This is a genomic window from Acidithrix sp. C25 (assembly GCF_904848545.2).
Genome location: NZ_CAJHCI020000001.1, coordinates 945,857 through 1,061,199, shown reverse-complemented (window position 1 = coordinate 1,061,199; position 115,343 = coordinate 945,857). Strand labels below are relative to the sequence as shown.

The 115,343-nt window shown below is 49.7% G+C and carries 99 protein-coding genes and 9 pseudogenes (1 of these 108 cut by a window edge); 55 read left to right on the top strand and 53 right to left on the bottom strand.

Going from position 1 to position 115,343, the window contains the following annotated elements; translation table 11 throughout:
- A protein-coding gene (locus ACIDITHRIX25_RS91170) for an alpha-(1->3)-arabinofuranosyltransferase domain-containing protein (RefSeq protein WP_201732696.1) crosses the window boundary here: on the top strand, positions 1 to 2,397 show its 3' portion. 771 nt of this gene lie to the left of the window's left edge; the window shows 2,397 of its 3,168 coding nt (coding positions 772-3,168); its start codon lies beyond the left edge, outside the window; it ends in the stop codon at positions 2,395 to 2,397.
- Positions 2,398 to 2,555: 158 nt separating this feature from the next.
- Here ACIDITHRIX25_RS91170 and ACIDITHRIX25_RS91165 read toward each other — a convergent pair whose 3' ends face one another.
- Complete coding sequence (locus tag ACIDITHRIX25_RS91165) at positions 2,556 to 3,497, bottom strand: IS1595-like element ISAxf1 family transposase (RefSeq protein ID WP_052604138.1); 942 nt, start codon at positions 3,495 to 3,497, stop codon at positions 2,556 to 2,558.
- 144 nt (positions 3,498 to 3,641) lie between these two features.
- Between ACIDITHRIX25_RS91165 and ACIDITHRIX25_RS91160 the strand changes: the two genes are divergently transcribed.
- Positions 3,642 to 5,405, top strand: a complete 1,764-nt coding sequence (locus ACIDITHRIX25_RS91160; protein ID WP_201732695.1) for an FkbM family methyltransferase — start codon at positions 3,642 to 3,644, stop codon at positions 5,403 to 5,405.
- 649 nt (positions 5,406 to 6,054) lie between these two features.
- Here ACIDITHRIX25_RS91160 and ACIDITHRIX25_RS91155 read toward each other — a convergent pair.
- Positions 6,055 to 6,987 carry a UDP-glucuronic acid decarboxylase family protein gene (locus ACIDITHRIX25_RS91155; protein ID WP_201732694.1) on the bottom strand — a complete coding sequence of 311 codons (933 nt, stop codon included), beginning with the start codon at positions 6,985 to 6,987 and terminating at the stop codon, positions 6,055 to 6,057.
- 60 nt (positions 6,988 to 7,047) lie between these two features.
- On the bottom strand, positions 7,048 to 8,385 hold the full coding sequence (locus ACIDITHRIX25_RS91150) for a UDP-glucose dehydrogenase family protein (RefSeq protein ID WP_201732693.1): 1,338 nt from the start codon (positions 8,383 to 8,385) through the stop codon (positions 7,048 to 7,050).
- 405 nt (positions 8,386 to 8,790) lie between these two features.
- Here ACIDITHRIX25_RS91150 and ACIDITHRIX25_RS91145 point away from each other — a divergent pair, with 405 nt between their 5' ends.
- Together ACIDITHRIX25_RS91145 and ACIDITHRIX25_RS91140 are read left to right on the top strand one after the other, a co-directional pair.
- Positions 8,791 to 9,108, top strand: a complete 318-nt coding sequence (locus tag ACIDITHRIX25_RS91145; protein ID WP_201732692.1) for a hypothetical protein — start codon at positions 8,791 to 8,793, stop codon at positions 9,106 to 9,108.
- 982 nt (positions 9,109 to 10,090) lie between these two features.
- Entirely contained in the window at positions 10,091 to 10,327 is a 237-nt protein-coding gene (locus ACIDITHRIX25_RS91140) for a hypothetical protein (protein ID WP_201732690.1), read from the top strand.
- Positions 10,328 to 10,613: 286 nt separating this feature from the next.
- Here the strand turns inward: ACIDITHRIX25_RS91140 and ACIDITHRIX25_RS91135 are convergent, their stop codons facing one another.
- From ACIDITHRIX25_RS91135 to ACIDITHRIX25_RS91125, 3 genes are all read right to left on the bottom strand, one after another.
- Entirely contained in the window at positions 10,614 to 10,844 is a 231-nt protein-coding gene (locus tag ACIDITHRIX25_RS91135) for a transketolase C-terminal domain-containing protein (RefSeq protein WP_283770414.1), read from the bottom strand.
- Between the two features lie 301 nt (positions 10,845 to 11,145).
- Positions 11,146 to 11,331 carry a hypothetical protein gene (locus ACIDITHRIX25_RS91130; protein ID WP_201732688.1) on the bottom strand — a complete coding sequence of 62 codons (186 nt, stop codon included), beginning with the start codon at positions 11,329 to 11,331 and terminating at the stop codon, positions 11,146 to 11,148.
- A gap of 132 nt (positions 11,332 to 11,463) precedes the next feature.
- Positions 11,464 to 13,683: an MMPL family transporter gene (locus ACIDITHRIX25_RS91125; RefSeq protein ID WP_201732687.1), complete on the bottom strand. Its 2,220-nt coding sequence runs from the start codon at positions 13,681 to 13,683 to the stop codon at positions 11,464 to 11,466.
- 78 nt (positions 13,684 to 13,761) lie between these two features.
- Here ACIDITHRIX25_RS91125 and ACIDITHRIX25_RS91120 point away from each other — a divergent pair, with 78 nt between their 5' ends.
- Positions 13,762 to 14,388, top strand: a complete 627-nt coding sequence (locus ACIDITHRIX25_RS91120; protein WP_201732686.1) for a TetR/AcrR family transcriptional regulator — start codon at positions 13,762 to 13,764, stop codon at positions 14,386 to 14,388.
- Between the two features lie 232 nt (positions 14,389 to 14,620).
- Positions 14,621 to 15,091 (top strand): 6,7-dimethyl-8-ribityllumazine synthase, encoded by a 471-nt coding sequence (gene ribH / locus ACIDITHRIX25_RS91115; RefSeq protein ID WP_201732685.1) that lies wholly within the window; start codon positions 14,621 to 14,623, stop codon positions 15,089 to 15,091.
- A 65-nt stretch (positions 15,092 to 15,156) separates the two neighbouring features.
- Here the strand turns inward: ribH and ribD are convergent, their stop codons facing one another.
- Together ribD and ACIDITHRIX25_RS91105 are read right to left on the bottom strand one after the other, a co-directional pair.
- The gene (ribD, locus tag ACIDITHRIX25_RS91110; RefSeq protein ID WP_201732684.1) at positions 15,157 to 16,194 is read right to left on the bottom strand and encodes a bifunctional diaminohydroxyphosphoribosylaminopyrimidine deaminase/5-amino-6-(5-phosphoribosylamino)uracil reductase RibD; all 1,038 of its coding nucleotides are present in this window, start codon (positions 16,192 to 16,194) and stop codon (positions 15,157 to 15,159) included.
- Positions 16,195 to 16,239: 45 nt separating this feature from the next.
- Entirely contained in the window at positions 16,240 to 16,725 is a 486-nt protein-coding gene (locus tag ACIDITHRIX25_RS91105; RefSeq protein WP_201732683.1) for a MogA/MoaB family molybdenum cofactor biosynthesis protein, read from the bottom strand.
- A 161-nt stretch (positions 16,726 to 16,886) separates the two neighbouring features.
- On the opposite strand from ACIDITHRIX25_RS91105, the gene fdhF reads away from it, so the two are divergent.
- The 5 genes from fdhF (at position 16,887) to ACIDITHRIX25_RS91080 (ending at position 22,624) form a co-directional block, all read left to right on the top strand.
- Positions 16,887 to 19,838 (top strand): formate dehydrogenase subunit alpha, encoded by a 2,952-nt coding sequence (gene fdhF / locus ACIDITHRIX25_RS91100; protein WP_249685652.1) that lies wholly within the window; start codon positions 16,887 to 16,889, stop codon positions 19,836 to 19,838.
- Between the two features lies 1 nt (position 19,839).
- Positions 19,840 to 20,262 carry a helical membrane plugin domain-containing protein gene (locus tag ACIDITHRIX25_RS91095; protein WP_201732681.1) on the top strand — a complete coding sequence of 141 codons (423 nt, stop codon included), beginning with the start codon at positions 19,840 to 19,842 and terminating at the stop codon, positions 20,260 to 20,262.
- Between the two features lie 124 nt (positions 20,263 to 20,386).
- Positions 20,387 to 21,262, top strand: a complete 876-nt coding sequence (hisG, locus tag ACIDITHRIX25_RS91090; protein WP_201732680.1) for an ATP phosphoribosyltransferase — start codon at positions 20,387 to 20,389, stop codon at positions 21,260 to 21,262.
- A gap of 245 nt (positions 21,263 to 21,507) precedes the next feature.
- Complete coding sequence (locus ACIDITHRIX25_RS91085) at positions 21,508 to 21,906, top strand: hypothetical protein (protein ID WP_201732679.1); 399 nt, start codon at positions 21,508 to 21,510, stop codon at positions 21,904 to 21,906.
- A 10-nt stretch (positions 21,907 to 21,916) separates the two neighbouring features.
- A complete protein-coding gene (locus ACIDITHRIX25_RS91080; RefSeq protein ID WP_201732678.1) occupies positions 21,917 to 22,624 on the top strand; it encodes a hypothetical protein in 708 nt (235 codons plus the stop codon).
- A gap of 216 nt (positions 22,625 to 22,840) precedes the next feature.
- On the opposite strand, the gene ACIDITHRIX25_RS91075 is transcribed toward ACIDITHRIX25_RS91080, so the two are convergent.
- From ACIDITHRIX25_RS91075 to ACIDITHRIX25_RS91040, 8 genes are all read right to left on the bottom strand, one after another.
- On the bottom strand, positions 22,841 to 26,488 hold the full coding sequence (locus ACIDITHRIX25_RS91075) for an MFS transporter (RefSeq protein WP_201732677.1): 3,648 nt from the start codon (positions 26,486 to 26,488) through the stop codon (positions 22,841 to 22,843).
- A 626-nt stretch (positions 26,489 to 27,114) separates the two neighbouring features.
- Positions 27,115 to 28,551, bottom strand: a complete 1,437-nt coding sequence (locus ACIDITHRIX25_RS91070; protein WP_201732676.1) for a hydrogenase large subunit — start codon at positions 28,549 to 28,551, stop codon at positions 27,115 to 27,117.
- 3 nt (positions 28,552 to 28,554) lie between these two features.
- A complete protein-coding gene (locus ACIDITHRIX25_RS91065; RefSeq protein WP_201732675.1) occupies positions 28,555 to 30,087 on the bottom strand; it encodes a proton-conducting transporter transmembrane domain-containing protein in 1,533 nt (510 codons plus the stop codon).
- Positions 30,087 to 30,626 carry a hypothetical protein gene (locus ACIDITHRIX25_RS91060; protein WP_201732674.1) on the bottom strand — a complete coding sequence of 180 codons (540 nt, stop codon included), beginning with the start codon at positions 30,624 to 30,626 and terminating at the stop codon, positions 30,087 to 30,089. The genes ACIDITHRIX25_RS91065 and ACIDITHRIX25_RS91060 overlap by 1 nt, the downstream gene beginning before the upstream one ends.
- 131 nt (positions 30,627 to 30,757) lie before the next feature.
- Positions 30,758 to 31,696, bottom strand: a complete 939-nt coding sequence (locus ACIDITHRIX25_RS91055; RefSeq protein ID WP_201732673.1) for a respiratory chain complex I subunit 1 family protein — start codon at positions 31,694 to 31,696, stop codon at positions 30,758 to 30,760.
- Positions 31,697 to 31,703: 7 nt separating this feature from the next.
- Entirely contained in the window at positions 31,704 to 33,716 is a 2,013-nt protein-coding gene (locus tag ACIDITHRIX25_RS91050; protein ID WP_201732672.1) for a proton-conducting transporter transmembrane domain-containing protein, read from the bottom strand.
- Positions 33,713 to 34,225: an NADH-quinone oxidoreductase subunit B family protein gene (locus ACIDITHRIX25_RS91045; RefSeq protein ID WP_201732671.1), complete on the bottom strand. Its 513-nt coding sequence runs from the start codon at positions 34,223 to 34,225 to the stop codon at positions 33,713 to 33,715. The genes ACIDITHRIX25_RS91050 and ACIDITHRIX25_RS91045 overlap by 4 nt, the downstream gene beginning before the upstream one ends.
- Before the next feature lie 1,019 nt (positions 34,226 to 35,244).
- On the bottom strand, positions 35,245 to 39,258 hold the full coding sequence (locus ACIDITHRIX25_RS91040; protein WP_201732670.1) for a PAS domain S-box protein: 4,014 nt from the start codon (positions 39,256 to 39,258) through the stop codon (positions 35,245 to 35,247).
- Positions 39,259 to 39,363: 105 nt separating this feature from the next.
- Here ACIDITHRIX25_RS91040 and ACIDITHRIX25_RS91035 point away from each other — a divergent pair, with 105 nt between their 5' ends.
- Complete coding sequence (locus ACIDITHRIX25_RS91035; protein ID WP_201732669.1) at positions 39,364 to 39,888, top strand: hypothetical protein; 525 nt, start codon at positions 39,364 to 39,366, stop codon at positions 39,886 to 39,888.
- Positions 39,889 to 39,991: 103 nt separating this feature from the next.
- Positions 39,992 to 40,933, top strand: a complete 942-nt coding sequence (locus ACIDITHRIX25_RS91030; protein WP_502756199.1) for a Mu transposase domain-containing protein — start codon at positions 39,992 to 39,994, stop codon at positions 40,931 to 40,933.
- A gap of 42 nt (positions 40,934 to 40,975) precedes the next feature.
- On the opposite strand, the pseudogene ACIDITHRIX25_RS91025 reads toward ACIDITHRIX25_RS91030, so the two are convergent.
- The 10 genes and pseudogenes from ACIDITHRIX25_RS91025 to ACIDITHRIX25_RS90980 all read right to left on the bottom strand — a co-directional run.
- Positions 40,976 to 41,128 (bottom strand): annotated as a pseudogene (locus ACIDITHRIX25_RS91025) (transposase); the annotation flags it as partial.
- 79 nt (positions 41,129 to 41,207) lie between these two features.
- A complete protein-coding gene (locus ACIDITHRIX25_RS91020; protein WP_283770412.1) occupies positions 41,208 to 42,269 on the bottom strand; it encodes an IS3 family transposase in 1,062 nt (353 codons plus the stop codon).
- Positions 42,260 to 42,409, bottom strand: a complete 150-nt coding sequence (locus ACIDITHRIX25_RS91015) for a hypothetical protein (RefSeq protein WP_249685650.1) — start codon at positions 42,407 to 42,409, stop codon at positions 42,260 to 42,262. Before ACIDITHRIX25_RS91015 ends, ACIDITHRIX25_RS91020 begins: the two co-directional genes overlap by 10 nt.
- Positions 42,410 to 42,470: 61 nt before the next feature.
- Positions 42,471 to 42,785: a hypothetical protein gene (locus ACIDITHRIX25_RS91010; protein ID WP_201732668.1), complete on the bottom strand. Its 315-nt coding sequence runs from the start codon at positions 42,783 to 42,785 to the stop codon at positions 42,471 to 42,473.
- Positions 42,786 to 44,733: 1,948 nt separating this feature from the next.
- Complete coding sequence (locus ACIDITHRIX25_RS91005) at positions 44,734 to 44,982, bottom strand: hypothetical protein (RefSeq protein WP_502756212.1); 249 nt, start codon at positions 44,980 to 44,982, stop codon at positions 44,734 to 44,736.
- A 99-nt stretch (positions 44,983 to 45,081) separates the two neighbouring features.
- A pseudogene (zwf, locus tag ACIDITHRIX25_RS91000) lies at positions 45,082 to 46,506 on the bottom strand (glucose-6-phosphate dehydrogenase).
- Positions 46,507 to 46,544: 38 nt separating this feature from the next.
- On the bottom strand, positions 46,545 to 46,745 hold the full coding sequence (locus ACIDITHRIX25_RS90995; protein WP_201732665.1) for a hypothetical protein: 201 nt from the start codon (positions 46,743 to 46,745) through the stop codon (positions 46,545 to 46,547).
- Between the two features lie 244 nt (positions 46,746 to 46,989).
- Positions 46,990 to 47,808, bottom strand: coding sequence for an HAD family hydrolase (locus ACIDITHRIX25_RS90990; protein WP_201732664.1), 819 nt, complete (start codon positions 47,806 to 47,808; stop codon positions 46,990 to 46,992).
- Positions 47,805 to 50,195 carry a glycoside hydrolase family 65 protein gene (locus ACIDITHRIX25_RS90985; protein WP_201732663.1) on the bottom strand — a complete coding sequence of 797 codons (2,391 nt, stop codon included), beginning with the start codon at positions 50,193 to 50,195 and terminating at the stop codon, positions 47,805 to 47,807. Before ACIDITHRIX25_RS90985 ends, ACIDITHRIX25_RS90990 begins: the two co-directional genes overlap by 4 nt.
- A 63-nt stretch (positions 50,196 to 50,258) precedes the next feature.
- Entirely contained in the window at positions 50,259 to 51,821 is a 1,563-nt protein-coding gene (locus ACIDITHRIX25_RS90980) for an MFS transporter (RefSeq protein ID WP_201732662.1), read from the bottom strand.
- Between the two features lie 262 nt (positions 51,822 to 52,083).
- On the opposite strand from ACIDITHRIX25_RS90980, the gene ACIDITHRIX25_RS90975 reads away from it, so the two are divergent.
- On the top strand, positions 52,084 to 52,212 hold the full coding sequence (locus ACIDITHRIX25_RS90975; RefSeq protein ID WP_283770398.1) for a hypothetical protein: 129 nt from the start codon (positions 52,084 to 52,086) through the stop codon (positions 52,210 to 52,212).
- A 118-nt stretch (positions 52,213 to 52,330) separates the two neighbouring features.
- The gene (locus ACIDITHRIX25_RS90970; RefSeq protein WP_201732661.1) at positions 52,331 to 52,807 is read left to right on the top strand and encodes a transposase; all 477 of its coding nucleotides are present in this window, start codon (positions 52,331 to 52,333) and stop codon (positions 52,805 to 52,807) included.
- Between the two features lie 185 nt (positions 52,808 to 52,992).
- On the opposite strand, the gene ACIDITHRIX25_RS90965 is transcribed toward ACIDITHRIX25_RS90970, so the two are convergent.
- From ACIDITHRIX25_RS90965 to tkt, 4 genes are all read right to left on the bottom strand, one after another.
- Positions 52,993 to 54,402, bottom strand: coding sequence for a sugar porter family MFS transporter (locus tag ACIDITHRIX25_RS90965; RefSeq protein ID WP_201732660.1), 1,410 nt, complete (start codon positions 54,400 to 54,402; stop codon positions 52,993 to 52,995).
- 202 nt (positions 54,403 to 54,604) lie between these two features.
- Entirely contained in the window at positions 54,605 to 55,654 is a 1,050-nt protein-coding gene (locus tag ACIDITHRIX25_RS90960) for a class I fructose-bisphosphate aldolase (RefSeq protein ID WP_052607062.1), read from the bottom strand.
- A 132-nt stretch (positions 55,655 to 55,786) separates the two neighbouring features.
- Positions 55,787 to 58,618: a bifunctional transaldolase/phosoglucose isomerase gene (locus ACIDITHRIX25_RS90955; protein ID WP_201732659.1), complete on the bottom strand. Its 2,832-nt coding sequence runs from the start codon at positions 58,616 to 58,618 to the stop codon at positions 55,787 to 55,789.
- Positions 58,615 to 60,711: a transketolase gene (tkt, locus tag ACIDITHRIX25_RS90950; protein WP_201732658.1), complete on the bottom strand. Its 2,097-nt coding sequence runs from the start codon at positions 60,709 to 60,711 to the stop codon at positions 58,615 to 58,617. Before tkt ends, ACIDITHRIX25_RS90955 begins: the two co-directional genes overlap by 4 nt.
- 145 nt (positions 60,712 to 60,856) lie before the next feature.
- Between tkt and rpiA the strand changes: the two genes are divergently transcribed.
- Complete coding sequence (gene rpiA / locus ACIDITHRIX25_RS90945) at positions 60,857 to 61,528, top strand: ribose 5-phosphate isomerase A (RefSeq protein ID WP_201732657.1); 672 nt, start codon at positions 60,857 to 60,859, stop codon at positions 61,526 to 61,528.
- Between the two features lie 59 nt (positions 61,529 to 61,587).
- On the opposite strand, the gene ACIDITHRIX25_RS90940 is transcribed toward rpiA, so the two are convergent.
- The 3 genes from ACIDITHRIX25_RS90940 to ACIDITHRIX25_RS90930 all read right to left on the bottom strand — a co-directional run bounded on the left by ACIDITHRIX25_RS90940 (position 61,588) and on the right by ACIDITHRIX25_RS90930 (position 63,926).
- Entirely contained in the window at positions 61,588 to 62,286 is a 699-nt protein-coding gene (locus tag ACIDITHRIX25_RS90940) for an HAD family hydrolase (RefSeq protein ID WP_200891323.1), read from the bottom strand.
- A gap of 1 nt (position 62,287) precedes the next feature.
- Complete coding sequence (gene gnd, locus ACIDITHRIX25_RS90935; RefSeq protein WP_201732957.1) at positions 62,288 to 63,304, bottom strand: phosphogluconate dehydrogenase (NAD(+)-dependent, decarboxylating); 1,017 nt, start codon at positions 63,302 to 63,304, stop codon at positions 62,288 to 62,290.
- 310 nt (positions 63,305 to 63,614) lie between these two features.
- Complete coding sequence (locus ACIDITHRIX25_RS90930; RefSeq protein WP_213333408.1) at positions 63,615 to 63,926, bottom strand: hypothetical protein; 312 nt, start codon at positions 63,924 to 63,926, stop codon at positions 63,615 to 63,617.
- A 1,360-nt stretch (positions 63,927 to 65,286) separates the two neighbouring features.
- Between ACIDITHRIX25_RS90930 and ACIDITHRIX25_RS90925 the strand changes: the two genes are divergently transcribed.
- Entirely contained in the window at positions 65,287 to 65,610 is a 324-nt protein-coding gene (locus tag ACIDITHRIX25_RS90925) for a hypothetical protein (protein WP_201732655.1), read from the top strand.
- Positions 65,611 to 65,911: 301 nt separating this feature from the next.
- Here ACIDITHRIX25_RS90925 and ACIDITHRIX25_RS90920 read toward each other — a convergent pair whose 3' ends face one another.
- From ACIDITHRIX25_RS90920 to ACIDITHRIX25_RS90895, 6 genes are all read right to left on the bottom strand, one after another.
- Positions 65,912 to 67,681, bottom strand: coding sequence for an RND family efflux transporter (locus ACIDITHRIX25_RS90920; RefSeq protein ID WP_201732654.1), 1,770 nt, complete (start codon positions 67,679 to 67,681; stop codon positions 65,912 to 65,914).
- On the bottom strand, positions 67,674 to 68,537 hold the full coding sequence (locus ACIDITHRIX25_RS90915; RefSeq protein ID WP_201732653.1) for a hypothetical protein: 864 nt from the start codon (positions 68,535 to 68,537) through the stop codon (positions 67,674 to 67,676). The genes ACIDITHRIX25_RS90920 and ACIDITHRIX25_RS90915 overlap by 8 nt, the downstream gene beginning before the upstream one ends.
- A 54-nt stretch (positions 68,538 to 68,591) precedes the next feature.
- Positions 68,592 to 69,836 carry an ABC transporter permease gene (locus tag ACIDITHRIX25_RS90910; protein WP_052606967.1) on the bottom strand — a complete coding sequence of 415 codons (1,245 nt, stop codon included), beginning with the start codon at positions 69,834 to 69,836 and terminating at the stop codon, positions 68,592 to 68,594.
- Between the two features lie 5 nt (positions 69,837 to 69,841).
- The gene (locus ACIDITHRIX25_RS90905; RefSeq protein WP_200891324.1) at positions 69,842 to 70,600 is read right to left on the bottom strand and encodes an ABC transporter ATP-binding protein; all 759 of its coding nucleotides are present in this window, start codon (positions 70,598 to 70,600) and stop codon (positions 69,842 to 69,844) included.
- Between the two features lie 5 nt (positions 70,601 to 70,605).
- Positions 70,606 to 71,787, bottom strand: coding sequence for an efflux RND transporter periplasmic adaptor subunit (locus ACIDITHRIX25_RS90900; RefSeq protein WP_201732652.1), 1,182 nt, complete (start codon positions 71,785 to 71,787; stop codon positions 70,606 to 70,608).
- 175 nt (positions 71,788 to 71,962) lie between these two features.
- Positions 71,963 to 72,346, bottom strand: a complete 384-nt coding sequence (locus ACIDITHRIX25_RS90895) for an IS3 family transposase (protein WP_201732651.1) — start codon at positions 72,344 to 72,346, stop codon at positions 71,963 to 71,965.
- Positions 72,347 to 72,707: 361 nt separating this feature from the next.
- Between ACIDITHRIX25_RS90895 and ACIDITHRIX25_RS90890 the strand changes: the two genes are divergently transcribed.
- The 3 genes from ACIDITHRIX25_RS90890 to ACIDITHRIX25_RS90880 all read left to right on the top strand — a co-directional run bounded on the left by ACIDITHRIX25_RS90890 (position 72,708) and on the right by ACIDITHRIX25_RS90880 (position 73,563).
- A complete protein-coding gene (locus tag ACIDITHRIX25_RS90890) occupies positions 72,708 to 72,956 on the top strand; it encodes a ribbon-helix-helix domain-containing protein (RefSeq protein ID WP_201732650.1) in 249 nt (82 codons plus the stop codon).
- Positions 72,950 to 73,264 carry a type II toxin-antitoxin system PemK/MazF family toxin gene (locus ACIDITHRIX25_RS90885; RefSeq protein WP_052606963.1) on the top strand — a complete coding sequence of 105 codons (315 nt, stop codon included), beginning with the start codon at positions 72,950 to 72,952 and terminating at the stop codon, positions 73,262 to 73,264. Before ACIDITHRIX25_RS90890 ends, ACIDITHRIX25_RS90885 begins: the two co-directional genes overlap by 7 nt.
- 65 nt (positions 73,265 to 73,329) lie before the next feature.
- Entirely contained in the window at positions 73,330 to 73,563 is a 234-nt protein-coding gene (locus tag ACIDITHRIX25_RS90880) for a hypothetical protein (RefSeq protein ID WP_201732649.1), read from the top strand.
- 357 nt (positions 73,564 to 73,920) lie between these two features.
- On the opposite strand, the gene ACIDITHRIX25_RS90875 is transcribed toward ACIDITHRIX25_RS90880, so the two are convergent.
- The 3 genes from ACIDITHRIX25_RS90875 to ACIDITHRIX25_RS90865 all read right to left on the bottom strand — a co-directional run bounded on the left by ACIDITHRIX25_RS90875 (position 73,921) and on the right by ACIDITHRIX25_RS90865 (position 75,441).
- The gene (locus tag ACIDITHRIX25_RS90875) at positions 73,921 to 74,499 is read right to left on the bottom strand and encodes a Fic/DOC family protein (protein WP_201732648.1); all 579 of its coding nucleotides are present in this window, start codon (positions 74,497 to 74,499) and stop codon (positions 73,921 to 73,923) included.
- Between the two features lie 4 nt (positions 74,500 to 74,503).
- Entirely contained in the window at positions 74,504 to 74,869 is a 366-nt protein-coding gene (locus ACIDITHRIX25_RS90870) for a hypothetical protein (RefSeq protein ID WP_052606961.1), read from the bottom strand.
- Positions 74,870 to 75,021: 152 nt separating this feature from the next.
- Entirely contained in the window at positions 75,022 to 75,441 is a 420-nt protein-coding gene (locus ACIDITHRIX25_RS90865; protein WP_052606960.1) for a 3-isopropylmalate dehydratase small subunit, read from the bottom strand.
- A gap of 486 nt (positions 75,442 to 75,927) precedes the next feature.
- Between ACIDITHRIX25_RS90865 and ACIDITHRIX25_RS90860 the strand changes: the two genes are divergently transcribed.
- Positions 75,928 to 76,041: a transposase gene (locus ACIDITHRIX25_RS90860; RefSeq protein ID WP_201732647.1), complete on the top strand. Its 114-nt coding sequence runs from the start codon at positions 75,928 to 75,930 to the stop codon at positions 76,039 to 76,041.
- A gap of 191 nt (positions 76,042 to 76,232) precedes the next feature.
- On the top strand, positions 76,233 to 76,523 hold the full coding sequence (locus ACIDITHRIX25_RS90855; RefSeq protein ID WP_052606959.1) for a putative quinol monooxygenase: 291 nt from the start codon (positions 76,233 to 76,235) through the stop codon (positions 76,521 to 76,523).
- A 247-nt stretch (positions 76,524 to 76,770) separates the two neighbouring features.
- Here the strand turns inward: ACIDITHRIX25_RS90855 and ACIDITHRIX25_RS90850 are convergent, their stop codons facing one another.
- The 3 genes and pseudogenes from ACIDITHRIX25_RS90850 to ACIDITHRIX25_RS90840 all read right to left on the bottom strand — a co-directional run.
- A complete protein-coding gene (locus ACIDITHRIX25_RS90850) occupies positions 76,771 to 76,998 on the bottom strand; it encodes a transposase (RefSeq protein ID WP_082058844.1) in 228 nt (75 codons plus the stop codon).
- A pseudogene (locus ACIDITHRIX25_RS90845) lies at positions 76,994 to 77,173 on the bottom strand (DesA/ISL3 alpha bundle tail domain-containing protein); the annotation flags it as partial. The pseudogene ACIDITHRIX25_RS90845 and the gene ACIDITHRIX25_RS90850, both read right to left, overlap by 5 nt.
- Positions 77,174 to 77,286: 113 nt before the next feature.
- Positions 77,287 to 77,463: pseudogene (locus ACIDITHRIX25_RS90840) on the bottom strand (transposase); the annotation flags it as partial.
- A 315-nt stretch (positions 77,464 to 77,778) separates the two neighbouring features.
- Between ACIDITHRIX25_RS90840 and istA (ACIDITHRIX25_RS90835) the strand changes: the two are divergent.
- From istA (ACIDITHRIX25_RS90835) to ACIDITHRIX25_RS90770, 14 genes and pseudogenes are all read left to right on the top strand, one after another.
- A complete protein-coding gene (gene istA / locus ACIDITHRIX25_RS90835; protein ID WP_201732635.1) occupies positions 77,779 to 78,828 on the top strand; it encodes an IS21 family transposase in 1,050 nt (349 codons plus the stop codon).
- A complete protein-coding gene (gene istB, locus ACIDITHRIX25_RS90830) occupies positions 78,821 to 79,615 on the top strand; it encodes an IS21-like element helper ATPase IstB (protein WP_201732634.1) in 795 nt (264 codons plus the stop codon). The genes istA (ACIDITHRIX25_RS90835) and istB (ACIDITHRIX25_RS90830) overlap by 8 nt, the downstream gene beginning before the upstream one ends.
- Before the next feature lie 531 nt (positions 79,616 to 80,146).
- Entirely contained in the window at positions 80,147 to 80,479 is a 333-nt protein-coding gene (locus tag ACIDITHRIX25_RS90825) for a hypothetical protein (RefSeq protein ID WP_152625793.1), read from the top strand.
- A 2,002-nt stretch (positions 80,480 to 82,481) separates the two neighbouring features.
- Positions 82,482 to 82,610: pseudogene (locus tag ACIDITHRIX25_RS90820) on the top strand (tyrosine-type recombinase/integrase); the annotation flags it as partial.
- Positions 82,611 to 82,640: 30 nt separating this feature from the next.
- A complete protein-coding gene (locus ACIDITHRIX25_RS90815) occupies positions 82,641 to 83,456 on the top strand; it encodes a tyrosine-type recombinase/integrase (RefSeq protein WP_502756211.1) in 816 nt (271 codons plus the stop codon).
- 10 nt (positions 83,457 to 83,466) lie between these two features.
- Positions 83,467 to 83,817 (top strand): helix-turn-helix domain-containing protein, encoded by a 351-nt coding sequence (locus ACIDITHRIX25_RS90810; protein ID WP_201732644.1) that lies wholly within the window; start codon positions 83,467 to 83,469, stop codon positions 83,815 to 83,817.
- Positions 83,742 to 84,032, top strand: a complete 291-nt coding sequence (locus ACIDITHRIX25_RS90805) for a helix-turn-helix domain-containing protein (RefSeq protein ID WP_201732643.1) — start codon at positions 83,742 to 83,744, stop codon at positions 84,030 to 84,032. The genes ACIDITHRIX25_RS90810 and ACIDITHRIX25_RS90805 overlap by 76 nt, the downstream gene beginning before the upstream one ends.
- Positions 84,033 to 84,091: 59 nt before the next feature.
- Positions 84,092 to 84,427, top strand: a pseudogene (locus ACIDITHRIX25_RS90800) (Fic/DOC family N-terminal domain-containing protein); the annotation flags it as partial.
- A 200-nt stretch (positions 84,428 to 84,627) separates the two neighbouring features.
- Positions 84,628 to 84,759 (top strand): annotated as a pseudogene (locus ACIDITHRIX25_RS90795) (Fic family protein); the annotation flags it as partial.
- Between the two features lie 96 nt (positions 84,760 to 84,855).
- On the top strand, positions 84,856 to 85,365 hold the full coding sequence (locus ACIDITHRIX25_RS90790) for a Fic family protein (protein WP_201732974.1): 510 nt from the start codon (positions 84,856 to 84,858) through the stop codon (positions 85,363 to 85,365).
- A 167-nt stretch (positions 85,366 to 85,532) separates the two neighbouring features.
- Entirely contained in the window at positions 85,533 to 85,976 is a 444-nt protein-coding gene (locus ACIDITHRIX25_RS90785) for a ParA family protein (RefSeq protein WP_201732641.1), read from the top strand.
- Positions 85,977 to 86,061: 85 nt separating this feature from the next.
- A complete protein-coding gene (gene istA, locus ACIDITHRIX25_RS90780) occupies positions 86,062 to 87,300 on the top strand; it encodes an IS21 family transposase (RefSeq protein WP_201731987.1) in 1,239 nt (412 codons plus the stop codon).
- On the top strand, positions 87,287 to 88,075 hold the full coding sequence (gene istB, locus ACIDITHRIX25_RS90775) for an IS21-like element helper ATPase IstB (protein ID WP_201731988.1): 789 nt from the start codon (positions 87,287 to 87,289) through the stop codon (positions 88,073 to 88,075). The genes istA (ACIDITHRIX25_RS90780) and istB (ACIDITHRIX25_RS90775) overlap by 14 nt, the downstream gene beginning before the upstream one ends.
- Entirely contained in the window at positions 88,072 to 88,608 is a 537-nt protein-coding gene (locus tag ACIDITHRIX25_RS90770) for a hypothetical protein (protein WP_201731989.1), read from the top strand. The genes istB (ACIDITHRIX25_RS90775) and ACIDITHRIX25_RS90770 overlap by 4 nt, the downstream gene beginning before the upstream one ends.
- Before the next feature lie 423 nt (positions 88,609 to 89,031).
- Here the strand turns inward: ACIDITHRIX25_RS90770 and ACIDITHRIX25_RS90765 are convergent, their stop codons facing one another.
- Positions 89,032 to 89,334, bottom strand: a complete 303-nt coding sequence (locus ACIDITHRIX25_RS90765) for a hypothetical protein (protein WP_249685647.1) — start codon at positions 89,332 to 89,334, stop codon at positions 89,032 to 89,034.
- 22 nt (positions 89,335 to 89,356) lie between these two features.
- Here ACIDITHRIX25_RS90765 and ACIDITHRIX25_RS90760 point away from each other — a divergent pair, with 22 nt between their 5' ends.
- The 6 genes from ACIDITHRIX25_RS90760 to ACIDITHRIX25_RS90735 all read left to right on the top strand — a co-directional run bounded on the left by ACIDITHRIX25_RS90760 (position 89,357) and on the right by ACIDITHRIX25_RS90735 (position 94,979).
- Positions 89,357 to 90,247, top strand: a complete 891-nt coding sequence (locus ACIDITHRIX25_RS90760; protein ID WP_201732638.1) for a replication protein RepA — start codon at positions 89,357 to 89,359, stop codon at positions 90,245 to 90,247.
- Between the two features lie 980 nt (positions 90,248 to 91,227).
- On the top strand, positions 91,228 to 92,028 hold the full coding sequence (locus ACIDITHRIX25_RS90755) for a replication-relaxation family protein (protein WP_201732637.1): 801 nt from the start codon (positions 91,228 to 91,230) through the stop codon (positions 92,026 to 92,028).
- 62 nt (positions 92,029 to 92,090) lie between these two features.
- Entirely contained in the window at positions 92,091 to 92,282 is a 192-nt protein-coding gene (locus ACIDITHRIX25_RS90750; RefSeq protein WP_201732636.1) for a helix-turn-helix domain-containing protein, read from the top strand.
- Positions 92,279 to 93,328 carry an IS21 family transposase gene (gene istA / locus ACIDITHRIX25_RS90745; protein ID WP_201732635.1) on the top strand — a complete coding sequence of 350 codons (1,050 nt, stop codon included), beginning with the start codon at positions 92,279 to 92,281 and terminating at the stop codon, positions 93,326 to 93,328. Before ACIDITHRIX25_RS90750 ends, istA (ACIDITHRIX25_RS90745) begins: the two co-directional genes overlap by 4 nt.
- Complete coding sequence (gene istB / locus ACIDITHRIX25_RS90740) at positions 93,321 to 94,115, top strand: IS21-like element helper ATPase IstB (RefSeq protein WP_201732634.1); 795 nt, start codon at positions 93,321 to 93,323, stop codon at positions 94,113 to 94,115. Before istA (ACIDITHRIX25_RS90745) ends, istB (ACIDITHRIX25_RS90740) begins: the two co-directional genes overlap by 8 nt.
- Before the next feature lie 531 nt (positions 94,116 to 94,646).
- Positions 94,647 to 94,979: a hypothetical protein gene (locus ACIDITHRIX25_RS90735; protein WP_152625793.1), complete on the top strand. Its 333-nt coding sequence runs from the start codon at positions 94,647 to 94,649 to the stop codon at positions 94,977 to 94,979.
- Between the two features lie 2,100 nt (positions 94,980 to 97,079).
- Here ACIDITHRIX25_RS90735 and ACIDITHRIX25_RS90730 read toward each other — a convergent pair.
- The gene (locus ACIDITHRIX25_RS90730; protein WP_152626170.1) at positions 97,080 to 97,316 is read right to left on the bottom strand and encodes a hypothetical protein; all 237 of its coding nucleotides are present in this window, start codon (positions 97,314 to 97,316) and stop codon (positions 97,080 to 97,082) included.
- A 962-nt stretch (positions 97,317 to 98,278) separates the two neighbouring features.
- Here ACIDITHRIX25_RS90730 and ACIDITHRIX25_RS90725 point away from each other — a divergent pair.
- Positions 98,279 to 99,670: pseudogene (locus ACIDITHRIX25_RS90725) on the top strand (NAD-dependent succinate-semialdehyde dehydrogenase).
- A 517-nt stretch (positions 99,671 to 100,187) separates the two neighbouring features.
- Here the strand turns inward: ACIDITHRIX25_RS90725 and ACIDITHRIX25_RS90720 are convergent.
- The 3 genes from ACIDITHRIX25_RS90720 to ACIDITHRIX25_RS90710 all read right to left on the bottom strand — a co-directional run bounded on the left by ACIDITHRIX25_RS90720 (position 100,188) and on the right by ACIDITHRIX25_RS90710 (position 101,430).
- The gene (locus ACIDITHRIX25_RS90720; protein ID WP_201732632.1) at positions 100,188 to 100,523 is read right to left on the bottom strand and encodes a hypothetical protein; all 336 of its coding nucleotides are present in this window, start codon (positions 100,521 to 100,523) and stop codon (positions 100,188 to 100,190) included.
- Between the two features lie 372 nt (positions 100,524 to 100,895).
- Positions 100,896 to 101,207, bottom strand: a complete 312-nt coding sequence (locus ACIDITHRIX25_RS90715; RefSeq protein WP_052607174.1) for a type II toxin-antitoxin system PemK/MazF family toxin — start codon at positions 101,205 to 101,207, stop codon at positions 100,896 to 100,898.
- A complete protein-coding gene (locus tag ACIDITHRIX25_RS90710) occupies positions 101,197 to 101,430 on the bottom strand; it encodes a hypothetical protein (protein WP_052607176.1) in 234 nt (77 codons plus the stop codon). The genes ACIDITHRIX25_RS90715 and ACIDITHRIX25_RS90710 overlap by 11 nt, the downstream gene beginning before the upstream one ends.
- A gap of 629 nt (positions 101,431 to 102,059) precedes the next feature.
- Here ACIDITHRIX25_RS90710 and ACIDITHRIX25_RS90705 point away from each other — a divergent pair.
- From ACIDITHRIX25_RS90705 to ACIDITHRIX25_RS90685, 5 genes are all read left to right on the top strand, one after another.
- The gene (locus ACIDITHRIX25_RS90705; protein WP_052604414.1) at positions 102,060 to 102,317 is read left to right on the top strand and encodes an AbrB/MazE/SpoVT family DNA-binding domain-containing protein; all 258 of its coding nucleotides are present in this window, start codon (positions 102,060 to 102,062) and stop codon (positions 102,315 to 102,317) included.
- The gene (locus ACIDITHRIX25_RS90700; protein WP_052604413.1) at positions 102,317 to 102,649 is read left to right on the top strand and encodes a type II toxin-antitoxin system PemK/MazF family toxin; all 333 of its coding nucleotides are present in this window, start codon (positions 102,317 to 102,319) and stop codon (positions 102,647 to 102,649) included. The genes ACIDITHRIX25_RS90705 and ACIDITHRIX25_RS90700 overlap by 1 nt, the downstream gene beginning before the upstream one ends.
- 549 nt (positions 102,650 to 103,198) lie before the next feature.
- A complete protein-coding gene (locus ACIDITHRIX25_RS90695) occupies positions 103,199 to 103,474 on the top strand; it encodes a helix-turn-helix domain-containing protein (protein ID WP_201732631.1) in 276 nt (91 codons plus the stop codon).
- The gene (locus tag ACIDITHRIX25_RS90690; RefSeq protein ID WP_201732630.1) at positions 103,467 to 104,744 is read left to right on the top strand and encodes a type II toxin-antitoxin system HipA family toxin; all 1,278 of its coding nucleotides are present in this window, start codon (positions 103,467 to 103,469) and stop codon (positions 104,742 to 104,744) included. The genes ACIDITHRIX25_RS90695 and ACIDITHRIX25_RS90690 overlap by 8 nt, the downstream gene beginning before the upstream one ends.
- Before the next feature lie 463 nt (positions 104,745 to 105,207).
- Positions 105,208 to 105,498: a type II toxin-antitoxin system Phd/YefM family antitoxin gene (locus ACIDITHRIX25_RS90685; RefSeq protein ID WP_052607158.1), complete on the top strand. Its 291-nt coding sequence runs from the start codon at positions 105,208 to 105,210 to the stop codon at positions 105,496 to 105,498.
- Positions 105,499 to 106,261: 763 nt separating this feature from the next.
- Here ACIDITHRIX25_RS90685 and ACIDITHRIX25_RS90680 read toward each other — a convergent pair.
- Positions 106,262 to 107,050 (bottom strand): nucleotidyl transferase AbiEii/AbiGii toxin family protein, encoded by a 789-nt coding sequence (locus ACIDITHRIX25_RS90680; protein ID WP_152626205.1) that lies wholly within the window; start codon positions 107,048 to 107,050, stop codon positions 106,262 to 106,264.
- A 1,547-nt stretch (positions 107,051 to 108,597) separates the two neighbouring features.
- Here ACIDITHRIX25_RS90680 and ACIDITHRIX25_RS90675 point away from each other — a divergent pair.
- From ACIDITHRIX25_RS90675 to ACIDITHRIX25_RS90645, 7 genes and pseudogenes are all read left to right on the top strand, one after another.
- Positions 108,598 to 108,873, top strand: a complete 276-nt coding sequence (locus ACIDITHRIX25_RS90675; RefSeq protein ID WP_082058881.1) for a helix-turn-helix domain-containing protein — start codon at positions 108,598 to 108,600, stop codon at positions 108,871 to 108,873.
- The gene (locus tag ACIDITHRIX25_RS90670; protein ID WP_201732629.1) at positions 108,866 to 110,143 is read left to right on the top strand and encodes a type II toxin-antitoxin system HipA family toxin; all 1,278 of its coding nucleotides are present in this window, start codon (positions 108,866 to 108,868) and stop codon (positions 110,141 to 110,143) included. The genes ACIDITHRIX25_RS90675 and ACIDITHRIX25_RS90670 overlap by 8 nt, the downstream gene beginning before the upstream one ends.
- Before the next feature lie 462 nt (positions 110,144 to 110,605).
- A complete protein-coding gene (locus ACIDITHRIX25_RS90665) occupies positions 110,606 to 110,824 on the top strand; it encodes a type II toxin-antitoxin system Phd/YefM family antitoxin (protein ID WP_213333407.1) in 219 nt (72 codons plus the stop codon).
- Between the two features lie 82 nt (positions 110,825 to 110,906).
- Positions 110,907 to 111,167, top strand: coding sequence for a type II toxin-antitoxin system RelE family toxin (locus ACIDITHRIX25_RS90660; RefSeq protein WP_201732627.1), 261 nt, complete (start codon positions 110,907 to 110,909; stop codon positions 111,165 to 111,167).
- A gap of 120 nt (positions 111,168 to 111,287) precedes the next feature.
- Entirely contained in the window at positions 111,288 to 112,352 is a 1,065-nt protein-coding gene (locus tag ACIDITHRIX25_RS90655; RefSeq protein ID WP_201732626.1) for a helix-turn-helix domain-containing protein, read from the top strand.
- A 507-nt stretch (positions 112,353 to 112,859) separates the two neighbouring features.
- Positions 112,860 to 113,177 (top strand): hypothetical protein, encoded by a 318-nt coding sequence (locus ACIDITHRIX25_RS90650; RefSeq protein ID WP_201732625.1) that lies wholly within the window; start codon positions 112,860 to 112,862, stop codon positions 113,175 to 113,177.
- Between the two features lie 41 nt (positions 113,178 to 113,218).
- Positions 113,219 to 113,818: pseudogene (locus tag ACIDITHRIX25_RS90645) on the top strand (alkyl sulfatase dimerization domain-containing protein); the annotation flags it as partial.
- A 495-nt stretch (positions 113,819 to 114,313) separates the two neighbouring features.
- On the opposite strand, the gene ACIDITHRIX25_RS90640 reads toward ACIDITHRIX25_RS90645, so the two are convergent.
- Both ACIDITHRIX25_RS90640 and ACIDITHRIX25_RS90635 read right to left on the bottom strand, forming a co-directional pair.
- Entirely contained in the window at positions 114,314 to 114,667 is a 354-nt protein-coding gene (locus tag ACIDITHRIX25_RS90640; protein WP_052605454.1) for a HepT-like ribonuclease domain-containing protein, read from the bottom strand.
- Positions 114,664 to 114,954: a nucleotidyltransferase family protein gene (locus ACIDITHRIX25_RS90635; protein ID WP_052605462.1), complete on the bottom strand. Its 291-nt coding sequence runs from the start codon at positions 114,952 to 114,954 to the stop codon at positions 114,664 to 114,666. The genes ACIDITHRIX25_RS90640 and ACIDITHRIX25_RS90635 overlap by 4 nt, the downstream gene beginning before the upstream one ends.
- Between the last annotated feature and the right edge of the window lie 389 nt (positions 114,955 to 115,343).

Here is a 115,343-nt window from a genome sequence, read left to right as displayed (position 1 = left end):
ATCTTGGCTTTTCTTATTGCTTCTCCGCTGATTGGATTTACTTACGCCAATCCACCGTTGGTTGGTATGTTGGGACTTACTCTTATGGCGACGCCGCTTTTGGTCTGGGTACGCTTCGGCCGCTCAGCTGCGGCGAAAGCTTTATTTGGTCTTCTTGTTGCGGGATTTTTTGCTGGAGCGGCGTCGTCGTACTGGCTAATCCCTGCTTTATTATCGACTTCGTCGATTAATGTAGGAGGTCTTTCGGGGCTGTCGGCATGGGCTTTTACTGAGTCTCGTTCGACTCTGGCAAATGCGTTCTGGCTCAATACTTCATGGGCGTGGAGTTACAGCGCGTACTTTCCGTACTCCCATCTGTTTAGGAATGTCCCGCTATCGCTCCTTCGGTCATTGATCCCTTGCTTGGCATTTTTGCAGCTCGCTTTGCGCCGTAAAGTTGGAGACCGGTTAGGTGTTTTGCAGTTGACTCGATTGGGAGGCTTACTCGCGATTTCCGTGCTTGGCCTTATTTTTCTTAGCAATGGTACTCGGCCGCCTGGCTCTATACTCTTTGACCCTCTTTACCATCTTCCATACGGATGGCTTCTTCGGGAGCCTGGCAGGTTCTTGCTCGTCGCAGCACTGGGATATGCGCTTTTGATTGGCATTCTCATAGATCGAACTTATGCTCCTGTACGTGCACTGCCTGTTCATTGGAGTACGGTTGGGAGACGTTATTTCCAAGTATCTGTCGTACCTTGGTTTGCTATTGGAGCAGTGATAGTCGCATTATTGTCGGCTTTCCCCCTGTGGACAGGTTCTGTTGTGCCTGGTCCTAGGCAGGGTTTCCCATCGACACATGTCGCTGTCCCTAAATATTGGGAAACGGCTGCTTCCTATTTGAATTCAAAGGCAGCACCCAGAGGCTCCCTCCTAGTTCTTCCTCCGGACGATTTCTATCAAATGCCTTATACGTGGTATTATGGAAATGATGGGTTTATTGTGAATCTTTTAGATAGGCACGTCATTGTTCCGAGCGGGCAAGGGTACTTCAGCGTTTCAAACGAACTTCTGAGCGCGGTGAAGGTCGAGAATTCTGCTCTCTTGGCTCATAATTGGTCTGAAGCGGCTCGTATCCTCTTGGCCGTTGGTACTCCGAACGTTCTCGTAAGAGGTGACATAGAAAGTCATTTTTCCGGTCGGAATATTTCTTCTCCAGGAGCACTCAACTCAGCTTTGGCAAACGATCCTGCAATGCACCTGATTCGTCGTTTTGGGCAGCTTTCAATTTATGGGTTGAGCAATTCATTCGACCAGCCTGCGACTGGGTTCGCTACAATTTCATCTGCGTCCCCTGATCTTGCGTTATTAGCTTTGTTGCCAAGACACATTGCTTTAGTGAATTCGTCGCCACTCGTTGGACATGACGTAATCGTGAAGTTCCCTCCGCTTTCTTCGGACGTCGTAACATCGTCGGACTTGGTCGGAAGGATCGTACTCCCTAGCCCAACTGAGTGGACGTTTAAGCCCCTCTTGGTAGGAACTCTGCCCCGTGCTGCTTCTCCTAACGTGAACATATCGGCGCTGAATCACGGTCAACGAACTGCTACAGTTTCGTATCCGCTTGGAGAATCTCTGATCTCCAACGGGGACTTTAGAAGTGGAGAATGGGGAAAGGTGGGAAATTGTGACAATTTCCTGCCAGTTCGCTCAGCTCAACAACTAGGTGCACACGTAGTAAGGAATCAAACACCCAATGGATTGCCCGCCCTCACCCTTTATGCTTCCATTGACGCAGCTTGTGAATCTACATTACTTAATTGGCACGGCGGCAATATTTTCCTTCGGTATACGGCCCGATCGCTTTCGGGAAGTCTTCCACGTATTTGCCTCTGGGAGGAGCCGATCGGACGGTGTGCCTCTGTTCAAGCTATCTCGTCATCCGTAGTGTCGCCGGGAGCTACCTGGCGCTCGAATACGTCGATTGTGACACCCGACTCCGGTGCTCAATCCATTTCTCTTTTCGTCTATGCCGATGCACCTACGATCGGTACGCAAACGGTTACTCAATATGCAAACTTCATAGCGCGCTCAGTCGGTGAGGTTCCGTCTGTATATGCAATAGGACTTCCTAGGCGGCCTTCTAATTCTCTCCACCTGGTGATTGGAAACGAAGGGTATGCTTCGTCATTTCCGTCTCCTCTGGGCACAACACACGTTATAGTGGATGGACTACGGAATGGATGGTTGACAACCGATAACGTGCGAGTGATAGCCTCCATCGTTTCTCGTATTCCAGCGCGGGCTGAACTCAAGGACTCTATTCTGCTGACGGTCGTGATGTTATTCCCTGCCGCAGCGCTTTTGTGGGGAGAACGTAGGCGAAAGATTCGGAACGGGGTACCACCAGGCGCATAGGTGGTGTTGGTGTCTTCTGAGTTGAGCCTTTGTCGTAACTGTCAGCTGTGAATCTGTAGGAAACGGGATGAATTCACCTTCCTTATAATCGCGTTTGCGAGCATATCATGCTGAATGGCGATGACTATTATGTTGATTGGAAATGCTTTTCATACTTATCAAGTTTCGTAAGCAAGAGCCATTTTGGAATCAGATTCGCGGAGTAGCGGATGTGGAGACGCAAACACACATGTATTGAGAAGTCGCTCTACCAAGGACATTTCAAAGTGCCTTCGGTTGAATCGGTATGCGAATTCCTCGAGGTAAAGTTGCTTATGTTCCTCACGTCCGTGGTATGTTCCGTCGATAAATTTCTTGCAGTTCCCTATCAGGATGTTGAGCCATTTGAATGTTACATGTGCTTGTTCGTCTTTGGATAGAGTGATCGAATGCGCTAGTCCAAGGTCTCGAGCACATACCCCGTAACTTGGGTTACCATCACTTATCAGCTTGGTATCGGAATCTAAACGTCTCACAAAAACATCTTTGAATGATTTAGCAGTGGTATCTTTGATTACTTCCATGAAGCAATGAGTAGGAGCACCATTGCTAATCGACACTCCAATTAGGACATTGGTTTGTTTTGTTCCCTTTCCTCTTCTGCCTTCGCCATGGCTCTCACCACCTAAAAAGAACTCATCTACCTGGACGTTTCCTCCAAGTTTATATAAACCATTTCGGTCAGCCATTGCTTTTCGTAGCTTATTTAGCATCAACCAGCCAGTCGAATAAGATACTTGAACGAATTTAGCAATGGTAGTAGCCGAAAGACCACGCTTGTCGTTGGACAATAGATAGATAGCGGAGAACCACTTGGATAAAGAGATATGGCTTCGATGGAAGATGGTTCCGGAGGTAACGCTAGTTTGACGGTGACAAGATTTACATTGAAAAAGTGGAGCTCGAGATGCTGCATTTCTTCGATGGTTTGGCCTGATTAAGGTAAACTGGTCAGAGTCACACTTTGGGCATCTAAATCCCTCTTTCCACCGCAATTTGATCAAATGATCTTCACATGCTTCCTCTGAAGCGAAGCGTACCATAAAGCCTGAGATATCCACCATGCCTCCTTAATCGAACATCTGTTCTACTAAAGATTAGCTCCAATCTGGTCTCGGTGGAGGCGAAACTTACGAAACTTGATAAGTATGATGCTTTTTGCTGTTAGAGTTTTCACCATGTTCGGACTTGAAAGTGGTAAAGACATGAACATTACGCCTCGGAGATGTCATCTCGTGATACCAGCATTTAATGAAGTTGCGAGTATCACGAGGTGTCTTGATTCAGCCGTTTCCGCAGCGTTACCAACTGGGTGGAGCTGGGCTGAGTTCGTGCTACTCGACGATTGCAGCGATGACGGTACGGTAGAGGCAGTTGAGGCATGGTCGTCTATCCATTCGGGAATTGCCGTGCGGATTGTCGTTTCGCCTAGAAGACGAGGTAAAGCAGAGAACCTTGGATCTTGGCACAAGAGTCTTGTGGCTACCGCACCTTATGAGGATGTTGTGGTAGTGGTTGATGCTGACGTCGGAATTGAGAAGGAGAGCCTGAAAGCCCTTTTGCATCCCTTCGCTACTGATTCTGAGCTAGCAGTTGTGTGGGGGGTTGATCGTCCAGAAGGCGCCGTTTTTGGGCGGTGGAGCTCACTTTTCCAACTTGAAGCGGTTACGGCACTTGCTCGCCGTAGTGGGGACACTGCTCCCCGAGTATACGGTAGGTTCTTTGGCTATAGAGTTGGTGGACTCAAGGATTTTTCGTGGGGGTCGAGCTCAGTCATAACGGACGATGTCCAATTGGCTGACTTTGTCCGGCGTCATCAACTAAAAGTTTTTTCAGCCTGGGATGCTAAGGTCTTGGTAACACCGGCCGGAAATTACAGGGATTTTTATCTTCAGACATATCGCTTCTTCCAAGATGTGTCGGTCTCTAGAGAAATTGATCCTGAACAAAAACTCAGGACTGCAGTTCGAGACCGGTGGATAGTGCTGGCAACCAGGGCAGTTCGCAAGCCTCATTGGGCGGTCGCCTATGCGGCTGCTAGGCTTGTTGCCATGCTCAGACATTACTTCCGTGGGAATCGATTCACCAGCCAGTGGATTCCTACAGATTCTACTAAGGTGAATTCTGCAAACGCGAGCGGTATTGTTCAGCGTGCCGCTTTGTTCTACACCAAGTCCTGCCTTACGCTCAAAATCGTTGAGCACACTAGAAACTGGCCAAACGTGCTGTCATCGACCATTCAACGGCGTTTTGGGTGGAATAAGCCGGATGATGTTTTCATATTGCGCACCCGTCGAGGTGTTGAATTACGGTCGCCAAATACTCTCGCTTGCGAGCCGATCTACGAAATTGTTGGCAATGATGTTTATCGGCTTCGAGACCTTGATTTGCCTCCTTCCGTGAAATCGGTACTTGATATCGGAGCGCATGTCGGAGCTTTTACTTGCGTCCTAGCCGACTACCTACCGGATGCGAGTTTTACATGTGTGGAGCCGTCTGTTTCGACTCGTCACTGGCTGGAACGTAATCTTGCCGCAAATGGTATTGCTGATCGCGTGCGAGTGTTAGGTGCCGCAATTGCTTCCGAGGACGGTGAGACTAAATTTTTTGAGGAGGGTGAGGCATCCTGTATCTCCTCGACGTATGCTTTTCCTGGTTCTCATCCTGTGCCGATTCGAACTATTAGTTTTGCTACCGCAGTGAGTCAATGTCAGATGGCACCTGAAATCGTAAAGATGGACTGTGATGGAGGGGAATACGAGGCGATTTATTCGTCGCCCGACTCCTGTTGGGAAAGCGTAAACCACCTCTTCATTGAATACCACCCGGTGCCAGATCAACATTTCGATACCATTCACAAGCGGCTTATCGATCTCGGCTTGATGCAAGTTTGGCATCAACCTAGTAGGATCATTGGCTTGGGTATAGCATACTATACCCGCAAGAAAGAGGTGAAAGCTGGATTCTGAGGTTACTGTTATTCAACTACCAGCCCTTAGAGTCTCGATGCATTGATGCTTGCTTCTTGGCCAAGAAGGATTATGGAACGCTTGTCTCGGATATTTGTTTCATGTCGGTCTCACTGTGCTGAGTAGTGCATGTAGAGAAGCGTCTTTATTTTGGGACATGGTCGTTTGTCGCATGGATGAGCATGAAAGACACATGGGTTAACCTTTCTGATGCCACAATGAAGCTCGACTTGACCCTATTAGTGAACGTTGTTATGTTAAAAAATAAATCAAGCTTCGAACTACCGGATTGTACTGAAGCACCTGGTTCAAAACCGCCTAGGGTTGAGAACCAGGGCGGTTGACATTGTATCGATCGATGGCTCGATCGAGGAGTGTAAAGCGGTTTTCCTATGTTGAGGTTATCTTTAGCAAGTAAAACTAGGGTCTCGGCGGTGAAGTGAACCGTGGTGCGGCTGACGCAATAAGGGATAGTCTCCTCTCGTTGAGTCTCGAGACCATTTCTGGGGTAAATTGCGTGCTCCAGCTCCGCGAAGAATTCCTTGCGCTATCTATTTGAAACCGCCCTCTGTTGATCCTTGTGACTAAGACCCTCTCCTCGATCGTCGCGAGCTCGTTGTAGCAGGGAATAATTATGCTAACTTTCATTTCAAACCCTTCCAGCAAAATATTCGTATGTGAGTGCGAGGCCGTCTTCAAGGGAGACAACTGGTTCCCAGCTGATCTCTTTGGATATGAGGGAGATGTCAGGTTTCCGCTTCCTGGGATCATCGAGTGGCAGGTCCATGTATGTGGTTGATAGATCCTTGCCTGAGAGTTTCTTGGCATATTCAACCATCTCGAGGATCGTGCGTTCAATGGGATTGCCCACGTTGAAGGGACCAGGGACACGACTAGCGTCCATCACTCCATAAATACCTCGAACGAGATCGCTTACATAGCAGAAGCTTCTCGTTTGTTGTCCAGATCCGTAGACGCTCAGTGGAAGCTCTCTTGCAGCCTGAGACAAGAGATTACTTACGACACGACCATCATCTTCCCTCATTCTTGGTCCATACGTATTGAATATTCTCACCACTCTGATGTCAGTCCCATGCGTCCGGTGGTAATCGAAAAATAACGATTCAGCAACCCGCTTCCCCTCGTCGTAACATGAACGGATGCCAATTGGATTCACATGACCCCAGTACGACTCGGTCTGTGGGTGTTCCAAGGGATCTCCATAGACCTCGCTAGTTGAGGCTTGGAGCACTCGAGCACCCGTACGAGTCGCAAGCTCAAGAGCGTTGAGCGCACCAAAGACGCTCGTCTTAGTCGTTTTGATTGGATTGCTCTGGTAGTGAGGCGGTGAGGCCGGGCAGGCCATGTTATAGATCCTGCCTACTTCAACCTCGTATGGGGTTTCGACGTCCCACTCCAGTAGCTCAAAATGAGGGTGGTCAATCAGGTGTTCTATATTTTCCATCCGACCTGTACTGAAGTTATCTAAACAAATGACTGACTCGCCCTGAGCAATGAGTAAATCGCAGAGGTGGGATCCAATAAATCCTGCGCCACCGGTGACGAGGTTTCTCAATGTCATACTCCTTTAGATGGTTCTGGACAATATCCTTGGTAGCTGTACTTCTGGCAGGGAACCCCCCTATGACAGCGTGTTAGAGCCTCTGCCGATTCCTCTATAGGTGAATCCAAGTGATGCTAACTTCGCAGGATTCCACTGGTTACGCCCGTCGAAGACCACTGGCGAAACCATAAGCTTGCTTATGAGTTCGAAGTCAGGAGCACGAAACTGCTTCCACTCGGTGACGAGTATTAGAGCGTCAGCACCCTCAACTGCTGTGTACATGGCATCAACCATCTCAAGATTCGTCGCGTCGCAGAAAATAGTGCGAGCATTTTCCATTGCAACAGGATCATAGGCCTTGACCCGGGCACCCCCATTGACGAGGCTTTGAATGAGCGGTATGCTGACAGACTCTCGCATATCGTCCGTATCTGGTTTGAACGCTAGACCCCAGATGGCAATGGTCTTGCCTAGTAGGCTGCCATCAAAGTAATCTGACACTAGTTCGAAGAGAAGTTCTTTTTGGAGGTTGTTGACGGTATCGACAGATCTGAGCAACATCGGATCAAGACCAACCCTATCAAAGGAATGTATGAGGGCTTTGACATCTTTGGGAAAGCACGATCCACCATAGCCTGCACCTGCGTAGAGAAACGATGATCCAATGCGAGGATCTGAACCAATGCCCATGCGTATGTCTTCAATGTCTGCGCCAATTGCATCAGCGAGATGCGCTATCTCGTTCATAAAGCTGATTCTGGTTGCAAGCATTGCGTTCGCGGCATATTTCGTGAGCTCTGAAGACCGCGTCTGCATCTCCATAAGGACCGGCTCCCGACGTTGAAATGGCTCATAGAGTTCGTGCATCTTAACCAGTGCGCTTGGTGAGTCTGAGCCTACGACAATTCGGTCTGGCTTCATAAAGTCCTCAAGTGCCGAGCCCTCCTTGAGAAATTCAGGATTAGAGACCACGTCGCATTCAAATTCAAGCCCACGCTTTCGAATCGCCTCGTTGATCTTGGAGTATACGACGTCACACGTTCCAACCGGAACCGTGGACTTTACGACAATCGTTGACGCGTCAGCGATAAGATTGCCAATCTGTTCAGCGACACCGAAGACGTAATCGAGATTGGGTGAACCGTCATCGTATTGAGGAGTTCCTACTGCAATGAAGATAAGAGCATTCCCATTGAGAGCTTCAGATGAATCGCTGGTTATACGAAACCGTCCCTGCTGGAGGTTACGGAAGAGCATTTCGCTGAGGCCAGGCTCATAGAAAGGAACACGGCCTTCTTGAACGGACATAACCTTCTTGGGGTCGATATCAACTACGGTCACGGAGTGACCGATTTCTGCCAGGCCAACAGCCGTTACGAGTCCCACGTACCCTGCGCCAAAAACCGATACTCTCATCCGAATTGACCAGCTTCCCTCTACTATATTTACGCCGCTGCGTCACCCACCACCTGAGTTCAAGGTGGGAATACCGTTAACATCGACGTATTTTTGTCGTGCCCAAAGCGGAAATAATTGATCCGACCAAGTGGGCTAAATAATAGTTGTTCGTACCGATAAAAGTGCCTCTTCCCAAGGCACTGGAGATCTGTATATTTCAGTGGATAAATTCATCTAACGTAGTAGGAAGATGCTTTACAATGTTCCTAGTAGGCCCGAAGGTAGCTGTCTCTTCCTCGTTATCTCGAATTAGCCTGAACATGTGAGATCGCTCTTCCGGTCTACTCGAGCGGTTTCGTCTCCTGCAATTTTGTTGCCACCTAACTTGATTTGGTTTCCTAACAGGGTGAAGACTTAGAAGCTATGAAAAGGTCTCCAGAAGATCTAATAAAAATGGTACTAACGCCCCTATTTGAGCTAGATGGTTCAAAGCCAGCGAAAGCTGGCGCTATTGCCAAGATCGCGCGAGATCACCTCGTCGATGAAAATGTCGTGAACCAGTTGAATTCTGAACGAAAAGCCAGAGTCTTCAACGCAAGTGAGTCAATCAATAGGATCAAGCCAGTTGGTGATACTGCTTCTGTGAACGAGCATGAGCTCGATGGAAGGGTGATTGAGAGCAAATGGTGTTTTAGCAGGCGACCTAGAGCAATGGCGCAACACCTTAGCGTCAGCCTTTGAGGCATAGAGTGCCTTTGTTAGAAGTTACCAGGTAGAGCTTGATAAAGAACGCAAATCCAGAATAGCGATAGAAGCTGAAATTGCTCGAAAAGAATAGGCACTAGCAGAAGCTTGAAGCTCTAATAGATTCTTCGAAGAAAGCAGAGGAGACTGTGATTACTAGTAGCCACGGGGGAAGAAGGGGACGTTTGGTCTCTCCCTCGGATCGACAATTAGCAGTCACTCTCATTGGTGGAGCGAAAGATGCAGGTGCAAGGAGTTGCAAGGCCTGTGAAGTGCTGAAGATATCAACTCGTACATTTAGACGATGGGGATCTGGTTTAACAGATCGTAGGAGTGGGACTTAACGTAGGCGTGACTCAAATGCGTCATCGGAGAAAAAGAGACGAGATCATAAACGTAAGTGCGACCACAGAGTACTCGTCTCTAACTCCAGCCCAGATAGTGCCAAAGCTTGGCGGCAAGGGCAGATATATTGCCTCTGAGAAACCTTCCATTTCGGTGTTGAGTGACCGTAAGCTCAATAAGCGGAGGAGCAGAACAAAGCCATAGAAGAAGAGGTCTAGGCCGGTTCGCATGGTAAGTCGACCAGGTGAGATTTGGACGCTTGATATAACTAGGCTAAGTGGACCAGCCAGGGGCATCTACTTCTATGCCCATGTGATTATTGAACTGCGCTCAAGGAAGATCTCTTCGTTGGGAAATATCGGAATCTGAGTCGTCCGAGCAGCTCAAGCGCGTTGTGCATAGAGCCATCGCCAGAGAGAATATGGCTCCAAAGGTTATTCATAGGATAAACGACCCTCCCAAGAAGGGCTGTTAACTAGTTGAGTACTTGTATGAGTTAGATGTAAATATATCGAGGTCACGGTCTCGGGTATCGAACGATAACGGTCACATAGAATCGCCATTTAGTAGGAGCCAAATACTTCCCAACGGATCCCACGGGGGCGTTACAACGAATGAAGATGCAAGGAAGTAGATGAATGACTTCGTTGGCCACTACAACAACGATCATCAATACGAGAGCTTCAGATTTGCAACTCCCTATCAGGCCTACAGCGGCGAACACATCGAACTACTCGCTAAGGGGCGCGAAGTTGTAGGCAAGAGCAACGTAAAATTACACCTGAACGGTGATTATCGGGTAAGTGCGGAGACTGGGAACCTATCCCAGAGGTGTCCAATTATCCATAGGAATAAGTCGGTTGGAGGTTGATCAAAAGGCAGGCGAATGGAGGTAGCTTAGTTCGTGCAAAAGTGACAACTTTATGGCAGTCTCCGCATCTATTGTTACGATTCAAGAAGCTTCAGCACTTGTTCTGACAATCACGACCCGGTAATAGCTAATGAATGCATCTAGTGATGCAGAGTAAGGAATATGGGAAATATACGGCGATGCGAAGCGAACAAGACCATCTAAGTCCATTAAGGACAACTTTGGCGACGATGGTCGCTACCTCTACGCCAACCCCCAAAGATCATATTGTCCTCGCATGCAACCGTCACCTTCGCGTATCTCTTAGCGGATTCAATGATGTGGCTTTATCCAGCGGAGAAATTGTTTGAAGTTCTACGACTTCAATCGAAGCGCGACGACTCGGTGATTCGGCAACTGACAGTGCAAGTTGGGCCTGAGCTCCATGGGTAAGGATCGTTAGATCTCGCCCAGTACACACTACCTGTGTTTTCCCTAGTTTTGCTGCTTCGTCCCCGCTGTATCGAACAGATCGTATGCCATGGCAGCTTATTTTGGGCTCTATGAATTGTACAGGGTTTGGATCGTCAATTGCATACCTAAGAAGCTGTTAGGCGTTCGAAACTGAGGATGGAATCACTACCTCGATTAAAGATATGCGTGCAAGTATCGCTTTCAAGGATTGGGAGTGTTAAAGTCCCCTGCGAACTCCAGCAACATATGGAGCACTACAACTAGAGGCGGATGGAATCGGCCATTGGTCCGGTAGGAAATTTGCGCAACTTCAGAGGCAATTTGGTCGAATACGGCGCAGTCGAAGTCTGCAAATTGAATCTCAATTATCGGCTTCGTGCTAAAAAAAAGCCAATTCCAACTCCAAATCCGACTACTGATGATTCTGTGAGTGGGATCTCGGTTACTCGCGAGTGGCTGAATCTTTCAATCAAACCAGAGGTCGTTTTGAAAACACCACCTTGTGCGCCGACCTCTTTTGCGACCTTAATGAAATCGCCTTCATTAACCATGGAGTCCTCCATGGTCATCTTTGATTGAGGTGGCACGATCAATTGCTTCATCATTCGTAACTCGAGGGTTGCCTCGATCGAATTGAACCCTCGATTCAACAGAGAAGCCGTTATTAGTGGCTGGACAAAACTCTATTCCACAGAGATCGTTGGGACGATACGATCGAGCCACCTTGGCATGTACCATGCCCTCTTTCCTAGAAGTGTCATTACTGCCGGTACTAAGGTGAGGCGGATAATCGTAGCGTCTATCAATACGCTAACGCCAAGGCCAAGACCGAGCATTTTGATGACGGGCGCTGTTGATCCAATAAAGGCAAAGAAGACAGATATCATGATCGCGGCGGCAGACGAAATAACCCTAGCGGTAGCCGAGAGGCCACTTGCGACGGCGTCGTCTGCATCCATACCCGAGAGATAGGCTTCCTTTACCCGTGAGATCAGGAATACTTCGTAGTCCATCGAAAGTCCAAATGTAATAGCGAACATCATCATGGGTACGTAACTTTCGATTGGCACCTTTTGAGACATTCCGAGAAGGCTTGATCCCCAGCCCCATTGAAAGACTGCGACTACGACGCCGTAGGCAGCACCAATAGAAAAGAGGTTGAGAACCGCAGCCTTTATCGGTATCCAAATGCTTCTAAATGCAGCAAGGAGAACGATAAATGCAGTTGCAATTACGAAAGCGATGATTAGTGGAAGTTTGGATACCACGGTTTCGACGAAGATTATTGCAGATGCCGTTGCGCCAATTACGTAACCACTGCCGCTACTAACTATTGTCTTTGGAAGTGTACTGGTAGTAAGCGAGTCGAAGAGGGTTTTAGTTGTGGGATCTGATGGACCAAACTTGGGTATGACATTCAATGTGAATGCTTTGGCGGAGGATGTGAGTGCTGGTTGGGAAACTGCGACCACATTAGGAAGTGAAGAGATGGCACCTGTAACACTTTTTTCCAGGCTTTGAACGCTATTTTCACTCGAGTAGATGGTCGAATTCATCTCAACAACGACGGTCAACTGTGCATTTGCACCTGCCCCAAAGCCGGTTGAGATCGCATTGAAAGCCTTTGCGTCTGTGTAGGTCGAGGGGTTTGTAGATGCGTCGAGGTGGTTGATTTGAATTGAGAAGAGGGGAATAACCAGCACGGAGCCTAGGACGACTCCGATTAGGAGAAAAACGATCGGTCTACTTTGTACCTTGCGGGCAAATCTGTGCCAGAAGTCGTCGCCACCGTGGGATTCGGCTATCGCCTCGCCAAGGCTGACCCTGTCAATCTTTTCAGCGAACGTTCCCAAAATTGCCGGTACTAGGGTTAGCGCCCCGATCGCCGAGGTTGCAACGCCGATGGATGCTGCAAGGCCAAGGTTTCCGATAAATGTGATCCCTGAGACGTACAGGCCGAGGAGTGCGAGGGCGACCGTAATAGCAGCAACGATAACTGAACGCCCCGAGGTGGCTACGGTCTTAGCGATAGAGTCGATCGAGTTGGAGCCCTCCCTCAAGTGTTGTCGGTGACGAGTGGTGAGAAATAAGGCATAATCAATTCCAACCCCCAGTCCGATCATTACTGTAAGGGTTGGAGCGGAGGTGCCAAAGGTGATACCTCTTCCGATTAGGGAGATTGCGAAGTAGCCAACTAGCACGCTCACTAAGGCCGTGAGGATCGGTATGATTGCTGCAAATAGCGATCTGAATGCAAAAAGTGCCACCGCGATAGCAACAAGCAGCCCGATCAATTCGGAGCGAAGATCAGATGCCTTTGGGTTTGAAAGTTGGCCGATGGGATCGGCGTAGTAAACCTTGGCCCCAGCTTTCGTTACGGGATTCATCGCCGTCTCAACCATGTTGAAGTAACTAGGCGCAAACGTTACTGGATTTACTGAAAATTGGACCGTCAAGTAGCCACTCTGACCATTTGAATCGATGGCTTTAGGATTTTGTACCGGCGTTATAACTCCGGTCACGTTCTGTAATTTTGAGAGGTTGACTGCCGCCTCATTGATTTGGTTAGAGAGAGATGCGACCGACGCCTTATCGACGACCACTATTTGCGATGAAAATCCGGCTGCTTTGCCCGCATCGTTAGCGGCAAGAATCGCTTGTCCAGTCGCAGCCTCGTTATTTGGGAGCGAGAGGTTGTTGACATAGGAGCCACCGAACTTTGTCGACAGTGTTGCAATTGCAATGAGTGCAATAATCCAGATGGTAATGGCACTCTTGCGATGGACGACCATAAAATGGCCGATCCTCCACATAAGACCCGTAGTATCCTGCTTTGTCTCTAAAGCTTCGATCTCTTCTACACCCATTGGTATCGTTTCCTTGGAATTTGGCAGAACTGACATTTATGATCATAACATAAATATGGCATAACTGACACTTTTTTGCGTCAACTTTCGTTGACGTTGTAGAATGGATGGTTAATGACATCATCTTTAAGGGGAGCTAAGAAAGAGGCGACTCGGGCAAAGTTGATTGAGGAGGCTCATCAACTCTTTGTGACCAAGGGTTATAGTGAGACTAATATTCGAGAGATTGCATTGGCCGCTGGAGTCTCTGAGCGTACCTTTTATCGCTACTTCGAAACCAAAGACGAGCTACTCTTTCCAAATTTAAGAGGTGTAATTGCGGACCTCTTGTCCAATTTACGCGGTGTCGACGACGAGGTTCAAGTAATGGACGCGGTCGCAAGGGCCGTCGAACTAACCAATCTTGCATCGCTGCCCCGAATGAAAAATATGAGAGCGATTGCCAATCAATTAATTGCGGGTGAAGTCGTTATCGACGTTGTTCGATTGATCGTCGAATTCGAATTTGAGTTCGCCGCAGAGATAGGTCGAAGAATTGCAATAAGCAATCCTTACCTCGGACAACTGGATCGAGATACCTATGCGCTGGTCCTGGCTCGATTTATCTTCAATGCCTTTCGATCTATGATGAACGCTCGGGAAGAATTGGATTCCAGTGCCGAACTCTCGCTTCCATCTGTTCCAGAGCACATGAATAGGATCATCAAGCTTCTAAATCCTGAACTTCCTCCACTGACCTAGATTTTTTGGTCGAAGATTCGATATGGTCTATTTCTCCGCTTTGCGACTACCGTTGAACCTCCTTGAGGTGGCCATTATGCCTAGGTCCGTCGTTGGCCTGGAGAGATGTGATTTTGAAGCGTTTGGTGGAAAACGTTGTCGAAGTTGTTGCCTAGATTATTATCAATAACAAGCTAAGACTGCATATGTCGTGTTTATCGAGTGAATGTGACTCGATTTCGTAGGAGTGGGAATGATTTATAAGGGAAATTTTGACATCGTTGAAGGTAACTTCCTGATCATTGCATCCCGCTTTAATGAGTTTGTCGTCGACAAATTAGTTGAAGGAGCCAAAGGAGCCTTCGCGATGGTGGGAATCTCCGACTTGTCTTATGACGTGGCGTACTGTCCTGGAGCAGCCGAACTCCCACTACTAGCCAAGGTGGGAGCAGAATCTGGGCGTTACGATGCGATCGTTGCCCTAGGTGCGGTTATCCGTGGTGACACCTCACACTACGACGTTGTCGTAGGTATAACCACCAACGGTCTAGCCAAAGTTGCCATGGACTTTGGTACCCCAGTATTAATGGGAATATTGACGACTGACACAGTTGAGCAGGCGCTAAATCGTGCTGGCATCAAGGCTGGAAACAAAGGATATGAGGCAGCACTTGGTGCCATCGAGATGGTTTCGGTAACAAGGCAGTTAGGTTCGAAGGCCTGATCTAATTCGTTACGCCAGTTTCGAAGCTCATATGCAGAGTTGCTACCGAAATCGCTCAAAAGTGCTTAGCTTTTTTCGGCCTCTTCATCGCCTATGAAGTTAGCAAGCCACTTTGAACGCAATATCAACTCGATATCTGGCCCCCACCTCCTGCTATAGGCGATCTCAAAATCAAAGGCCTCGGCAATAGAGCCAGCGCCTACACCGTCGAAGATTTTGATTCCATCAGTTCCACCAATGAACTTGGGGGCGAGGAAGAGGTTGATCTGGTCGATTAGCCCCGCGTCGAGATACGACTTGGCAACCTTCGCCCCCGCTTCGACCATTGCCACAACAACACCTTCATCGGCGAGAGAGGTCATCAACTCACTGATATCGCCACTATATGCTCTAGCGGGCAAAATCCTGGCTGACTCCGGAATCTGGCCGAGGACAATTCGGCGAGGGGATTTATCTTCTAATCCATGAGCTCTCATCGATGGATCATCGCTACGGACTGTGCCAGCACCGGTAATTATCGCATCAGCGTAAGCCCTAAGGCGTGCAACCTCCTCCCTCGAAGCGCCCGAAGTTATCCACTTAGAGCTGCCGTCGCGAGCTGCTATGTATCCGTCTAAAGTTGCGGCAACCTTTAAAAAAGTGAATGGTCGCCCTAGCTGTCGATGGACCAAATACGGCGCGAGGTCGGCTTTGATTTCTGAGGCAAGGAGGCCAATCTCTACTTGGACGCCCGCCTCTTGCAGTACCTTTATCCCCATGCCACTTACTCGTTCATCAGGATCCAATGACCCGATTACGACCCTTGATACCCCTTCACGTATGAGCATTTCAGCACAGGGAGGCGTCTTGCCGTGATGAGAGCACGGCTCGAGGGTTACGTAAAGGGTTGAACCCCTCAAATCAAATTTTGCACGATCCCGTGCAACGACCTCAGCGTGGTCACCGCCTGGTGGCCTCGTTGAACCGGAAGAGACTCGTCCGTCGGCGGCAACGAAGACAGCACCGACCCATGGGTTTGGCCGTGCAATCTTGCGAGCCTCTCTGCTCGCCAATATGGCTAATCGCATCGCTCGTCTATCACGGTCGAGGGCTAATTGATTCATTTGCGACCCTTATTCTCAAATTTGGTGCACTTGTCGCCGAGGTTACTATTCATTGGTCGGATGTTCCGCGGTTGCGTCTCTCAGTAGATCGATCGCATGGCCTATCGTGTCGATTACTGACTCCACCATTTCACGTGCTCCATTGGGTGAGCCAGGCACGTTAAATATGAGCACTTGCCCGAGAATTCCGCAGCGCCCCCTCGATAGTATTCCAAGCTTGTTGACGCTTCGAGAGTATTCAGCGATCCCCGGAGCTTCACGTTCAATTACCTTCAATGTGGCTTCAGGGGTTAGATCGCGACTTGTAAAGCCGGTACCCCCAGTCGTAACGATCAAACCATGAAAGTTGCCGCTCATCTCAATTAGGCGTGAGCTCACAGAGTCGATGCCATCGGGGCTTATTCGCGATTCAACTACTTCGAAGTCGTGATCTTGCAAGAGCTGACGTAGTACCTCGCCTGAGGTGTCTTGCCTCTTTCCGTAGTAGCAACCATCCGACACTGTGAGGACTTTAGCAAAGTGTTTTGTCATACTAAGTCGAGATATTACAGGCCAAAGATGTGATTGCCATAGGCGAATGCGCTATTGCCATTTGATTATTGGCAGGTTTTTGATAGTTTCTAAGGGTACGTGAATTGAAATGGCATTTTAGACAATGCAATTGAACTGATATGAGTAGGTTAGGTATTGAGTTGGACGTTGAAATAACTATCGATGGCGAGAGGGTGGTAGCTCAAGATGGCGAGCTACTGATAAAGGCCATCAATAGAGTCGTGAGCGACTTACCTCAGATCTGCTACAACGAGGTCCTTGGCCCAATAAGGAGCTGCGACACTTGCGTTGTTGAGGTTGGAGGAGAGCTAGTTCGTAGTTGCGACACGAAGGTTCGCGCCTCATTGGTCGTTGAGACAAAGTCGGTACGATCAAAGGATGCTCAACTCGAGGGCATCAGTCGGATCTTAAAAAATCACGACCTTTACTGCACCCTTTGCGAAAATAACAATGGCAATTGCGTGGTGCACAATACAGTCGCAGCCTCCGAGATAGCGCACCCCTCCTACGAATTCGAGAAGAAGCCCTATGAGATCGACGCTTCTCACCCCTTTTATCGTTACGATCCGAATCAATGTATCCTCTGCGGCCGCTGCGTTCAGGCATGTCAAGAGCTGCAGGTAAACGAGACTCTCTCCATCGACTGGGAGCGTTATCGTCCCAGGGTTATCTGGGATAAAGACGTACCAGCTGGCGAATCTTCGTGCGTGGGATGTGGCCACTGCGTTACTGTCTGTCCATGCAATGCGCTTATGGAAAAGTCGATGCTCGGCGAAGTTGGTTACCTCTCTTCCCTGCCTGAGACGATGAAAGATCCCATGATCGCACTTACGAAGGCCGCCGAGCCTGCAACCTCAATTCAAAGCGTCATGGCGATCTCTGAGGCAGAGGCACGCCTGAGGAAGGCTCAAATCAAGCGGACAAAGACCGTTTGTACCTATTGTGGCGTTGGTTGTTCTTTTGAAGTTTGGACGAAGGGTAGAAAAATTGTAAAGATCGAGCCCTCAGATGGCCCGGCTAACGCAGTTTCAACCTGCGTCAAGGGAAAGTTTGGATGGGACTACGTTAACTCAAAGGAGCGGATTACCAAACCATTGATACGGCGAGGGGATCACTTTGAAGAGGTGACATTCGAGGAGGTAGTAAACTACGTCGCCGAGAGAATGAGGATGATCAGAGAAGAGTCGGGTCCGAATGCACTCGGCTTTATCTCCTCTTCAAAGTGCACCAATGAAGAGTCGTATCTGATGCAAAAGTTGGCACGAGCGGTTGTTGGTACTAACAACGTTGATAACTGCTCTAGGTACTGTCAATCTCCAGCAACCATGGGCCTCTGGCGCACGGTTGGCATTGGAGGCGACTCCGGCTCGATAACGGACCTGGAGAAGGCGGGTCTAGTGATAATCGTTGGCTCGAATACGGCGGAGAGCCACCCAGTTATCGCCACACGTATCAAGAGAGCGCACAAGAGCGGCGGAAAGCGACTGATAGTAGCCGACCTGCGCCGCCACGAAATGGCCGAAAGAGCCGATATCTTCATCCATCCAAAACCAGGCAGTGACATCGCTTGGCTAAGTGCGGTTACTAAGTACATTATCGATACCAACCGCCATGACGTTGACTTTATCGATAGTCACGTCGATAACTTTGACGACTACTACGCCTCCCTTTCCCCGTTTGACTTGGAAAGTACCGCTAAGTTGACCGGGATTTCGGTAGATGAATTAAAGGCGGTCGCCGACGAGATAGTTGCCGCTGATGGTGTGGCGGTCTGTTGGGCCATGGGAGTGACCCAGCACAACGGTGGCTCTGATACCTCTACCGCGATCTCGAATCTTTTGCTAGTAACTGGTAACTATGGACGTGAAGGGGCGGGATCGTATCCATTGCGTGGCCATAACAACGTTCAAGGTGCATCTGACTTCGGTGCAATGCCAGATCGCTTCCCTGGATATGAGTTCGTCAACGACGATGCCACCCGAGCCAAGTGGTCTGCTGGTTGGAACGTCGAACTCCCGTCAGATAAGGGCTTGGATAACCACGAGATGGTCGATGCCATCTACGAAGGTAATTTGCGAGGCCTTTACCTCATTGGCGAGGATATGGGGCTCGTTGACGCCAATGCCCTTCACGTCCAAGGGGCATTTGAACGTCTAGACCTATTCGTTGTGCAGGACATCTTCTTTTCGAAGACGGCGCAGTTTGCAGATGTGATTTTGCCAGCATCTCCGTCGTTGGAAAAGGATGGTACCTTTACAAATACCGAACGCAGGATTCAGCGTTTATACGCCGCGCTCGATCCGCTTGGCAATTCGCGTCCTGACTATATTTGGACGATTGCGATTGCGAATGCGCTGGGAGCCGGGTGGAACTATTCGAGTCCGGCAGACGTGATGGCTGAGGCAGCATCGTTAGCAGAGATCTTCTCGGGTGTATCTTATGATCTGCTCGAAGGTTTTGACTCGCTTCAGTGGCCCGTGTCAAGCGATGGCAAGGATACACCGCTTCTGTTTTTGGATGGTTTTGGTTTTTCAAATGGTAGAGCCAAACTTTACAATGTCAGCTACATAGAGCCAAGCGAGGTAGTCGACGATGAGTTCGATCTTCATTTGAACAATGGAAGACTTCTTGAACACTTTCATGAGGGAAATATGACCTATAAGTCGGAGGGGATTAGATCACGTACTCCAGGTACCTTCATTGAGATCTCTCCTGAGTTGGCTGCTGAGCGAGGCGTACAGAGTGGATCTCTGGTTCGGTTGATATCTAGGCGCGGCAAGATCAAGGCACGTGCACTCGTGACGACCCGTGTTAGCGGCAAAGAGTTGTACATGCCGATGAATAGTGGAGATAACGAATCTGCGATTAACGTTTTGACTTCGTCGCACACCGACAGGACCACGCATACGCCAGCCTACAAGGAACTAGCAGTCAAAATGGAAGTACTTTCGGCCACCGGAGAGAATCCTCTCCCGAAGAAAAATTTTAGAAATGCAATTTCGAATCCTCAAAACGGTGTTGAGGTGGAACGAAAGTGGCAGAGGCAAGACTACGTCTTTGTCGCAGCGCCGCGTAGACGAGGGGGACTGTAAGGTGGCTCAACCAATTGGTTTGGATAAGGTAGCTGAACTTCGACCGTCGATTAACTACGATCAAGTCGAAATAGACCAGTTAGCGAGGTTGCTTGAGAACCTCAGGGACTCAGACCTGATCGATCTTTTGAATGGCATTCTCGAAGAAGGCTGCGACGCTGGTTCGGCCATCCTCGAAAAGATGAACAACGAAAAGACGCGTCAGGGGATTGAAAACCTCGTTCGGTTTCTGTCGATAGCGGGAAATCTCGACCCAAGGATTCTAAAGGCATTAAGCGATGGCTTGGGAGGTGCAGCAGAGGCCCTGGATCGCAGCGAACCCCCATCCCTAAGGCAGCTATTCAAAAAGGTGAGGACTCCCGAAGTCAGGCGAAGCTTAGACATAGTGCTCTCGCTGGCATTTAGGATCGGCAAGAGCAGATAGGTTCAAAGCTTCGTGAATCATCCGCACTCACCTTCGGTAGGTGTGGATGATCTGGTACCGGTAGCTCTAGGCGGTGTACAACTTCCGCTAATGTATAGGAGAAGTCTTATGCAAAGGGAATGCGATGTTGCGCTTGGTGCTACCAAAAGGTTCGTTGGAAAAATCGACCTTCGACCTTTTTTCAGCCGCTGATCTATCGATAGTGCGCTCTTCAGAGGTGGACTATCGTGCCACCATCAAAGATCCAAGAATCACAGATGTTAGAATTTTGAGGCCCCAAGAGATTCCGACCTATCTAGAAGATGGTCTTTTCGACCTTGGAATAACTGGACGTGATTGGGTTGAAGAGACCGAGTCAAATCTCGTCTCCATTGGCCAGCTGCATTATTCAAAGGCGACTACGAATCCAATTCGTGTTGTTCTTGCTGTATCGGAACGATCAGGTATAACCTCGGTTAGCGATCTGAAAGATGGAGTAAGAGTCTCAACCGAGTATCCCACTCTAACGAAGAAGTACTTTGAAAAAAATGGCATAAAGGCGAATGTCTTCCTGTCATACGGAGCGACCGAAGCTAAGATCCCAGATATTGCAGATGCCGTAGTTGAGATTACGGAGACGGGCCGTGCCATTCGAGCGGCGGGGCTAAGGATTATAGATACGATCCTGACATCGCATACGGAGCTATTGGCGAATCCCGAAGCAGCCAATGATCCGGAAAAGTTGCACGCAATGAAGCAAATTTTTACGCTGCTCTCGGGGACTTTGACGGCGCGGGGCAAGGTTCTTCTTAAGCTCAACGTGTCGGCCGATGACCTTGAGAAAGTGATAGCTCTTATTCCTTCGATGAAGGCTCCGACGGTCTCTGAGCTTCACGGCCACGCAGGCTACGCTGTTGAGACTGTCGTAGCGCGCGAGGGTATTAATACGCTCATCCCAGAATTGAAAGATGCTGGTGCCACCGGAATTCTTGAGTTACCTCTGAGCAAGATAATCGAGTAGCCACCTCAACATCTAGAGGTGCGAATCGAAGTAATTCCACCTCTTAGGCAAAAATATCAAAGCCCTATATAACCTTTGCAGCCCCAACATCAACTGGGGCTGCAAACTTTAATTGGGTTTTTTAGAGTCAGATTTTCGCCATAATCGATCCATAACATCCTCTTGTCATCCTCATAAAGACGGGAATCGTGATCCCGTTTATTCAGACCGTGTGAAGCTCTCTCGGTTGAAAGGAATGAGATGTTATGAATTTGAAGCGTTGGGCAATTTCAGCCCTACTGCTGGGGGTCGGGGTAAGTGCCTGTGGGACGACAGAGGCGTTGACTTCGACTGCGCCAACAACCTCCCAAGCTACGGCTTCGAAGGTGGTCTATCAAAGTTCGCTTAGCTCAACGGCCTCTTCAGCCGTTGAGTCGACGACCCCATCCACTTCGAGTCAAGTCCCACCTACCCCTTCGTCTTTAGCCAATAGCGGAGGAGCCCAAACTCCACCCGCTACTACGAGTCCGGTTTCAGCTAGCCAAAGCTCTCAAGTGGCAGCGGTAAATAATGCGCTAAGCCAGATCGATTCCCAAATCAATAACTTGAACAATACTCAGAGCGCCGGTAACGGCGACATAGCAAATTCGTCGAATGGAAATTAGGAGAAAAGAAATGAAAAGGATCATTCGTTATATCGGAGTACCATTGGCGTCTCTCGCCGCCGTAGCTTCCACAGCCGCGCCTGCGTTTGCGTCTTCAACCCCTACGTCGGCGGTAACTCCGACTCAGATTGCTCAGCTGCAAAGCGATATCAACGCTCGAATTACCTTCCTTGATACGTTGAGCGGCCGAATTCAAAGTTCAAAGACGCTCACCCAAAGTGACGCAGCAACCCTCGCAGGTGTGGTGGGAAGTAGCAGTAGCGGTGACATCGCCGCAATGCAAAGTCTTTTAGCAAGCGTTCCATCGATTACGACCGAAGGTCAACTGCATTTGACTTATGAGACGCTTTATGACAACTATCGAATCTACGCAGTGGTCGGTCCTCAAGTTGACTTGACGATTGCCCAAGATCAGATCCTCTCTATCTCGTCCGAGCTGATCAACTTAGAACCAACTTTGAACTCGCTCATTGCCTCGAATGGAAATAATCCGACCGCTACTGCCGCGTACGCTAACTTGGTAACGAGTGCAGCCCAAGCACAATCGACGGCAAGTGGACTCGGGAGTTACGCTGTCTCGCTTACGCCAACTATCTACAACACTGATCCGACTGGCACTCACACCACGATCACTAACGACTGGCAACAGTTGAAGGGTGCTTCGGCGAACATTAAGACAGCTCGAAGCGATATCTCTACAATCATGAAAAATGTGTGAGCAGGTTCGTTCGCAGCAAAACTCGATACTCCGTTTGTTAATTTGACTCTAGGTTGAAAAAAGCAAAGACCCGAACGATCGATTTGTAACCTCGACCGTTGGAGATCGATTTCGACGGTAGATAAAGAACTACAATACTGCCCACCGGAGGAGCCCTCTGGTGGGCAGTATCTTGTCAACCGTGAATGCTAATATCTGCAAAGATTGCTACCTCGTTCAAATCCTATCGAGTTGGCCTGATGCCTCTGAGTATTCGCTTGACAAATTTATAGGCTTTGTGTCGAATAGTTTGGCAAAGTCAGAGGCGTTTGAAGGTAGACCTAGGAAGTAGCCTTGGGCTAGATCACACCCCATGGATTCAAGTAGGATTAGCTGTTCCGACTTTTCAACTCCCTCGGCGACTGCCTTTATCTCGAGGCTGTGAGCGATTGAAATGATTGCATCAACGAGGCGTTGCCCCTTTGGATCATCGATGTCGCTTATGAACGAGCGGTCGATCTTGATCGAGTCGAACGGGAGTGATTTGAGGCGATAGAGCGAGGAGTATCCAGTTCCGAAGTCATCGATTGCGAAGGTGTAACCATTGGCCCTAAGTTCATTGATCGTCTGGAGCACGCAAGGATCGTGATCTAGAAGAGAGGACTCGGTAATCTCGAAGCTGAGCCGCGTCGCGGGCAGATTGACGTTTCCTAGGTCGGCGTTGAGTCTTCGCATTGATTGGTTGCTGCGAATCTGGCGCGGCGAGAGGTTTACGCTAACGGTGGTATCGATTCCTTTTGCTATCCACTGCTGCTGATCGATGTAGACACGTTCGAGAGTCCAAGATACGATGTCGTCCATTATTCCAATATCCTCGGCGATGGTGAGCCATTCGACAGGTGAGATTAGCCCCCCTGAGCCGTCCTTCAAGCGAATAAGGGCTTCTGCCGCAACAGTAACGTCGGTTGAAAGGTCAACTATCGGCTGATAGAGGAGTGCGAACTCATCGTTTGCACAGGCGGTACGCAGTCTCGTCGCCATAGAGAGGGTACTTCTTGCATTCGAAGAGATTGCCTTGAAACCCTTGTCATTGGTGGGGTTGCCAGTCTGTTTGTCTCGATACATCGACGAGTCAGCGCTCTCGATCAGTTCAGATGGATTCGACCCATCAAATGGGTAGATGGCCGCGCCAATCGATGACGTCATCGCTACAGTACTTTCGCTGAGTTCGAAGGGCTCGTTGAAGTGTTCCCTTATGCGGCTGATAGAAGTCATGACCACAAAATTTCGGCCGTCTACCGTGTCGTCTGTTTTGATGTCGTGAAGGAGGATTAAGAACTCGTCCCCACCCTGTCGCGCCACCACATCCCCTTGACGAACACCTTCGCGTAGCCTTCGCGCCACCTCTACTAGGAGCTCATCGCCTGCTCGATGTCCATATCCGTCATTGATAGCTTTGAAGTGGTTCAGGTCTAAAAATAAAACGAGAAATGATCGGTTAGCTCGTCGAGCCTCTTCGATCGCCTTTGTTGTGGCGTCTATAAATGATCTGCGATTTGCTAGCCCAGTCAGAGGATCAGAAAACGCGAGGTTGGTTACCTGCTCTTCGGCTAACTTGCGCTCAGTAATGTCGGTCAGGATTCCTTGGATAGCTAGTATTTCTCCGTCAGCGCTTCGAATTGCTACCGCATCGTCCCTAACCCACTTTTCATGCCCCTCGGCGTCAAGGATCCGATATTCGATTGAATAGTCAACCTCCCCACCTCTGAGGGAGCTTCGAGCTTCGCGAAGCATGGGGCGATCATCTTCGTGGGTAATAGTACTTCGTAGCCCGGATTGAGTGAGAAATTCTCCCGGAGCTAGGTGGACTAAGCGTTCGATCTGAGGAGAAACATAGGTCAGCCGTGCGTCTTTATCAATCGATTCGATGTACAGAACTGCAGGTATTTGTTCAACGAGAGTTCGATAACGGATTTCAGCTTCGGAGACTTGGCGATGAAGCGCTGCATTTTCAAGTGCAGCCTCGGCTTGACCTTGAAGGGCGATTAGCGAGTCAATTTCGCGCTGGGTATTTCTGCGAACAAAACGGTCAGCACAGATCGTAATTGCGTAACTTCTACGGGTGGTTCGAATGCTAACTATGAAAGCACCGAGGACATCTTGATTAATGAGGCCATGTAACGCCGGTGCGAACTCGTCACGGCGCAGATATTGAGGCGTGCGAATCAGGCTCCAAGAAACTAGGCCGAGGTGGTCGACCTTCTCCATGATGATATCGCGCATAAGTATCTCGGTGTTACCACTGACGTTCATGATTGCGCCGCTTTGAGCGTCGAGGTGTAATGAGAAAGAGTAGGTCGCTCCAATTGCGGATTTGGAATGATTTGCGAAGATTGAGATCAGGGTATCTTCTTCCAGCCTCCTGCTGAAGTCCCCCGCAGCTTCTGCTAGTAGCTCTGCCCTGCGCCTCTCGTCTCTCTCTAGAGCGAGTGCAAAGGCGCTCTCGGCAAGTAGCGCCGCAACGTCATCTTCATTTGAGACCTCCTCCAAGGAGCGACGTGCTGGCTCTGGTAGGAGGAGCGTCAGGCCTAGGCCGACCATGGCTGCCATACCAGCAAAAAGAATCGCTCCCTTGAGACCGAGGTCTCTGGTGATTAATGGAAAGGCATAGACGCCGATGAATGCCCCAATCTTTGCGATCGAAGCAGAGATGCCGTGGCCTGTCGCTCTGGCACCGACTGGAAATACCTCAGATGGAATGACAAAGGTGGTCACGTTTGGTCCAAATTCGATAAAAAAGTATGAAGCGGCAAAGAGGACAAAAAATACATCAGCATTTGCTAGGGACGAGGAGATGGCACCTAGAGAAGTAAAGATTACTGCCATCGCAAAGAAGCCAATTACTTGAAGGCGTCGGTGTCCGATTCTGTCGAGAAAGGCTGTAGCCAATAGATACCCGGGAACAGCAACGACTAAAAAGACGATGAGATTCGTGAGAGTGTGTTCGAAGATCGTGCTGTTCGGAGATAACTTAGCAAGGACTAACGGTGTCGAGATGGTGTTCCCATAGTACGCGTAGTCCAGGAAGAACCATGTGCCGGCTGTAGCAAGGAGTAGCTTTAGGTAGTGGCGGTTGGTGAGGAAGCGGAGTAGCCCTATGCGGTGAATTTGGTTACCCGTCGGAAAGGCTCTGATTGTGCCCGTAGAAAAAGACTCAATGTCTTGGATTGCAAGTTCGTTCTTCCCTAAAATCTTCGACGTAAATCTAGGTGATTCTGGCATCTTGCGGCGAAAATATAGGACGCAAGCAGCAGGTATCGCCCCTGCGCCTAGGAGAATTTTGGCGTCCATTACGTGAGACAGGTGAGTTGTTAGAAGTAGTAGTGCGAGGGTGGGACCGACGACGAGACCGATGGCTTGCGTCGAAAATACTAGTGAAACGAGCCTCCCTCTATCCTTTGAATTCGAGTACTCAGAGATTAGAACTGCCGAAACCGGATAGTCGCCTCCTATTCCAATCCCTAGTACGAATCGCGCGATCAAGAGTGGTTCGATGCCGTTGGCGAGGAAGGATGCAACGGCGCCGATCACCATTACCGCCGATTCAATACCGTATAACTTCGTCCTTCCAAAGCGGTCGCTTAGGTAACCCAAAAGTAGCGCCCCGATCGCAGTTCCAAGGAGGGAGATGGCGCTCGCTAGGGCAATTTTTGAGGGCGTGAGGTGCCAAGGTGCTTTTAAAAGTGCCATGGCAGTTCCGATGACGAAAAGGTCATAGGCATCTGTGAAAAATCCTACGCTCGTTATCGCCGCGGCTCGTAGGTGAAAGCGACGTAGTGGTGCATCATTTAGAGCAGTAGTAATGGATGGGTTGGCGACAGACAAAACTTTATACCAGCTTCCCTAATGATATCTACATAATTCATCGTGCGTACTTTATTGAATCGACAAGGTCGTTAGTTGGATTTAGTGTATATTTCAAAAGACTACCTTATTACGGCAGAGTTTCATTGTAAAACTTTATGATGCCTTAGTTCAAATTTCGGTAGCGAAATATGAAAATTGGTTCATATTTCTCCATTTTTAAGCGGGTGCAATGCCGATCCCCAAAAATAGTTTTGGAAGTTTAACCACTTCAAGGGGGATAATTGGTGATAGCTGCGAATTACGGTACTTTGAATCTGGAAGCGATTTGAAAATCGCTACTTTAAGTTTTGCACCCGTACCAAGGTTTAAAGAAATATTTCAAGCATCGTTTCTTTGTGAATATTTAAATTTTAGGTATTAGAAGCACATGTGATTTGCGCTTTGTTAATGCTAAATAAATCAAAAATTTACGATTTGGATATATTGATTTAAGGTGTTGGATGGGGAATGATATTCGACGCTTTTGGGGAATGATCGTGTTCGTTCGTTAAAAAAGCGGTTTACGTTGCATTGTGCCGTTTAGATACCCATTGCCCTATTTGCACCGAGGATGGTTTGCGCTCCTCTCTTTTGAGGAGTGTTTTTTATAAATCGTTTCCTGCATACGACTGGTTGAAGCTCTTATTGACGAGCGGAAAATCGGGCACGATCGCTTCGTGGAGAGCGATTGGAAGTGCCGCCCAGTTGTTGACGGATGGATCAGTAATTTTGACTTTCTTTATCGCTCCATTTTCACTCGTTTCGACGAAGTAGCAAGTTGCGCCACGCCACCCCTCGACGCAGCCAAATCCGAAATTTGCCGCAGGTGCTGGGTCATCGATAGATTTCGGGGTCGATGGCATGGCGCTTTTGTCGGGTTTCGTACCATCATCGCGAAGAAAATTGAGATATCGCTTTATGAGCTCAAGCGATGAGAGAGCCTCTCTCCGTCGAAGCAGAAACCGTCCCATTACATCACCGGAGGACTCTAGTATCTCCTGGTAGTCGGCTTCAATGTGGTTGTACGGCAAGTATTGACGCACGTCGCAAGGGTGGTTAGATGCTCGGCCGACGTATCCGTAAGCAGATAGTCGTTGAGCATCGTCGCGCGAGAGGACTCCGGTTCCTATCATGCGATCGCGTACAATTCCGTGCTCTTCTATGAGCTGGCTAACTTCAATCACATGGTGTTTGATCTGATCGATTGTGCTTTGTGACGGTAGTTCAAAGAGTTTTGTTTGGTGCAGGCTCAACGATCCACGTAAGATTCGGTGGTTCGTTAGGCGGTAGTTGATCCCAGAAAGTGACTCTCGAATCCGCTGAGCTTGCGTATTTGCCAATCCAAAGGCGGTGTCGTTTGCAAGACCTCCGATATCAGTGACGTGGCAGGCCACTCGCTCTAGTTCAAGGAGAAGCGATCGCCGTATTCTCTCGTTTTCACCTACATCAATTGAAAGCGAGGATTCATAGGCTTTCAAGAATGCAAGACCGTGGGCGACGATGGAATCACCGGTCACGTGCTCAGCTAAGTTGAGCCCTTCTTCTGCTCTAGCGCCAATAAATGTATCTTCGACGCCCCTAGAGAGATAGTTCAATTCGATATCTAGATTCAAGATCGACTCGCCGATAACTGAAAATCGAAAGTGTCCAGGCTCGATAACTCCAGCGTGTACTGGTCCAACTGGAATTTGAGATACACCGGCCACCTCCTCTATGGCTGAGTTCGTGGTAACCGATTTCGATTTAGATTCAAAATGGACATCACCATTAGTTGCAGCTGTAAGGTCGGATTCAAATCGAGTTGCCTGAATGAAGACTTCGCTCACACTTGGAATTAATCCAGCCCAGTTGGAATCTATTTGGGTCCTGATATCGATCAAGGGTTCGTCTGAATGGCAGAAGGACATGAAGATGTGGTGAATGACGTAAGTTTCATCCGCAGCGGTAGACGTGATTGTCATCAATCGATAGCCCTCCTCTGCCAAATTGGTGGAGATCTTAACGAGGTCGATTGGAACGGCTTCGACGAATATCGGGCGCATAATCTAGCTCCTACCTCCTGTAATCGTTGAGATTGTAAATTGAATCGCATTTAGCGATGCTTGGGAGAATAGAGGGAAGACCGTTGCTCCTACCAGTGATAAAACGATAAGAAAGTTCGAAAGATGCGGCGAATGTGACGTAGTCGACTTAGCTGCAGGCAGCAGTAGTGCTGGGGAGGACTCTATGGCCTCTGGTCCACTATTTGTACTTCTTTGAACTACCAGTACTTCGGTAAAGGGGTGATTTTCGACTATCGGCGTCTTATTGACGCCGTTGATAGCTCCGTCGAAGGCGAGATTTGCAATTAAACGGATAATTGATGAAAACGCCACTAGGGCGAAGATGAAGGCTGTAGCAATGTAGGCCCCAAGGCCGGAGGTGAATCCGGCTACGGATATTTGAATTTCGGCGAAGAAGATTGCGAATGGAGGTAGTCCGAGAAGGCCGATCATAGCGATAATGGTGAGGTATTTGGTTACTCCTGCGAAACTCCCCGAAAGTGATATCTCGGTTATGTCACTGGTGCCAGTTTTATTGACAACTCTGCCGACAAGTATAAACAACGACGACTTGATGAGTCCGTGGGCAAGGATGTAAATCAGGACTGCTGCTGTCGCACCTTTGCCGATCGCGACCCCTAAGGCCATGACTCCCATGTGTTCCATTGACGAGTATGCGAGAAGCCTTTTTATATCGCGTTGCCTGACCATCATGAGCGAGGCGAGTGCGACAGATGCTAGCCCCATCGCAATTAAAATCCCTTTAATTTCGGCGCTTGCCATACCTACTTCGCTCAAGAGTCGCATTCGCAGGATTGCATAGAGTGCAACCGAAAGAAGCACTCCCGACATTAGTGCCGAAACCGGCGATGGTGATTGACTATGGGCATCCGGCAACCAACTGTGCATAGGAAATAGTCCAACCTTGGTGGAAAAGCCCAAAACCGTAAGGGCGATGCCGAGTCGAAGCAAGCCTTGGTTTAGCTGGTGGTCGTGGATAAGCAAGATCCATGACAGCGTCTTTCCTCCGCTTGCTCCGAATATGATCACCACGCCCAAAAGTGCAATTGCGATACCACTAGATGCGATTACCACATACTTCCAAGCGGCCTCGGCGGACTTTCTTGTGCCAGATTTACTCACTAAGAAGGCGGTTGCTACTGTCGTAGCTTCAATCGCAAACCACATTACGCCAATATTGTCGGCTTCAACCGCTAGGGACATGGCGAAGATAAAGCCATTCAAGAGTCCGCTGTATTCACGACTTACGTTTGAGTCGAGACCAGCGCCAATAGCCGTTAGGCCAACTGCACCAACTGTTGTAAGCATCCACGCACTAAGGGGATCAACTCTCAAGACTCCGCCAAGAGCAACTTCGTATGGGTAGTGAGAGTGGATAAGGGTGATCCCAGAGAGGAAAATTACTGCACTTGTAAGCGTCGGCGCTATTCGATTTAGCTTGGCAGAGGACACTAGGTAAGTGGTAGCCGCGGAGGCGATCGCTACGGCAAGGGGCAGGAGAAGAAGGTTATTCATCAGTCGTGTAACTCTCTCAACTGGCTAATGTCTGTGTGGCCAAAGTGGCCGCGAAGTTGATGTGTGAAGACTTGGAGGATGAGGACGACGAGTAGTACATCGACTGAGGCCGAAAGTTCTACGAGCGTCGGAACACCTCCTGAGACAAAGAGTGCGGTGGCTGTTATGCCATTGTCGACAACGACAAACCCTATCAACTGGGAAATTGCACGCCTTCGTGATGCGATGATAAGAAATCCTATGAGAACGACCGCAATTCCGGTTGGCGAGAGTGATGAAGATATCGAACCAACGTTCACGAAGAGCGGACCTGTTGTTACGAATGATCCTCCTATAAGGAGTGATGATATGAAGATCCCTGCAGTTGGATTGAGGTAAGTATCATCGCGCATCACGTCGCTGCGATTGCCCCCCTGTTTTGACTCTGCATTAATGAGTTTTAAGCGCCGTTGAATCAGTACGGGAAGAACTATTGCCTTCAACGTGAGCACAAAAAGTGCGATCATTACACCGGTTAACTTGCTTCTGTTTACTTCCACGACCATCAAGCCCCCTCCAAGGGCTAAGCCTTGAATTGAAAGGAGCCTTGCCGTGCTTTTTAGCGATCGTCGCCAGACGATAACGATCGTGCTGATGAGGAGGGTTCCGGCACAAAGTTGAAGAGTGAAGATCATTTTGCTGTTACTCCCGAGATGATTACGGCGATGAAGGCTATGGCGAGCGATCCAGCGAGCAATTCAGGGACGCGAAAGAGACGTACTTTGGCTAGAAAGACCTCGGCGACCCCCAGTGTCGCCCCTATTATGGCCACTTTAGCGATTAGGAATAGTGCGGCTGGAATCATTGCTGGCGAGAGGGTGGAGGCAATAGACCACGGGAGAAGCAAATTTGCAAGGAGCGAAGTTAGAACTGTCAACTTTATCCAAGATGCGAGTTCTTGAAACGCTAAATCGTGCCCGGAACTCTCTAGGGTCATCGCTTCATGGATCATCGTGAGTTCAAGGTGAGTTGTTGGATTGTCAACGGGAAGTCGGCCAGTTTCGGAGAGTACTGCAATTACCAGAGATGCGACGACCAGTATTCCAACCGGTGAGACTATTTGACTCGGGTTCGAAGCTCGAATTTGAATGATCGACGCGAGGTTTGAGGTACGAACTTCGATTGAGAGAGCGTAGATAGCTATCAACAAGGTCGGTTCAGCAAGTGCGAGCAGTGTTACGTGCCTGCTCGATCCCATCCCGCCGAAAGATGTTCCATTGGCTAGACCGATTAGACCTTGCGCCACTGCGTTGACCGTGAGAATTGAGACTATTACAAAAAGGTCAGGTGGAATAGCTGACGCGAACGTAACTGACGGTATGACCAAGGCGAGTGTCAAGGATGAGGCGAGCACTGCTACCGATCCCATTGCGACAAGGGTTGACCCGTTTCGGTAGCGCAAGGTCTCTTTTCTAAGTAGCTTTACTATCTCGCGCCACGGTTGGAATAATCTACCGCCACGCCGCCCCTCTAAGAGTGCTTTCGTAGCCCTTATGGTTCCAATTTGAAGCGGTGAAATTGCCACGACAACGAGTGCTTGCAAAAGTGCTGATACGATCTTGGTAATCATCTATCCCTCAAAGACTCGAAAGTGCTATGACGCTGATAAGGCCTATGAAGGCGTAGATCAAGTAGAGGTGGATGCTTCCGCCTTGGATTACCCGCACCCTCGAACTTACCTTTTCCACCGTTGAGATTACTGGGCGCATAAGGCGATCTTCAAAGAGGTCAGATTTGGCTAAGTTGGCGCGGAGGTGGCGTTGGCTCAAATACGTGGACTCTGATCCGTGGCTAACTTCAATATCTCGCCCGGGATTGATCACATCGTCAAAGATGCGAAGTACGGGCTCGGTGAAGCCCGAAGCGCTCGACTGAAACATTGGATCGACTGCAATAAGGCCGCATCCCCAAGGAACTTCAACGATACGGTTTGGAGCCCTTCTTGTAAGGACCTTTGTGAAAATCCAGAGTGAGGCAACAGCTCCAAGGAAGACCCCAACTATCGCTAGAGGTGTTATCGACGCCCGAAACACGGGTAGGTCAAGGGTAAAGATCGAAGTTGAACTGATTGACAGTTTTAGGTCGAGGATTCGATTGATTTGACGAGCTACGAGGCCGATCAATAAGGCCGGTGCGAATATCGCGATTGATGCGACGAGAGGACCGATCCATACGCTGGGCGAAACCTCTCTAGCTTTTGATGCAGTCTTCGAGCGAGGTATACCGAGTAGTGCAACCCCGACGATTTTGGCAAACGTTACAACGGCGAGTCCGGTGGTTAGCGCTATCGCCGCAACTGCGATTGGAAAGAGGGTTTTGAGTACAATTGAAACTTTGGCGTTTACTGAAGTTGCGTGAGAGAGCGTCTGTAGCAATAGCCATTCGGCGACGAAAGTTAATGTTGGAGGTAGTGCTGTTGCTCCAACCGCACCCAATGCGAACGTTGCGGTCGTGAACCGCATCTTCGAGCCAATGCCGCCAAGCTCATTTATCCTCTTTGTCTTACTGGATTGGTAGATCGACCCAGCCGCCATGAAGAGGCTCTGCTTGAAGAAGGCGTGTGCGAAGGTCAGGAGTACTGCAGCTAATAGGGCGGAATTAGCGACGTAGTCCTCATGGGATCTCAGGGCGCAGATGTAAGTGCCTACTGCAATTGCGATGAGACCCATGTTTTCGCTCGTAGACTGGGCGAGTAAGACTTTGAGGTCATCCTCTACTGCCGCCCTTATGATCGAGTAGACAGCGGTCGCCGCTCCAACGACGATCAGCCCTTCGCCCCAAAGTATGTTCAAACTTCTGTCAAGTTGGGTCACGGTTAGTAAGAGCCCGTAAACACCCATTGCTACCATGGCACCGCTCATAAGGGCCGATATCTCGGCTGGGGCGGCGGGGTGAGCTTTGGGTAGCCAAACATGAACCGGTAGCAGCCCCATTTTGATTCCGAAAGCAAGCAATAAGAGCCCGATACCAATTGCAGAAATGGGCTTGTGGCCAATTGTTGACAAAGCAGGCCACCACAGTGAGCTCCCAAGGGACCCGTTTGAGGAAAGTGATGAGAAACCAAGAATCAGCGAGATAGCGCTAACTTGCGACATAGTTAGGTACCAGATGAGTGCGCTCTTAGCCGACGGATACTTTTTTACCTCAACAACCACAAGTAGTGCGGAGCTAATTGTCATCAGCTCCCATCCAATAGTAAATGAGAGTGCGTTCCCGGCTGCGACTACCGTCATCATCGAAAATATGAAGGTAGATCGTGCCAACTTCGATGAGGCAAATCCGTCGGTGTGAGGCTGGGCGGCGCCGTAAGCGACAGTAATTGCCGATACAAAGGAGAGTAGAACCAAAAATAGGGCACCAAGATACGAGAGGGAGTAGGAGAGGGTCATCCACCTGCTGCCAAGGTGAATTAGGACGGAGGTCGATCCCACTCCTGCGATTCGTGCACATCCTGCGATAAGTCCAATCGTGGCGAGCGAAAAGTTAAGTGTCGAAGATAGTCGGAGCGAAGTTCGGGCAGGGATTGGCAAAATCGTTGAAGCGATAGAGGTGATATAAAGTATTGACGCTGCGGCGAACAGGGATTTCATCTTTTATATCGCCCTGAGATTTGTCGAAAAACTTCGACCAATGTTGCCGCACTTGGCGGGTCTCCGGGCACCGCTAGGTCCACTGGTATCACTGTTGAAACTGGACCGAGACAGTACTTAGCGTTGGCAAAGACGCCTCCTGTGATAGCCGCATCCCCGCAGGCGACAACGATTTTGGGGTTAGGGATCGCCTCGTAGGTTTTACGCAGCGGATCAGCCATCTTCTTAGTTACGCATCCTGTAACTAATAACACGTCAGCGTGGCGAGGAGATGCTACAAGGCGAACTCCGTACTGCTCGAGGTCGTAATCTGGTCCGAATGCGGCTAGGAGTTCGTTAGCGCAGTCTTGACCACCACCGACGTCGACGTAGCGAATATTGAGGGCGTTGCGTACCGATCGATTGCCTACGTTGGAAGTGACTTGGGTCGCTTCCTCTGGAACCGGCAAATAATTTTTGCTCAGACGAAGGTTCTGGCGAAGTATCGTTGAAACTTTGCGTACTGTCACTGTCCGCTACGCCCTTATGTCGTCGCCCGCGACGCGCGGCGGGTAGAGGATCGCAACGGAAGTTGTACTTATTAATTCTTTGAACTTTAATATGGGGCTAGGTTCAGTCGGTGTGGCTTTGGTTTTCGGTGTTTTCCTGGAAACTAGGGAATTGTCTCGAGGCCTAGATTTTTGATCTTTCACCATTGTGAGCGGTGGTATTCCTCGCTTCACAAAATTGTCGTCGTTATCTGAAAAATAATCAAAACCAGGGCTAAAACATAACATCTTCAAAACCAAACAAAATCTTCCGCGCAATTATAAAAAATATATCAACTTTTCGCGAGAAATTCAATTTTTTGGCCGTATTGCTATAAATTTAGTGAATTTGTCGCGCTCTAGGGCCTGTGCGCTGGAGCGCCTTATCTGTAATTGAAAAATATGAAATCTTAATCATCAATTAAAGTTGATACGATTTTTCAAAATGCACCCGGTTTAAATTAGTTCATATCATATATTAAAAATTAGATTGTCCTCATTTTAGGAACCGTTTATGGTCCTAAGATAGAAAGGAATTTCATCAAAAATTCTTGTGTCGGTAGGTTTGCCAACCTCAAGTGCACTAGTTTTGGCTTTGATCGCTATCAGCGAAGCCTATTGCACTACGGCTAAAGCATGTGGTGATCGATTGGCTATTGCACGTAGTCGTGTGACCTCGTGGTTCTTGTCATATGTTCACTGTGAGGCATGTTCGCCTTGACGATGAGGAAGATAGTTTAGATTGCGTGAACGTAGCAACTTGATTGGTAGGTTCCGTATCCACTCTTAGGCCAAGGATCGCGCAGGAATCTTTAGACCATTATTCCAATAATCATCGGAGTATCGGGCATAACCCAATCATGGATTTGGCTCGCCTCCGACGCACCCGCAAATAGAAATCGAACGAGAGCCACGAATGACCAGATTGAAAGTGTTGCTGACCGAATCCTAACGTAACAAAACAGAACCTTAGGCGAAGACATAGTTCGGCGCAGGCACAGTTAGATAGAGAAGTTTTGGCTAGCCGTTCCTAGGTCTTCCCCTTCAAGTACATAACAGTTGCCTCCGCGAGCCTTTGCTTCGTACATCAAAAGATCCGCACGGCGCAGTAGCGAATCTAGGTCGTCGTTTGCGGTTTTAGAAAATGCCACACCGACCGACGCGGTGATAGTAACCCATTCGGTGCGGTCTTCACTGATAGAGATTGGGGTGGCAATTGCTTCCATTATCCGTCCAATTACGCCCCGAGCAGTATCAAATTCATCGATTGACCCAAGGATGCATACGAACTCGTCGCCGCCAATGCGAGCTACCGTATCAATTTCACGGACCGCATCTTTAATCCTCCTAGCCAGGGTGATCAGTAGCGTATCGCCAGCCTTATGGCCGTATCTGTCATTTACCGGCTTGAAGTTATCCAAGTCCAAAAATGCCAATGCAGTCATTCCTCCGAAGCGCCTATTTATTGCCAATTGGTCAGCCATCTTTTCACCCACGAAGCTCCGATTTGGAAGCTCGGTGAGAAAATCAAAGTAGGCCAATTTCGCTAATTTATCCTGGTAGTCCATCAGGTCGGTAATGTCAGAAAATAGGGCAACGTAGAAATCGGGCTGACCTAGATTGCCAAATATTGTAGATATATTGACGAATGTCGCGAAGACCGAACCATCCTTGCGGCGCTGTTGCACAGATCCACTCCAGTGTCCACCGGTTCGCAATGCGTCGTTCATCGATTCCCAGAGCACTTCGTTCTCGGGGTTGGGCGCGAAGAATCGGGATGTTTTTCCGATCACGTCTTCCCGCTCAAAGCCGGTCATCCGAATACAGGCGGGATTGATGTCAATTATTTGCGAGTTAGCGTCAATTATCACGATTGCTTCGGCGGTGTGTTCGAATACTACAGCCGCCTTCCTGAGCTGACTCTCGGCGATCCTTTGCTCTGTTATGTCGGTGCCTACCACAACGAAGGATGAGGCTTTTCCATCGTGGCCGTAGATGATGCTACTGTGCCACTCGATTATCCGATGAACGCCGTCTCTGCGAACCCAAGTTGAAATTGCCTTTTCGCGGACGGTTCCGGCCAATGCATCGGCAAACCAAGCTCGAACTGCTGGTCGATCATCCGGAGCAAAGTATTCCACTATCTGAAAGGGTGCCTCTCCTATTTCGGCGAGCTTCGCACCGGTGAAATCTAAGACAGCTCTGTTGCAACGTATTACCCGACATGAGCGATCTAGAACATAGATCAGCCTTGGAATCGCCTCAATCACTTGAGCGACAAAGTCAAGGTCTTCACGTACCAGTGCAGCATCTCTGCTCCTTTGAGTGACATCGACGCCGTAGAGCACAACTGCCGCATTTGTATCTCTTCTATCCCGCACAACAGAGCTGTAGTGCATCTCAACTAGGCGCTTATTTCCATCTCGGTGGTGGTGCCAAATCTCATTTACGGCTGATCCCCCAAATTCAAGTACTCTTAAAAATGTTTCCACCACGAGGGATTGGTCGCCTTCGTCGATCCAATATCTCCAAAGAGTTGGATTTTCAAATACTTCGAGACTCGTGAAACCAGTCAACTGCTCTGCTCCGCGGTTGAACCGCGTTATTTGCCCCTTTTCGTTTACCACCATTACCGCAGCCGCAACTGAATCCATAATTCGATCGTTCAATGTTCGTTCGTGCCGAAGTTGCACTACTAGTTCGTCGCCATCTCGACCCTCGTATAGTGCAACGAAAAGTTCAGGCTCCCTTCCCAGTCCTCGGAACATGGCGTGGTATCGCATTACGCAAAATTCACCAAACTTGTCGCGAACAGTCAACTCCCCAGCCCATTGATTAGTGATATCAAAGTTCAACTGCAAATAAAGTGGGACTTCTCTGTCTAATTGGGGAGCTAAGTCGAAGAACGATAATTTATGTAGTTCGTCCTTGCTGTAACCTGAGCGATCGACTGCCTCACGATTTGCGTTAGCAATTTCTCCGGTGGCTGAGTTGATCAAGAATTTATAGGAAGTCGGAAGTTCGAAGAGTTCTGAGAGATATTCTTGCCTTCGTGTCTGAACTTCGTCAACTTGCTTGAGCTTCAAACAGAGCGAGATGATTGAGCCAATCGTCTCAAGCAGCATCGAGTCGAACTCTGAAGCTAGACCTTCCCGCGACTTGAGGACCGATAGTATCCCAATTGTTTTCAATGATTGATCCCGAAGCGGAATTGACCAACTCGCTGAGACTCCAAGCTCCTGTGCTGCCTCTCCAAATTGGCTCCATCTTGGGTCATATCGCACGATACTTTCGAAGGCCGCCCGCTCACTGAAGCCTGCTGTCGCATCTGAACCATTGCTCGTCGCATTCGATACATCCGTAAGTAAAGGCCATGTTTCGTAAGGTAAACTTGGAGCCCAAACTATGTTTGCTTTGCCAAAGCTATCGAGGAGCGAGACGCAACCTATTGAATGCGGAATCAATATCTCGACTTCAATAAGTGCCTTATTGATGACTTCCGAAGCCGAAAGCCCCTTCTCGATCTCACCTAAAAGGCGACCTTGGAGTAAATATATATCCTTCATTTGACGAAGGGAAATCGAATTCAAGGCATTTGGCCTGGCAGCCGAAGGCTCTGTGGCATCATCAACAGGAAGGGGCCGAACACCATCCAATTTGAGATTGATAATGCGTGCGAGGTCTTCCTCTAAGCGCAAAAGTGAACCAAGTCCTGCATTTTTCCTAGAGTCGACGAGAAATTGCGCAATTCGCTGATCAATCAGATAGTCGTTTGATCCTCCTATCATCAACCTGAGATCTGCAACTAGATCTGTTACGTCAATTGAATATAGAAATGTCTCCATCGCAATAATACGACGGGACCATTTGCGTAAATATGCCAATGCTCCAAGAGGAGTTCGAACGGTACTAACCGGCTCGTTGTATCTAAAAGAGTGGTACCAATCGATGATTGCTTCGAAATCGACTGGCCTACCAAGGCCATATCCCTGCCCGTAGTCCGCGCCTAAGATTGCAACTGCCTCCACCAAAGCATCATCTTCTAACCCCTCGACAACGACGTTCATCCCAAGGTCATGGGCTAAATCGGTCAAGTGAGCTACTAGGTCCACGGAATGGGCGACCTCGGCTGGAGAACGAACCAACTCTTGATCTATCTTGACCTCGTCGAAACCGACGCTTTCAAGGCGTAATAGAGAGCTATATCCAGCACCGAGATCATCTTGCGCTAAATGGACGCCCATATTTCGAGCACGCTGAAGTACTGTAGGCGACGTTCCATTGCCCTGAAGCAGTTCCTCGTCCTCCGTAAGTTCAAGGGTAAGCAGAGATGGATCCACCCCGCTCTCTTCAAGGTTGCGTTCGATACTTCTGATATATCGATCATCGAACATCCCCTGTGGAGGGAAGTTTACGCCTAGACCGCTAAATAATCCGTGGCTTCTCCAAGCCAAAATGGCTGATAGGCCTTTATTTAGGCCTTGGTCAAATAGATAGAAGAGGTCATCTGATCCAAATGCTCGAAGGAATTGCGCAGGAGATAGTAGATCCCCATTGGAATCTCTAAGCCGAGCTAAGGCTTCAACCTTATAGAGGTCACCACTTTTGAGATTGACGATTGGCTGGTAGACGATTTCTAGCCCGCCACCATAGAGTAGGGATCGGAAGAGACTTCGATCACTATGGGAAATTATCTGATTACCAGTATCGAGACGAGACAGCGCAGCTCCAAAGATGTGTGCTACATGCTCTAATGTTCGCCGTCTTCTATTTACACCAAAGTAACTGAGTACCTTCGAATATCCATTGATAACAGCAACGACATCGCCACTTGCAGCTACAACTGGAATGCCAACTCCGGAACGCAAATTGATCGAAAGTAGATCAGACCTCCAAGGGCCCATTCCTGGGTCTGTCGCAATTGAATCACAGGTTTCGACTCGACCAGAACGGAACGCCTTTCCGCTTGGCCCCATTCCTGAAGGGGAGTCACTTCGGTGGAAACAACGGACCAAACTGGCCCCAGTTAGCTTGACCAAGTGGCCCCACTCTTAGACACATTAATTCCTATCATTGAGTTTATGAAAAACGACTCAAAAGACAGAAAAAGGATGCTAAGAGTGGAACTCTACGAGAATATCAGAGTTGCGGTAAATAAAGAAGGCTTTTCGATTAGAGGTGCTGCAAATAAGTTCAAAGTTCATCGAAGAGTGGTTCGACGGGCTCTGATGAATGCAATGCCGCCCGAGAGAAGCGTAAGCGCTGTTAGTCGACCAAAGCTAGGTCAATACGAACTGGTAGTTCGTAAGTGGCTCGAAGACGATTGTAATGTAGCTCCCAAGCAGCGACACACCGGAACTCGTGTCTGGCAACGCCTCGTTGATGAATGTCAAGCTGATGTTTCAGTCTCAGCCGTACGAGTAATGGTAAAGGCACTACGGGCTGAGATAGACCTGCCAGTTCCTACAGCGATGATCCCCCAAATTCACCTACCGGGTAAAAGTGCAGATGTTGACTTTGGTGATGTACTTGTCTATGTCAATGGAGAAAAGATCAAGGCGAAGATGTTTGCTATGAGGTTATCTCACTCCGGTAAAGCATTTCATATGGTCTATAGCGGCGAGTCTAGAAGAGTGCTTTTTTGATGGGCACGAAAAAGCCTTTGAATTCTTTGGGGGCATCCCTGAAGTAATCAGATATGACAATTTAACAAGTGCTGTTCAAAAGGTACTATCTGGTAAAGAGAGGATGGAGAACGAACGATTCGTGGCATTTAGGTCTCACTATGGTTTCACCTCGTCCTTTTGTACTCCTGGAATCGATGGAGCTCATGAAAAAGGTGGAATCGAGGGAGAGGTAAAGAGAGCAAGGCGCCGATACTTCGTACCGCTTCCCCATGGTCAAACACTTGGCGAGATCAACGACAAGCTTCATCTACGAGTAGACAACGACGATAAGACCCGCCATATCAGCTACCGTCGCACCACAGTGCATACAGATTTTACTGAAGAGAAGAAACACCTGATGAGATTGGTTAGCGAACCCTTTGGGTGCGCCAAGATACTTTTTCCAAAAGTCGATGCTAAATCGCGCATCTCAGTCCGCAGCTGTCATTACTCAGTACCGGTGAGCCTTATTGGTAAGTCAGTCGAGGTGGCACTATCTGCTAGCGATCTAGTAGTAGTTCATAAGGGCAAGGTGGTTGCACGTCATGATCGCCTTATCCACAGGGGAGACTCCTCCTTGATACTCGATCACTACCTAGAGGCATTTACCCGTAAACCAGGTGCATTTGCCTCAGCGGTGCCATTAGATCAAGCGAAAAAGAAAGGTACCTTTTGGGCTGAACACGCTAGCTTTCTAGCTGCTGCAACCCAAAAGTATGGGGAGCGCGACGGTGTATTTGAGATGATATCGGTTTTACTCATTGGTCGAAGACTTCCAAAAGTAGCAATAGTAGCTGGTATCAATTGTGCACTTGAGATGAATAGCCCCAAGGCTTCCTATGTTGAGATCAAAGCTCGAGAATATCTAGTGTCACTAGTCATAAATTCACTTAGTAAATGGTCCGAGGTACTTCTCCATGGATCTAAAGATCTCGTCAGCCGTCTTATGCCATCTAAAAGGACGAGGATTCTCATTCCAGGTTTCAGTCCATTTTGTAATAGCTGCAATAAGTTGCTTTTCTGACTTGTGTGTTGACCTCTGCAACATCTTGGTAGTTAGTTCAGAAAACCATCGCTCTACAAGATTCATCCACGATGAATAGGTGGGAGTAAAGTGAAAGTGAAAGCGTTCATGCTCAAGGTTCCATTTACACACTGTATCGGTCTTATGGGTAACGTAGTTATCCATAATGAGATGGACCTCTAGATCTTTTGGTATTTCTTTGTCAATGAGATCTAGAAATGAGATGAACTCAACTGCAAGGAGCCTGCCAAGGAAGTTGTCACTTTCGCACCATCTAAGCTACCTCCTTTCGTCTCCCTTTTGGTCCATCTCCAACCGACTTATTCGTAGGAATAATTGGTACCTCTGATACTGGATCCCAGTCTCTGCATTTGCCTGAGATCCAGAAGTCCTGGTTTGGATTTGCGTTGCTCCCACCTACAGCTTCGCGCCGTCTATTTAGTAGCTCGATGTGTTCTCCACTGTGTGCCTGTTGTGGGGTTACGAACTTGATACCAGAGTGCTGGTGGTCGTTGTTGTAGTGATCAACGAATTCACTCATCCACCTGCGTGCAGCATCGATGGTTGCAAATCCTCCATAGGGATAGGTTGGAAAGTACTTCACCGTCTTAAAGAGCGACTCAATATGAGCATTGTCGTTAGATACCCGAGGCCGTGACCTTGATATATTTACATCTAGCTCATATAAGTACTCAACTAGTGACCACCCCTTCATGGGTGATCCATTGTCACTATGGATCACCTTCGGGACCATATTCTCTCTAGCCATTGCTCGCTTTACGACTCTCTTTAGCTGCTCAGAGCTTTCAGATTCGTATATCTCCCATCCGACTATCTTGCGTGAGTACAGATCAATGATCACATATGCGTAGTAGATCCCCCTAGCTGGTCCATTTAGCCAGGTGATATCAAGTGTCCAGATGTCACCTGGTTTTACTGCTGTGTGCACTGGTCTAGCTCTCTTCTTCGGCGGTTTCGTCCTGCTCGTGTGCTTGTTTAGATTGCTATCCTTTAGTACTCGATAGAAGGTCCTCTCAGATGCAATGTATCTGCCCTTACAGCCGAGTTTAGGCACAATCTGGGCAGGAGTAAGAGAGGAGAACTTACTCGAAGTACATACTTCGATGATCTCATGTCTCTCTTCCTCCGATAGTGCATTAGAGCGACGTTTGTGTACAGCTCCTCGCCGGCGATCTGTAGCACCAGATTCCCATCTCCGAAATGTACGAGTTGATATCTTCAAAACTTCACAGGCTTTGTAACATCTAGCACCTGCATCTATTGCTTCACTGATGAGGGCTACAGCTTGAGCTCGAACGTTGTGATCTAGATACAGAGGGGAGAGACTAAACGTCCCCTTCTTCCCCCGTGGATCATAACAAGCTCTGTCTCTTGTACTTTTTTTTGAAGAACCAATAGGGCAGCAGCTTCTGCTAGTGCCTTTTCTTTTCTAGCTAGTTCAGCTTCAATTCGCACTCTGGCTTTGCGCTCTTTATCAAGTTCCGCCTGGTGAGCCCTATTAGCAGCACTCTTGTTGTCAAGAGCTGACTCTAAGGTATTTCGCCGTAGGGGCTGTGTCTTCTGCTAGAACTCCATTTGATCTCAGCCATGAACCGAGTTCGTGCTCATTCATCGCAGCTGTGTCAACAACAGCTTTAATCTTGTTGATCTTATCGCTGGCTGCATTTGCACTAGCCTTGCGTTCCGAGTTCCACTGGTAGACAACGTTTGCATTGATTTCGTTATCCCTTGCAATCTTGGCGATAGCACCAGGTGTAGCATCTCCTGAATTGTCGAGCTCATATAGTGCTGCAACTACTTTTTGCTTTAGTTCTTTGGGGTACCTTTTCATGACCATTCCATCTTCGCCCTCTTATAAACAAAAATCAAGCTAGGTGACAACAATCTTGGCAGAGAGGGGTAAGTACTCTCAGCTGATTAGGTTTCCTTCCAACTAAATCGAATCGTTGCTGTTTTGAGCTGGAATTTTAGCTATGACGATTTAGAGCAGGATCAAAAAATAAAGAATCTTTTGTTTAATTGGTAGTAGTGACGGGCTGTGGATCCTGTTGACCAAGAGTAACTAATGATAAATCGATGGGTGAAAGCCATAGCTTTGGGTTAGCCCGCATTCTTGGTCCACAAATCCATAGCCCCTTTGCAGCCTTTAGGCTTTGGCGATCTCAAAGTGTCATCGCTTTAGCCAAAGGCCATGCCTAGGCCATAACAATGTGGATGTGAATCGTTATGGCCAAAGCAGCCAAAGCAGCCGGAGAGAATATCTTACTTTTGTCTCTGAGTCACCTCTAGATTATCAACTAGTGGTCCATGACCTCTAAAGATTGAGGAATACCGATCCACAACCATATTCGCCACTACCATATTCGCCACAGCGACCCTCACCTTTGAGGCTTTGGGCCAAGAGCTTCACGTAGATATCTGAGGATCTCACAATTGCGCTGGTGTCGGTCGATTCCTGAGGAATCCAAAGCTATAGGGCTAGCTATAGTACTACCGCCAGATTCCCATCGATCCCAAGGCCCATTAATGAATCAGGATTATCCACAAGGACTCAACTCTCAGTAGGCCCCGTAGCCCAGTCATTATCGATTATCAAGACAATGTCGACAAGTTCAGCTTTATGGAGTAGTTCAATTTCGCTTAGATGGGGTTACGTGATTGCTTCCAATGGCCATGGCGGGTTTCTGACTAGTCAGTGCTGTGACTCATCGTCGATGAAGCGCACCTTCGAGATCACCTAAGAGACAATTGCACAATTCGGAAATCAACTCTTTCGGGTGGCATTTTTTGACTCGGAGTGGGGTTGCTATGCCTTATCTAGCATTAAGTTCGGAGCTTTAAATCCAAAACAGCTAAGGATCTACTTTCGCAATTGTCTCCTAGGCTTCAAGCGCCGTGGTTATCAACCTCGGTCATATTGGCTCCACTGGGATTGGGCAGAAAAGATGTGAGATCTAGGTTTGGTCATTTGATTCATGAGAAACGGAGATCACTCCGATGTTGGTGGCACTTGCTACCAGCAACTATCAATCGAGACACTAAATGGATGTATCAATCGTCCTGATAGTCACCACAAGATTGAAAATAGTCATTCGACTCAATAGCCCCAAGAGCACTTGGTCTATGATTTAATGGACCTTGAGATAACAAGAGGATCATTCCAAAGCTGAGAACCCAATCCCAATCACAGGTGATCAGTGATTGCCAAAATGCACTCTGAGATATTTCTATTACATATTAAGATCCTATGACTACAACAAGTCCTAATGGACTGTGGATTTGTGGACCAAGAGTATTACAGATAGTCAAATTTGTAACTTTCGCCTACCGAGTTGAAATCGGCGACTCTTGGTCAACAAGACCCACAGCCCGTAGCTACTACTAAATCAACAAAAAGTTCTTTCTTTCCTAATCATCAAGATGCTGCCGTAGCATTAGCCCCACGTCCTAGAACCAACAATCCAATTAATTCGAAGACCAATACTTATGGATCATGACCGTTTGGGCCAAAGACTATAGCTATGAAGCCATAGAGCCTCGAGTTGATCCATGGATATACGACAACCAGTGCCTTGCCTAAGTCCTAACGCCTAAATGGATAAGTTTTCCAAGCAATCCAATTCAACCAGTCAAGATTTAACCCAGTGGCAAATGTCGGTTATCGCATTGGACTTTGACCCAAGAGAATTCAAAAATCTACAACCAGCGATATCTCAATCTGCTCAAACGCACTACCATGAATGGGTGGGGTGGGTCAAAAATAGGTTGCTGCTCGTGGGTCAAAAATAGGTTGCTGGCAACAGTGGTGGTGTCACCCCGTTCCATGTTGGAGGCGAAACCATCGATGGTCTCGCCGATGACATCCCCGAGGGCACTTTGACCTGCACCGCGCTGGGTCCGGTGAGCTTCTCCATGAAGTCGACCACCGAACATGCCCCAGCCGCCCCGTCTTTCACGAGATTCTTGATGGCGTCAGGTTTTACGTCGAAGACGACGCACGTATGGCCGTCGCCCGTCAGTGTTCGAATGATGTTCGTACCATTCGTCCTAGCCCGACGACGCTGATTTGCGATAGCTGCTCTGTAATCACTATCCTTTTCTCCTTCAAACTTTCGTAGCGAGCCTCGTTATGAATTCCCGGATTTCGAAGTCGCGAGCCACGGCAACTGCCAAGGCGTGTGACCCCGCAGGAGGTCGTTGGCACTCTTTGGTCCCCATGACCCGCGCTCATATCTATCGATCGAGGGCGGTTGGTCGATCAGCGGCTGTAAGACTCGCCACGTCTCTTCGACGACATCCTCCCGAGTGAAGCGTGACTGGTCGCCGTTTAACGCATCGTGAAAGAGACGCTCGTAGGCCCCGGACGGCTTGCCTAACTCGTGGACAAAGGAAAGGTCCAACTGCACGTCCCTCGTCGCCCTACCGTCGGGGCCCTTTGACAACAGAGCCATTCGTACGCCGGGATCGGGACTGACGCGAATGATCAGCTGGTTCGGATCGGTGTGCTGGGGAGTATCCAGAAACGCCAAGCGAGGCGGACGTTTAAAGACCACCCTCACTTCGGTAACCGCTTCGGCTAATTCCTTACCGCACCGGATGAAGAACGGCACCCCGGCCCATCGCCAGTTCTCTATGGCCAATCGCAGGGCCACGTAGGTCTCCGTTTCTGACCCCTTTTTGACGCCGGGAACATCGAGGTACCCGGTGTACTGACCTCGCACACAAGCAGTCGGTTCGACGTTGGCCATCACTCGGAATACCTACACCTTCTTGTCCCAGAGCGCAGCATGTCCCGGCCCTGCGGGCGCCTCCATGGCAATCAACGCCACGACCTGCATGAGGTGGTTCTGGATCACGTCGCGCATCGCACCGACGGGATCGTAGAATGCGCCGCGATCATCGACTCCGAAGTTCTCGGCCAGTGTGACGTAGACACCAGCCACGTGTTCGCGGTTCCATACCGGCTCGAGGATCGTGTTCGCGAAACGCAGGTAGGAGATGTCAGTCACCGGCTGCTTTCCTAAGAAGTGATCGACGCGGAGAATTTGACTTTCGTCGAGCACACGATGGAGATCGTTGTTAAGTACACGGGCCGACGCTAGATCGTGACCGAAGGGCTTTTCGATCATCACCCGGGCGCCCTGGAGGAGATCTGCCTCGTCTAGAGAGGCGACCACCGGAGCGAATAGTCCGGGTGGTATCTCTAGGTAGTACAAGGAGTGTGAACTCCTCTGCAGATCCTTCGCGAGCGCCTGGTAGGTGGCGGGGTTGTTGAAGTCGCCCTGTACGTACCTGAACCGTTTCGCTAGGCGGTCAAATATCCCTTTGTCGACCACTTCGTCACCCGACTTCAATGCCGCGAGTACGGAGGAACGCAGGTGATCGACGGACCAGTCCTCCTCGGCTACGCCGATGATCGGAACGTTCAACTCGCCAGCCAACTCCAGTTGATACAACGCCTGGAAGGTCATCTTCTTGGCGAGATCTCCCGTGATGCCGAATATGACGAGGGAGTCGGCGGCGCACGGCGAAAGGTGGTTCACGTTAGCCATGCCTTGCTTATCGGGCCGTACTCCGCGCAAGCTTCTAGTCAAGTCGCCACCAACCGAGTAATCGTCGTCGACGGGAGTCCATGGGGGGCGGACTCCTGTCGACGAGTGGTCTTCCGCGCCCAGAACTGCGACGGCCTACCCATGTCGTCAGGGTACTCGCGGAATTCTTTGGGAAAGTGAAAGTGACGTGAAGGCGACGTCGTCGCTACCGAATTAAGTTCGCCGTCCATGTAGGCCATCCCGCACACTTTCATTTTGAAACCGACCATTGTTGGTCGAGAAAGATGCGAGGTCTGGGCGTCCTTTGTGAGTATATCATTGTTTCATGCGAGTTATCGAAATATGGTGAAAGAACTTTGAGATCGGTGGGCCGTGCGAACGTCCGCACTTCGCGCACCAACTTCGCCACCGTCGTGCATCTAGGTCGATGAAGCGCAGAAATCGTGTCACTCCCAGCACGGCTGGGATTCTCCACCCACGCCACTACTGCGGGTTGTCGCCCGCGGCGTGCGATCCATGGGTCATCAGCTCGGCGAGACTCGTCACGACGACGTCGGCACCGTGGGCGCGAAGTCCATCGGCGTAGTCGTGCACACCGGGCGCGTCGTGATGGTCGACACCGACAACTAAGCCGAATCGTCCGGCCCGACCCGCTTCGACACCAGCCAGGGCATCCTCGAGGACCACGGCGGTATCTGCATCCACTCCCAGGACCTTCGCTCCCTGGAGATAGCTGTCGGGTGCAGGTTTCCCCTTCAGATCGAGATCCTTGACGACGTGTCCGTCGACGACCGCGTCAAAGAGATCGATAATACCGGCTGCCACTAGAGCCGTCTTAGTGTTTTCGCTGGCCGAGACGACAGCCACCTTGGCGCCCTTAAGGCGAAGTTCCTTCACGAGCGCCACCGCGCCATCGAAGACCTTCACCCCCTCTTTCTTCAGGGCCTCCAGGAAGAGCTCGTTCTTGCGTTTACCCACCCCCTTGATGGTGCCTGCGTCAGATTGATCATCGTCAGCGCCCTCGGACAGGGTGATGCCACGCGCGGTGAGGAAGTTGCGAACCCCGTCGTCACGAGGTTCACCATCGACGTACTTTTCGTAGTCGCCCTCGGCGTCGAATGGTGCATACGTCTTTCCCGTGTTAGTCGCCTCTGTCTTGAGAAACTCGTCGAATGCTTGCTTCCATGCACCTGCGTGTACTGACGCGGTGTTCGTCAATACGCCGTCCATGTCGAACAACCACGCGTGGTAGGCGGCAAAGTCTACGTCCTTGACTTGATCATCCTTCTTTGGCGCGCTCATGGTGCCTCCTGTTGCTCGTGAGAACTGGTAGTGACGCGATGCCGGGGCGTCCGCCCGAAGGGTTGGCTCGGCATCGAGGGTGTCGATTGACGCGAGTGGTCGTGAGTCAACGTAAAGACAGTGGGACCACTCGTGGACACGGTCATCGCCCTATCAAAGTGAAAGAGTTCCAGATCGTCCCCATGGGTCAAGACGTAACTCACCATCGATGGTGTTACCTCGACGCGTAGGCGTCGGCCGCGAAACTCCATGTTGAAGGCTAGTCGAGTAATCCCTTCGGGGAGACGGGGAGCGAATGTTAGCGTATCGTTGCTTTCGCGCATCCCTCCGAATCCGGCCACCAGCGCAATCCACGTTCCCGCTAACGACGCTACGTGCAGACCGTCGCGGGTGTCGTGCTCAAGATCTTCTAAGTCCATTAGGGCGGCTTCGGCGAGGTAGTCGTACGCTAACGCCAGGTAGCCGACTTCGGCCGCGATGATGGCTTGGCAGCAAACTGAGAGGGAAGAGTCGCGCACGGTGAGCTTCTCGTAGTACTCGAAGTTTCGTCTCTTCTGTTCGAGGGTAAATGCGTCACCGCGTAAGTACATGGCCAGCACCAGGTCGGCCTGCTTGATGACCTGCTTGCGGTAGAGGTCAAAGTAAGGAAAATTGAGAAAGAGTGGGTACTGCTCTTTCGACGTGGTCGCGAAGTCCCATACCTGGTGGTCAGTGAAACGCTCGGACTGCGAATGAACGCCAAGAACTGCGTCGAAGGGAATCACCACCGCGTCAGCGGCACGACGCCACTCGAGGATCTCCGCCTCTTCGATCTCGAGTGCGCGCGATGATTCACAGTAACGCTCGGCCACGTCGGCAGCGGCCCGTAGATTTCTCTGCGCCATGAGGTTGGTGTAGATGTTGTTATCACTGATCGCGCTGTACTCATCGGGACCGGTTACTCCATCGATACGGAATCCTCCGTCGCGAACAAAGTGACCGAGGGAATACCATAGCCTCGCCGTTTCACTCAATAACTCCAGACCAACGCCTCGCTCGAACTTCTCGTCAGCGCTCGCTTTTACGTATCGAATGACGGCATCGGCGATGTCGGCGTTGACGTGAAATGCCGCCACGCCCGCTGGCCAGTACGCCGAGCACGCGGCTCCCGTAATAGTTCGCCAAGGAAATAGTGCTCCCTTGAGACCGAGATTTGATGCTCGAGCTTTCGCTGATGCGAGCGTGTCATGGCGCCACGACAAGGCGTGTGCCACAGCGTCAGGCATTGTGTAAGTAAGTACCGATAACACGAACGTCTCACTATCCCAGAACGCGTGTCCATCGTAACCCGGGCCGGTCAGTCCCTTGCCGGGAATCGCGCGACGTCCACCTCGAGCTCCCGACTGCAACACGTGAAAGAGCGAGAAGCGTGCGGCCTGTTGGATCTCATCGTCGCCGTCTACCTCGACGTCAGCGCGATCCCAAAAATCTTCTAGGAACTTGCGCTGTTCCGCCAGGAGTCCTTCCCAGCCGGTCCTCGAGGCGACCAAGAGAGCCGCATCTATTTGATCGCGCAGTGCCTTCTCCGAACGAGTAGCCGACCATCCGTAAGTGACGTACTTAACGATCGTCAGACACTCTCCTGGTTCGAGCGTGACCGCAACCGTCAAGCGTCCGAGATCGTCGGAGCATTCAGCAACCACTTCCGTCGAATCCGGGCCTTCCACCTCATGGTCCATAGCTGCCGCGACGGTGATCTCACTATGTTTGGTGTGGTGCACTAATTCGCAGCGAGTCCCCTCGTTGGCGTAGCCTACCGCTTGCAACGAACTATCTAGTACCGCCGAAACTCGGGGGTCACCGCTCGGCGGCGGTGGCGGTTCGTTCGTAACCAACTCGGATTGAACCACTACACGTACTTCATGGTCGACGGCTTCGATCTCGTAACGAATCGCCGCAACAGACCTTTGGACGAGGGACACTAGACGCGTAGAAGCTATCCGCACCCTTCGATCAGACGGTGACGACCATTCGACCCGTCGGTCGAGGACCCCCGCGCGAAAATCTAGGACGCGTTCGTGGCTGTGCAACTCGCCGTAACGAACATCGAACGGTTCGTCGTCGACCAATAGTCGAATCAGTTTTCCGTCGGTGACGTTTACCACGACCTGGTCGCGCTCAGAATAACTGTAACCGGCTTCGGCGTAGGAAAGTGGTCGGAGTTCGTGCACGCCGTTCAAATAGCTTCCCGAAAGACCGTATGGGTCACCTTCGTCCAGATTGCCCCGCCAGCCGATGTGTCCGTTGGACAATGCGAACAGCGACTCGGTCTGCGCCAAGATATTGAGGTTCAATTCGGTTTCGCGCAGGCACCATGGCTCAATTGTAAAGGCCGGATGTTGAATCACCGGAGGGCTCGTATATCGAAGACCATGCGTGCAGGCTCTAGGTCGGCAGCCCATAGGTTGGCGTCACCGATCATCCCGTCCCCCATCATCTGTCGGTCGATGCGTGCGTTCTGGGTAGACGGAATCGTGAGGTCCGCCGCGGGCGAATCCTGGTCGTACTGCAGTCGTGATCGTCCCGCCACTATTGTTTCCCACGGCTGAGAGCGGCATTGCGATATCTTCGAGTGACTGTTGCTCGGCTGCGACGCCGAACACCAACTCCGCGACGCCGCCGATGATCATGACCCCGGCCCCAACCAGGTAAGCAAAAAAGAGTCCACGGTGGTTGTTGACCAGGCCGCCATAGATGTTAGGCCCCAGTGCGCCAAAGGCCTGAGCAATGGCGAAGAAGACGGCGATCGCCTTCGCTCGAACCTCTAACGGGAAGATTTCGCTCACGGTGAGATACGCTGCACTAGCTCCCGCGGAGGCGAAGAAGAAGACCAGCGACCAAGCGATGGTCTGGGTCAGCGCGTCGAGCAGGTTGGCGTCGAATGCCCACGCGCTTAACGCCAGTAGTACGCCAGCCAGCAGGTAGGTAGAGCTGATCATGAACCGTCGACCGATTGTGTCGAAAAGCCGACCGAGGATGAGGGGGCCGGCAAGGTTACCGACAGCGAAGGCGATGAAGTACAGCGGTATTGAGCCGCTTGACACGTGGTAGACCGTCGCGAGGACCAGTGCGTAGGTGAAGAAGATCGCGTTGTAAAAGAAGGACTGGGTTATCATCAATGTCGCACCCAAGATGCTTCGTTTCGGCATCTGGGTGAACAGCACACGCGCCAGCCTATAGTATCCGAGGTCGGAGATCGGATTGATGACGAGTGCTTTCGATTCGTCGAACGGTGGCAGATCTCCGCCACCCGAAGACTCTTTTTCCATTCGCTTGATCGCTACTTCGGCTTCCTTCTCTCGCCCATGCATGATTAGCCACCGGGGGCTTTCGGGGAGATTACGTCGAACGAAGATGATTGCCACGGCAAGTACCGGCCCGAGGAGGAAGCCGAGTCGCCAGCTCACGGTGGCGGAGAAAGAATTGAGGATATAGAGCTCGGCCAAGGTGCCGATTAGGGCGCCACCCCAATATGTACCATTGATTGCAATGTCCACTCGACCTCGGTATCGCGCGGGGATCATCTCGTCGATGGCGGAGTTGATGGCGGCGTACTCACCGCCGATACCCATGCCGGCGATAAATCGAGTGGCGTAGAGCCAAATCACCCATCCACTACCGTGACCAAGCGTGGCGGCGGTGAGACCTGAGCCCAGAAGATACACGCCTAGCGTTACGAGAAAGAGCTTCCGCCGCCCGAGCTTATCCGAAAGTCGACCGAAGACAAGAGCTCCGACCACCTCGCCAATGAGATAGACCGACGCTATGTCGCCCACCGCTCGTGGGGACATGCTAAGTGTACTCTTCCTCTGAAGGAGGTCAGCCACGTCGCTCGCAATTGTAATTTCGAGCCCGTCGAGCACCCAGGCAACGCCCAAGGCGATCACCATGCGCGTATGGAAGGGCGACCAGCGAAGGCGGTCTATACGCGCCGGTATGAGCGTGCTGATCGGTTCGGACTCCGTTTTCGCCATCGCGTATACCGTCCCATCGAGAAAGAAATTTCTGTTGATAAGGGATGCGGGGTCTGGGCTTCCTTTTTCAAATACTAACTCTCTTGATGTGATTTGTCAATCTATCTCGTCGTAATTGTGGTGACCACCATCACTGGAATTGACTATTTTTCAATCTTTCGACCACTGAATATCAAGACTTGCGACCAGGTGAATTTCTTAGGTAAGACTCGGTTTTTGAGCCATCAATAACGATGGCTTAGAAACCAGGAGAAACCAGGAAATGATAAGGAAAAAATGGGAGATTGATTTGAAAGTAATCAGAGATATTCTTCGTTTGGCTAACGAAGATCGTTATACCTTTCGTGAAATCGGGACATCGCTGTCGATTTCACACCAGAGAAGTATCTAAACATCTAAACGCAATTGTCAAATGCGGTCTAAGTATCGCTCAAGGCCTTGAACTTAGCGATCAAGAGCTGAAGGAGATCTAATACCCAAAGGCATCAGGACCAGTTTCTAAGGAGAAGGTGACCCCTGACTTCGATGGACTGATCAAAGAGATGGCCAAACACCCATCTCTCACACGCAAAGTGCTTTGGGATGAATACAAAGAGCAATTTGGCGATCAAAGTTACAGTTACTCACAGTTTTGTGTTCTGATGCGTTCGCTCAAGGTGGTCAACTCTCTAACTATGCATCTTGAACATCTACCTGGTTACAAGTTGTTCGTTGACTTTGGCGGAGATAGGGTTCCAATCTATAGCTCCATGACATCTGAGAAGGTAACTTTTGAAGCCTCAATCTTCGTAGGTGTATTGGCCTATTCTGGCGTGTGTTACGCCTATGTTGCTGGCAACACTTTGGTGAGGTTCAGGCTGATACCGTCATTGACTCAAGTCACGGCGCCGATCGGGATGGTGACCTATTTATTGGAGACTCTTTGGATGCAAGACCCATTTTGGACCACTAAATGGAGACCGCCATTTGCTTCAAATAATGTTTAAAACCTATAGCTTGATCTCTGTCGACTCACCATGGAGCGATGATGACCGTTTTGTAAACCAACCATTGCCCCTCGACGCGAGAGATGCAAAACCGACCATACCTGTGTGGAAAGGTTGTGAATCAAACTATCGAGGACCAAAGTTCAGCTTGAGTCGTTACCGATCGACATAACACTGTAGTTTAGTTATCTTTCTCCCCCCACCTTGGAACTCTCACCTCCAAAGAGATCTCGTTCTATCTCCTGTAGGCTGCGATTCTTGGTCTCTGGCACTTTTCGTTGGAAATACACAAGTGCGACAATGGTCAAAAAGCCAAAGAGGAAGAACGTTCCCGATCCGTGAATGGCATTTAGCAGTGTTAGGAAGGAAATCGTAACAACAAAGTTCGCACCCCAGTTGGCAATCGTGGCAACGCTCATGGCTCGACCTCTGATACCAACCGGATAGATTTCGCTAATTAGTAACCAGAAGGTAGGCCCAAGGCCAACTGCAAAGGATCCAGTGTAGAGGAGTAAAGCGATAATAGCTATAATTGCCGTCGCACCTGTGAGGTGATTCCCACCTACGACAAATGCTAATGCAAGCACAACCAAGGAGATAGCCATACCACTTGTTCCTACCAACAGTAGGGGTCGACGACCAACTCGATCGATCAATCGAATAGCAACGATAGTCATTGCGACGTTTATCACCCCGTTTGCTACGTTAGCAAGCAGTGATGCAGAATTACCCAGTCCCGCACCGTGAAGGAGGGTAGGGGCATAGTAGATGATGGTATTGATACCAGTCACCTGTTGAAAGACCGCTAGAAGAATCCCAACGGTTAATGCCCCGCGAACTTTAGGATTCAAGAGATCTCTGGCATGGGTCTTCTTTTGGCTGAGCTCTCGTACCTCAGTAATCTCGGCTTCAATCTCACCGCTGGCTCGTACTCGCTTTAGTACAGCTCGAGCTTCGTCTTCTCGACCTTGTGCGATCAACCAGTGAGGGCTCTCCGCTTGAAAGAGCATGCCGACAAATAGGGCAGCAGCGGGGATGGTGGCAAGGCCAAACATGAGCCGCCAGTTCTGAGTGTAGGAGAGTCCATAGTCAACTAGATAGGCGCTGAGAATACCAGAGGTGATTGCCAACTGGTTGAAGCTGACAAGGGCGCCACGAAGGTTAGGCGGAGCCGCCTCACCAATGTAGAGCGGAACGACCATTGAAGCTGAACCTACAGCAACACCAATCACAAAGCGCATAATGATCAGAACTAGCAAACTGGGTGAGAACCCAGCGCCAAGGACTCCGACCATAAAGAGTACCGTTGTTATAAGAACAGTTCGCCGCCGCCCGATAGTATCGGCAAGCTTGCCCGCAAAAAATGCCCCAACCATCGCTCCAACAAGGAGGAGGCTTGTTACTAGTTCCTTGTCGAGAGATGATATTCTCCCAAAATCGACGTGCAAAAAGAGCAATGCACCTGATACAACTCCGGTGTCATATCCAAAAAGGAGTCCACCAAGTGCAGTAATGGCAGCAGCCCAAAAGACATGGCGGCGTATCGTTTGGGTAGTTATCTCAGAAGTGACTCTTGCAGATGGGTTAGTTTTCATGACGGCTTCCTCTCAAGTTCTGACAGAGGATAAAAGGCGCTAAAGATTCGTCCAAGGCGCCAAGAGTTGGAGTGTTATTGCGCTCTGGAATCAGAGTGCGACTGGTGGCGGTGGAGGCAAAATCCACTGAGGAAGACCGCCTTTGTCTAAAGCTACTGAATCGGGTCGGATCAATAGTTACGGATACGACGGTATCCATAGTCTAGGCCACCGTGATTGAGGGGTCGAGAAAGACGTCTTGGACTGCATTGAGGAGCTCAATGCCATCAGACAAAGGTCTCTCAAATGACTTACGACCGACAATGAGCCCGACTCCTCCAGCACGCTTATTGATGATCGCTGTGCGCACGGCTCCGGCTAGGTCGTTGGGTCCGTCCGATCCGCCTCCGGAGTTGATGAGTCCGATCCTACCCAAATAGCAGTTGGCCACTTGCCATCGAGTGAGGTCGATGGGATGATCTGTGGTGAGCTCTGAGTAGACGATAGGGTCGGTTTTTCCGAAGTCCACCGCGTAATAGCCTCCATTGCATGTGGCCTGTTTTTGTTTGATAATGTCGGCTTGGATGGTCACGCCCAGGTAGTTGGCCTGTCCGGTTAGGTCCGCTGAGGTCTCGTAGTTTATTCCGTCATGTTCGAAGGCATCATTTCGTAGGTAGCACCACAGTACGGTAAACAATCCCAGTCGATGAGCTTCGGCGAAGGCCGCACTCACCTCGACCAACTGACGGTCGGCGTCTTCGGAGCCGAAGTAGATGGTCGCCCCTACACCTACCGCTCCGAGATCGAAGGCCTGTTGCACAGAGGCGAAGAAGATTTGGCGAGTGTGGTTTGGATAGGTAAGTAGCTCGTTATGGTTGAGCTTGACGATGAAAGGTATTCGATGGGCATAATGTCGAGCGACCATGCCAAGCACACCCAAGGTAGAGGCTATGGCATTACACCCGCCTTCGACCGCTAATTCACAAATATTTGAGGGGTCTAAATAAGCTGGGTTTCGAGCGAAGCTAGCGGCGCCAGAATGTTCAACCCCCTGATCAACTGGCAGTATCGATAGATAACCTGTGCCACCAAGCCGACCATGATTGTACATGTGCGCCAAGTTGCGCAAGACAACTATAGAGCGGTCGCTCTGTGCCATGATTCGGTCAATGTAGTTCGGACCTGGCAGCGTGAGGGATTTTTTGGAAATCCCCTTGCATGTGTGACCGAGCAGGGAATTAGCTTCATCCCCTAGTAGCTGTTGAATATCCATTTTAGTTCCTTGGTCTTTGTGGTAGTGAGAATGCTGGCCTGTTCGGAAAATCTGTCCATTGCCTCAATACTTGTACGAATTGGAGATCCACCATCGGGTGTCAAGCGATGGTGGATCAAAAAGATAAGGGATTTATTGATTTAGGGAGATCGTCCTGAGTGCTTCGCCTAGCCCGTCACGAAGCTGTTCCAGCCCGCGGGTCACTTCAGGGCCAAGATGGACCCGCAAAACCCGCCGCTCACGCGTGGCCAATACATCGAGGTCACTTCTGGCCTCGGCCTCCTTTGCAACCCCGAAGCTATAGCGATGGCCAGGAACAACCAAACCTACGGCGTCATCGCAGGTGATCTGAAGGAAAACTCCGGTATTGGGTCCACCCTTGTAGGCCTGGCCTGTCGAGTGTTGGAAGCGGGGTCCAAACTCGCCACATGTAGCCACAAAGAGGATATCTCGCACCATCGTCCTCATTTGCGTTAGGATAGCCTGGTGAGCAGGTGACATCTGTACATAGGCGAGCAGCGCTACATAGTCACCAGCGCCAGCGCGGCTTATATGTGCCTTTAGATAGGAGACGAGATCCAGATTTCCTTTGACAGTGGAATTTAGCTCAGCACCGTTTCTGTCGTCGGCATAGAGCGTCACCCCTTGGCCATCCCATAACTGCGACAGTACGGGTAGGCAACCTTCTGTGTCGTAGTTGTCTGTCAACTGACGAGCGAGCACCTTGGCCTCTTCGACGTCAGGCTGGTCGAAGGGATTTATGCCGATTATCGAACCAGCTACCGCGGTAGCAAACTCCCAACGGAAGAACTCACCTCCCAGACTGTAGGGGTCGGACACCTCGATGCGCAGGACGGGATGGCCAGCCTTTGTGAGTGCCGAAACCTTCTTTGCTTGCTCAGGATCGTCGTCGCCGGCGAGTGTTATATAACAAAAAAGACGATCGGAGCCATAGACCAAGGGCTTGCCGAGTGGTTCTTGGTCGATCGGCACAACGCCTTTGCCTTGCTTTCCAGTGGATTCGGCCAAAAGTTGTTCAAGCCAGGCGCCAAGATGAGCAATTCCAGGAGATAGGACTAGGGTGACCTTGTCGAAACCGGCATTTACGCAGGTGCCTATCACTGCGCCCAGTGCCAATCCGGGGTTGTCGCGGACTGGCATCGATGGAGAACATGCATGTGCCATTATCTCCGCCGAGGCGAACAGGCGCCCAACATCTAGCCCGCAGGCCGCGCTTGGCACCATGCCAAAGTCCGACAAAGCTGAGTATCGACCGCCAATTGAAGGCACGCCGAAGAATATCCTACGGTAGCCATCCCTCTTTGCCACGGCCTCCAAAGGAGAGCCTGGATCAGTGATAGCCACAAAGTGTGAGCCGGCTTTCTCGATGCCCACAGCTTCGATCATGCGCCCATAGAAGTAGGCAGCAAAGATGTTAGGCTCCAATGTGGTGCCTGATTTGGAGGATACGATAAAGAGGCTATGGGCTAAGTCGATGCTTTCCTCCATTGCCTTGATTTGTTCGGGGTCGGTGGAATCGAGAACGTGGAGCTTGGGAAATCCTTTTAGTGGGGCAAAAGTGTGTGCCAGGACGTCTGGGCATAGGCTCGATCCACCCATGCCCAGCACTACTGCGTCGGTGAATTTCGCTTTGTGGATCTCTGTGGCCAACGCTTCAAAACGATGGGTATGTGCAGCTTGGTCACGTGCTATGCCTAACCAACCTAGCCAAGCGTCTTCGCCGTGGCCAGTCCAAACCGTTGAATCATGAGCCCAGAGCCGGGCCACCTTCCCTTTTGCTCGCCACTCATCGATCGTCGCGTCCACTTGATTGGCTATATCGATCGGCAAAGAAAGGTGGAGATTCCAGTTATTTCTTTCGCTTTTATCTGCGAGAGCCTCTTCCACCGAGGACAAGAGCTGACGAAAGGCGACCGAGAACTTTTCTACCCCCTCTTTGAGCAGCTGATCGAGCACCTCTGAGAGCTCTACCCCTTGGCCGCTCAAGCTATCCAAGAGAGCCTGAGCCTCCTTTAAGTTTTCTTCTAACGTAGAAGCTACCGTGCCGTGAGCGGTAAAAGTCTCATAGGTCGCCGGCGGTACCGTGTCGATTGTGTCGGGGCCAATAAGCGATTCGACATAAAGTAGTTCGGGTAGTGAGGGGTCTTTGGTGCTAGTGGAAGCCCAAAGCAGTCGCTGTGTTTGGGCTCCGGATCGCTTTAGGAGATCCCAGCGCTTCCCGGCAAATAGTCGCTGAGAGCAAGCGTAAATAACCTTGGCATTAGCGATGGCTACCTTGCCGGAAAGGGAATGGTCGAGACGGTTCTCAAGTGCGGAGTCTAAACGGCTGACAAAGATACTGGCAACTGAAGCAATAGTGCTAATGCCACCGCCTGCGGCTAGGCGATCCTCGAGGCCCGCTAGATAGGCCAGGGCCGCCTCTTCATAGGCGCCACGGCCGAATAACAGAGTCACATTGACATTGATGCCGGCGCCAATCAGCTGCTGAATAGCTGGGATTCCCTCCAAGGTACCGGGAACCTTTACCATAAGATTAGGCCTGTCGATCGTACCCCACAATCGCTTTGCTTCAGCGACTGTAGCGGCGGTGTCGTGGGCCAACTCGGGGGAGACCTCCATGCTCACGTACCCGTCGGTGCCGCCGCTTTCTTCGTAAACCGGGCGAAATATGTCGGCTGCATTACGGATGTCGTCGACTGCCAGAAGCTCATAGGCCGACTTGGCATCCATAGGCCCCGAGCGGCGCAACTGAGCAATTTGCTCGCTATAGTCCCCAGAGCCAGCGATGGCTTCATCAAAGATTGAGGGATTCGAGGTCATGCCCCGTAGTCCGTCTTGTTGCACCATGCGCTCTAGGTCTCCTGAGACAAAGAGGGAACGACGAATACCGTCGTACCAGATGCTTTGGCCGAGCTTGAGTGCTTGACTGATTGGTTCTTTCATCTGTTTTTCCTTTGATTTTGAAGTTGAGTTTGAAGTTGCTGACGAATCGTATCTGCCACCTTTTCAGGGGTGAAGCCGAACTTGTTCTGAAGGTCTTTCAATGGAGCTGAAGCTCCGAAGGTGTGCATACCGACTACTGCGCCATCGATGCCCACATAGCGGTGCCAACCAAAGGTGAATGCCTCTTCAACTGCTACCCTTGCAAGGATCTCCGGAGGAAGAACCGAATCTCGGTAGGTGGCTGGCTGGCGGTCAAAGAGCTCGCAACTGGGCATACTTACTACTCGAACTGCGATCCCTTGCGAGCTTAGCTCCTCATAGGCCGCGATTGCTAACGAGACCTCGCTGCCAGTGGCAATGACGATAGCCGCGGGTGGCCCTGTAATGGGGTCTGCTAGCACGTAGGCGCCTCTGGCAACCCCTTTTGCAGAGCCATATCTAGAGCGGTCAAGGGTTGAAACCGCTTGGCGTGTGAGGACCAAGGCAACCGGGTTGTGTTGTAGCTCCATAATGACTCGCCAAGCCTCGGCTACCTCATTCGCATCCGCTGGGCGGAGCACGATGAGGCCCGGTATGGCCCTCAACGAGGCTAGCTGCTCTATCGGCTGATGGGTGGGGCCGTCTTGGCCCATACCTATCGAGTCGTGGGTGAAGATATGGATGACAGGTATTTCCATAAGTGCCGATAGACGGATCGCGCCTCGAGCGTAGTCGGAAAAGACTAGAAATGTGGACCAGTAGGGCCGTACCTTCGAGAGCGAGAGCCCACTTGATATAGCTGCCGCACCGTGTTCACGGATCCCGAAATGGAGGTTCCGGCCGTTGTGGTCGGCTGCCTCGAAGTCCCCGGCGCCCGCGAAGGTAAGGTGGGTCAGAGTTGACGGAGTCAAGTCGGCCGATCCTCCAAGGAGCCAGGGCACTCGAGGGGCGATAGAATTGAGAACCTCCCCTGATGATTCACGGGTAGCCATTCCTTTGGGGTCAGAGTTGAAGGTAGGAATGTCGACGTCCCAATGTAGTGGAAGTTCGCGATGCTGCATAGCCAAGATCTCGGCTGCTAGGGTTGGATGTTTACGTTCGTAGTCGGCGAACAACGAGATCCATGCCGCCCGTAGCTCGCCACCTCGAGCTCCGATCCCCTTTGCGAAGTGCTCATAAACACCCTCGGGAATCAAAAACTTGGCATTTTCGGGCCAGCCATAGCTATGTTTGGCCTTTTTAGCCTCCTCTGCACCTAATGGCGCTCCGTGGGCTGCACTTGTATCTTGAACGTCAGGAGCACCAAAGCCGATGTGGCTGTCGACTATTATGAGGGTGGGCCGTTGCGTTTCATCACGGAATACTTGAAAGGCCTTGGCCAACATAGAAAGGTCATTTGCATCGCTCACCTTGGTGACGTTCCAGCCATAACCCAAAAAGAGACTGCTCACGTCCTCGCTGAATGCGAGCGCTGTAGGGCCTTCGATGGTAACTTTATTATTGTCGTAGATCCAGCAGAGATTGGAAAGTCCCAGGTGGCCTGCGAGCGACGCGGCCTCGTCGGAGATACCTTCCATCATATCGCCGTCGCCCATGAGTGAATAGACCTTATAGTCGAACAGATTGAAGCCGGGTTTGTTGTATCGACTGGCCAACCAGGCCGAGGAGATGGCCATGCCTACCGAGTTCGCTACTCCCTGACCGAGTGGTCCTGTCGTGGTTTCCACCCCGGACGTCCAGCGATACTCTGGGTGGCCAGGACAGCGCGATCCCAACTCACGGAAGGTCTTGATATCCTCAAGGGTGACCGATGCATGGCCCAAGGTCTCATAAGCAGGGTTGACCGCTTTTACTCCGGCTAGGTGCAAGAGCGAGTAGAGGAGCATCGAGGCGTGACCCGCTGAGAGTACGAAACGGTCCCGGTTTGGCCAGAGTGGATCGGCGGGATCGAAATTCAATTCGTACTGCCAGAGTTGGTAGCCGACAGGCGCCATCCCCATAGGAGTTCCGGGGTGACCGGAATTTGCCTGCTCTACGGCATCGATGGCGAGAGTCCGGATGGTGTTGATGCTGATTGTGTCGAGATCACCTGATGGTCGAAGTGTTGTCGTCATAGTTGTCCTTTCGTAGGAATTGAGTTATGCTTTTCAAAAAACTGCTGCGTCGAGAAGGTCGCAACCCCGGTAAATCTCCAGGAGGGATGGATCTTTTGGGCCACCAACTTCTGGACGATAGATCCTCATAAGGTGAGAAAATAATTTGACGAAATCTGAAGCGGAAATTCTCCATATCGAAACTGAAAAACGCCTCGCTGCTGAGGCAGCAGCTGAACTGGTAGAGGAGGGCATGACCGTGGGTCTCGGTACCGGATCGACGGTTGCATATCTGCTCCCGGCCCTTGCTCGCCGTAAGCTGGAGATCTCTTGTGTGGCAACTTCGTTGGCCACCTTTGACGTAGCGCGGGAAATGGGGCTGAGGGTTCAGCCTTTTACCGGTATCGACCATCTTGACATCGCAATCGACGGAGCCGACCAAGTGGACCCCGTAGGTTGGCTCGTCAAGGGCGGAGGTGGAGCTCATACCAGGGAGAAGATCGTCGCTGGCGCATCGCAGCGATATGTGGTGATCGTCTCTTCGAACAAGCTGGTGGATACTCTGGCGGTCCCCATCCCTCTCGAACTGCTGGCCTTTGGCATCGACGCTACTCGTTGTCAATTGGGCGACGTCCGTCTCACCGACGCACCAATAAGTCCCGACGGGGGTGTTTTGGCTGGTTATTTTGGACCACTTGGCGACCCAGCCAAGTTGGCATGTCGGCTTTCGGCGACGCCAGGCGTGGTCAGCCATGGCCTGTTTCCACCTACTATGGTGAGCGATATCCTCGTTGGTCATGGCAATCAGGTCAACTGGCGCCATGTCGATGGTCAATAGTACCGGGCTAAATCCGCGCTGGGGGACAGGCTCAATCAGGGTTGTTTGCAAGAGAGCCATCACAGACCCGGAAATCCGTTCTCAAGGGATGAAAGGACGTAAACGCCGCCGGCAGCTTGGAGTTCATCGGTCGAATAGTGGCCACTTGCTACCCCTACCGATATAGCACCTGTTGCGTTGGTCGCGGTCATGTCGTGAGGGGTGTCTCCCACAACATAGACCTGTTCCAGAGCGAGCTTGCCGTGGAGACGGCCGGCTTTTTCGATGGCAAGGCCAGTCAACTCAGTCCGGTCAGGTGAGTCCGAGCCGTAGGCCCCAAAGACAAAGAATCGATTGAGATTGGCAGGTATTAGCTTTGTGCGGGCCGCACCCTCCATGGCCCCAGAGACCAGACCAAGTCCTACTCCTGCCTCCAAAAGGCTTAGAATAAGCTTCTTGGCACCTGGCAGCACCCTATAACCTTGGGAGACCCCGATGTCATCGGCTAGATGCAGCAAATACTGTGCGTAAAGTCGGCCCAATTCGTCGGCGTTAGGATCACGGTGAAGAATTGCACGGAAAGTGGCTATTGCCACTTGCGGGTCTGTCTCACCTGCGGAGCTGTGCTCTCCGATGTCGGCTGGAATGCCATAAAGCTTATCGAAGGCGGCACTCCAGCTTCGCGCTCCTGATCCGCCGGTGTGAACGAGGGTCTCGTCGATGTCGAACAGTACAACTGCCGGCTTGGCGTGGGGAGTCATCTTTGTGATTGCTGACATATCATCCCTTCTTCTCATCGTGGCCGCCGAAGCCTTTACGCATTGCGGAAAGTACCTTGTTGGCGAAGTCATCAAGATCACGTGAGGCGAAACGAGAGTAGAGGGCGGTCGTGAGCACCGGATAAGGAACTCCCTCTTCGATGGCGGCGAGGGAAGTCCACCGCCCTTCGCCAGAATCCGATACTCGCCCAGCGTAGCCGGCTAGGTCGGGTGAGTTGAAAAGGGCAGTCGCGGTCAGATCCAATAGCCAGGACTCGATGACGCTTCCGCGACGCCATACTTCTGCGACAGCTGTGGCGTCGATGTCGAACTGGTAGAATTGTGGTTGCTCCATAGGGGTGGTCTCGGCGTCAGACTCGGATTTTCGTTTTCCAGCATTCGCATTCACCAAGATATTGAATCCTTCAGCAAATGCCGCCATCATTCCGTATTCAATGCCGTTGTGTACCATCTTCACAAAGTGGCCGGCACCGTTGGAACCGCAGTGCAGGAATCCATGCTCTTCCGTGTCGGCCTTACCTTTGCGACCCGGAGTTCGGGGCGCTGAATCAATTCCCGGGGCGATGGTGGAAAAGATAGGTTCGAGGTGTTCAACAATCTTGCTTTCGCCACCAATCATGAGACAGTAGCCTCTGTCGATCCCCCAAACGCCACCACTCGTCCCGCAATCTACTAAGTGAATGCCCTTTTCGGAGAGCGATGTTGCGCGGGCCATATCGTCGCGATAGTAGGAGTTGCCGCCATCGATTATCATGTCTCCCGGTTCCATCGAAGAAGCTACTTCCTCAATTACTTTGCCAGTTACATCTCCAGATGGAACCATTACCCAGAGGGCACGGGGTTTGGAGAGCTTTGTTACCAAATCTGCCACAGAACTGGATCCGGTTGCTCCTTCCTTCTCCAGTGTTTTTATGGCGTCAAGATTCATGTCAAAGACGACACATCTATGACCATCTCTCCTAAGACGGCGAACGATGTTTTCACCCATCCTCCCGAGTCCGACTACACCTATTTGCATTGGGTTATTTGTTGTCATTATCTGAATTCCTTTGATTACTTTTTGTAAATTGCCATACGTGTGCCATTGTCGGTTGGTGGACCTCATGTCCTGGGTTATCGTCTCCATGATTGGGGAGGTACCGAATCCGCAAATCGCCGAATCCGCAAATTGCTGAAAGCTTTGGAGAAGGTCATTTGTCAGGGTAGGGAAAAGTTGTCTGGTCTGATTCATCAACCGATTGAGAGGCCGCCAGCGCTACTCAATCACGATATCCACATTTGAAAATTCATTTGAAAATATCGCATAGTTGCCGATTGATAAGAGATTTCTAAAATAGGCGGTTGTAAGACTGTAGGGATTTTGCGAAGTTTGCGACAAAGGGAATATCCATTTTCACGTCCCTGTGGTTTTTATCCTCTTCGCTATTGGTCAAGATTGCAACTCTCACCTTTGGACCAAGGCCGCTACTTGTTAGTAGTTGGTTCGGATCACTATGTCGACTGCCACCTAGAAATTCGAAATGGAGTTGCTGTATGAATACCACTGCGACGTCGATGGTTGTCGCGATCAGTCCCTTGGCGCTATGAGCAAGCGATGCTTTAGATGAAAGTGTACAATTCTCCACTCCAAGGCGAAGCATCAGCTAGGTCTGGGGTTTGAATCGTTCATCCCGGGTAAAGTTGCTCATCCAATTGCGGCGACGACAAGTGGTGCAGCGTTTCATTACAACGCCTGGGATAAGGCGATACAGGCGACCCGCGACTACAAGGACGCAGTGGGAGTGGGCGGTTTTTTCTTGGAGAAATCTCGAGCAATGCTATAGACGACTAAGTCGTCTCGCGAGTTCGCGGGAATCTTACTTATTTGATTTGTGTCCCCAAGTTGGGACCACCTTTTCGGTGCATTTAATTTAGAGGTCGATGGTGAGGAAATTTGGCTGAATCTGGACTCGCTCGCTCACCTATCCAGTGGTGGGCACATCCCCGTCTGTGTAAAAAACGTGGAGCAGTTTGGTTTGAGATCGGGCCAGGAGGTTGGATGGCGGCGGTGGCTGCTACCGTGAATGATTGCAATTGAGAATGAGTTCTAGATGAACCAACCTCTAACTTCGTACAGTCACATTTTTGCACCGCTTTGAGGTATTTGGTGTATAGGTTTTTTCGGTCAATGATGGTTTGCTGATTTAGTGATACCGTATTCAATACTACTCCTTAGTTCTAGACATCTCTAAGGAAAAATACTCGGGATTAGCAACGCCGAGGTTTGGAACAACGATGTAATAGAGCGAGCTTTAGTGGCTTAGCCGGAAGTGATGACACCTGATGCTAACACCGATGGAAACGTAAAACAATAGCAGGACCGAAGTTCAGCTAGTCTATTTTTGAAAACCGGACCTTATTTAGGGTTAGTACGCTTGTGCAACTTAGGTTCGGTTCTGATTATTATTGTCGAGCCCACAAACGATGAGTGTGAGTGCCTGGCAATCATTAAAAGTCAAGTTGAGTTCGTAACTTCCTCCCAAATCTCATGGACATATCCCCTCCTTTGTCGATCGTCATGAATGCAATAGGTCGTAAATCCCATAAAAGCTGATAGCAATTAGAGTGCAGCGTTATATGTATATCATCGACTTAGGCCGTGCCGTATGGCCGTTTGGAAGGAGGTGTAAAACTGCCATGTGGTTTTTTAGCAACTTGCGTTAGCCAAAGCGGCCCTAAAGACGTAAGTGGCTGTCAACGGCCATTTAAAAATGCATGAATATGGCCATTTGGCATGAATGAATATGGCCACGAAAATTGCATACAGGATGACCGCCTAGCGTGACGGCCCACTCTCGGGTCCCCAGGACCCGAGAGTGGGCACGCAAAGGCGGTCTGGCTATCACTTTTTGAGAAAAAAGAAGAATGAAGGCCCTTATCTTGGGGCATTATGGATTTATCCAGTTCCTAATGCCGAGAAAGGGCCCAAAGTGAAGGATAGCAAAGAATCCATGGAAATTATTGAGGCTTACGATCTTTTTAGATCGTATAACGGAGCAGCGCAGTTCGTTGGCTGTTCTCCTAATACCCCTAAAGAAGTATGTTCAAGCACGAAATGCCGGACAACTGATACGACAGGGTCAATATGAGAGGCGTCCTAAGGCCACCGATAAGTACGCTGGCGTAATTGAGGAAGCCGTTGACAAGTCTAAGGCTAAAGTCCGGGCTAAGGCGATCCATGTCAGGCTGGTGGCGCTAGGTTATAACGGTTCAATTCGAAGCACTAGAAGAGCTGTAGCTACAGCCAAGGTCGCCTGGAGGAAAGCCAACGAAAGCTACTCCTAACTCCTAAATGGTTAGGTTTTACAAGCAATCCAATTCAACAATTCCAGATCTACGCCAGCGGCAAATGTCAGTTATCGAAGTGGACTTCGACCCAAGAGAATTCAAGAATCTAAAACCGGCGATATCTCGATCTGTTTAAATGCAATACCAAAAAAAAGGGGGGGGATGGGTCAAAATATCTTGCTCATAGTGGGTCAAAAATATCTTGCTGACAACACGTGCTAAAAGATTGTATGAGTAGCTCAAAAACAGAACGATATAAGCTCAAGATAAAGATCGAGCGCTGCCAGATCAAAACTTCCTAACCTGCACTATTACGAGCGGCCTTAGCTCCCCCTAGACCACGTCCCCCTAGACCACGTCCCCCTAGAGCACGTCCCCCTAGAGCACGACCTCCGCCTAGGGCCCTTAGGGCGCCAAAACGGGTCGTTAGCGTACTCGTCGCTGGAATGGCTAGCGAGTTGTTTGCAAGTACCACCGGTTCGCCAGGGGTCAGCCCTGAGAGTATTTGCGTATAGATACTCCCAACTACTCCGATCTCGACGGTCACATTCTTGACCGAAGAGCCCTTCAGTACCTTCACATAGTGCAACAAACCATTGGTGGTAACTGCGGAGGTTGGGACTGTGAGCACATGGGCAGCTGAGGCTAGATCCATCGTGATACTAGCTTGACCACCAGATAGATGGTTTAAATTATTTGCCGCAAATGTAATAGTGACCGGATATGTGGTGGCTGAAGCGGAGGTGTTAGCTGCACCGATAGCAGTGACGGTACCAGCAACTGGGACCATCGTCATGTCGGGTGTAACTGTCGCCTTTGATCCAAGATGGATCATGGGTAACTGGCTTGGAGAAGCCGAAAAGGTGGCGGTGTAGTCATTACTACCTCCAATTATGACGAATTCACTTGATGATGAGGCTGCCCTTACAGAGCTATCGATACCGACACCAATAGATGCAACAGTACCCGCGATTGGTGAGGTCAGAGTAGCAAGGCTCAATTGTGCCGTTGCGTCAGCCACGTTCGCTTGAGCAAGAGAAACTTTAGCCTCATCAACAGCAACTTGCGTTGGCGTTGCTGGATTAGACGAGAAAGATTGTCCTCTATTATTCGTATTCGACTGACCTTGATTGGAGGTAGCGGCCTTGGGGACCGTAGAGGCTGATATCGCTTTTGTCAATTGAGATGTTAGAGATGTTACTTGACTAAGGTCATTGCCAGCGCTGCTTAGAGCGCTGGCACACGTCGTTGGAGAGGTCGCTGAAGAGCTCGACGATTGACCACCCATTAGTGGCTGGTTTTTCGTAGCAATTGTAGTAGTAGTAGTAGAGGAGGTGGTCGGAACTGGGGAACGGCGATGACCATGGCGATGAAAAGTAACGGTTGCCGGCGTGGTAGTGCTAGTAGTGGTTGTGGCTGCGGAAGGGCTAAGAACAGTAGTCGAAGTGGAGCTAGCTGCGGTGGTTGATGTCGAACTATTGCAGAGGGAGCTCACCAGAGATAGAGCAAGCGATAAATTACTCTCAGCTATATTCAGGGTATTTTGAGGCTGCAAAACTGGACTAGGACCAGTTGAAATCACAGTAGTAGAGGTGGTGGTGGTGGTGGTCGTAGTATTTTGGCTCGCAATATCGTTGGCTAACTTCAATTGAGCTAAAGCAAGAGAAGAATTAGCTGCCTGTAGCGTCGCATTCAAAGAGGATGAATCCAAAGTTGCAAGAGTCTGTCCTGCTTGTACGCTTTGACCAACGGTGACAGACACACTCGCTACTGTTCCAGCCACCGCAAAGTCAATGGTGCTCAAGCTAGATGGAGAAATAGTTCCGCTACTTGCAAGAAGCTGCTGAGCTGTTCCGACGTTAGCATAGGAAATTCGATATGAAGCCTTTGTGCCACGGCTGTAGCTATAGGCATAGACCGCCCCACCACCCACCACCAAGGTAGCTATGACTCGAAATGGTGTAGCCCATGAAGGAAATCGCTTGCGCTTTTTTTGGCTCTGAAGGTCGAAGTCAAATGCTTCCAGGTTCTGTTGTCTCTGCAAAGCACCGAAGTTTGAATCAACCAACGTTTCCTCCAGGGGCTCCGCCACCAAATCCAAAACGCCCAGTTGCTACACAACCGTTTGCCGCAGGTGCAGATATCAAAATTCGAGTAGCTGCGACGGCTCCAATTGAATTCATGGTTCCTACCGCTCTGGCGCATTGGCCAACTACTAAATCAGAAGTAGTAGCAGTAGTCAATTGGGTATAGGTCGTCGATGAAGTTAACGTAACAGCTATTGAAGTAGTCGCTCCCGTCTTGCGGTTAACTCGATTCACCTCGACAATACCATTCGATATCGATGTGACTAATCCAGATGCCGTTGCAAAGTTCGCTCGACCGGGGAATCCTTTTGTGGATGAGGAACCGTTAGACAAGGTAGCGGATGCGGAACCTCTTCGAGATGCTCTTTTTAATCCGCCAAAACCTCCTGCTGGCGTACATTTACCATTTGTAGGTTGCGAAATTGCCACTGTCCTTGCGCTAACTGGCCGGCCGATTAAAGTTGAGGACGATGTACTAGACGAGGTAGGCTTTCCAATCGCACTAATACACACGCCTTGAACCACTTGGGAGGCTGTCGCTGCAATTGTCTTTGTGAGAACAGTCGAAGGCGATAGCGTTACCGTAGTCTGGCCAGTAGTTGGATTTTGAACCTCGAGGAGACTTGCGTTTACGGATGCAATAGTTCCATAGGTACCTGGAAGTCCGCGACGTGTGCCACTTGAGGTTGTACTGGCCGACGTACCATTAGATTTTGTTACCGACGCTGCTTTTCCAACATGGGTGGTCGGCGTGGAAAGGGCGGTATTTGCTGAACCACATGCAGCAAGAAGGGAGCCAGCAAGGACTAAGGCGGCGGAAACTTTAAAGATCTTCACTCATCATCTCCTTATTTAATATTTCTATTTATTTGTATCATTTGAATTGAATAACTACTCGCTACGAAGCGCGTCGATTGGTGCCAGATTCGCTGCGCGACCAGCAGGATAGACGCCAAATCCAACTCCAATAGCAACGGCTACTACTACAGCTCCGACCATCGCAGGGATAGAGAGCTCGATTGGATTTGAGATAAAGTGCGGAAGTACAACTGCACCTGCTATCCCTAGGGCTACTCCAATGATGCCACCTACGAGTCCCAAGATGGAAGCCTCTATCAAAAATTGCCTTCTGATTACCCTAGGTGTAGCTCCAAGAGCCTTTCTTAGGCCAATCTCGCGAATTCTCTCTGTGACCGAGACCATCATGATATTCATAACCCCAATTCCACCTACCAAGAGTGATATTGCCGCTACTCCACCTAGCAGAATGGTCAATGTTTTATCTACAGATGTTGCAGTAGAAAGTACCGACTGCTGCGACTGTATTGAGAAGTCGGCATTTGCGCTCGAAGTGATTCCATGAAGTGCCAGCAACTCTGAATTTGCCTCTTGGTATGCTGCACTTAGCGAGGCGGAAGAATTTGCCTCAATAAGTATCGAACCCACGCTATCTCTATTGGCCCCACCAACTACCTCGCTCCTAAATGTGGTGAAAGGTATTATTGCTTGATCATCAAGGCTTGCAGACGTGGAAGAAGTATTTGAAGAACCAACCGTGTTCAATATCCCGATAACCGTCATTGGTACTCCATTGATGCTAACTGATTGACCGACTGGATCACGTCCGCCAAAGAGTTCAGCCGCAGTAACTGACCCAAGTACAACTACATTGGCTTGCGTGGTCAAATCAACGTTCGCAATGAATCGACCTTGCGTAATCGACCTACCGCGGACTGAGAGCCAAGACGGATAGGTACCTACTACCGAAGTCGTCCAGTTATTACCACCTGCCACCAAAGTCGCATTCGATGTTGACGTGGCCGCAACTGCTTTAATATCAGGCGCGACAATTGGGTTAGCTAGAGCTTGGGCATCAGAGAGAGTCAGCGTGGAAGCTGAACCAAAGCCACCACGAATTCCTCCCGTCGAAGTAGAGCTACCAGGAGATACTGTTAGGAGATTCGTGCCAAGTGCACTAATCTCAGAGGCGACTTGGCTTTGAGCTCCTTGGCCTAGGCCAACTGTAAGTATTACTGCGGTAATTCCTATCATTACCCCAAGGATTGTAAGGATCGATCTAAGCCTATGGGTGAGAATTGACGACAAACCGGTTCGCAAGGTTTCAAAGATGTTCATACCTTCTACTTGCTCCGATCGGCTTCAAAGATAAGACCATCTCGAATTGAAATAATTCGTTCTGCCTGCGATGCAACATCGCGATCATGGGTGATAAGCACTATCGTACGCCCACTTTGATGCAGTTCACGAAAGAGGTTTAAGACGTCGGTCGCGGCCTTTGAGTCAAGGTTACCGCTAGGTTCATCAGCTAGAATAAGTGCTGGATTGGTAACAAGAGCCCGCGCAATGGCAACCCTTTGCTGCTGTCCTCCGGAGAGCTCGCCAGGGCGATGGTCTATGCGTTCTCCGAGGCCGACCCGTCCCAATGTATCGATTGCAAGTTGGCGGCGGCGCCGACTGTCCAAACCAGCATAAATTAAAGGCAACTCCACATTGCGCCATGCGTTCAACGAAGAAAGCAGATTGAATTGTTGAAATACAAAACCGATCTTGCGATTTCTAACTTCAGCAAGTTGCTCCTCTCCCATCTCGGAAACGTCTTCGCCTGCTAATTCAAAGCTTCCCGATGTGGGCACGTCAAGGGCTCCAAGAATGTGCATCAAAGTGGACTTGCCAGAGCCAGAGGGGCCAATAATTGCGACGAATTCGCCGCGTTCAATTGAAAATGTTACGCCCTTTAGTGCTTCAACCTTGAACGAACCTGTATCGTATACCTTTCGGATCTCTCGAACTGCAATGACAGGGGTGGACTTTGTCGAAACAGGTAACGTTACGGTCGGATGGTTGAGTGGATTTGCAATTTCATCGAGTGATTCGTCCATAGACATTATCCCAACCCTCCACCAAATCCGCCGCCACCGAGTCCGCCGCCACCACCAAATGCGCGTCTAACTCTACCGCCACCTATCGCAACTCCATTTATGGTTAGCTTTGTCACGAATATCTTTTGTCCGGTGGTTATTCCCGAAGTTATCTGAGTTTGGCCTCCAGATGATATTCCTGTGGTAACGACGGTTGGAACTTTATTTCCATTTTGATCGAGAGTTACGGTTTCCTGTGATCCCGACACCGAAAGTGCCGTCGAGGGAACAAGTATTGCATTTGACACTACTTGCGTAAAGATCGAAACGTTAGCTGAAAGGCCCACGTAAAGCCCTTTTGGAGCCCCAGTGACTGAAATCGTAACTGGGAAAGAAGAGACTCCCGAGGTAGTTGATGCCACTAAGCCTACCGATGTGACGACGCCATAGTCTGTTCCAGTTTGGCCCGGAATCGTAATAGTTGCCTGCTCGCCATCTTGTAGCTTACCAACCTGTGCTGAGGTCACTGTGGCGGATATTGTATATGAGTTGAGGGCGATAATAGATATCTGCGTAGTGCTTGCAACGGCAGTTGACCCTGCGACTGTTCCTTTAGCATTAGTGACAGATGTACCACTTCCAGTGACCTGTTGGCCAACTGCAAGATTTACTGCGGTCACCGTTCCGGCGATGGGAGCAGTCAGGTTTGCATCATTGAGCGCTGTCTGTGCATTGCTAACTTGGGTAGTAGCCGACGCGATAGTTGCATTATCTGAAGCGATCTGCTGAGTTGATGCTGAGCTTGCCTCGTCGCTAGCGAGTACTGCTTGATCATTCGCCAAATTAGCTTGATCCAAATTCAAGGTCGCGGCTAAGGTCGTCGAATCTACACTTGCCAAAGTTTGCCCAGCTGTAACGTTCTGTCCCACTGTTACGTTAACTGCGTTTACTATACCTGATACTGCAAAGTTTACGTTGGCGCTATTTCCCGGTTCAACGGTACCAGTAGTTGCGATAGTGCGCGAAATAGTGCCCGATGTTACAGATTGCAGAACTGTCGATCTCTTTATGGTCGGTACCGCACTTGCCGAGGCACTCTTTGTCCTCTTTGTCAGATACCACGTCAATGAATTTGATGCAACTAGAATGATGATGAACACTGCAAACGTAGTTGTGCGCCGATTCCGGCTACCTCTGCCTTGTTCCAATTGTGACTTCCTTATTGATAACTCTTATAAAACTTTGGACAAAAACTGCTTAATCTATGTGTCCATACAAAATTAGTTATCTTAGGTTTCACTATTTTATTTCTGGGAGAATTATTAATCGGGCTAGATTTTCGGCCAGTAATCTGAGGTTGCCCACAAATAATAGACACATTGATTACTCCACCTTGGCGGACTCCAATAAGGTTAGCTCAAAACCGACTGGTGAGACGTTACCGATCTTCGAGTACCGCCTTTTATGGTTATAAAAGTCCATGTAACCCCTAATCCCATCCCTTAATTCGGACACACCTTCAAATACGTGCCGGTAGAAATATTCGTGCTTGAAGATTGACCAGAACGATTCAGCACTTAGTGGTCCATCGCTGACGATAGATACAGCTTCTATACGTCTGCGTTCGTCTTTTACTTGACCGTATAGAGCCTCTTGGGAAATAGATACCTCATTAGCTACCTCTGCAACGTTCCTGCCAGAATCTATAACTCGATGCGCAGCTTCGGTCTTGAACTCAAGGGTGAATTTACGCCTTGTTTTCGACAAAAGTGACATCCTTTCTACCAACAATCTATGTTGGCTTGACAGGTGTCCACTAAATCTGGGTAACCTCAGTTGCTGGAGCCACCGGTGAGTGGACACTACATGCAATTTGTCACAACTTGAGAAAACTGGCTAATTCACGTCAAAACGGAGTGATAGCGCTGGCATAAAGAGGAAATAATCCCATAGCTGACCCAATGAGTCTGTTCTAGGAGCCATTCAGACGTTCTTAGGAGTTTGTTTGTCGTCGCTATAGCCAATAAATGGGTGAGACAGGAAAACAGACCGAAACCCGAAACTAATTCGGACTCACGCTCCTAGGTAAATAAATTGCCTTTGCATTACAAAAAGTTATACTAATTGTATGCCGCAGATTGTTACACGTTTAGATGAAGATTTGGCCAAGCAGGTGGACAAACTTATAGCCGACGGAATTGTCCCTAGTCGCTCCGAAGCGGTAAGGATAGGACTTGAATGGTTTGTTGATAAACACCGACGGGAAAGTATTGGTTTAGCAATCGCTGAGAGTTTCTTGCAACGACCTCAATCCAAAGAAGAGCTCATTGGAATCGAAGGAGCCACCAAAGCCTTGATCGAGGAGGAACCATGGTAGCCGTCCCTCTTCAGGGCGAGATTTGGTGGGCAGAGACGGAGGATAAGCGAAGGCCGGTCCTTGTCGTTACGCGCTCGGAAGCAATACCAGTACTAACGGGCATCATAGTAGCTCCTTTGACACGAACCATTCGGAACATACCGAGCGAAATACGACTCGGCGTCAACGAAAACCTCGAAGTTGAGTGCGCCGCTTCGTTCGATAATTTGCAACGGATTGCTCGTTCTGCGCTGACTAGACGAGTTGGGAGTTTAGGCCCACGTTTTGGCGAACTATGTCACGCGATCAAAGCCATGACGGACTGCTAAGTAACTGCTTCAATCGGGAGACCTAAACTTTGGCTCCGCCGTAGCTGGATTAGTTATGAGTTCCCTTGCCCGACTATCTGAGTTACGTACTCAATCGACCTGGCGAAGTGCGAACTGTAGTTGCCAAGCGAACTGTATTTGTGATGAATTTCAGAGTCCGGCTGATTTCTTCGTCAAAGCATGCAGCACGGCAGTTTCTGGCAATTGTCCTGTTAGATCTCTGTGAGCGTTTGCGAAACTGCAAACGTTCACAGCGGGAAACAAGCGGACTGCTTTGGCTGCAGCTCATCTCGTGCTGACTGCCAATGGCTTAGATTCGGAAGCATATTTACCACCCGGGGATACTTAGATAAGACGGTAATCCGCCCGTAGCGAAGACGGCGAGTAGTAAGTCACGGCTACTATGTTCAGAAATGCTGGGGCACTCGCCGTTAGCCGGGTAAAACCGGACCCAAGACCCAAAAGAGGTTTTGGTTTTAACGCCTTGATATAGGCGTTTAGCCCGATATTATGACCGGCTTGCCTTCAATCATGACGCTGTTGCCATATTGTCATGGGTAGTGGCTACAACGAGGTTCTTGCCCGACGAGGTTTGCTGCTAGTGTCGTCTATCTGGAGCGAATTCGATCTACCTTCGGATCAGAAGTTTTCTATAGTCACGTTACCCAAGGATCTATTAGTCGGTCGAACATCATGCGCATTAGGGTCTCCTGTCCACCGAAGCTAGCGACAGATGCAGATATGTTTTGTTCAGGTTTCAGCCGGTCCCATGCGATATGCGAGCTGGCATTGTGCGCTAACTGGCTGAAAAATACACGCTGAGTTCTACCGTTGAATTCTCGGAATGGATGCAGTGCATTAACATCACCGTAAAACGAAGTGAGTCGAGAGATAAACTCCTCCCGAGAGAGACCCTGTAAGAATTTGTGTGTGGCGAGACGTCGAAAAATTTCATCCGCATAAGAACGTAAGTTTCCGACCGGGCAAAATATCTGTTGTTTTGCAATATTTACGTCACGCAGTTCTCCTGCCCAGCTGACCAAATCCTGAGCAATGTAACGATGTATTGCCTGAAGGTGTGCTATATCAAATTCTCCTTGGACCGGATGGACCTCTAATTCTCGGATGCGGCGTCGAGTAAAGTCAGCCTCTGCCTCACTCAATCTATTGGCATCAGTGATACCGAGGAGATTACGAAGGACTCCATTGGCATCGACGTACTTGTCCCAAGACACTTGTTTAGGTTGGGGGTCCCTGTGTGTGGTGACGTTTTAGTGCAGTAAGTGCATCTGCGTCACTCAACTGACCTGCCGTTACCTGAGCCTCAAGCGAGTGGCTTAAAGCAGTGGGCTCTTGGCCTTCGGCCCTGACCGAGGCTAGGGCAACCATGTCTGTTTGGGAACGGTCCCGTTGCGACTGTAATTGATCTAGTTCAGTCATTATTTCCTGGTACTGCTGATAGGACAACAGAACCGCTTCTGGTGTGCGGTGCGCTCCCAGGAATAGAGGAGCAGCGGTTTTCCCTTCAGTGCGAAATCGTGCAAGAATCGCAGATAGTTTTTGACGAACTTCGACAACCGGAGCTACGACAAGTGGTTGTGCCATGTATCTAGTGCAACAGAAATATGTGATAGTGCCAACAACGATGATTGATCAGAGTCAGCGACAGGTGCAAACCAAAAAAGCGCTCGAAATTTGGCAACAACCCAAAGAGCCACTAAGGCTGACTGGTACACATCTTATGCAAACTCTGGGCTTCATTTAGGAAGCCACGGATCCCAGGAGGACTCATGTCCTACAGTAGATTTCTCAAAAGTAAATGTAATATCTATCGGATCATATCTATGAATCAAGTTGAAATGAGACGCATTATCGAACCGAAATGGGGTCGGAAAAACTCCAGCTTCTCTACATGTGACGGTAGCGTTAGTAACATCGATTTCAATTTCTGCTTTTGAGTTCGCCTCAGTAGCCGCCATGATCAGCTCGACCGTATCATGACCGATCTCAACAGGAACTATTTCTTCTTGAGGGAGATTTCCCCGATGTATGGCGGCAACACTAGAGATAATGACTGCTTTGATTCCAAAGTCACGTAGTGCCCAAACGTCATGTTGTCTAGACGCCCCACATCCGAAGTTTTCATCAGCCACAATGATCGAAGCCTGAGACCGCATGGGATCGATGATGATAAAACTTGACTCTTCTCGCCAATTCTCGAAGAGTCCGCTTCAAGATGTAACTATTCGTCACTTTTACTTTTTCGCACCCACGTTAGTTTGACATAGCTGCAGTTGACCGATTGATAGAACGTGATCGTCAGATGCTGGAGCATTCTGGCAAGTTATGAAATTGCCTTCGGGTGTGGGGTCGACGTGATCGGGGACTTGGGTACCAGCAGCGTTGTCGCCTACGCATCCGGCAACACTTGATTCGCCGGAGATGGTGGACCCAATGGTCTTCTAACCGTGCCTAACTCAGCTGACAAGAAAGGGATCTGAGACTGCATGCTATCGGTCAAGCGGTATTGTTCTTGAGAAAGCGGGAGTGTAACCCCCTTCTTAAAGGGTGGGGTCGAGCGACTTCTGTTACACCATAGCACGGGGTAGACCGTTTTTGACAATCAATTCACGGCTCTATTGAACTTTATGTGGATCAACTAATTGGGAGCCTTCCAGGGAAATTACTTCTGGTTGCCCTCATATGCCGTTGTGTATTGCGGTGGAGCACCTTTAAAGACAGTGAAGAAGTACATAGAAAGCCAGAAACTCACCTAGACGTAAATTAGGGAAACCAAAAAAGAATGAGGTCGCTTGGCCCGTCCTTTACGGAAACCGATTGCGCTCCCGTTGGTTCAAGGCAACAGTGGTTTCCTTGCTCTTAGTCTTGAAGGGAATAGTTTGTCGATAAAAAAGTCATCTTTGGTGGTAAATTCAATTGGCAAACAAAATTTGATTTAGGAGATGTAATGGCAGCGAAGGTTATCTTTGATTTTAAGTTCAATGAGGGAACAATTTCGGAGGGCAAGAAGACTGTTGGTGAAATCTTGGTAGATACCCGGAAGTTTGACGGTTGCCTTGGTGTCGAGGTAATCGAGGATGTCAAAGATTCGACTCATTTCGTTTTCATCGAAAGCTGGGTATCACAGGATCATTACTCAGCCTATACCACCTGGCGGGCAGGCGAGGGAAGGACGAACCTTGGTTCCTTCTTTGCCGGACCTCCAGCAGTCACAATTTATGAAACTACAGATATTTAGTAAGGTCTAAAAGCATGAGATTGAGCCTGTGGGCTATTCTTATGAAGATTTGAATTGACTTCATTGGCTCAATCCAAGGAAAAACATTTACTGAAGTGGTTGCGAAATCAATAACTTAGCGAGTTAGTGCTCGCAAGAACGTTGAACTCTCCCATTGAGGTTACCCAAGTAATGTGAACATGGGTTTATTGTTTTAACTGTTGATAAAAATACCTAATATATCCGGCTCTATTGACCTTCATGTGGATCAACTCGCCCTCTCGTACGGAAGTTTGAGATCAATTGGTCCACAAGAAAGCATCACCAAAGCTAGAGTCGCCTCAGCAGAATGAAGTCCATAGCATCTAGCAATGATCGATCGGATCTTGGTGTTCAAACCTTCAACTCGACCATTTGATACACCGAGTTCAATAGAAGCCATGATGCCCGCCTTATGGGTCCGAATTGTCTTTGACAATCGGACAAACGTTTCAATCTAAAGACCGAGCTGCACGCGAGCACCATCTCTCTAGAAGTTCATTTACCTCATCGCTGGAGAGATCTCCAGCGAAGACCGCCCGGAGGGATTCCTTCATCTCGTATGCCCGCCAGAGTTTTCCACCGGTACGCTTGATTTGGTAAAGGGTTTCGTTCTGACGTTCCGTTAGATCACCAGGATTCTTCTACAGTGCCCACCTGTGCACCTGTGCACCTGCGAACTTGCGGGCATATTCTGGTGAAGGAAGCTTTCTCATCTGACGCCAGAGGTCGCATCTAACCTCTTCTAGGGCTTTCTGTTCCCAACTTGACTATCTTGGTATGGATCGAGACAGATCCGTGCATCTGGGCAATGATCCGTAAATGCTTTGCCAAAAGCAGGGCCCATATCCATAGTTGCCGCGGTAATCTTGGCGGCTCTGTCCGGGCCTAGATCACTGAAAAACCTATTCAAGCTACTTGCCTTTTTCCCTTTGCTCCATAGATGTTGCCAGCAACATTAAATTGACCCAGGATCGCCAACATTAAATTGACCCACCCTCCAGTAAGACTTGTCTGTGGAACATTCAAAACCACGGAGGAGTCATCAAATGCTGAAGGGCAGGACATTAATGAATTTAATTGAATTAAGATCACAAGGACACAGCTATCACGAAATATCTAAACTTGCCGGTGTATCTAGGAATACTGTAGCTAAGTACGTTCGTGATGGAGCAATGTGCGAAACTAAACCACCTAGAGCGCCTAGGGGATCAAAACTTAGGTCCTCTATAAGGAGATGATTGATGGTTTTGTCAAAGACGGATTGATCAGTGCTCCAGCGATACTCTCTCGAATAGAACCTTTGGGCTATAGCTCTAAAGAAACGACGATCCGTAATTACGTAAAATCTATCAAACCAAATATTCGACCTCACGCCAAGGCGACCATTCGCTATGAAAGCAAACCGGGAGCTCAGATTCAACTTGATTGGGGACTCTTTGGTTATGACGATCACCGAGGAACAAGGAGAAACATCGCTGGACTTATGGTGACAATGGGTTACAGCAGAAGGGTCTATCTAGAGTTTGCCCTAACAGCTGACATCTATGGCTTTTCTACCTGTTTGATCAATGCTCTTTATTACTTTGGTGGCATAACCGATGCATTTCTTACCGATCACATGAAAACAGTTGTCCTTGGTGGCTCAACCACTCAAGGATGGGACCTAAATAGTCACACGAGCGACTTGGCTAAATATTTAGGTATATCAATCAAGTTAGCTCCAGTGAGAAGACCCCAGACAAAGGGCAAAGTAGAACGAGGAATACGATACGCCAAGGATAACTTTTGGCCAGCACGTACTTTTACCAACTTAGCCGACTTGAATGAACAGGCTCTTTCTTGGTGTCAACAAACTGATACGAGAGTACATAATGGCCTTGGCGAGACTCCCCTAGAAGCATTTGCCAATGAGTCGCCCTATCTTCGGCCTCTTCCGAAACGAAGTGAACTTTATCAATTTGAACGTCAGTTTAGAAAAGTTGGTGCTGACGGATTCTTTTCTTTCGCCGGAGTTAGATATGGAGTTCCTTGGCGGTTTTCCCATAGGGTTGTCAGCGTGATTGTTGAGAACAATGCTCTTTTGGTCTTTTTAGATGAAGAGCTAATTGCTACTCACGCACTCTCTTACAAAAAGCGCTCCATGGTTTATCTGCCCGAACAATATAAAGGCATAGAGCGACATGGATCTTTCATAGGGCCTGTTCCAATTGCTAGGCAATACGTTGACACCCAAGTACAACAACGTTCACTTGGGGTTTACGAGGAGGTTAGCCTAAATGCTTGAGTTAGAAGAACTTCGTTTGATTCTTATTGAATTAGGACTGAGCCGATCAGCAGAAATCCTAGAGTCCAAGCTTACAAGTGCCACTGAGGCGAACTACTCCTATTTGGCATTTGGTAAAGATCTACTTAGCCATGAGCTCTCGACTAGGCGCGAACGAGCCTTTGAAGTTCGAATGCGAACGGCAGGCTTACCTTCCAAAAAGCGTATATCTGACTTCGACTTTTCCTTTTGTCCTTCGCTCGATAAAGCAGTAATCGATGGCTTGTGCTCATTGGCATTCGTGGCAACTTCGTCAAACGTAGTCCTACTTGGACCTCCTGGGGTTGGTAAAAGCCACATCGCTATAGGTCTTGGAATGGAAGCCATCATTGGCGGATACAGCGTCTACTTTACAACGCTATCTAAAATCGCCGATGATCTGTCATATGGGACATCTGGAGCTAGATTTAGAAAATACATCACTCCAAAAGTACTAATTATCGATGAAATCGGATACCGAGCCATCGACCATGTAGCCAGCAATGCCTTCTTTGAGGTAATTAGCGCCAGGTACGAAACTGGATCGATAATTCTCACTTCAAATAAAGGATTTGGAGAATGGAGTGAAATATTTCCTGATGTCATCCAAGCAACAGCAATTTTGGATCGTCTGTTACATCACTGCACGGTAATCAATATCAAAGGAAACTCCTATCGCTTACGTGATCGTGTAGCCCAAGGTATCTACACCAGCCCTCAGGCAGCTGCAGCTCATAGACAAGGAGAAGTAGTGACAAGTGAGCGGTGATTAGTTGATAGCCAACTTCACCTTAGCGACTAGAAATCTTCAATTCGAGCCTCTTTAGTGGGTCTTTGGATCCTACGGTTGACTCTTAGGCCTACTTGAGCTTCAAGGATCACAGCCAGCCCTTCGTCGAATGACAACGACAGAGAGGCTGGCTCTTGTTTTGACGATTGAATTCATAAAGCGATCCATTTAGCGCTAGTGACCTCCAATGATCACAGACGATTAGTTCGCTCTAGTCAATGACCATTTGAGAACGCCTAGCTAGTGTTGCCAGCAATAGCTAGCACCCATGAAGATGCATATGGGTAACCATACCCATATGCATCTTCATGGGCCTCACCCAGATAACTCCCCGATGTCACCACCATGGCTGCAGTGGGATGTTCTTAGTCAATCTCAGTCTGGGTGAATGTGTAAAAACCCTTAGTTGTCCGCATTCACCCATGATTGCTAATAGCCATCACCAAGGGCCAGGAATTACTTGAGATGTTTACTTGACACCCAATCACAACTATCCATAAGGAGATGTAAGTGGAAGATAAAATCCCCCTAGGCAACGCTATGGCAACGCCAGTATGTCATTACTGTGGGAATGCAATTACTGGTACTAAGCCAAGAATCTACTGTAGCGACAGATGTCGAGTAAATGCATGGAAGCTCCGTAATAGAAACAAGGTCCCCATAGCGAAATTGCCAAAGGGCAATAAGAGAAAAGATTGCACCGTCTATGAATGTCCGCAATGTGAAACAAGATACCTAGGAGTCCAGCGATGTGACGACTGTGGCTTGTTCTGTAAGAAGGTCGGAACAGGTGGACTCTGTCCCTCTTGTGATGAAGTAGTAGCCTTCATCGATCTCATTTGAGGATAAGACCACCAAAAGCTACTATCGCGCGTTGGATTGCTTTCCTGTAAATATTAGGGACCAGGACACCACAGCTTTTAGGGTAAGTATTCTCAGCTGATTAGGTTTCCTTCCAACTAAATCGAATCGTTGCTGTTTTGAGCTGGAATTTTAGCTATGACGATTTAGAGCAGGATCAAAAAATAAAGAATCTTTTGTTTAATTGGTAGTAGTGACGGGCTGTGGATCCTGTTGACCAAGAGTAACTAATGATAAATCGATGGGTGAAAGCCATAGCTTTGGGTTAGCCCGCATTCTTGGTCCACAAATCCATAGCCCCTTTGCAGCCTTTAGGCTTTGGCGATCTCAAAGTGTCATCGCTTTAGCCAAAGGCCATGCCTAGGCCATAACAATGTGGATGTGAATCGTTATGGCCTAGGCAGCCAAAGCAGCCGGAGAGAATATCTTACTTTTGTCTCTGAGCCACCTCTAGATTATCAACTAGTGGTCCATGACCTCTAAAGATTGAGGAATACCGATCCACAACCATATTCGCCACTACCATATTCGCCACAGCGACCCTCACCTTTGAGGCTTTGGGCCAAGAGCTTCACGTAGATATCTGAAGCTCTCACAATTGCGCTGGTGTCGGTCGATTCCTGAGGAATCCAAAGCTATAGGGCTAGCTATAGCACTACCGCCAGATTCCCATCGATTCTAAGGCCCATTAATGAATCAGGATTATCCACAAGGACTCAACTCTCAGTAGGCCCCGTAGCCCAGTCATTATCGATTATCAAGACAATGTCGACAAGTTCAGCTTTATGGAGTAGTTCAATTTCGCTTAGATGGGGTTACGTGATTGCTTCCAATGGCCATGGCGGGTTTCTGACTAGTCAGTGCTGTGACTCATCGTCGATGAAGCGCACCTTCGAGATCACCTAAGAGACAATTGCACAATTCGGAAATCAACTCTTTCGGGTGGCATTTTTTGACTCGGAGTGGGGTTGCTATGCCTTATCTAGCATTAAGTTCGGAGCTTTAAATCCAAAACAGCTAAGGATCTACTTTCGCAATTGTCTCCTAGGCTTCAAGCGCCGTGGTTATCAACCTCGGTCATATTGGCTCCACTGGGATTGGGCAGAAAAGATGTGAGATCTAGGTTTGGTCATTTGATTCATGAGAAACGGAGATCACTCCGATGTTGGTGGCACTTGCTACCAGCAACTATCAATCGAGACACTAAATGGATGTATCAATCGTCCTGATAGTCACCACAAGATTGAAAATAGTCATTCGACTCAATAGCCCCAAGAGCACTTGGTCTATGATTTGATGGACCTTGAGATAACAAGAGGATCATTCCAAAGCTGAGAACCCAATCACAGGTGATCAGTGATTGCCAAAATGCACTCTGAGATATTTCTATTACATATTAAGATCCTATGACTACAACAAGTCCTAATGGACTGTGGATTTGTGGACCAAGAATATTACAGGTAGTCAAATTTGTAACTTTCGCCTACCGAGTTGAAATCGGCGACTCTTGGACAACAAGACCCACAGCCCGTAGCTACTACTAAATCAACAAAAAGTTCTTCCTTTCCTAATCATCAAGATGCTGCCGTAGCATTAGCCCCACGTCCTAGAACCAACAATCCAATTAATTCGAAGACCAATACTTATGGATCATGACCGTTTGGGCCAAAGACTATAACTATGAAGCCATAGAGCCTCGAGTTGATCCATGGATATACGACAACCAGTGCCTTGCCTAAGTCCTAACGCCTAAATGGATAAGTTTTCCAAGCAATCCAATTCAACCAGTCAAGATTTAACCCAGTGGCAAATGTCAGTTATCGCAGTGGACTTTGACCCAAGAGAATTCAAAAATCTACAACCAGCGATATCTCAATCTGCTCAAACGCACTACCATGAATGGGTGGGGTGGGTCAAAAATAGGTTGCTGCTAGTGGGTCAAAAATAGGTTGCTGGCAACAGCGTCGGAGCGACCTTCGGTCAGCTCCTTGATCGGTGGCTCGAAGAGTGCGAACGGATGGACCTCTCCCCAACGACGCTCAGGACGTACCGGGCTCAGATCAAGCGGACCATCCGGCCACGGCTTGGCAAGGTGAAGCTCAACCAGCTCACCGCCAAGCACCTTGATGGCCTGTACGGCTTCATGAAGGACGCCGGATCGTCTGCAAAGACGATCCGGAACCACCACGCCATCATCTCCTCTTCCCTCCACCAGGGTGTCCGGTGGGGCTGGGTGAAGGCCAACGTGGCAGAGCGGGCCAAGCCGCCACGGGTCGCTCAGCGCCGTGTGCAAGCTCCCTCGGTTGACGTGGTGCGGGATGTGATCGAAGAGGCCGAGAAGCGTGACCCCAAGCTGGCACCGCTCCTCATGCTCGCTGCCTTGACCGGGATGCGTCGTGGCGAGCTGTGCGCTCTCCGCTGGAGCGATGTGGACTTGGAGCTGGGGACGCTTGAAGTGTCCCGCTCCGTCGTCGTCGTGGTCGGTGGTGTGGCCGAGAAGACCACCAAGACTGACCGCTCACGCACCGTCGCTCTTGATGCCGTCGGCGTCGCCCTCCTGAAGCGCCAACAAGAAGAAGTCCGCAAGTGGGTGAAAGAAGCGGGCGGGAAGTCTCTTCCCCCGGATGCCTTCGTCTTTTCGCCGGTGGTTGATTCCTTGCTCCCCTTCCGTCCCGACAACGTGACGAGCTTCTTCATCCGGGTCCGCAACGATGTCGGTGCGCCGAATGTTCGGCTGCACGACTTGCGCCACTTCACGGCGACCCAGCTCATTGGAGCAGGTGTCGATGTCCGTACGGTCGCCGGTCGGCTCGGTCACTCCGACCCCTCCCTCACCCTTCGGATTTACAGCCACGCCCTCGAAGAGCGTGACCGAGCAGCCGCCACGATCATGGGGAACGTCCTCTCGGCAAAGCGCAAGAAGCGGGCAAACCCTCAGCTTCCGTCGAAAACCGGGTAAGGCTGCTTCGATGGAAAGCGAGGATCTACCGGAGCTGAAGGGCAGCGTCACCGTTGGCGTCATCACGGTCACCCAGCTCGACTGGTGGAACGAGCACCCCGATGCGTTCAGCGAGGCCGAGGCAGTCCTGGGCTGGGAAGAGCTGCACGTTGACCGTCGCACCGTCGGGCCGGTCATCGAGGACCGGCCAGAACAGCGTTTGACCATGACCGTCGAGGAAGCGGCGGGCATCCTTGGCATCTCCCGTGCGACCGCCTACGACGCCGTGAGTCGTGGCGAGATTCCGTGCCTCCGCATCGGGAGGCGCATCCTCATCCCCAAGGTGGCGATGGAGAAGCTACTGAACAGTGGCTCCTCATGACGCTCTCTCTTCTGCCCAGTGAGCCGCCCGTGCGCTTGACGATGTCCGTCGAAGAAGCGGCCATCGTTCTTGGCATCTCCCGAACCTTCGCCTACGAGGCCGTCGCCCGTGGCGAGATTCCCTGCATTCGGATTGGGCGACGCATCCTCGTGCCCAGGGTCGCACTCAACCGGCTCCTGGAGAGCGCTGGAGCGGATGGAACGGGCGGAAGTTAACCTCCCACACCGGCGATCCTTATTGGAGGTTGTATACTAACTTCCAACAAGGAGATTCCATGTCTAGGGTTATGAAGCGACGCTGGAGGAGCGATGTCGGCGGCACCGGGCTTCCTCGGAAGGACAGCCGGTCGTGTGACTACGAAGCGTATGTCCCAGATCATCTCATGGGACGACGGTTTTTCCTAGAGGGTGAGGTCGCTGCGGATGTTGCCGATGCCGAGGCGGCCATCGTTCGTCTGAACGTCGAAGCGAATGCACTCGTTGACACCGAGGCGCTCGCTCGCATCCTCCTTCGTGCCGAAGCAGTTGCTTCTTCGAGGATTGAGGGACTGGAGGTCGGAGCACGACGGCTCCTCCACGCCGAGGTCGTTCGAGGGATGAACCAGGCGGCAGCCGACGTCACGGCAGCCGAGGTCCTGAACAACATCGACGCCATGGTGTTTGCGGTTGAAAGCGTCTCAGCCGGTGATCCCATCACCGTGGACCTCCTCCTCGACATGCACCGTCGCCTCCTTGCTGGCACACGACTTGAACAGTACGGAGGCGTCGCCCGAGACCAACAAAACTGGATCGGTGGAAGCGCCTACAACCCGTGCGCAGCCGTCTTCGTTCCCCCTCCCCAGAATTCGTCAACGAACTTCTTGAAGACCTGTGCGCCTTCTGCTGCACGGATGACCTCCCCGCCGTTGCGCAAGCTGCCATCGCACATGCCCAGTTTGAGACGATCCACCCGTTCGTGGACGGAAACGGAAGAACTGGTCGAGCCCTGATCCATCTCATCCTTCGACGTCGGGGACTCGCTCTCCGAACGCTTCCTCCCGTGTCACTGGTGCTTGCGACGTGGGCGCAGACCTACATCGACGGGTTGACGCTGTTCCGGTACATCGGATCGCCAACGTCCCCTGCCGCCATCGACGGGCTCAACACGTGGATTGGCCGGTTTGCAAGCGCCTGCACGAGGTCTGTGGCTGACGCCAGCACGTACGAACGTCGAGCGGCTGAGCTAGAGGTGGAGTGGCGTGAACGACTCGGTTCGGTCCGTGCCAACTCCGGAACGGACGTTCTCCTCCGGGTACTTCCCGGTGCGCCGATCCTGACAGCCGACAGCGCCGCCACGCTCCTTGGCCGTACGTTCAAACCCGCAGCCGCAGCTATCCAGCGACTCGTGGATGCGGGGATACTCCGGCAGGTGAACGTCGGACGCCGGAACAAAGCCTTCGAGGCACCCGAGGTCATCGCCGCCTTCACGGCACTGGAGCGGCAGCTCGCCAGTCCCGAAGGCGACACTCGCACGAGCGAGCCCGTGCGTACGGTGCCTCGACGGAAGTGACCAGACCGACGTAGACGGTCAACCGTTTACCGTCTGCGGAAAGTGCATCTCCCTGGCCGCTCTGAGATCGGGCATCTCTACGGTCATCCGTTGACCGTTGACCGTAAACGGTCCACGATCTTCGTTGTTGACGATCCGTTGCCAATTTCCTCATACTCGATCATGTCGTGGAAAAACTCGTCATCGCAGCTCACAAGGGTGGATCGGGCAAGACAACAGTCGCAGTAAATCTGGCTGGTGCCTTTGCCAATCTGGGAATGCGTGTACTTCTCGTCGATACCGATCCTCAAGGAGCCTGCGCTGCTGCCCTCGGTGTCAACCCCGAAAAGCCGACGCTCTACGAAGTGCTCGTCGGCCACGCACAGAGGCAGGAGGCGATAATCGGAACCAGCATCCCAGGTCTCTCCCTCCTCCCCTCCGATCTCGACCTTGCCGGAGCCGAAGTCGAACTGCCCAAGCTCGATCACTGGCAACAACTCCTCAGTCGGGTCCTGGTGAGTCTCGAATCCGTTTGTGATGTTGCTCTCATCGACACACCTCCAGGGCTTGGCGTCCTGAGCTACAGCGCTCTCAAAGCCGCCACAGGCGCACTCTGTAAACAGCGGAATTAAATTGACCCACCATCAGCGATAAAAATTGACCCACCCAACAGACAATACTCTTGAGTGAATATCCACTTTCACGAAGGAGTTTTACATGCTGAAGGGTAGGCCACTTATGAACATATTTGATTTGAAGCAACAAGGTCTCAGTTACCGAGAAATTGCCCGAGAAACTGGACATTCAAGAAACACCGTACGTAAATATCTAAGAGACGGAGCAAGTTCTAAACCAATCGAGACAAAGCCACAACGAAACTCAAAACTCGATCCCTATAAGTCTGAGATCGATCGACTTGTATCTGAAGGACTTCTGAGCGTTCCGGCAATCATGTCAAGAATTGTTCCACTGGGTTATACCGGTAAAGAAAGTATCTTGAGAACATATGTCAGTAGTATCAGACCACCGGCAAAGCCAAAACAGGTAGCTATCAGGCGATATGAAACCCAACCAGGTAAACAGTGTCAGTTCGATTGGGGAATATTTAGCTATGTCGATTCGAGAGGAACAAAAAGACATATTCCCGGACTATATGTAACACTTGGACGAAGTCGCAGGAGTTATCTGGAATTTGCACTGAGTGGCGATATATACGGTCTTATAACTTGTCTGATCAATGCCTTTTTCTACTTTGGTGGACTAACCGATGTGTTTCTCACTGATCATATGAAGACCGTGGTAATCGGTGGAAACGGAAAAGACGGATATCAGTTCAACTCGCAAATGGCAGATCTGGCTAATTTCTTGGGAATATCAATCAAACTATGCAGAGTGAGACGGCCAGAAACCAAAGGCAAGGTAGAACGAGGGATTAGATATGCCAAGGAGAACTTCTGGCCTGCTAGAACCTTTAGCGATCTAGCTGATCTAAATCAACAAGCCCTTATCTGGTGTAGCGAAGCAGATAACCGGATTCATCAAAGTCTCGGTATTACCCCAAATGAAGCCTTCATAGTAGAACAGCCACACTTAGGACCACTTCCAACCCGGGAGACATTGTACGGTTTTGAAAAGAGAATCAGAAAGGTAACAGCTGATTCGTTTGTCTCATTTGCTGGAGTCAAATACGGAGTACCTTGGAAATACTCACTTTCACAGGTAGAGGTACTTCCAAAAGAGCGAACCGTTGAGATTTATTCAAACGGAGAGTTGATAGCTTCTCATCAACTTACCTACCAAAAGCGCTCGTTGGTTTACCTTCCTCATCAATACAGCGGGATCACTGCTGAAGCTGGCAGACTGGCTCCTCCGGTACTTGTAAGACAAATCATTGACACTTCAGTTGAGATCCGTTCGCTTGATGAATATGTGGAGGCTGCAAATGTTAGATCTTGAATTAGCTCAAAACCAGCTAGTAGAACTGGGTCTTGGCCATATGGCTGAACTATTAGATGCCAAGGTATCTTCTGCAACTGAAAAAGACCTTTCCTATTTGGCATTTCTATCTGAACTATTGGGAGTTGAAATTGAATCAAAAAGAAAAAGGACCTATGAGATAAGACTGCAGACCGCGGGACTGCCGTTTAGGAAGTCATTTTCAGATTTCGACTTCAACTTCTGTCCAAGTATTGATAAGGCATTTATCTCTGAACTACGTTCTCTGGCCTTTATCTCTAGTGCCACCAACCTGGTCCTTTTGGGTCCGCCCGGGATCGGCAAGACTCATATTTCTGTAGCACTTGGTCTTGAGGCAATCGCTGGTGGATTCTCTTGTTATTTTACTACATTGTCAAAAATTGCAAACGACCTTTCCAGTTCCTACAGTCCAACCAAGATGCGAAAGTACACCTCTCCTAAGGTACTGATAATCGATGAAATGGGATATAGGCCACTTGATCGAATGGCAGCGAATTATTTCTTTGACATTATCTCCGCCAGATACGAAACCGGAACCGTAATCCTTAGTTCCAATAAGGGCTTTTCCGAGTGGGGCGATCTCTTCTCAGATCAAGTACTAAGTACTGCAATTTTAGACAGACTGTTACACCACTGCCATGTAATCAACATCAAGGGCAACAGCTACCGGCTCAAGGATCGAATCAAACAAGGAATCTATACCAACCCACAAACTGGTGACAACGCCAAGAAAGGTGAAGAGGTGGAAAAATGAAAACTTCCTATCATCACTTCCGCTACCTAAGCGAACCTAATCCGGTCTCAAATGATTTCCAATCAGTGGAAGAGATACAAGTACCGAAGAGCCAATACCTATTTCATAACGTTACGGAACTATCTCAGCTGGGATCACTAGAGCGAACCCGAGAACCATTTCATAACGTTACGGAACTATCTCAGCTGGGATCACTAGAGCGAACCCGAGAACCATTTCATAACGTTACGGAACTACCTATCTCAAAGATCTGCGAGAGACAGGGGTGTGATCAAATACTTCCGGAACATTGCATAGGAAGACCACAAAGGTATTGCTCAGCAGCTTGTCGTATGGCAGCTCATAGACAGAGGAAAAGAGGCCCGATTAGAGCAGAGGTACATTTTGGTTCTGCAACTACTCGGAGTAGACCAGAGGAGCGATCCTGGATGGTCAAGTTACTTCGAGATAATGAAGAAGTGATAGTCACCTTCGGTCAAACTAGAGATAATGCAGAACGTCTTACTGCTCGGCTAAACGAATTTCTCTACTGAGATTTTCAGATACACGGTGACTTAGAAATGAGACACTTTTACTGACACCAACAACTACTATTGAACTCAATTGGGTGGGTCAATTTTAAACCGCTGATGTGGGTCAAAAAAACGTCGCTGTTTACACACTCGTCACCTGCCCCCCTGAGTTCATGGCATTACGGGCGCTCCCACACCTCCAAGAAATGACAGAGCGAGCAAACGTGCCGCTCCTTGGGATCATCCCAACCATGACCACGACGACGACTCGTCATGCCCGAGAAGTCATGGATCAGCTCACCGACCAGTATTCGGACCTCCTCCTCCCCGCCATCCCACGTCGAGTCGCTCTTCAGGACGCTGCTCTCGCCGGGCTGCCGGTTACATCGTTCGAGCCATCAAGCGAGATCGCCGAGCGCTTCATGTCGCTTGCCAGGGAGGTGCTCACTCGTGGCAAGAACCTCGCTGCATGATCGCCTGCAGGCTGGGAACGCTCCAGCACCGAAGGGCCGGGAGGCTCTTTATCAAGCCTCGACGCCCGCTTCGGAAGTTGCCCACTCGGAGGTTGACCGTCAACCGTTGACCGTAGACGGTCAACCGTCCGTTCCCGCCGAGGAACGGTGGGAGGACTCCCACACCCGAGTGACCTTCTACTGCCCAGTCTCGCTCGTGAAGACGGTCGAATCCGAAGTCGCCAACTCCGGGAGGAGCAAGAGCCAAGTCATCGTCGATGCCTTGCAAGGTCACCTCCGGGGACGGAGGACTCGACGTGATTGACGACCGGCTCGACACGATGATCCCCCTGAGCACCATCGCTGCTGAGGTCTTCGCCGCAGAGGTCGAGATGGCCCGAAGAACCGAAAACTTGGGATACATGGCAAGGATCATGGCGCAGGTCACTCTTCCCCACTCCAAGCCGATCACCAACGAGTACACCCGGCGAAACGGCAAGCTCACCCTGTCGATGTGGTCTCCGCAGCATGTGGGTCTTCCCTACGGCGGCGTCCCTCGTCTCCTGATTGCCTGGCTCACGACGGAAGCCGTCCGGACCAGAGAGCGAACGCTCGTCCTCGGGCCGACCCTCTCAGGGTTCATGGCCCAGCTTGGGTTGATGCCGACCGGAGGTCGATGGGGCACGATCCCCAGGCTTCAGGAGCAACTCCGCCGTCTCTTCACTGCCCAGATCGTCTGCACCTTCGACAGCGACGAAGTCTCCAGAGGTTCATCGCTCGGTGTCGCCAGCGACTACGAGCTGTGGTGGAACCCCAAGAAGCCCCACGCCGGGTCCCTCTGGAACAGCACCGTTACGTTGGGCGAGCGATTCTTCGACGACATCATCGAGCGCCCTGTCCCGGTCGATGTGGCGACTCTCCGACAGCTGAAGCGGTCTCCGCTGGCGCTCGACGTCTACACCTGGTTGACCTACCGCTTCAGCTACCTCGGACGGGAGACCTTGATCCCCTGGGAGGGTATCCAGGCCCAGTTCGGTTCGGACTACAAAGAGCTGTTCAGCTTCCGCTACAAGATGAAGGCTGCTCTTGCCAAGGTCCATGTGGCGTACCCCGAGGCACGCTTCGCCCACGAGGACTCCGGCCTTCGGCTGTTCCCATCGGCCACCCACATCACGAGGGTGCCCGCCAATCACCTGGCACGCCGCTGATCGCTCACGTGGCAGATTCGGCACCTGTGGACAACTCATTCTCTCGTCCTGGCCGATCCGGGGACTTACGCATAAACGGTAATGAAGCTACGCATAAACGGTAATAGATTTACGCATAAACGGTAATGACGCTCCTTATTGTTAATCCGTTAATAACCTATACAATCCTGTATGGAGCTTCGTTGTGGAAAACTCTCTAAGGAGAGTTAGGCAGCAGCGAAGAGGCAACGCAAAACCGATAGGTACTTTCCGCACCTTGTGTCTTCCTTTCGGGTTCGCCCAGCGCACCTTCATCAAGGGGTGAGCGCTGCAAACGCACCAAACCCGCCAACCACCCCCTGGGTGATCCTCGACCCTTCACACCCGGAGCGGTAGGGTAGGGGAAGCGGCTCGTGGCGTCGTTCCGGCGCTGCTCGGAGCCCAATTTCCGGGTCTGTTCTCACCTCTGGTTCTGGAAAACAGAGCCATGCCTGGTACATTTGCAGGGTGTCCAGCGCTCCTCCGTGCTCTCTGAGAAGGGGATTTGCCGCCGCCGCCCCCATCCTGGATTGCAGTGGCAATCCTTCAACACCCCACACCCACTACGTGATTACTTGTGTGTCTGGGGTGTTGAACCGGATGGGGGCGGCGGCGGGATTGAAAGGTAGGGAAGCAGGAGAGAGCAGAGGATGTGTACTGGGAGAGGGGATAACAAAAACTGATGTGATTTCCAGAGGAGATTCTTTCCACACGAGAAGAAGAAAAAGAAAAGGGGGAAGTCCGTGCGGGAAGAGAATCTAGAAGGCAAATAAGTGGAATGAGTGGAGCGATGGAATTCTCTTTATGTGCTCTCGTGTGATGATGAGAAATGATCTGGCTGAGGATACAGAAAAGATGGCTCTTGCAGTTTTACTGATGCCGTCACATACTCAAATTAGATCGGCAATGTTTACGGCCAGCGAGTGTGTGTCAGGGACACCGCTGGCTCATAGGTAACGTCCATGCCGACCAACCCCCCAAAGAGGACCCAGACACAATCCCGGACCAGCGAGATCGCTGAGTCGCTCACCCCGAAAGGCACCCTGCCGCTCAGGTCAGCCGGGCGGATGCAGATCACCGACCGGGACGTGGACATCCTCATCTGGGTCGCTCGGCACGGGATCGTGACCGCCGACCAGATCGCAAGGCAGTTCTTCCCGACCCCGCAAGGGAGGTCCGCCTGCTTCCAGCGGGTGCGGAAATTGTGCGACGCCAGCCCTCCGCTTCTGAAGCGGGACCGGACCCATTTTGGGGAGCCATCCGTCCTTCGGGTGTCGCCGCAGGGCTCCCGGATCGCAGACGTGGGGCTTGCCCCGGCCCGCCTCGTCCCGTCCGAAATCCACCACGCCCTTGCCATCGTGGACCTCGCCGAGGAGCTGAGTCGCAAGTACCCGAAGACCACCTTGCTCACCGAACGGGAGCGCCGGGCCGAGCGGTACCGGGAGAAGCGGGCAGAGCAGAGGAAGACGACAGGACGCATCCCAGACGCCGTCTTCATCTTCCCGGAGACAGGAACGAAAAAGGAGCGGACGGTCGCCATCGAGCTGGACCGCACCGCCCGAAGTCGGATGGACGCTGAGACGGTCGTGAAGGCGTACCTCTCTGAGCGCTACACGGAGGTCTGGTGGTACGTCCGCCCGAACCGGGTGGACATCATCCGGCAGATCACCAGAAGGATGAAGGTCGATGACTTCATCGAGGTACGACCATGGGTTGGAACTGTTGCCAGCAACATTAAATTGACCCAGGATCAGCAACATTAAATTGACCCACCCTCCAGTAAGACTTGTCTGTGGAACATTCAAAACCACGGAGGAGTCATCAAATGCTGAAGGGCAGGACATTAATGAATTTAATTGAATTAAGATCACAAGGACACAGCTATCACGAAATATCTAAACTTGCCGGTGTATCTAGGAATACTGTACGCAAGTACGTTCGTGATGGAGCAATGTGCGAAACTAAACCACCTAGAGCGCCTAGGGGATCAAAACTTAGGTCCTCTATAAGGAGATGATTGATGGTTTTGTCAAAGACGGATTGATCAGTGCTCCAGCGATACTCTCTCGAATAGAACCTTTGGGCTATAGCTCTAAAGAAACGACGATCCGTAATTACGTAAAATCTATCAAACCAAATATTCGACCTCACGCCAAGGCGACCATTCGCTATGAAAGCAAACCGGGAGCTCAGATTCAACTTGATTGGGGACTCTTTGGTTATGACGATCACCGAGGAACAAGGAGAAACATCGCTGGACTTATGGTGACAATGGGTTACAGCAGAAGGGTCTATCTAGAGTTTGCCCTAACAGCTGACATCTATGGCTTTTCTACCTGTTTGATCAATGCTCTTTATTACTTTGGTGGCATAACCGATGCATTTCTTACCGATCACATGAAAACAGTTGTCCTTGGTGGCTCAACCACTCAAGGATGGGACCTAAATAGTCACACGAGCGACTTGGCTAAATATTTAGGTATATCAATCAAGTTAGCTCCAGTGAGAAGACCCCAGACAAAGGGCAAAGTAGAACGAGGAATACGATACGCCAAGGATAACTTTTGGCCAGCACGTACTTTTACCAACTTAGCCGACTTGAATGAACAGGCTCTTTCTTGGTGTCAACAAACTGATACGAGAGTACATAATGGCCTTGGCGAGACTCCCCTAGAAGCATTTGCCAATGAGTCGCCCTATCTTCGGCCTCTTCCGAAACGAAGTGAACTTTATCAATTTGAACGTCAGTTTAGAAAAGTTGGTGCTGACGGATTCTTTTCTTTCGCCGGAGTTAGATATGGAGTTCCTTGGCGGTTTTCCCATAGGGTTGTCAGCGTGATTGTTGAGAACAATGCTCTTTTGGTCTTTTTAGATGAAGAGCTAATTGCTACTCACGCACTCTCTTACAAAAAGCGCTCCATGGTTTATCTGCCCGAACAATATAAAGGCATAGAGCGACATGGATCTTTCATAGGGCCTGTTCCAATTGCTAGGCAATACGTTGACACCCAAGTACAACAACGTTCACTTGGGGTTTACGAGGAGGTTAGCCTAAATGCTTGAGTTAGAAGAACTTCGTTTGATTCTTATTGAATTAGGACTGAGCCGATCAGCAGAAATCCTAGAGTCCAAGCTTACAAGTGCCACTGAGGCGAACTACTCCTATTTGGCATTTGGTAAAGATCTACTTAGCCATGAGCTCTCGACTAGGCGCGAACGAGCCTTTGAAGTTCGAATGCGAACGGCAGGCTTACCTTCCAAAAAGCGTATATCTGACTTCGACTTTTCCTTTTGTCCTTCGCTCGATAAAGCAGTAATCGATGGCTTGTGCTCATTGGCATTCGTGGCAACTTCGTCAAACGTAGTCCTACTTGGACCTCCTGGGGTTGGTAAAAGCCACATCGCTATAGGTCTTGGAATGGAAGCCATCATTGGCGGATACAGCGTCTACTTTACAACGCTATCTAAAATCGCCGATGATCTGTCATATGGGACATCTGGAGCTAGATTTAGAAAATACATCACTCCAAAAGTACTAATTATCGATGAAATCGGATACCGAGCCATCGACCATGTAGCCAGCAATGCCTTCTTTGAGGTAATTAGCGCCAGGTACGAAACTGGATCGATAATTCTCACTTCAAATAAAGGATTTGGAGAATGGAGTGAAATATTTCCTGATGTCATCCAAGCAACAGCAATTTTGGATCGTCTGTTACATCACTGCACGGTAATCAATATCAAAGGAAACTCCTATCGCTTACGTGATCGTGTAGCCCAAGGTATCTACACCAGCCCTCAGGCAGCTGCAGCTCATAGACAAGGAGAAGTAGTGACAAGTGAGCGGTGATTAGTTGATAGCCAACTTCACCTTAGCGACTAGAAATCTTCAATTCGAGCCTCTTTAGTGGGTCTTTGGATCCTACGGTTGACTCTTAGGCCTACTTGAGCTTCAAGGATCACAGCCAGCCCTTCGTCGAATGACAACGACAGAGAGGCTGGCTCTTGTTTTGACGATTGAATTCATAAAGCGATCCATTTAGCGCTAGTGACCTCCAATGATCACAGACGATTAGTTCGCTCTAGTCAATGACCATTTGAGAACGCCTAGCTAGTGTTGCCAGCAATAGCTAGCACCCATGAAGATGCATATGGGTAACCATACCCATATGCATCTTCATGGGCCTCACCCAGATAACTCCCCGATGTCACCACCATGGCTGCAGTGGGATGTTCTTAGTCAATCTCAGTCTGGGTGAACGTGTAAAAACCCTTAGTTGTCCGCATTCACCCATGATTGCTAATAGCCATCACCAAGGGCCAGGAATTACTTGAGACGTTTCCTTGGCACCCAATCACAACTATCCATAAGGAGATGTAAGTGGAAGATAAAATCCCCCTAGGCAACGCTATGGCAACGCCAGTATGTCATTACTGTGGGAATGCAATTACTGGTACTAAGCCAAGAATCTACTGTAGCGACAGATGTCGAGTAAATGCATGGAAGCTCCGTAATAGAAACAAGGTCCCCATAGCGAAATTGCCAAAGGGCAATAAGAGAAAAGATTGCACCGTCTATGAATGTCCGCAATGTGAAACAAGATACCTAGGAGTCCAGCGATGTGACGACTGTGGCTTGTTCTGTAAGAAGGTCGGAACAGGTGGACTCTGTCCCTCTTGTGATGAAGTAGTAGCCTTCATCGATCTCATTTGAGGATAAGACCACCAAAAGCTACTATCGCGCGTTGGATTGCTTTCCTGTAAATATTAGGGACCAGGACACCACAGCTTTTAGGGTAAGTATTCTCAGCTGATTAGGTTTCCTTCCAACTAAATCGAATCGTTGCTGTTTTGAGCTGGAATTTTAGCTATGACGATTTAGAGCAGGATCAAAAAATAAAGAATCTTTTGTTTAATTGGTAGTAGTGACGGGCTGTGGATCCTGTTGACCAAGAGTAGCTAATGATAAATCGATGGGTGAAAGCCATAGCTTTGGGTTAGCCCGCATTCTTGGTCCACAAATCCATAGCCCCTTTGCAGCCTTTAGGCTCTGGCGATCTCAAAGTGTCATCGCTTTAGCCAAAGGCCATGCCTAGGCCATAACAATGTGGATGTGAATCGTTATGGCCTAGGCAGCCAAAGCAGCCGGAGAGAATATCTTACTTTTGTCTCTGAGCCACCTCTAGATTATCAACTAGTGGTCCATGACCTCTAAAGATTGAGGAATACCGATCCACAACCATATTCGCCACTACCATATTCGCCACAGCGACCCTCACCTTTGAGGCTTTGGGCCAAGAGCTTCACGTAGATATCTGAAGCTCTCACAATTGCGCTGGTGTCGGTCGATTCCTGAGGAATCCAAAGCTATAGGGCTAGCTATAGCACTACCGCCAGATTCCCATCGATTCTAAGGCCCATTAATGAATCAGGATTATCCACAAGGACTCAACTCTCAGTAGGCCCCGTAGCCCAGTCATTATCGATTATCAAGACAATGTCGACAAGTTCAGCTTTATGGAGTAGTTCAATTTCGCTTAGATGGGGTTACGTGATTGCTTCCAATGGCCATGGCGGGTTTCTGACTAGTCAGTGCTGTGACTCATCGTCGATGAAGCGCACCTTCGAGATCACCTAAGAGACAATTGCACAATTCGGAAATCAACTCTTTCGGGTGGCATTTTTTGACTCGGAGTGGGGTTGCTATGCCTTATTTAGCATTAAGTTCGGAGCTTTAAATCCAAAACAGCTAAGGATCTACTTTCGCAATTGTCTCCTAGGCTTCAAGCGCCGTGGTTATCAACCTCGGTCATATTGGCTCCACTGGGATTGGGCAGAAAAGATGTGAGATCTAGGTTTGGTCATTTGATTCATGAGAAACGGAGATCACTCCGATGTTGGTGGCACTTGCTACCAGCAACTATCAATCGAGACACTAAATGGATGTATCAATCGTCCTGATAGTCACCACAAGATTGAAAATAGTCATTCGACTCAATAGCCCCAAGAGCACTTGGTCTATGATTTGATGGACCTTGAGATAACAAGAGGATCATTCCAAAGCTGAGAACCCAATCACAGGTGATCAGTGATTGCCAAAATGCACTCTGAGATATTTCTATTACATATTAAGATCCTATGACTACAACAAGTCCTAATGGACTGTGGATTTGTGGACCAAGAATATTACAGGTAGTCAAATTTGTAACTTTCGCCTACCGAGTTGAAATCGGCGACTCTTGGACAACAAGACCCACAGCCCGTAGCTACTACTAAATCAACAAAAAGTTCTTTCTTTCCTAATCATCAAGATGCTGCCGTAGCATTAGCCCCACGTCCTAGAACCAACAATCCAATTAATTCGAAGACCAATACTTATGGATCATGACCGTTTGGGCCAAAGACTATAGCTATGAAGCCATAGAGCCTCGAGTTGATCCATGGATATACGACAACCAGTGCCTTGCCTAAGTCCTAACGCCTAAATGGATAAGTTTTCCAAGCAATCCAATTCAACCAGTCAAGATTTAACCCAGTGGCAAATGTCAGTTATCGCAGTGGACTTTGACCCAAGAGAATTCAAAAATCTACAACCAGCGATATCTCAATCTGCTCAAACGCACTACCATGAATGGGTGGGGTGGATCAAAAATAGGTTGCTGCTAGTGGGTCAAAAATAGGTTGCTGGCAACAATAGATAATCTTTCCGGTTTCGTGGTTGGTTACCAGAGTCAGATAGTTGTGATGCTTTCGATAGGAGCTCTCATCCACCCCTACCAAAAAGAGGTTCTCTAGTCGACTTCGATCGAGCTCTTCAGCCACCACCCGCTCGCAGATCATCCCTACCGTCCTGAAATGCAATTCCTGTGAGCTTGGTAACTGTGGTTTTATCCATTTTTGAGGTGCACCAGGCAACCAGGTGCTCGAAGTCTCTGGTGAAACGCGATTCACCGACTGGTCTGGCAAATGGAACCGATTCAGTTATTACTCCGTGGATTGGACACTTCAGTCGTCTAAGTTGACAATAAAGCCATGTCTGGCGGACTCCCATGTCCATATGTCTCCAGCGCGAGTTGACAGTTCTAGTGTCGTAGGAGAAGTTAGTCCTGTAATTGTAATTAGGACATGCAAGCTTGGTATGAGTGAGCTTGAGCTATATCACAATCTCGCCGTTTGACAGAGAAACTTCACTTATAACGACACCTTCTAAGCCAAGAATCTGCTTAACGAAAGTGGTAGCGTGCTCGGGTCCGGTCTCCCTTTTTGAATGTTTCGTAACTGAAAAATTTAGGGGCTTGGATCCGGTCAAGTTTCTTGAAGGGCTATTTCAGATCCGAGAGTTAGGTGCGTACTGGGATTGGCACTTGCTTTAGTAGTATCTGGGACCCACATCTATGTCAATAGAGCCATATTTCCTAGGACCTGAAGCTAATGATCTGAAGCTACAAGTCCATATCCTATATTGTCCTCGATTGCCTGAAAAAGAACTGAGACGTAGTTTTCCTTAGGAATTACGTAAATAAATACTGTTCAGCTTAAGTTTTAATGTGCGCAATACCTGACGCTTCGACAGTATGAGGGTGACCTGGGGCGAATCGGCAATCACAGAGTCCTGCGGAAATACTGCTTCTAAGCCACTCCTTGTCGATATCATCTAGGAAGTTATACGAAGTCGACTTCACTTCCAAATTCCCTAATTTACTGAGCAGAAGTCATCTGCACCACTTTATTTGCTATTTAAGAATCGCTATTGACTCCAGGAGAATTATTAGTAGCCAGCGAACAATTATGAAAATCGATAATGTTCAGATCGAGTAATGTGTGAGGCGTGTATGAAGGAAAATATTTTTCTACCCGATAGATCTCTCCGCCAACTGTAAAAGCCAAGGTCACGCACATCGGTAACGTAAGATTCCAGGAAGGCACTAGCGTCAAAGCTATAGATGCATTGAGGGCTTCTCACCGAAATAGATGTCCTGCCTCCCGTGCCAAGCACAACAGAAAGAGGCATAAATGGCTTATCAGACGGTAAATCCATATACAAATAAGTTAGTCCAGAGCTTTCCATACGCGTCAGATGCTGAGATCGACGCCGCAATCCTGTAATCTCACGAGGCGTTCTTGAATTGGTGTACCACCGGGTTCGAAGATCGATCGAAGGTCATGACGCGAGCAGCAGAAATACTTCGAGCTGATAAGCGTATGTTCGCGGATGTGCTGACCTTGGAGATGGGAAAGATATCCGCCGAGGCAGAGCTTGAAGTAGAACTTTGTGCCGACATCTTCGACTACTTCGCCGAGCACGGCGAAAGTTTCCTTAAGGATAAGCCCCTTGAGGTCAAGGGCGCTAAAGAGGGTACTGTGACGATTGTATTCGAACCGCTCGGAGTTATCTATTGCATTGAGCCGTGGAACTTTCCTTACTACCAGGTTGTGCGCGTTGCTGCTCCACAGATCCTCGCCGGAAATACTGTCTTACTAAAGCATGCGAAGAACGTGCCTGCAGCGGCACAGGCAATGCAGAAACTCTTCAATGATGCTGGGCTTCCCGATGGCGTCTTTACCAACCTATTCATATCGATTGCCTCTACCGATCACATTCTGGCAGATCCACTGGTGCGAGGAGTTGCGCTAACTGGTAGTGAGCGCGCCGGCACGATCGTGGGTGCCGCTGCTGGTAAGAACCTGAAGAAGGTCACGATGGAGCTCGGTGGTTCGGATGCATTCATCGTTCTCGAGGACGCCGATATCGACAAGACCGTTAAATGGGCGGTAATGGGGCGGCACTGGAACGCCGGGCAGGTGTGCTGTGGGTCAAAGCGGCTGATAATTGTGGATGCAGTATACGACGAGTTCATGGACAAGTACCGTTCTTCAGTGGCGGCACTGCGCGCTGGTGATCCGCATGATCCAGTCACGCAACTTGCTCCGCTGAGCACGCAAAGTGCAGTCGATATGCTCGCCGAGCAGGTGAAGACGGCTATCGACAGTGGTGCGACCGCAGAGAGGCTAGGCGAAGCAGTCCCTAAGCAGGGAGCGTTCTTCCAACCGACCATCCTCACCGATGTGAAGCCGGATAACCCGGCGTATCAGACCGAGTTCTTTGGTCCGGTGAGCTTGGTCTTCCGTGTCGCCGACGAAGACGAAGCGATCTCCGTTGCGAATGCCTCCATCTATGGATTGGGCGGGTCGGTGTTCACTCGTGACGTGGTCCGTGGAGAGCGTGTCGCCCGGCGAATAGAGACAGGCATGGTCTTTGTTAACCACCCAACTGTGGTTAAAGCCGACATCCCATTTGGAGGTGTGAAGAACTCTGGCTTCGGAACCGAACTCACCGAATTCGGCATCCGCGAATTCGTCACTAATAAGGTGGTCGGCGTCGTTGATATCGACGCACCCTTCTAGGTGATATAGGAGCTGGTCTCGGTATTTTATTGCAGTTGCGTCGATGGAGTTACGCCGTTTTTTCTTTACGTCGCTGTCGTGAGATAGCCGAGACTGGCAGTTGTTGGCCTGTCATCATGCGTGCGTGGTTGACGATATCGAGATGATTCTGTTACCCGTCTTCGATCTCGGAAGCTAAATGTTATTCGTGATCTCAATTAGTTTTCTAAATTGGAAGTCCAAAGTGTGGTCATCTGATTTAGTTGCCGCCTGACCGTCGGCAACTAAATCAGAACTCGTCGACTGAAAAGGCGATCTACGAGAAATCGAAATTTCAAACTTTTTGCGGCTCCAATATGCCAGAAAAAAATTCCTCTGAAACTGAGCAAATGTGCCAACTATCCTGACACCTAGGGCGATTGTTTATCGAAAGACGATCACCTCGAAGCCCCGCTTGAACACCGAGATCTAGATTCGACCAGAGATGCGAAGGGTAGTCAAGCTGTTGCTGGCAACACAAGCCAACCAAATGTTGTGCCTAAATATCACGTTCATTGGAATTGAATCTCGAAAGTGTAAGTAAGTTATCAAAAACCCAGTTCCCGCTTGACCTCATCCCAGGGCCTCGCTGTTGTTCGACCCGCCTTAAGATCGGCCAAACGCTCCATAGCGATCCGACCTCTTCCTGGTCCCAGAGAGCCTCGTATTGCTCTACTAGATCAGCCGGAGCAATAGCTGCCACCGGCTCATGATTTCTACCGCGGTGAACAAACGTTACTTCTCCAGCAAAGGCAGTACGATTCACTAACTGAGAGAAGTTGTTTCGAGCCTCAGTGACTGAAAGGTTCTTGTTGTCTGTTGTATCCGTTGCCATGTCTTCAGAAGTAGGACAAGTACGACATGTATAGCTTCACAAGTTTTTCAAGTCGCCTTGCCGTGGGCAAAGGCCCATATTAAACCCAAATGATAGATGTGAATTAGGTGGACTCAGGTGTCGCAAATGTCGGTAATCGGTTTTGCTGCTACGAACTGGCCCTGACGAAAACATTGCCGTAGTTGATCTCTTGACTCTATGTCCGCTTCCTAGACCGAGAACAAGGCAAGATCGTAATTGAGGCGAAAAGATGAGACCAGACATGGACTTACATCTCTATGCAATTTGAAAAATAATATGACTGGCGGATAGCAGGGCCAGCAAAGTTATTTCCTTTACTGGGAAATTTGATCGAATCTCTGCAACAACTCCCTATATATCGAGAACTAGACGCAGCGCCGCTTCTATCTGTTTCATCTCGTCAAAAGTTAGACGACCTGCAGGCTCTCCCAGCCGCTGTGGGTCCACTGCAGCTGTCTGCTCAACTAAGACATGCGTCTTCTGCCCCAGAATATTTACCTCAGGGCGAAAAGTTGCCGCTCGTGCCGAGGTCGATGTGGGTGCTACTAAACAGGTTGATAAGGGAAGTAAATCAGACTGTAGTACTACGGCAAAGCGTTGTCCAGATTGTTCATGTCCGCTGCTACCTCGAGGGGACCGCAAAGAAAAGACCTCACCACGCACGCAGTGTCTCCATGTCTTTTAGGACCTGAGCCGCTTCAGCGAGGTCTTCGTCATCTGCTGCTAATCGAGTGGCTTCCTCTAGAAGATCTTGCCTCACTCGATTGCGCGCTGCTTCGATAAGTGCATTTCGAACTACGGTCGATACGGGAGCACCGTCGTGGGTCAAAACCGAAAGAGCCCGCATGGCCTCTTCGTCTGGGCGAAAAGTGATTGTCTTTGTCATAAGTATTATTGTAGCACATGGTGTAAGACGCTTGATGGTGGAAGGCTATTGCGGTTTATTTTTCTCAAGTGGCTTATCGGCAGCGACTCGCTTTTATAATTCAAGCAGTTGCAGAGTTCGCCATTCCGCCTCCGTTATTTAGCCAATAACAACTGGATGGGAGAGGGAATAGAGGTTGCCCACAAATAATGGGCATTTCTTGTCCGGCATGGGCAATTCCTGCGCCGATTGTGGCACTCTTGCTTGAATGATTTGGGCTTTGAACTCTCGGCTAGCAGTTTTAGCGTAAATAAACCAATAAGGTCGATATTGTTGCCAACGCCTTGAATCCGATGCGCTTTTGATTTTGCAGTTCGCCGCTTTATCCTCCCATCTTGACACCTAACGGTTCCCACGTATTCCTTGAACGATAAATGAAGCCCGTGAGATAGGTACTTTGGGTCTCGTTATTCGTAACCTCTCCGATTCGAGGAGTTGTATGGTGAAATACTCCCCGCCCTTACGGACGGGACTTTCCGGCGCAATTTCATGCATTATTCCCAGTAAAGACCATAACGGTTGGGTTTAGTAGGTTCTTTAGGTTTACCATGTATTATACTTTAGTATAACTAATTTGAAAAAGGAGCGTAGTGTATACAACGAATCTTCGTAAGGTCGGAGGGTCAGTCATGCTTGCCGTTCCCCCTGCTCTCCTCGATCTATTACACCTACATTCAGGTGAGACTGTCGGAATTGAAATAGATAACGATCGGCTAGTAATTACAAAAGCTCCGCGAGCACGATACACCTTGGAAGAATTGCTAGCTCAATGTGATGGATCAGTGGAACTATCTCAAGAAGACCGGGTTTGGCTTGATTCAGAGCCCGTAGGGAACGAGCTACTTTAGTGGAACGTGGCGATATCTACCTTGTGTCGCTTGACCCAACTTTGGAACATGAACAAAGAGGCACACGTCCCGTATTGGTGGTATCAGCTACTGCATTTAATCGAGTCGTTAGGGTCCCTATAGTCTTGCCCATTACAACAGGAGGTAACTTCTCCAGGACGGCGGGTTTCGCTGTGTCACTCCAGGATGCAGGAACGAGTACCAACGGAATAGTCAGGTGTGATCAGCCGTGTGCTATTGATTTAGGAGCCGCTAATGCCCGTTGGTTGGAAAAGGTTCCAGGATCAGTTCTCGACGAAGTGCTGGCGAAGCTTGCTCCGATATTTGAATGAGAGAAATAGCACACCTTCTAAGTTTGCCATTGAAACAGTGGCTCGTTGAAAATGTTTAAGGTTGCGGCGTCGTAAGGATGTCCCTAAGCAGGATGATCCTATGTCATCAATCTCGTCTATAAAACGAGTGAGGCAGCTTGTTCCTTGAGGGTAGTAGCGGTTGGCGAGCGACCAACCCGTAAAGGTGCATCCGTTGAGAGTTACGGACGGTTGTTCGATGCGTGGATAAGACTTGCAACTATTCGAGTAAAACATTAGGTAGCCGACACGGAGCGAATTTGAAATTTAGAATCTTCTTTTTTGCATCCATGTTTGATCGAGCCTAAAATTTCGGTTCATCTCACTTTGTTATGAATCTCTCTCACGTCCAAAAAATCCGTATCCTGAAGTAGGATTTTATAGGAAAGGGTAGACCAATAAGCACTATTGGTCACTCAACTTTTTGACGAATTTTTAATTCCTAGGTGAAACCGAACGATCTCACGTAACTTACGATACCGATCGGTTGCATGCTATACTTGAAACTGATCGGTGTCAAAAGGAATATTTATGCGAGTTCGATCTATCCGCGACGTTGCAGCGGCAGTGCGTGGTCGTCGAAAAGATCTTGGTCTTAGTCAGGCTGAACTTGCCGAGATGGTCGGTGTTTCCCGTAAGTGGATCTGCGAGTTCGAGGGAGGCAAACCAAGAGCAGAGTTTGCACTCGTCTTAGGAGTCTTGGAATACCTCGGCTTGACAATAATGATAAGTCAGGACATTGAAGAGACGTTCACACCAACTGTTAGTCTTGACTCACTTCTCGAAGAGCATCGCTACCATGAGTGATGGCCTCTACGTAGTTTACGACAATGAAGTCGCTGGTCTAGTCACTCGTCTGAATAACGGGCGACTCCGCTTTGACTACGATGATGAATACCGCCGAAAGATAAATTCTACTCCTTTGTCGGTATCTATGCCCTTACAAGTACAGTCGCATCCTGATAGCGTGATATCTCCTTGGTTAAGTGGACTTCTACCCGATAATGAAGCTGTTATTGCACGATGGGCTCGATACTATCAAGTAGGTGCCTCGTCGGCCTTTTCGCTGCTCTCAACGCCAATCGGCCATGACGTGGCTGGAGCATTTCGCTTCGCTACTCCCGAGGCTCTTGATGAAGTTCGAGAACGTAACGGACACGTGACCTGGTTGAATGAGGACGAATTAGCAAGGCAACTTTCAGAGTTGAAGGCGGATACTACCTCATGGCTGGGTCGATATTTCCAAGGTCACTTCAGTCTGGCTGGCGCACAAGCCAAGACAGCCCTCCTCTTCGCGAATGGTAAGTGGGGTGTTCCAACAGGGTCGATTCCTACGACTCACATCCTCAAACCCGCGGTTAGCGGTTTCGATGGCCACGATATAAATGAGCACCTCTGCCTCGATGCAGCGCGACGCGCAGGACTGGTTGTTTCTCGGTCGCAAATTATGAGCTTTGGAGATGAGTCAGTGCTTGTTATAGAACGCTATGATCGGCGAGTTGTCAATGGTGAAATCGTGCGAATCCATCAAGAAGATCTCTGTCAAGCATTATCGGTATGGCCATCGTATAAGTATCAAAGTGATGGTGGCCCAGGTCCGAAAGATATCGTCCATCTCTTTCGGCAAGTGATGTCCACTAGGAGCAAGGAAGACGCAATTGAACGTTTTGTGGGCGCCCTAGCGTGGAATTGGATTATCGGTGGAACTGATGGCCATGCGAAGAATTATTCTCTAGTTCTTTCGCAAGGGGATATTAGGTTGGCTCCCCTGTACGATATCGCGTCAGCTTTACCATATGGAACCCATGAGCGGAAGTTGCGATTGGCTATGAAGGTCGGTGACGAATACCTCGTCGCACCCATGAGGAACCTCTGGCCAAAAGTAGCAGATGATCTCGACTTAGATCCAGATTTGACAATCGAAAGGGTAGTGGAATTGGTTCGAAGGGCACCGGACGCCATGACGGATGCCGCTAGGGCAATTGGTGATTTGAGCTTGAATCATGCACTTACGCCACACCTCGTTGACCTTGTTAGTGAAAGAGCTCGCCGCTGCCTAAGAATTCTCGGAAATTAAGAACGAAGCCGCCAATTAGCAATGGTGTTTTTTCGCCTAACCGATAGGTTTGCACTTGATTCGATCGAAACCTAACTGGAACGGGCAACCGTGCATAAAAAAGGTGCCTAAGGACAGATACCAGAGATAGGGGAGCGGGAACCTAATCTCTAGGTGTGCTTGTGGATTTTTTGGTAGAGCAATAAGTCTTTTCGCTAGGGGGAGCGTTACGAAGGGGGAGGTACTCGTAAGGTCTTATGAGGCAGGCCGTGATTTTCCTCTTATTGATTGCCATGGTGGCATTTAACATTGCACATACGAGGTGGCAATGTGAGGTGCCTATTAAACTCTGGATAACGTCAACTTTGCTCTTAAGGGTGACTCCTTAACTGCCGCTTTCGTCACAAGGAGTTGAGCGTGAACTCTTCCAATATTTCATACTCTCGTTGGCTGCACGGATCGATTAACGCTTTATTTGGTGTAAATGAGGACAGTCCAAATTGTTTATGCGCGCACACAATTGTCGAAAATGATTGAAGAGGTAAGTTCGACGCACGGGCGATTTGAAATTACCAGGAACGGATATCGTGCCGCGGTTCTTTTTGGCGCTGATGACTATGACGCAATTTTTGAAACAATTGCGGTTCTGTCAGACACTTTGCTTCTTGAAGCCCACAAGAGGGGATTGGAAGGTCATCAAGAAGGTGATACATTGGGCGCCGAAGAGCTCAGACAAGCGATGATTAGGTCTGGACGACGTGTCGTCGCGAAATGATGATAGTTATAGTTTGCGTATCCCACACTCTGCTTCGATTTCGCTCCGTCAAACAGTACCGGAAAAAGTAGTGCCTTACCGCATATAGATTCAATAATGGTACATGGCTGCAGATGGGAGATAGCTAATACTGTACAAGGACTTTAGCAGCTCAGGTAGGCGCAGGGACCTCTTAATCCAGGGTCAGGCACATCAATCATTCCTAAGAAAAAGTAGCAGAAGGCGATTCAAAAGGTAAGCAAATGGATGTAGCTTGGGTTTCGCGAAAGTGATAACTTTACTTGCAGGTTCCCGATCTGTAAACCCAACCGATCCAAGTGCGGATTCCGCGGCAATTGGTATGTCGGAACACCGATAAGAATCGACTCGTCTACACGGATATAAAGCACGAAAGACGAATCGTTGCAAGCCGGTTACATTAGGGGCGTTAAATCGTGCGGCAGCCTCAAACTTCAAAAGGCTCGTCGCACGCAAATTGGAGACGAATCACGTGAGGTCGGTCGCTCTAATCGAAGTGATAACTAACTGCGTTAGCAACTACCTCTCGCAACTTGATTCGGATGCTATCCTCGTTGAAGATCGCCTGGCGCACCCGGAGTATCTGGACTAGTTAGCCACACTCAGAGCCACTTCGAATATGAACTCCAATTCTGACCCACTCACACTGTAGGGTACCGGTTCGCGAGGCTGGATAGCGATCGAACCCGGCCCTTGCATCTTTGCGTAGCGCTGATTGTGTCCGTGCTCGTATATCGCCCGAGGGTTAGAAAGTTGTCTCGGCCCTCCACTGCAGCGTCGTCGGGTCCCAATGACCGATTGCCGTTCCGTCGAAAACTGCGTTGATGAATGGCGTGACTACGCCCAGTGCTTCGTCGAGCGTCGAGGCCAAAGGCAGCAATGACCGTTGTGCCTCCCTCTTATATCCCATCTCCCAAAGTGCACGGTCGGGTACGTCGAAGCGGTCAGGCGGAACGACTCCACGCCGCTCCACTTCTGAATGCATTGCCGCCCTTTGAAGACCGGCGTCTACCGACGCCTCCGTTATAATGGCGACGAGGTCGACAAGGTCCTTAAAACGGGTAGACGGACGGTCCCCATGCCGCTCGATGATTGCCGCCACTTTGTCGGCTACATGGTCTACGAGCGGGTAAACCCTATAACCATGCTGGGTAATGTCGGGCATCATGACACGGAATAGTGCCGGCATTTCATCAGGTTCTCCGGTCATGCGGAGATTCGATCCAACAAGGTCGACGTGAAACTGAGCCCACCTTGTCGCTCCGACGTATGCGGTTACTGGAAAGCGGGAGCCGGCTGCTCCGTCTGAGTGCGCGCGCGTCGGGCCTATATCGAACCTGAAGTAGTCACCGATATCGAGAGCTGCCGCTCGTGCGATGTCGACTTCGGCCACTTCATGTTCCACCGCTCGATAGACGTCGATATCGATTGTGGCTCGAACGCCAATCTCGCGGGCAAGGAGCGCCGTTGCGCCTTTAACGACCCACCCCTCGTCGATAAGGTATAGCCGCTCCAAAAAGCGGTCGTACGTCATCTGCCGCTGGAGCTGCGGGAGAGTCCACCGACTGGATTCCGCGACCGTCTTGAGTTTGTCGGTGAGCGCCCGACGGAAGGCCCCCGGACTAGAGTAGGTTCGCTTTCGTTCACTCACGCTGTAAGCCCGTGTTGTGACACTGATTGAGCGCTAGTCGGATCGTACCGTGCGTTGCGCGCCTCTTGCATCCATTTTTCCGCCTCCATGTCACCGACGAGGTCGAGCAGCCAGCGAAGAAGAGAGAGACCATCGTTATGGCGTAGTCTGAATCGACCTGCGTGGGGGGCGAGGCTCACAGCGAAGGCTTCGGGGGAGTCGAAGCCCTGGCGGATGGCGTCAACGATAATCTGAGCGACAGCCCCAGGATCCTCGTGTTCGTACAGCAGATCAGAGGCAATTCGCGCTGGACGGGTCGTCGGCAGTCCGTGAAACTGAATCCACTCTCCCTCTGCGAGGGGGCGTCGATGAAGACGAACATCTCGCCGCCGGCTCTGCTTGCGCTGAGAAAGCGTGAACTCGTGCCGGTCCGCGGGGAGGTGGCCTATACCATAGAGCGCCGCCGCCGACCGATGCGACACCACGCCCTCTGTGGGAGTGCGCTCCCATGCGGGTACAGCGGGAACCAGCTGAAGCCATGCGGCCCGCAGTTCCATGTGATCAGGAGTGGGCGAACCCACGAGACGGTAGATACCGTAGGCGACTCGCTCTAGTAGTGAATCTGGAGCGGTAATGCGGTCGAGGGTTGTTGCTGGAATCTCAGCGTTTTCGAGTTGACGACGGGTCACTAGGCCCCACTGGTCTTCGGCGAATTCTGCAATGCGATCTACGGTGGTGGTACGATTCACTACTGCAGTATACCCCGTTAACGGGGGTAATACAGTACTAATTTCGTATGACTACTACGCAATACCCTATAAACGAGGGGTTTCACAGTATTATGAGAGATCCTACTCAACCCCTGGACACTGAAAAACATACAATCGTCTCGAACACATTCGACTATAGGTCGGTAATTCCCAACTCATGTTCCTCTGCTCTTGAACTTAGAAATCCTTAAGAGGTTAAATTCTCCGATTGTGCGTTAGCTTTCTTCGCGTGGTGCACAAAGAAGGTGAGATGAATGGATAAGTCATTCGTTGAGGTGCTCGTACGATTAGTTGGAAGTCCGCTAGTGAGCGGCCGAGGACCTTTTCAAGGCTTTACGGCGGTCGACTGTGCTTTTTCATTTTATTGGACGAGAGTTCTCATTTCAAGTTTCGGTCTATGTGGATTTGCGTTACTCCAATGCATCTTGCAGCTTTTACGATCACTCGTCTGCTTCGAGCAAACTGTTACTTTCGGTACGCACTTGAATGACGCACTCTGGCGGATGCGTTTGATCCACCCCTGAAAAATCTTCTAGTTTAAATTTCGGTCTGAATCCTAATATTAGCGATGGATCGCCAAGAATTAGCCTTTTTTGGTGAAACCGAACGATCTCACGCAACTTACGATACCGATCGGTTGCATGCTATACTTGAAACTGATCGGTGTCAAAAGGAATATTTATGCGAGTTCGATCTATCCGCGACGTTGCAGCGGCAGTGCGTGGTCGTCGAAAAGATCTTGGTCTTAGTCAGGCTGAACTTGCCGAGATGGTCGGTGTTTCCCGTAAGTGGATCTACGAGTTCGAGGGAGGCAAACCAAGAGCAGAGTTTGCACTCGTCTTAGGAGTCTTGGAATACCTCGGCTTGACAATAATGATAAGTCAGGACATTGAAGAGACGTTCACACCAACTGTTAGTCTTGACTCACTTCTCGAAGAGCATCGCTACCATGAGTGATGGCCTCTACGTAGTTCACGACAATGAAGTCGCTGGTCTAGTCACTCGTCTGAATAACGGGCGACTCCGCTTTGACTACGATGATGAATACCGCCGAAAGAAAAGTTCTACTCCTTTGTCGGTATCTATGCCCTTACAGTTACGGTCGCATCCTGATAGCGTGATATCTCCTTGGTTAAGTGAACTTCTACCCGATAATGAAGCTGTTATTGCACGATGGGCTCGATACTATCAAGTAGGTGCCTCGTCGGCCTTTTCGCTGCTCTCAACGCCAATCGGCCATGACGTGGCTGGAGCATTTCGCTTCGCTACTCCCGAGGCTCTTGATGAAGTTCGAGAGCGTAACGGACACGTGACCTGGTTGAATGAGGACGAATTAGCAAGGCAACTTTCAGAGTTGAAGGCGGATACTACCTCATGGCTGGGTCGATATTTCCAAGGTCACTTCAGTCTGGCTGGCGCACAAGCCAAGACAGCCCTCCTCTTCGCGAATGGTAAGTGGGGTGTTCCAACAGGGTCGATTCCTACGACTCACATCCTCAAACCCGCGGTTAGCGGTTTCGATGGCCACGATATAAATGAGCACCTCTGCCTCGATGCAGCGCGACGCGCAGGACTGGTTGTTTCTCGGTCGCAAATTATGAGCTTTGGAGATGAGTCAGTGCTTGTTATAGAACGCTATGATCGGCGAGTTGTCAATGGTGAAATCGTGCGAATCCATCAAGAAGATCTCTGTCAAGCATTATCGGTATGGCCATCGTATAAGTATCAAAGTGATGGTGGCCCAGGTCCGAAAGATATCGTCCATCTCTTTCGGCAAGTGATGTCCACTAGGAGCAAGGAAGACGCAATTGAACGTTTTGTGGGCGCCCTAGCGTGGAATTGGATTATCGGTGGAACTGATGGCCATGCGAAGAATTATTCTCTAGTTCTTTCGCAAGGGGATATTAGGTTGGCTCCCCTGTACGATATCGCGTCAGCTTTACCATATGGAACCCATGAGCGGAAGTTGCGATTGGCTATGAAGGTCGGTGACGAATACCTCGTCGCACCCATGAGGAATCTTTGGCCAAAAGTAGCAGATGATCTCGACTTAGATCCAGATATGGTAGTCGAATGGGTGGCGGAATTGGTTCGAAGGGCACCTGACGCCATGGCGGATGCCGCTAGGGCAATTGGTGATTTGAGTTTGAATCATCCACTTACGCCGCGCCTCGTTGACCTTGTTAGTGAAAGAGCTCGCCGCTGCCTAAGAATTCTCGGAAATTAAGAACGAAGCCGCCAATTAGCAATGGTGTTTTTTCGCCTAACCGATAGGTTTGCACTTGATTTGATCGAAACCTAACTGGAACGGGCAACCGTGCATAAAAAAGGTGCCTAAGGACAGATACCAGAGATAGGGGAGCGGGAACCTAATCTCTAGGTGTGCTTGTGGATTTTTTGGTAAAGCAAGAAGGCTGTTCGCAAAGATAAGCGTTACGAAGGGGGAGGTACTCGTAGGGCCCTACAAGATAGGCGGTTATTTTCATTCCATTGATTGGATTAGCGGCGCCTGATATTGGCCATTGCATGAGTGCTCGCTGTGTCTATAAAAGGGCCTAAGTTGCGTCAAGTTTGTTGACAGAGTTTGGTTCTTTCTTGCCGCTCTCTTCCCAGGGAGCTGAGCGTGAATTTTCACAATATTTCGTACTTCAGTTGGCGGCTAAAATCCATTAGCGCAATAGTTGTAAGTGTGTCAACAGTCCCACTAGCTGATGCTCGCGCACAATTGTCGAAACTAATTGAAGAGGTGAGTCCGACGCGCGAGCGAATTGAAATTGCCAAGAGCGGATATCGTGCCGCGGTTCTTTTTGGCGCTGATGACTATGACGCAATTTTTGAAACAATTGCGGTTCTGTCAGACACTTTGCTTCTTGAAGCCCATAGGAGGGGATTGTCCGACAATAAATAAGGTGACACTTTAGGCCTCGAGGAGCTCAAGCAAGTGATGATTAGGTCTGGGCGACGTGTCGTCGCGAGATGATCGTTAGAGTTTGCAGATTGCGCGTTCCGCGTCAGTCGCACTAGCTGAAACACTTCCGGAAAAGGTAGCTCTAGCAGCATACGAATTCATTACTGGAGCCTTACTAGATAATCCCTACCGAGTTGACAAGCCTTTGAAGGAGCCCCTTTTGCATATTTTTACGGCTCGTCGCAGTTCCTATCGGATACCATACCTAATTGATGAAGAGTCGCGCAATGTAACGGTAACGGCCGTAGTGCACGAGTGCGACGCATACAGGACGAGACACTAACCGTTCGGGCGTCGGTAGAACATCGTCTTTCTTTGTTCCGTGGATGGATTATCCTGGGTTCACCCCGATAGTTTACAAAAAACACGACGTTGTTTTAAAATGTAAACTATGCATGGTGAAATGAGTTCAATAGGCGATCGCATCAAACGCGCTCGGAAAGCCTCTGGTCTATCCCTACGGGAACTGGGAGAGCAAATCGGAATTTCGCATACAGCTGTGAGCAAATATGAAAACGGTTTAATAACGCCCTCATCAACCATGCTTATAAAACTCGCGCGTGCTTTGGGAGTTCGCGTCGAGTACTTTCTACGCCCTGCAGCTTATGAACTGTCGAATATTGAGTACCGCAAGATGCAGGGCCTTTCTAAATCAGAGCTTGGCGCGATTGAATTTGACGTTATGAAGCAAATAGAACGGTTATTTGAACTTGAGTCGCTCCTACCATCGCTTCAAAGCAAATTTCAAAAAATGAAATTGAATTCGTCCGTGAATGCCACGAGTTATGACGATATGGAAATGATCGCTGACGAAGTTCGTAGTGATTGGGGGCTAGGTTTAGGTTCGATTTCAAACTTGGTCGAGGTCATAATCGAACAGGGGATCCGAGTGATCTTCACGACTGTCCCGATTCCTGCAAGGTTCGATGGCTTATCAGCGATGGTTGGTGAGACACACCTAATAGTCGTCTCTAAAAACATTACTGGGGATAGGCATCGGTTCGCAATAGCCCATGAGCTCGGCCATATAGTACTTGCTGGTCAGAGTATATCGCCAGATTTGGATATGGAACGGGCTTGCAATCGCTTTGCCGGGGCTTTGCTTTTGCCTAAAGCGACTGTAGTTGAACGTCTTGGAGCGAGTCGCAGGAGTATAGATGTCAAGGAATTGTCTTTACTAAAGGCTGAATTTGGATTGAGTATGGCAGGCATTCTTTATCGAGCCCTTGATCTTGGAATATTAGGTCGAGACCGTTGCAAGGCGATGATGATAATGTTTCGGAAAAATGGTTGGAGTAAAGTTGAACCAGGAGAACAGTATCCGCCGGAAATCGATTACTCATTTCAGCAGCTCATCTTTCGTGCATTGAGTGAAGAATACATTGGGTCGAGTAAGGCTGCCGAGCTCTTAGGTATCTCAATCGATGAATTCAACAAGATACACGACTTTGCCTCGACATGCGACTAATAGTCTCGGACGCAAACGTGCTCATAGATCTGGTGGATGGTGGCATTGCTCCGGCTATTGAAAGGCTTCCCTAAAAGGTACTTGTACAAGAGATCCTCTTTGACCCTAGGTGTCAGGATGGTTGGCATCTCTTCAAATACAGTTTGGATGAACTGATAGTGCTAGAACGTCAACCCACGAAGAACCCAACATTGGGATGGTGATACGAATACCGAATCGGTTTCGCTAAGCGTGTTAGCAAGACAAAGCGAGGACAAAGGAGTTCCGAAGCGCTTGCTTTGGAATTAATGATATCCATCACTTGTGGTGTGGGATCAGAATTGGCTAGGCGAAAAGCTCATCCTTAGCGATTGAGGTACCTAATTCACATTCACCTGAATTTTCCACAATCTTTGGACCAGCCCGCCGAAATTTCCGGATCACCTAGAAATCGATCTGATTAGTGTCTCTTGACGTTTGAATTGAATCGCAAATATTGGAGAGGAAGTCTTAGATGAGTTTAAAGAAATGGGAGGTGGATACCAAATAACGGCATCTCGCCAAATTGGAAGGTGGCGGGGTGTGATTCTCCAAGCACACAAACCTGACGATGAGCGGATAGGAGCTATCTGCTATCCAACAAGTCCAGATCCAATGTCAAATGAAGAGGTGGTCCCCGATGGAGACGCAATTATCGCCGAACTGTCGAAATCCAATCTGTCACCGCAAAAGCTTCTATTCGATGAGTATTGCGAAAAATACCAGAAACGCCCATCTGGGTACCGACAGTTCTGTGAGTTCATTCCTCAAGTTCTCGCCCTATGGGGTTATACATACTTTACTTGAGCATAAGCCAACCATCCTGACAACTAGGGCTAAATCACAACTCGAAGGCGGTTTATCAGAAATATTTAGGATTTTTTGATGGCAATCCCTCCAATCTCAATCCTCTTCCGCCAAGCGAGGCCGGTGAGGCCTATGTTGAATATATGGGTGGAGCTGCGGCCATACTAGAACGAGCACAGCGCGACTATGGCCTTGGAAAATATAGGTGGGTCAGCCAAGTCTTTACTCATTTGGTCTTTAGCGAACCAGAGAATATCGCTGCCCGTCAACTTCTTGCTTCGACATATGAGCAGCTTGCTTATCAGGCTGAATCTGGCCCCTGGCGTAACTTCTACCTTTGTGGAGCGCTAGAGCTTCGCTCGGAGGTCTCATTTGTTCCCACGGCCCGACCTGGGGCAAATTTTGAAGTTCTCTCTTCGATGTCTATCGATATGATCTTTGATCTTTTTGGAGTCCGTCTCAATGGTCCAAATGCGCAGGGGCGCAATATGGCTATAAATTGGGACTTTCCTGATACCGGCGAGAAGTGGGTCCTGTGGTTAGAAAATAGTGCTCTAAGTTACCTAGGCCGCCATGATCTCGAGGCTACAGCTACCATTCGATTAGATCGCCATGTGCTGGATCTGGTCCTTGGCCAATAGCTTGCCATGATCGATGCTATAGGTTCAAAGCAGGTAACTATAGATGGCGATGTTGGCGCATTGATTGACTTTTTTAGCCGTTTGGACAACTTCGAAGTGGACTCTAATATCGCACTGTCTTAGTGGGGCTTGAGAGAGTCTCTTCGTGCCACTAGGGGCTGCCCATGTGCATGAACATCCTTTTGTTCATAGGTAGCACTTCCCAGATTTGTTAGGTTTATCAAGGATTTAGTCAGAAGAGAGCTCTTTGGCGCAGTCGCCACTTTTGACGAGCAGTTTATTGTCGCAGGTTTTTGTAAATTGAAAGTTGACGGGCTCTCCTAACCTTCATGTGGATCAACTCGCCCTCTCGAACGGAAGTCTGAGATCGATTGGTCCACAAGATAGCATCACCAACGATTGAGTTCCCTCAGCAGAATGAAGTCCGTAGCATCTGGCCATGATCGAGCAGAACTTGGTGTTCAAGCCTTCAACTCGACCATTTGATACGCCGAGCTAAGCGGCATCCCGTTGCAATAAAGGTAGCTGACTGAGTAGCGTTGGCAAATCTGACCTTACTGTCTCCCAGACTACTTCTAGGTTTAGGGCAAAATAGCCGTGAGCAATTTGGTTTCTCATACCCCGCATGTTTCGCCATGGTACTTCCGCATGATCCAGCGCAAATTTCGAGTAATGTCCCATGATAAGGGTTGCTGGTTCGCCAACTATAACGAGACTCATGATGACGGCCTGTTGTGTACGTTTGTCACCAAAAAAGTCTGCCTTGTCTAACCCCTCGACGAAGGCGCATGCGTCCGCCGCGGCTTGCTTCATGTGCTCAAGGTAATCCGGAAGGCGATTTTCGTTCATACAGCCTTGGCCTCTTCGAGTACCTTCGCTCGAATTTTTGAAGGCAAATCTCTTGGTGTCACAAGATCTACATGGATTCCAAGCAGCGATTCGAGATCATCGAGCAGGCCACCCAAATCCAGTAACGTCGCACCCGGTAAAACGTCGACCAGTATATCAAGATCGCTGCCCTCTTTATCGGTGCCATGCAGCACTGATCCGAAGACACGAGGATTCGAAGTGCGATAGCTGCTAACTAAGTCGCGCACTTGTCTTCGATTCATTTCGAGCACTTCAGACGGCCGCATCAAAAAACCACCTAGTAGAAGCAACCTGTTTAAAAGTTCTGCGGGGTTCAACTCTTCGAGTACTATCTTAGAATTGAATCGCCCCGATTGCGCTCGATGAGGCGCCATGCGGTAGCGCCGTATAGTTATTGACCGAATCTAATGTTACGCATCAGAGATCGATTGCAGCGGAAAGGCAAGGTTAAGTTGAAATGTGACCAGCGGCCTTGGCCGGCTCCGATTAGTGGGTCTTCGGATTTAAGGGTGGAAAGTAAGCATCTAAATCAGATAAAGCCTCTTGAAAGGCTCCCAATTTATCAATCCACCACTAATGTGAGTTTTGTGTCCATTATGTAAAGTGTGGAAAACGCTACGCGTTTACACCAACCGTTTGACCTTCGCCCACAGGC

Excerpts from the sequence above, each read along its gene's own strand:
- ACIDITHRIX25_RS90655 (WP_201732626.1), top strand. The coding sequence starts at position 111,288 with ATGAGTTCAATAGGCGATCGCATCAAACGCGCTCGGAAAGCCTCTGGT.
- ACIDITHRIX25_RS90990 (WP_201732664.1), bottom strand. The coding sequence starts at position 47,808 with ATGAGCGCGCCAAAGAAGGATGATCAAGTCAAGGACGTAGACTTTGCC.
- ACIDITHRIX25_RS91160 (WP_201732695.1), top strand. The coding sequence starts at position 3,642 with ATGAACATTACGCCTCGGAGATGTCATCTCGTGATACCAGCATTTAAT.
- ACIDITHRIX25_RS90670 (WP_201732629.1), top strand. The coding sequence starts at position 108,866 with ATGAGTGATGGCCTCTACGTAGTTCACGACAATGAAGTCGCTGGTCTA.
- ribD (WP_201732684.1), bottom strand. The coding sequence starts at position 16,194 with ATGAATCAATTAGCCCTCGACCGTGATAGACGAGCGATGCGATTAGCC.
- ACIDITHRIX25_RS90675 (WP_082058881.1), top strand. The coding sequence starts at position 108,598 with ATGCGAGTTCGATCTATCCGCGACGTTGCAGCGGCAGTGCGTGGTCGT.
- gnd (WP_201732957.1), bottom strand. The coding sequence starts at position 63,304 with ATGCAAATAGGTGTAGTCGGACTCGGGAGGATGGGTGAAAACATCGTT.
- ACIDITHRIX25_RS90695 (WP_201732631.1), top strand. The coding sequence starts at position 103,199 with ATGCGAGTTCGATCTATCCGCGACGTTGCAGCGGCAGTGCGTGGTCGT.
- ACIDITHRIX25_RS90680 (WP_152626205.1), bottom strand. The coding sequence starts at position 107,050 with ATGACGTACGACCGCTTTTTGGAGCGGCTATACCTTATCGACGAGGGG.
- ACIDITHRIX25_RS90980 (WP_201732662.1), bottom strand. The coding sequence starts at position 51,821 with ATGGCGAAAACGGAGTCCGAACCGATCAGCACGCTCATACCGGCGCGT.
- ACIDITHRIX25_RS90930 (WP_213333408.1), bottom strand. The coding sequence starts at position 63,926 with ATGCTTCGCCTTGGAGTGGAGAATTGTACACTTTCATCTAAAGCATCG.
- istB (WP_201732634.1), top strand. The coding sequence starts at position 78,821 with ATGCTTGAGTTAGAAGAACTTCGTTTGATTCTTATTGAATTAGGACTG.
- ACIDITHRIX25_RS90755 (WP_201732637.1), top strand. The coding sequence starts at position 91,228 with ATGCCGACCAACCCCCCAAAGAGGACCCAGACACAATCCCGGACCAGC.
- istA (WP_201732635.1), top strand. The coding sequence starts at position 92,279 with ATGATTGATGGTTTTGTCAAAGACGGATTGATCAGTGCTCCAGCGATA.
- ACIDITHRIX25_RS90995 (WP_201732665.1), bottom strand. The coding sequence starts at position 46,745 with ATGGCCTACATGGACGGCGAACTTAATTCGGTAGCGACGACGTCGCCT.
- ACIDITHRIX25_RS91055 (WP_201732673.1), bottom strand. The coding sequence starts at position 31,696 with ATGATTACCAAGATCGTATCAGCACTTTTGCAAGCACTCGTTGTCGTG.
- ACIDITHRIX25_RS90960 (WP_052607062.1), bottom strand. The coding sequence starts at position 55,654 with ATGGATATTCAACAGCTACTAGGGGATGAAGCTAATTCCCTGCTCGGT.
- ACIDITHRIX25_RS90685 (WP_052607158.1), top strand. The coding sequence starts at position 105,208 with ATGAGGACAGTCCAAATTGTTTATGCGCGCACACAATTGTCGAAAATG.
- ACIDITHRIX25_RS91105 (WP_201732683.1), bottom strand. The coding sequence starts at position 16,725 with ATGACAAAACACTTTGCTAAAGTCCTCACAGTGTCGGATGGTTGCTAC.
- ACIDITHRIX25_RS90890 (WP_201732650.1), top strand. The coding sequence starts at position 72,708 with ATGCCGCAGATTGTTACACGTTTAGATGAAGATTTGGCCAAGCAGGTG.
- ACIDITHRIX25_RS91130 (WP_201732688.1), bottom strand. The coding sequence starts at position 11,331 with ATGGTTAATGAAGGCGATTTCATTAAGGTCGCAAAAGAGGTCGGCGCA.
- ACIDITHRIX25_RS90885 (WP_052606963.1), top strand. The coding sequence starts at position 72,950 with ATGGTAGCCGTCCCTCTTCAGGGCGAGATTTGGTGGGCAGAGACGGAG.
- ACIDITHRIX25_RS91085 (WP_201732679.1), top strand. The coding sequence starts at position 21,508 with ATGAATTTGAAGCGTTGGGCAATTTCAGCCCTACTGCTGGGGGTCGGG.
- ACIDITHRIX25_RS90940 (WP_200891323.1), bottom strand. The coding sequence starts at position 62,286 with ATGTCAGCAATCACAAAGATGACTCCCCACGCCAAGCCGGCAGTTGTA.
- ACIDITHRIX25_RS91155 (WP_201732694.1), bottom strand. The coding sequence starts at position 6,987 with ATGACATTGAGAAACCTCGTCACCGGTGGCGCAGGATTTATTGGATCC.
- ACIDITHRIX25_RS90815 (WP_502756211.1), top strand. The coding sequence starts at position 82,641 with ATGAAGGACGCCGGATCGTCTGCAAAGACGATCCGGAACCACCACGCC.
- ACIDITHRIX25_RS90640 (WP_052605454.1), bottom strand. The coding sequence starts at position 114,667 with ATGAACGAAAATCGCCTTCCGGATTACCTTGAGCACATGAAGCAAGCC.
- ACIDITHRIX25_RS91125 (WP_201732687.1), bottom strand. The coding sequence starts at position 13,683 with ATGTCAGTTCTGCCAAATTCCAAGGAAACGATACCAATGGGTGTAGAA.
- ACIDITHRIX25_RS90855 (WP_052606959.1), top strand. The coding sequence starts at position 76,233 with ATGGCAGCGAAGGTTATCTTTGATTTTAAGTTCAATGAGGGAACAATT.
- ACIDITHRIX25_RS90730 (WP_152626170.1), bottom strand. The coding sequence starts at position 97,316 with ATGGGAGTCCGCCAGACATGGCTTTATTGTCAACTTAGACGACTGAAG.
- tkt (WP_201732658.1), bottom strand. The coding sequence starts at position 60,711 with ATGACGACAACACTTCGACCATCAGGTGATCTCGACACAATCAGCATC.
- ACIDITHRIX25_RS90975 (WP_283770398.1), top strand. The coding sequence starts at position 52,084 with ATGATAAGGAAAAAATGGGAGATTGATTTGAAAGTAATCAGAGATATT.
- hisG (WP_201732680.1), top strand. The coding sequence starts at position 20,387 with ATGTTGCGCTTGGTGCTACCAAAAGGTTCGTTGGAAAAATCGACCTTC.
- ACIDITHRIX25_RS90955 (WP_201732659.1), bottom strand. The coding sequence starts at position 58,618 with ATGAAAGAACCAATCAGTCAAGCACTCAAGCTCGGCCAAAGCATCTGG.
- istB (WP_201731988.1), top strand. The coding sequence starts at position 87,287 with ATGTTAGATCTTGAATTAGCTCAAAACCAGCTAGTAGAACTGGGTCTT.
- ACIDITHRIX25_RS90865 (WP_052606960.1), bottom strand. The coding sequence starts at position 75,441 with ATGCGGTCTCAGGCTTCGATCATTGTGGCTGATGAAAACTTCGGATGT.
- ACIDITHRIX25_RS91145 (WP_201732692.1), top strand. The coding sequence starts at position 8,791 with ATGAAAAGGTCTCCAGAAGATCTAATAAAAATGGTACTAACGCCCCTA.
- ACIDITHRIX25_RS90650 (WP_201732625.1), top strand. The coding sequence starts at position 112,860 with ATGGGAGGTGGATACCAAATAACGGCATCTCGCCAAATTGGAAGGTGG.
- ACIDITHRIX25_RS91120 (WP_201732686.1), top strand. The coding sequence starts at position 13,762 with ATGACATCATCTTTAAGGGGAGCTAAGAAAGAGGCGACTCGGGCAAAG.
- ACIDITHRIX25_RS90870 (WP_052606961.1), bottom strand. The coding sequence starts at position 74,869 with ATGGCACAACCACTTGTCGTAGCTCCGGTTGTCGAAGTTCGTCAAAAA.
- ACIDITHRIX25_RS90905 (WP_200891324.1), bottom strand. The coding sequence starts at position 70,600 with ATGGACGAATCACTCGATGAAATTGCAAATCCACTCAACCATCCGACC.
- ACIDITHRIX25_RS91050 (WP_201732672.1), bottom strand. The coding sequence starts at position 33,716 with ATGAAATCCCTGTTCGCCGCAGCGTCAATACTTTATATCACCTCTATC.
- ribH (WP_201732685.1), top strand. The coding sequence starts at position 14,621 with ATGATTTATAAGGGAAATTTTGACATCGTTGAAGGTAACTTCCTGATC.
- ACIDITHRIX25_RS90810 (WP_201732644.1), top strand. The coding sequence starts at position 83,467 with ATGGAAAGCGAGGATCTACCGGAGCTGAAGGGCAGCGTCACCGTTGGC.
- ACIDITHRIX25_RS91030 (WP_502756199.1), top strand. The coding sequence starts at position 39,992 with ATGGAGAACGAACGATTCGTGGCATTTAGGTCTCACTATGGTTTCACC.
- ACIDITHRIX25_RS91150 (WP_201732693.1), bottom strand. The coding sequence starts at position 8,385 with ATGAGAGTATCGGTTTTTGGCGCAGGGTACGTGGGACTCGTAACGGCT.
- ACIDITHRIX25_RS90965 (WP_201732660.1), bottom strand. The coding sequence starts at position 54,402 with ATGAAAACTAACCCATCTGCAAGAGTCACTTCTGAGATAACTACCCAA.
- istA (WP_201731987.1), top strand. The coding sequence starts at position 86,062 with ATGCTGAAGGGTAGGCCACTTATGAACATATTTGATTTGAAGCAACAA.
- ACIDITHRIX25_RS91070 (WP_201732676.1), bottom strand. The coding sequence starts at position 28,551 with ATGCGCCCGATATTCGTCGAAGCCGTTCCAATCGACCTCGTTAAGATC.
- ACIDITHRIX25_RS91065 (WP_201732675.1), bottom strand. The coding sequence starts at position 30,087 with ATGAATAACCTTCTTCTCCTGCCCCTTGCCGTAGCGATCGCCTCCGCG.
- ACIDITHRIX25_RS90690 (WP_201732630.1), top strand. The coding sequence starts at position 103,467 with ATGAGTGATGGCCTCTACGTAGTTTACGACAATGAAGTCGCTGGTCTA.
- ACIDITHRIX25_RS90710 (WP_052607176.1), bottom strand. The coding sequence starts at position 101,430 with ATGACAAAGACAATCACTTTTCGCCCAGACGAAGAGGCCATGCGGGCT.
- istB (WP_201732634.1), top strand. The coding sequence starts at position 93,321 with ATGCTTGAGTTAGAAGAACTTCGTTTGATTCTTATTGAATTAGGACTG.
- ACIDITHRIX25_RS91140 (WP_201732690.1), top strand. The coding sequence starts at position 10,091 with ATGAATGACTTCGTTGGCCACTACAACAACGATCATCAATACGAGAGC.
- ACIDITHRIX25_RS90750 (WP_201732636.1), top strand. The coding sequence starts at position 92,091 with ATGCTGAAGGGCAGGACATTAATGAATTTAATTGAATTAAGATCACAA.
- ACIDITHRIX25_RS90770 (WP_201731989.1), top strand. The coding sequence starts at position 88,072 with ATGAAAACTTCCTATCATCACTTCCGCTACCTAAGCGAACCTAATCCG.
- ACIDITHRIX25_RS91010 (WP_201732668.1), bottom strand. The coding sequence starts at position 42,785 with ATGAAAAGGTACCCCAAAGAACTAAAGCAAAAAGTAGTTGCAGCACTA.
- ACIDITHRIX25_RS91080 (WP_201732678.1), top strand. The coding sequence starts at position 21,917 with ATGAAAAGGATCATTCGTTATATCGGAGTACCATTGGCGTCTCTCGCC.
- ACIDITHRIX25_RS90910 (WP_052606967.1), bottom strand. The coding sequence starts at position 69,836 with ATGAACATCTTTGAAACCTTGCGAACCGGTTTGTCGTCAATTCTCACC.
- ACIDITHRIX25_RS90635 (WP_052605462.1), bottom strand. The coding sequence starts at position 114,954 with ATGCGGCCGTCTGAAGTGCTCGAAATGAATCGAAGACAAGTGCGCGAC.
- istA (WP_201732635.1), top strand. The coding sequence starts at position 77,779 with ATGATTGATGGTTTTGTCAAAGACGGATTGATCAGTGCTCCAGCGATA.
- ACIDITHRIX25_RS90720 (WP_201732632.1), bottom strand. The coding sequence starts at position 100,523 with ATGGCAACGGATACAACAGACAACAAGAACCTTTCAGTCACTGAGGCT.